At 68.7% G+C, this 108924-nt stretch carries 106 protein-coding genes (1 of these 106 cut by a window edge); 62 read left to right on the forward strand and 44 right to left on the reverse strand.

All coding sequences use genetic code 11. The features are described from left to right. Positions 1-65: 65 nt before the first annotated feature. Positions 66-1142 (reverse strand): porin, encoded by a 1077-nt coding sequence (locus KDK82_RS18115; RefSeq protein ID WP_088165812.1) that lies wholly within the window; start codon positions 1140-1142, stop codon positions 66-68. A gap of 294 nt (positions 1143-1436) precedes the next feature. Here KDK82_RS18115 and KDK82_RS18120 point away from each other — a divergent pair, with 294 nt between their 5' ends. Beyond that, positions 1437-1985, forward strand: coding sequence for a DUF1439 domain-containing protein (locus KDK82_RS18120; RefSeq protein WP_088165813.1), 549 nt, complete (start codon positions 1437-1439; stop codon positions 1983-1985). A 27-nt stretch (positions 1986-2012) separates the two neighbouring features. Here the strand turns inward: KDK82_RS18120 and KDK82_RS18125 are convergent, their stop codons facing one another. Continuing rightward, entirely contained in the window at positions 2013-2999 is a 987-nt protein-coding gene (locus KDK82_RS18125) for a tripartite tricarboxylate transporter substrate binding protein (RefSeq protein WP_013804548.1), read from the reverse strand. A 142-nt stretch (positions 3000-3141) separates the two neighbouring features. Here KDK82_RS18125 and KDK82_RS18130 point away from each other — a divergent pair, with 142 nt between their 5' ends. Further along, entirely contained in the window at positions 3142-3864 is a 723-nt protein-coding gene (locus KDK82_RS18130) for a glutathione S-transferase C-terminal domain-containing protein (RefSeq protein WP_088165814.1), read from the forward strand. Positions 3865-3996: 132 nt separating this feature from the next. Continuing rightward, on the forward strand, positions 3997-5043 hold the full coding sequence (locus tag KDK82_RS18135) for a pirin family protein (RefSeq protein ID WP_088165815.1): 1047 nt from the start codon (positions 3997-3999) through the stop codon (positions 5041-5043). Between the two features lie 16 nt (positions 5044-5059). Here KDK82_RS18135 and KDK82_RS18140 read toward each other — a convergent pair whose 3' ends face one another. From KDK82_RS18140 to KDK82_RS18150, 3 genes are read right to left on the reverse strand one after another with little or no spacing between them, the layout of a single operon-like run. Beyond that, entirely contained in the window at positions 5060-5512 is a 453-nt protein-coding gene (locus tag KDK82_RS18140) for a carboxymuconolactone decarboxylase family protein (protein ID WP_088165816.1), read from the reverse strand. Between the two features lie 16 nt (positions 5513-5528). Continuing rightward, positions 5529-6887, reverse strand: a complete 1359-nt coding sequence (locus tag KDK82_RS18145; RefSeq protein WP_088165817.1) for a lyase family protein — start codon at positions 6885-6887, stop codon at positions 5529-5531. Between the two features lie 16 nt (positions 6888-6903). Continuing rightward, positions 6904-7920 (reverse strand): tripartite tricarboxylate transporter substrate binding protein, encoded by a 1017-nt coding sequence (locus KDK82_RS18150; protein WP_088165818.1) that lies wholly within the window; start codon positions 7918-7920, stop codon positions 6904-6906. Positions 7921-8020: 100 nt separating this feature from the next. Between KDK82_RS18150 and KDK82_RS18155 the strand changes: the two genes are divergently transcribed. Continuing rightward, positions 8021-8923 (forward strand): LysR family transcriptional regulator, encoded by a 903-nt coding sequence (locus KDK82_RS18155; RefSeq protein ID WP_043825400.1) that lies wholly within the window; start codon positions 8021-8023, stop codon positions 8921-8923. Between the two features lie 111 nt (positions 8924-9034). Beyond that, positions 9035-9505: a peptidylprolyl isomerase gene (locus tag KDK82_RS18160; protein ID WP_034399899.1), complete on the forward strand. Its 471-nt coding sequence runs from the start codon at positions 9035-9037 to the stop codon at positions 9503-9505. An 86-nt stretch (positions 9506-9591) separates the two neighbouring features. On the opposite strand, the gene KDK82_RS18165 is transcribed toward KDK82_RS18160, so the two are convergent. Both KDK82_RS18165 and KDK82_RS18170 read right to left on the reverse strand, forming a co-directional pair. After that, positions 9592-10437: a class III extradiol dioxygenase family protein gene (locus KDK82_RS18165; RefSeq protein ID WP_047326366.1), complete on the reverse strand. Its 846-nt coding sequence runs from the start codon at positions 10435-10437 to the stop codon at positions 9592-9594. Between the two features lie 47 nt (positions 10438-10484). After that, on the reverse strand, positions 10485-10826 hold the full coding sequence (locus tag KDK82_RS18170; protein ID WP_012202847.1) for a protocatechuate 4,5-dioxygenase subunit alpha: 342 nt from the start codon (positions 10824-10826) through the stop codon (positions 10485-10487). A gap of 76 nt (positions 10827-10902) precedes the next feature. On the opposite strand from KDK82_RS18170, the gene KDK82_RS18175 reads away from it, so the two are divergent. Then, positions 10903-11922, forward strand: a complete 1020-nt coding sequence (locus tag KDK82_RS18175) for a LysR family transcriptional regulator (protein WP_088165819.1) — start codon at positions 10903-10905, stop codon at positions 11920-11922. Here KDK82_RS18175 and KDK82_RS18180 read toward each other — a convergent pair. Then, positions 11824-12705, reverse strand: coding sequence for a gamma-glutamyl-gamma-aminobutyrate hydrolase family protein (locus KDK82_RS18180; RefSeq protein ID WP_012202849.1), 882 nt, complete (start codon positions 12703-12705; stop codon positions 11824-11826). The genes KDK82_RS18175 and KDK82_RS18180 overlap by 99 nt on opposite strands. A gap of 372 nt (positions 12706-13077) precedes the next feature. Between KDK82_RS18180 and KDK82_RS18185 the strand changes: the two genes are divergently transcribed. Continuing rightward, on the forward strand, positions 13078-13458 hold the full coding sequence (locus KDK82_RS18185) for an HPF/RaiA family ribosome-associated protein (protein WP_012202850.1): 381 nt from the start codon (positions 13078-13080) through the stop codon (positions 13456-13458). Between the two features lie 102 nt (positions 13459-13560). On the opposite strand, the gene KDK82_RS18190 is transcribed toward KDK82_RS18185, so the two are convergent. Then, complete coding sequence (locus KDK82_RS18190) at positions 13561-14520, reverse strand: pirin family protein (RefSeq protein WP_088165820.1); 960 nt, start codon at positions 14518-14520, stop codon at positions 13561-13563. A gap of 191 nt (positions 14521-14711) precedes the next feature. On the opposite strand from KDK82_RS18190, the gene KDK82_RS18195 reads away from it, so the two are divergent. Beyond that, on the forward strand, positions 14712-15008 hold the full coding sequence (locus KDK82_RS18195) for a hypothetical protein (RefSeq protein ID WP_012202852.1): 297 nt from the start codon (positions 14712-14714) through the stop codon (positions 15006-15008). Positions 15009-15090: 82 nt separating this feature from the next. Here the strand turns inward: KDK82_RS18195 and KDK82_RS18200 are convergent, their stop codons facing one another. Together KDK82_RS18200 and KDK82_RS18205 are read right to left on the reverse strand one after the other, a co-directional pair. Next, positions 15091-15501 (reverse strand): OsmC family protein, encoded by a 411-nt coding sequence (locus KDK82_RS18200; RefSeq protein ID WP_065346860.1) that lies wholly within the window; start codon positions 15499-15501, stop codon positions 15091-15093. 60 nt (positions 15502-15561) lie between these two features. Continuing rightward, on the reverse strand, positions 15562-16458 hold the full coding sequence (locus KDK82_RS18205) for an MBL fold metallo-hydrolase (protein WP_088165821.1): 897 nt from the start codon (positions 16456-16458) through the stop codon (positions 15562-15564). 85 nt (positions 16459-16543) lie between these two features. Here KDK82_RS18205 and KDK82_RS18210 point away from each other — a divergent pair, with 85 nt between their 5' ends. The 4 genes from KDK82_RS18210 to KDK82_RS18225 all read left to right on the forward strand — a co-directional run bounded on the left by KDK82_RS18210 (position 16544) and on the right by KDK82_RS18225 (position 19713). Then, complete coding sequence (locus tag KDK82_RS18210; RefSeq protein WP_012202855.1) at positions 16544-16861, forward strand: helix-turn-helix transcriptional regulator; 318 nt, start codon at positions 16544-16546, stop codon at positions 16859-16861. Between the two features lie 27 nt (positions 16862-16888). Continuing rightward, positions 16889-17419 carry a rhodanese family protein gene (locus KDK82_RS18215; RefSeq protein ID WP_088165822.1) on the forward strand — a complete coding sequence of 177 codons (531 nt, stop codon included), beginning with the start codon at positions 16889-16891 and terminating at the stop codon, positions 17417-17419. A gap of 100 nt (positions 17420-17519) precedes the next feature. Continuing rightward, positions 17520-18902: an aminopeptidase P N-terminal domain-containing protein gene (locus KDK82_RS18220; RefSeq protein WP_043825414.1), complete on the forward strand. Its 1383-nt coding sequence runs from the start codon at positions 17520-17522 to the stop codon at positions 18900-18902. Then, positions 18895-19713 (forward strand): hypothetical protein, encoded by an 819-nt coding sequence (locus tag KDK82_RS18225; protein ID WP_012202858.1) that lies wholly within the window; start codon positions 18895-18897, stop codon positions 19711-19713. The genes KDK82_RS18220 and KDK82_RS18225 overlap by 8 nt, the downstream gene beginning before the upstream one ends. A 2-nt stretch (positions 19714-19715) precedes the next feature. Here KDK82_RS18225 and KDK82_RS18230 read toward each other — a convergent pair whose 3' ends face one another. The 3 genes from KDK82_RS18230 to KDK82_RS18240 all read right to left on the reverse strand — a co-directional run bounded on the left by KDK82_RS18230 (position 19716) and on the right by KDK82_RS18240 (position 23813). Next, on the reverse strand, positions 19716-20981 hold the full coding sequence (locus KDK82_RS18230) for a TIGR03118 family protein (protein WP_088165823.1): 1266 nt from the start codon (positions 20979-20981) through the stop codon (positions 19716-19718). A 190-nt stretch (positions 20982-21171) separates the two neighbouring features. Then, complete coding sequence (locus tag KDK82_RS18235; protein WP_088165824.1) at positions 21172-22833, reverse strand: AMP-binding protein; 1662 nt, start codon at positions 22831-22833, stop codon at positions 21172-21174. Next, positions 22830-23813, reverse strand: a complete 984-nt coding sequence (locus tag KDK82_RS18240; RefSeq protein ID WP_051940496.1) for a cyclase family protein — start codon at positions 23811-23813, stop codon at positions 22830-22832. The genes KDK82_RS18235 and KDK82_RS18240 overlap by 4 nt, the downstream gene beginning before the upstream one ends. A 373-nt stretch (positions 23814-24186) precedes the next feature. Here KDK82_RS18240 and pyk point away from each other — a divergent pair, with 373 nt between their 5' ends. Beyond that, on the forward strand, positions 24187-25623 hold the full coding sequence (gene pyk, locus KDK82_RS18245) for a pyruvate kinase (protein WP_012202862.1): 1437 nt from the start codon (positions 24187-24189) through the stop codon (positions 25621-25623). Positions 25624-25698: 75 nt separating this feature from the next. Here the strand turns inward: pyk and KDK82_RS18250 are convergent, their stop codons facing one another. Further along, the gene (locus KDK82_RS18250) at positions 25699-26268 is read right to left on the reverse strand and encodes a phosphatase PAP2 family protein (RefSeq protein WP_034389851.1); all 570 of its coding nucleotides are present in this window, start codon (positions 26266-26268) and stop codon (positions 25699-25701) included. 12 nt (positions 26269-26280) lie between these two features. Further along, entirely contained in the window at positions 26281-27057 is a 777-nt protein-coding gene (locus tag KDK82_RS18255) for a phosphatase PAP2 family protein (RefSeq protein ID WP_088165825.1), read from the reverse strand. A gap of 93 nt (positions 27058-27150) precedes the next feature. Between KDK82_RS18255 and KDK82_RS18260 the strand changes: the two genes are divergently transcribed. From KDK82_RS18260 to fba, 3 genes are all read left to right on the forward strand, one after another. Continuing rightward, positions 27151-27849, forward strand: coding sequence for a response regulator transcription factor (locus KDK82_RS18260; protein WP_013804530.1), 699 nt, complete (start codon positions 27151-27153; stop codon positions 27847-27849). After that, positions 27846-29216: a sensor histidine kinase gene (locus KDK82_RS18265; RefSeq protein ID WP_088165827.1), complete on the forward strand. Its 1371-nt coding sequence runs from the start codon at positions 27846-27848 to the stop codon at positions 29214-29216. The genes KDK82_RS18260 and KDK82_RS18265 overlap by 4 nt, the downstream gene beginning before the upstream one ends. Positions 29217-29345: 129 nt before the next feature. Continuing rightward, on the forward strand, positions 29346-30410 hold the full coding sequence (fba, locus tag KDK82_RS18270; protein ID WP_034389857.1) for a class II fructose-bisphosphate aldolase: 1065 nt from the start codon (positions 29346-29348) through the stop codon (positions 30408-30410). A 57-nt stretch (positions 30411-30467) separates the two neighbouring features. Here the strand turns inward: fba and KDK82_RS18275 are convergent, their stop codons facing one another. Both KDK82_RS18275 and KDK82_RS18280 read right to left on the reverse strand, forming a co-directional pair. After that, positions 30468-31304 carry a sulfite exporter TauE/SafE family protein gene (locus KDK82_RS18275; RefSeq protein WP_034389859.1) on the reverse strand — a complete coding sequence of 279 codons (837 nt, stop codon included), beginning with the start codon at positions 31302-31304 and terminating at the stop codon, positions 30468-30470. A 132-nt stretch (positions 31305-31436) separates the two neighbouring features. Beyond that, on the reverse strand, positions 31437-32222 hold the full coding sequence (locus KDK82_RS18280; protein WP_088165828.1) for a nucleotidyltransferase family protein: 786 nt from the start codon (positions 32220-32222) through the stop codon (positions 31437-31439). Positions 32223-32339: 117 nt separating this feature from the next. Here KDK82_RS18280 and tkt point away from each other — a divergent pair, with 117 nt between their 5' ends. From tkt to KDK82_RS18295, 3 genes are all read left to right on the forward strand, one after another. Continuing rightward, positions 32340-34385, forward strand: coding sequence for a transketolase (gene tkt / locus KDK82_RS18285; protein WP_012202870.1), 2046 nt, complete (start codon positions 32340-32342; stop codon positions 34383-34385). Between the two features lie 109 nt (positions 34386-34494). Further along, complete coding sequence (gene gap, locus KDK82_RS18290) at positions 34495-35496, forward strand: type I glyceraldehyde-3-phosphate dehydrogenase (protein WP_012202871.1); 1002 nt, start codon at positions 34495-34497, stop codon at positions 35494-35496. A gap of 150 nt (positions 35497-35646) precedes the next feature. After that, a complete protein-coding gene (locus KDK82_RS18295; protein WP_088165829.1) occupies positions 35647-36006 on the forward strand; it encodes a tRNA-binding protein in 360 nt (119 codons plus the stop codon). A gap of 28 nt (positions 36007-36034) precedes the next feature. Here the strand turns inward: KDK82_RS18295 and KDK82_RS18300 are convergent, their stop codons facing one another. From KDK82_RS18300 to KDK82_RS18310, 3 genes are all read right to left on the reverse strand, one after another. Further along, positions 36035-37009, reverse strand: coding sequence for a tripartite tricarboxylate transporter substrate binding protein (locus tag KDK82_RS18300; RefSeq protein ID WP_088165830.1), 975 nt, complete (start codon positions 37007-37009; stop codon positions 36035-36037). After that, positions 37006-38202, reverse strand: coding sequence for a M20 aminoacylase family protein (locus tag KDK82_RS18305; RefSeq protein WP_088166330.1), 1197 nt, complete (start codon positions 38200-38202; stop codon positions 37006-37008). The genes KDK82_RS18300 and KDK82_RS18305 overlap by 4 nt, the downstream gene beginning before the upstream one ends. Before the next feature lie 205 nt (positions 38203-38407). Continuing rightward, positions 38408-39301 carry a LysR family transcriptional regulator gene (locus tag KDK82_RS18310; protein ID WP_088165831.1) on the reverse strand — a complete coding sequence of 298 codons (894 nt, stop codon included), beginning with the start codon at positions 39299-39301 and terminating at the stop codon, positions 38408-38410. 141 nt (positions 39302-39442) lie between these two features. Between KDK82_RS18310 and dkgB the strand changes: the two genes are divergently transcribed. Both dkgB and KDK82_RS18320 read left to right on the forward strand, forming a co-directional pair. Continuing rightward, complete coding sequence (dkgB, locus tag KDK82_RS18315; protein WP_088165832.1) at positions 39443-40264, forward strand: 2,5-didehydrogluconate reductase DkgB; 822 nt, start codon at positions 39443-39445, stop codon at positions 40262-40264. Positions 40265-40421: 157 nt separating this feature from the next. Beyond that, a complete protein-coding gene (locus KDK82_RS18320) occupies positions 40422-42101 on the forward strand; it encodes a long-chain-fatty-acid--CoA ligase (RefSeq protein WP_088165833.1) in 1680 nt (559 codons plus the stop codon). Between the two features lie 60 nt (positions 42102-42161). Here KDK82_RS18320 and KDK82_RS18325 read toward each other — a convergent pair whose 3' ends face one another. Then, positions 42162-43646: a Fic family protein gene (locus tag KDK82_RS18325; protein WP_088165834.1), complete on the reverse strand. Its 1485-nt coding sequence runs from the start codon at positions 43644-43646 to the stop codon at positions 42162-42164. Positions 43647-43848: 202 nt separating this feature from the next. Then, positions 43849-45294, reverse strand: coding sequence for an L-lactate permease (locus tag KDK82_RS18330; protein ID WP_088165835.1), 1446 nt, complete (start codon positions 45292-45294; stop codon positions 43849-43851). A gap of 143 nt (positions 45295-45437) precedes the next feature. On the opposite strand from KDK82_RS18330, the gene KDK82_RS18335 reads away from it, so the two are divergent. The 9 genes from KDK82_RS18335 to KDK82_RS18375 all read left to right on the forward strand — a co-directional run bounded on the left by KDK82_RS18335 (position 45438) and on the right by KDK82_RS18375 (position 53116). Then, a complete protein-coding gene (locus KDK82_RS18335; RefSeq protein WP_016449824.1) occupies positions 45438-45929 on the forward strand; it encodes an Lrp/AsnC family transcriptional regulator in 492 nt (163 codons plus the stop codon). A gap of 81 nt (positions 45930-46010) precedes the next feature. After that, a complete protein-coding gene (locus KDK82_RS18340) occupies positions 46011-46601 on the forward strand; it encodes a TetR/AcrR family transcriptional regulator (RefSeq protein ID WP_013804518.1) in 591 nt (196 codons plus the stop codon). A gap of 136 nt (positions 46602-46737) precedes the next feature. Beyond that, the gene (locus KDK82_RS18345; protein WP_088165836.1) at positions 46738-47622 is read left to right on the forward strand and encodes an NAD(P)-dependent oxidoreductase; all 885 of its coding nucleotides are present in this window, start codon (positions 46738-46740) and stop codon (positions 47620-47622) included. A gap of 22 nt (positions 47623-47644) precedes the next feature. Continuing rightward, the gene (locus tag KDK82_RS18350) at positions 47645-48841 is read left to right on the forward strand and encodes an MFS transporter (RefSeq protein ID WP_088166331.1); all 1197 of its coding nucleotides are present in this window, start codon (positions 47645-47647) and stop codon (positions 48839-48841) included. Between the two features lie 200 nt (positions 48842-49041). Then, on the forward strand, positions 49042-49572 hold the full coding sequence (locus KDK82_RS18355) for a cupin domain-containing protein (protein ID WP_012202881.1): 531 nt from the start codon (positions 49042-49044) through the stop codon (positions 49570-49572). Between the two features lie 149 nt (positions 49573-49721). Next, positions 49722-50576 carry an alpha/beta fold hydrolase gene (locus KDK82_RS18360; RefSeq protein ID WP_088165837.1) on the forward strand — a complete coding sequence of 285 codons (855 nt, stop codon included), beginning with the start codon at positions 49722-49724 and terminating at the stop codon, positions 50574-50576. 22 nt (positions 50577-50598) lie between these two features. Then, positions 50599-51405 (forward strand): IclR family transcriptional regulator, encoded by an 807-nt coding sequence (locus KDK82_RS18365; RefSeq protein WP_012202883.1) that lies wholly within the window; start codon positions 50599-50601, stop codon positions 51403-51405. A 54-nt stretch (positions 51406-51459) separates the two neighbouring features. Beyond that, the gene (locus KDK82_RS18370) at positions 51460-52257 is read left to right on the forward strand and encodes an aspartate dehydrogenase (RefSeq protein ID WP_088166332.1); all 798 of its coding nucleotides are present in this window, start codon (positions 51460-51462) and stop codon (positions 52255-52257) included. Positions 52258-52360: 103 nt separating this feature from the next. After that, the gene (locus KDK82_RS18375; RefSeq protein WP_088165838.1) at positions 52361-53116 is read left to right on the forward strand and encodes a 5'-methylthioadenosine/adenosylhomocysteine nucleosidase; all 756 of its coding nucleotides are present in this window, start codon (positions 52361-52363) and stop codon (positions 53114-53116) included. A gap of 367 nt (positions 53117-53483) precedes the next feature. Here KDK82_RS18375 and KDK82_RS18380 read toward each other — a convergent pair whose 3' ends face one another. Continuing rightward, entirely contained in the window at positions 53484-53759 is a 276-nt protein-coding gene (locus KDK82_RS18380) for a hypothetical protein (RefSeq protein WP_088166333.1), read from the reverse strand. 654 nt (positions 53760-54413) lie between these two features. On the opposite strand from KDK82_RS18380, the gene KDK82_RS18385 reads away from it, so the two are divergent. From KDK82_RS18385 to KDK82_RS18445, 12 genes are all read left to right on the forward strand, one after another. Continuing rightward, on the forward strand, positions 54414-55184 hold the full coding sequence (locus tag KDK82_RS18385) for an SDR family oxidoreductase (protein ID WP_071954165.1): 771 nt from the start codon (positions 54414-54416) through the stop codon (positions 55182-55184). Positions 55185-55196: 12 nt separating this feature from the next. Next, positions 55197-56084, forward strand: coding sequence for an IclR family transcriptional regulator (locus KDK82_RS18390; RefSeq protein ID WP_088165839.1), 888 nt, complete (start codon positions 55197-55199; stop codon positions 56082-56084). Then, complete coding sequence (locus KDK82_RS18395; protein ID WP_088165840.1) at positions 56077-56874, forward strand: SDR family oxidoreductase; 798 nt, start codon at positions 56077-56079, stop codon at positions 56872-56874. The genes KDK82_RS18390 and KDK82_RS18395 overlap by 8 nt, the downstream gene beginning before the upstream one ends. 34 nt (positions 56875-56908) lie before the next feature. After that, positions 56909-58615, forward strand: coding sequence for a thiamine pyrophosphate-binding protein (locus KDK82_RS18400; protein WP_088165841.1), 1707 nt, complete (start codon positions 56909-56911; stop codon positions 58613-58615). A gap of 35 nt (positions 58616-58650) precedes the next feature. Further along, the gene (locus tag KDK82_RS18405; RefSeq protein WP_017406709.1) at positions 58651-60126 is read left to right on the forward strand and encodes an aldehyde dehydrogenase; all 1476 of its coding nucleotides are present in this window, start codon (positions 58651-58653) and stop codon (positions 60124-60126) included. A gap of 11 nt (positions 60127-60137) precedes the next feature. Continuing rightward, positions 60138-61100: a VOC family protein gene (locus tag KDK82_RS18410; RefSeq protein WP_088166334.1), complete on the forward strand. Its 963-nt coding sequence runs from the start codon at positions 60138-60140 to the stop codon at positions 61098-61100. 52 nt (positions 61101-61152) lie between these two features. Continuing rightward, complete coding sequence (locus KDK82_RS18415) at positions 61153-62130, forward strand: tripartite tricarboxylate transporter substrate binding protein (protein WP_013804505.1); 978 nt, start codon at positions 61153-61155, stop codon at positions 62128-62130. Positions 62131-62314: 184 nt separating this feature from the next. Next, positions 62315-62536 (forward strand): recombinase-like helix-turn-helix domain-containing protein, encoded by a 222-nt coding sequence (locus tag KDK82_RS18425; protein ID WP_012202895.1) that lies wholly within the window; start codon positions 62315-62317, stop codon positions 62534-62536. 24 nt (positions 62537-62560) lie between these two features. After that, positions 62561-63586 (forward strand): aromatic ring-hydroxylating dioxygenase subunit alpha, encoded by a 1026-nt coding sequence (locus KDK82_RS18430; RefSeq protein WP_012202896.1) that lies wholly within the window; start codon positions 62561-62563, stop codon positions 63584-63586. Continuing rightward, the gene (locus KDK82_RS18435) at positions 63583-64542 is read left to right on the forward strand and encodes a PDR/VanB family oxidoreductase (protein ID WP_088165842.1); all 960 of its coding nucleotides are present in this window, start codon (positions 63583-63585) and stop codon (positions 64540-64542) included. Before KDK82_RS18430 ends, KDK82_RS18435 begins: the two co-directional genes overlap by 4 nt. A 79-nt stretch (positions 64543-64621) precedes the next feature. After that, complete coding sequence (locus KDK82_RS18440; RefSeq protein ID WP_088165843.1) at positions 64622-65689, forward strand: porin; 1068 nt, start codon at positions 64622-64624, stop codon at positions 65687-65689. Between the two features lie 29 nt (positions 65690-65718). Continuing rightward, a complete protein-coding gene (locus KDK82_RS18445) occupies positions 65719-67014 on the forward strand; it encodes an MFS transporter (protein ID WP_088165844.1) in 1296 nt (431 codons plus the stop codon). A gap of 6 nt (positions 67015-67020) precedes the next feature. On the opposite strand, the gene KDK82_RS18450 is transcribed toward KDK82_RS18445, so the two are convergent. Further along, on the reverse strand, positions 67021-67929 hold the full coding sequence (locus tag KDK82_RS18450) for a LysR family transcriptional regulator (protein ID WP_088165845.1): 909 nt from the start codon (positions 67927-67929) through the stop codon (positions 67021-67023). Positions 67930-68001: 72 nt separating this feature from the next. Between KDK82_RS18450 and KDK82_RS18455 the strand changes: the two genes are divergently transcribed. Genes KDK82_RS18455 through KDK82_RS18465 form a run of 3 tightly spaced genes read left to right on the forward strand, consistent with a single transcriptional unit; the run spans position 68002 to position 70232 of the window. Further along, positions 68002-68676 (forward strand): HAD family hydrolase, encoded by a 675-nt coding sequence (locus tag KDK82_RS18455; protein WP_034389884.1) that lies wholly within the window; start codon positions 68002-68004, stop codon positions 68674-68676. 28 nt (positions 68677-68704) lie between these two features. Beyond that, positions 68705-69847: a DSD1 family PLP-dependent enzyme gene (locus tag KDK82_RS18460; protein WP_088165846.1), complete on the forward strand. Its 1143-nt coding sequence runs from the start codon at positions 68705-68707 to the stop codon at positions 69845-69847. Continuing rightward, a complete protein-coding gene (locus KDK82_RS18465) occupies positions 69837-70232 on the forward strand; it encodes a RidA family protein (RefSeq protein ID WP_034389886.1) in 396 nt (131 codons plus the stop codon). Before KDK82_RS18460 ends, KDK82_RS18465 begins: the two co-directional genes overlap by 11 nt. Before the next feature lie 34 nt (positions 70233-70266). On the opposite strand, the gene corA is transcribed toward KDK82_RS18465, so the two are convergent. From corA to tsaB, 4 genes are all read right to left on the reverse strand, one after another. Next, entirely contained in the window at positions 70267-71253 is a 987-nt protein-coding gene (corA, locus tag KDK82_RS18470) for a magnesium/cobalt transporter CorA (protein ID WP_013804498.1), read from the reverse strand. Positions 71254-71426: 173 nt separating this feature from the next. Beyond that, the gene (locus KDK82_RS18475; RefSeq protein WP_088165847.1) at positions 71427-72374 is read right to left on the reverse strand and encodes a uracil-DNA glycosylase family protein; all 948 of its coding nucleotides are present in this window, start codon (positions 72372-72374) and stop codon (positions 71427-71429) included. After that, positions 72365-72901, reverse strand: coding sequence for a ribosomal protein S18-alanine N-acetyltransferase (gene rimI / locus KDK82_RS18480; protein ID WP_088165848.1), 537 nt, complete (start codon positions 72899-72901; stop codon positions 72365-72367). The genes KDK82_RS18475 and rimI overlap by 10 nt, the downstream gene beginning before the upstream one ends. After that, the gene (gene tsaB / locus KDK82_RS18485; protein WP_088166335.1) at positions 72898-73638 is read right to left on the reverse strand and encodes a tRNA (adenosine(37)-N6)-threonylcarbamoyltransferase complex dimerization subunit type 1 TsaB; all 741 of its coding nucleotides are present in this window, start codon (positions 73636-73638) and stop codon (positions 72898-72900) included. Before tsaB ends, rimI begins: the two co-directional genes overlap by 4 nt. A gap of 102 nt (positions 73639-73740) precedes the next feature. Between tsaB and dacB the strand changes: the two genes are divergently transcribed. The 3 genes from dacB to KDK82_RS18500 all read left to right on the forward strand — a co-directional run bounded on the left by dacB (position 73741) and on the right by KDK82_RS18500 (position 77365). Further along, entirely contained in the window at positions 73741-75276 is a 1536-nt protein-coding gene (gene dacB, locus KDK82_RS18490) for a D-alanyl-D-alanine carboxypeptidase/D-alanyl-D-alanine-endopeptidase (protein WP_256974513.1), read from the forward strand. Positions 75277-75528: 252 nt separating this feature from the next. Further along, entirely contained in the window at positions 75529-76662 is a 1134-nt protein-coding gene (locus KDK82_RS18495; protein WP_088165850.1) for an SGNH/GDSL hydrolase family protein, read from the forward strand. Positions 76663-76693: 31 nt separating this feature from the next. Further along, positions 76694-77365 carry an OmpW family protein gene (locus tag KDK82_RS18500; RefSeq protein WP_016449118.1) on the forward strand — a complete coding sequence of 224 codons (672 nt, stop codon included), beginning with the start codon at positions 76694-76696 and terminating at the stop codon, positions 77363-77365. Between the two features lie 64 nt (positions 77366-77429). On the opposite strand, the gene KDK82_RS18505 is transcribed toward KDK82_RS18500, so the two are convergent. Then, positions 77430-78968, reverse strand: coding sequence for a CoA-acylating methylmalonate-semialdehyde dehydrogenase (locus tag KDK82_RS18505; protein ID WP_088165851.1), 1539 nt, complete (start codon positions 78966-78968; stop codon positions 77430-77432). Positions 78969-79050: 82 nt separating this feature from the next. On the opposite strand from KDK82_RS18505, the gene KDK82_RS18510 reads away from it, so the two are divergent. Next, entirely contained in the window at positions 79051-80025 is a 975-nt protein-coding gene (locus tag KDK82_RS18510; protein WP_013804490.1) for a LysR family transcriptional regulator, read from the forward strand. 10 nt (positions 80026-80035) lie between these two features. Here KDK82_RS18510 and KDK82_RS18515 read toward each other — a convergent pair whose 3' ends face one another. Genes KDK82_RS18515 through iolC form a run of 4 tightly spaced genes read right to left on the reverse strand, consistent with a single transcriptional unit; the run spans position 80036 to position 84896 of the window. Then, entirely contained in the window at positions 80036-81016 is a 981-nt protein-coding gene (locus KDK82_RS18515; RefSeq protein WP_088165852.1) for a tripartite tricarboxylate transporter substrate binding protein, read from the reverse strand. A gap of 42 nt (positions 81017-81058) precedes the next feature. After that, complete coding sequence (locus KDK82_RS18520) at positions 81059-82078, reverse strand: tripartite tricarboxylate transporter substrate binding protein (RefSeq protein WP_088166336.1); 1020 nt, start codon at positions 82076-82078, stop codon at positions 81059-81061. Positions 82079-82122: 44 nt separating this feature from the next. Beyond that, complete coding sequence (gene iolB / locus KDK82_RS18525) at positions 82123-82926, reverse strand: 5-deoxy-glucuronate isomerase (protein WP_088165853.1); 804 nt, start codon at positions 82924-82926, stop codon at positions 82123-82125. Further along, positions 82923-84896 (reverse strand): 5-dehydro-2-deoxygluconokinase, encoded by a 1974-nt coding sequence (gene iolC, locus KDK82_RS18530; RefSeq protein ID WP_088165854.1) that lies wholly within the window; start codon positions 84894-84896, stop codon positions 82923-82925. The genes iolB and iolC overlap by 4 nt, the downstream gene beginning before the upstream one ends. A gap of 100 nt (positions 84897-84996) precedes the next feature. Between iolC and KDK82_RS18535 the strand changes: the two genes are divergently transcribed. Further along, a complete protein-coding gene (locus KDK82_RS18535; protein ID WP_088165855.1) occupies positions 84997-85893 on the forward strand; it encodes a MurR/RpiR family transcriptional regulator in 897 nt (298 codons plus the stop codon). Between the two features lie 15 nt (positions 85894-85908). On the opposite strand, the gene KDK82_RS18540 is transcribed toward KDK82_RS18535, so the two are convergent. The 5 genes from KDK82_RS18540 to KDK82_RS18560 form a co-directional block, all read right to left on the reverse strand. Beyond that, positions 85909-86907 carry an L-threonylcarbamoyladenylate synthase gene (locus KDK82_RS18540; RefSeq protein WP_034389903.1) on the reverse strand — a complete coding sequence of 333 codons (999 nt, stop codon included), beginning with the start codon at positions 86905-86907 and terminating at the stop codon, positions 85909-85911. Between the two features lie 11 nt (positions 86908-86918). Then, complete coding sequence (locus KDK82_RS18545; RefSeq protein WP_088165856.1) at positions 86919-88082, reverse strand: 5-(carboxyamino)imidazole ribonucleotide synthase; 1164 nt, start codon at positions 88080-88082, stop codon at positions 86919-86921. Beyond that, positions 88079-88576, reverse strand: coding sequence for a 5-(carboxyamino)imidazole ribonucleotide mutase (gene purE / locus KDK82_RS18550; RefSeq protein ID WP_012202922.1), 498 nt, complete (start codon positions 88574-88576; stop codon positions 88079-88081). The genes KDK82_RS18545 and purE overlap by 4 nt, the downstream gene beginning before the upstream one ends. An 83-nt stretch (positions 88577-88659) precedes the next feature. Then, positions 88660-90048 (reverse strand): hypothetical protein, encoded by a 1389-nt coding sequence (locus KDK82_RS18555; RefSeq protein WP_088165857.1) that lies wholly within the window; start codon positions 90046-90048, stop codon positions 88660-88662. Then, on the reverse strand, positions 90045-91031 hold the full coding sequence (locus KDK82_RS18560; RefSeq protein ID WP_088165858.1) for an ABC transporter ATP-binding protein: 987 nt from the start codon (positions 91029-91031) through the stop codon (positions 90045-90047). Before KDK82_RS18560 ends, KDK82_RS18555 begins: the two co-directional genes overlap by 4 nt. 275 nt (positions 91032-91306) lie before the next feature. Here KDK82_RS18560 and trxA point away from each other — a divergent pair, with 275 nt between their 5' ends. Then, positions 91307-92263, forward strand: coding sequence for a thioredoxin (trxA, locus tag KDK82_RS18565; protein WP_088165859.1), 957 nt, complete (start codon positions 91307-91309; stop codon positions 92261-92263). Positions 92264-92327: 64 nt separating this feature from the next. Here the strand turns inward: trxA and KDK82_RS18570 are convergent, their stop codons facing one another. Then, entirely contained in the window at positions 92328-93134 is an 807-nt protein-coding gene (locus tag KDK82_RS18570; protein ID WP_088166337.1) for an aminotransferase class IV family protein, read from the reverse strand. 96 nt (positions 93135-93230) lie between these two features. Here KDK82_RS18570 and KDK82_RS18575 point away from each other — a divergent pair, with 96 nt between their 5' ends. Beyond that, positions 93231-94142, forward strand: a complete 912-nt coding sequence (locus KDK82_RS18575; RefSeq protein ID WP_088165860.1) for a LysR substrate-binding domain-containing protein — start codon at positions 93231-93233, stop codon at positions 94140-94142. Positions 94143-94145: 3 nt separating this feature from the next. Here the strand turns inward: KDK82_RS18575 and KDK82_RS18580 are convergent, their stop codons facing one another. Then, a complete protein-coding gene (locus tag KDK82_RS18580) occupies positions 94146-95042 on the reverse strand; it encodes a LysR family transcriptional regulator (protein WP_088165861.1) in 897 nt (298 codons plus the stop codon). A 94-nt stretch (positions 95043-95136) separates the two neighbouring features. On the opposite strand from KDK82_RS18580, the gene KDK82_RS18585 reads away from it, so the two are divergent. Next, positions 95137-95997, forward strand: a complete 861-nt coding sequence (locus KDK82_RS18585) for a DMT family transporter (RefSeq protein ID WP_012202929.1) — start codon at positions 95137-95139, stop codon at positions 95995-95997. A 29-nt stretch (positions 95998-96026) separates the two neighbouring features. Here KDK82_RS18585 and KDK82_RS18590 read toward each other — a convergent pair whose 3' ends face one another. Beyond that, the gene (locus KDK82_RS18590; protein ID WP_012202930.1) at positions 96027-96611 is read right to left on the reverse strand and encodes a DJ-1/PfpI family protein; all 585 of its coding nucleotides are present in this window, start codon (positions 96609-96611) and stop codon (positions 96027-96029) included. A 158-nt stretch (positions 96612-96769) separates the two neighbouring features. Next, complete coding sequence (locus KDK82_RS18595; protein WP_088165862.1) at positions 96770-97693, reverse strand: phosphoribosylaminoimidazolesuccinocarboxamide synthase; 924 nt, start codon at positions 97691-97693, stop codon at positions 96770-96772. A 364-nt stretch (positions 97694-98057) separates the two neighbouring features. Between KDK82_RS18595 and raiA the strand changes: the two genes are divergently transcribed. The 9 genes from raiA to KDK82_RS18640 all read left to right on the forward strand — a co-directional run bounded on the left by raiA (position 98058) and on the right by KDK82_RS18640 (position 108044). Next, positions 98058-98417, forward strand: a complete 360-nt coding sequence (raiA, locus tag KDK82_RS18600; protein WP_012202932.1) for a ribosome-associated translation inhibitor RaiA — start codon at positions 98058-98060, stop codon at positions 98415-98417. 155 nt (positions 98418-98572) lie between these two features. Continuing rightward, on the forward strand, positions 98573-99046 hold the full coding sequence (locus KDK82_RS18605) for a PTS sugar transporter subunit IIA (RefSeq protein ID WP_013804474.1): 474 nt from the start codon (positions 98573-98575) through the stop codon (positions 99044-99046). 39 nt (positions 99047-99085) lie between these two features. Next, entirely contained in the window at positions 99086-100042 is a 957-nt protein-coding gene (gene hprK, locus KDK82_RS18610; protein ID WP_013804473.1) for an HPr(Ser) kinase/phosphatase, read from the forward strand. A 230-nt stretch (positions 100043-100272) separates the two neighbouring features. Beyond that, complete coding sequence (locus KDK82_RS18615; RefSeq protein ID WP_088165863.1) at positions 100273-102462, forward strand: TonB-dependent siderophore receptor; 2190 nt, start codon at positions 100273-100275, stop codon at positions 102460-102462. A gap of 4 nt (positions 102463-102466) precedes the next feature. After that, entirely contained in the window at positions 102467-104233 is a 1767-nt protein-coding gene (locus tag KDK82_RS18620; RefSeq protein WP_088165864.1) for an enterochelin esterase domain-containing protein, read from the forward strand. Positions 104234-104295: 62 nt separating this feature from the next. After that, positions 104296-105264 (forward strand): siderophore ABC transporter substrate-binding protein, encoded by a 969-nt coding sequence (locus tag KDK82_RS18625; protein ID WP_256974514.1) that lies wholly within the window; start codon positions 104296-104298, stop codon positions 105262-105264. A 46-nt stretch (positions 105265-105310) separates the two neighbouring features. After that, a complete protein-coding gene (locus tag KDK82_RS18630; RefSeq protein WP_034398095.1) occupies positions 105311-106294 on the forward strand; it encodes an ABC transporter permease in 984 nt (327 codons plus the stop codon). Next, a complete protein-coding gene (locus KDK82_RS18635; RefSeq protein WP_088165866.1) occupies positions 106291-107289 on the forward strand; it encodes an iron chelate uptake ABC transporter family permease subunit in 999 nt (332 codons plus the stop codon). Before KDK82_RS18630 ends, KDK82_RS18635 begins: the two co-directional genes overlap by 4 nt. Next, complete coding sequence (locus KDK82_RS18640; RefSeq protein ID WP_034389926.1) at positions 107286-108044, forward strand: ABC transporter ATP-binding protein; 759 nt, start codon at positions 107286-107288, stop codon at positions 108042-108044. Before KDK82_RS18635 ends, KDK82_RS18640 begins: the two co-directional genes overlap by 4 nt. A 138-nt stretch (positions 108045-108182) precedes the next feature. Here KDK82_RS18640 and queA read toward each other — a convergent pair whose 3' ends face one another. After that, positions 108183-108924 carry the 3' portion of a tRNA preQ1(34) S-adenosylmethionine ribosyltransferase-isomerase QueA gene (queA, locus tag KDK82_RS18645; RefSeq protein ID WP_088165867.1) on the reverse strand. The gene runs 356 nt beyond the window's last position, so 742 of the gene's 1098 nt are visible here — the last part of the coding sequence; the start codon falls outside the window, past its right edge; the stop codon is at positions 108183-108185.

Consider the following 108924-nt stretch of genomic DNA (forward strand, 5'->3'; position numbering starts at 1 on the left):
CGCGGCGGGGGCGCCTAGCCGAGGGCATCGTCCCCTGGGGGAAGCGGCGCCAGCCGCTCAGGGGGTCAGAAATTGTGCGTGATACCCAGGCTGATGCCGCTGGCGCGTGTCTTGTTGCCTGCGCCCTGATATCCGTTCTTCCACTTGGTCGTGTCCAGTTCCAGGAACAGGCTGGTGCGCTTGGACAGCTGGTAGTCCACAAAGCCGATCAGGCGCTGGAAGCCGTCGTCGCCCTGGCCCGTGCGCTCGCGGTCCACCTTGTAGTAGCCGCCGTTCAGACCGATGACGGGCGTGACGGCGTAGCGCGCGCCCAGGGCCAGGATCTTGTTCGTGGTTTTCGCGGTGTCGCTGGTCTCGGCCTTGTTGCGGCCGTAGTTGAGCATCAGGCGCAGGTCGCCACGGCTCCAGGCGCCACCGATGTTGGCGGCGTCCAGCGTGCGGCCGCTGGCGTCATGGAACTGGGTGTAGGCACTGGTCAGCACCAGGTCGTCCTGGCGCCAGTCCAGGCCCAGGCCGCGCGTGTCCAGGCGCGAGGCCGACACGCCGGTCTCGCCGAAGCTGTACATGGCGCGCGCCGTGAGGCCTCCAAAGCTGCCCGAGTACTTGATGGAGTTGTTGACGCGGTTGGAGCCCACCTTGGTGTTGGTGGCGCCCCATTCGTTGTTGAGGCCGTGGCCCGTGAGGCTGGTGACCTGGATGTTGGGGTTCAGGCCCGCAAAGCGCAGGGCGATGGGATCGACCAGGCCCACGGAGTCGGAGATCAGCGTGTTCTGCCGGCCAGCCGTGACCGTGCCCCAGTGGCCGGCCAGGCCCACGATGGCCGCCCGGTCGAAGGTGCCGGCCACGCCGCCGATGCCGCCCACGTCGGCGCCCAGCGTGGATTCGAGGTTGAAGATGGCGCGCAGGCCGCCGCCCAGGTCCTCGCTGCCGCGTATGCCCCAGCGGCTGGTGGGACCCACGCCGCTGTTGACCGAGCCCATGCTGCCCGCAGCCGGCGCATTGGCGCCCGACAGGCCGCTTTGCGCGCGCACCGACACGTCGATGATGCCGTACAGGCTCACGCTGCTGGTGGACTGCGCCAGGGCGGGGCCGGCCGCGCAGCCTGTGGCCAGCAGGGCGAGGGCGATGTTCTTCTTCTTCATGGTGTCTCCTTGATTTCTTCTGGAAGGCGGGAACTTTGCGAGCGGCCGAGTTTCCGTATGGGAGCCGGTACTGCCTATGTCCGGCGGGCACTAGCTGCTATGTCGTTTCGTTCTCGAAGTGGCTGCGCGCAGGTGCCGGGCAACACCCACTGCAGGGACAGGGAATAGCCCCTGGCGGGACAATGTCGCTCTCAAAAAACATAGCGCCATGCGTATGGCATGCATGGCGCTTCAGGGTTTCGTGTCGGGCTTTCTGAGGCTTGTGCTGTCGTGATGAATCGCCGCTTTTTATTGATGGTCGTGGCAGCGGGCTGGAGCCTGGCCGCGACCGGATGTTCGGGAAAGTCCGGACCTGGGAATGTCTCGGTTTCGCGGCAAAGGCTGCAGGAGGTGGTGGCCCAGCGCTTTCCCCGGCAGTTCCCCGTGGCCGGCATGCTGCAGCTCAAGCTGCATTCGCCGGTGCTGGGATTGCTGCCCGAGCGCAACGCGCTCAATGCGGTGCTGCAGGCCGATCTGTCGGGGCCCGTGCTCAAGCAAGCCTATGGTGGCCATCTGAACCTGGACTTCGCGCTGCGCTACGAGCCCACGGACCGCACGCTGCGCGCCCACCAGATCAAGGTCAACAGCCTGGTCATCAATGATCTGGCGCCCGCCATGAGCGACATGCTCACCACCTACGCCAGCGCGCTGGCCGAGCAGGCGCTGGGCCAGCTCGTGCTCTACCAGCTGCAGGACAAGGAACTGGCCCTGATGGACTCGCTGAACATGGAGCCCGGCGCCATCACGGTGACGCCGGACGGCCTGAGCGTGGCCCTGGTCCAGAAGCCCGTCGCGCCGCGCTGAGCGCAGCGGCGCACCTTCGCCCGCGCCTCAGTCTGCGCGGATATTGGCGGCGCGAATCACCTCGCCCAGCTCGGCACTCTCGGCCTGAATGAAGGCGCCGAACTCGGCCGGCGTGCCGCCCATGGGCGATGCGCCGATGTCGGCCAGCTTCTGCAGCACGGCGGGCTGGGCCAGGCTCTTGTTCAAAGCCTGGTTCAGCGCCTGCACCACGGCCGGCGGCGTGCCGGCCGGCGCCACCAGGCCCCACCACACGGTGGCCTGCACATTCACTCCCAGCGAACGTGCCGTGGGCACGCCCGGCAGCAGGCGCGAACCATTGTGGTTGAGCACCGCCAGGGCGCGCAGCGCACCGCTGCCCACATGGCCTGCCACCTCCAGCGGGTTGATGGCCATGAAGTCCAGCCGCCCGCCCAGCAGGTCGGTCACGGCGGCCGAGCCGCCCTTGTAGGGGATGTGCACGGCCTGGAAGCCGCCTGCGCGCTCCAGCAGGGCGCTGGCCATGTGGCCCGAGCTGCCCACGCCAGCCGTGCCATAGGACAGGGCGCCGGCCTTGGCCTTGCCGGCGGCGATCAGCTCGGCCAGGTTCTTGTGGGGCGACTTGGCGTTCACCACCACGACCAGCGGCGCCTCGCCGATGCGGCCCACCGGGATGAGGTCCTTGAGCGGATCGAAATTGAGCTTGGCGTACAGCGCCTTGTTGGTGGTCAGCGTGTTGGATGCCGTCAGCAGCAGGTAGCCGTCGGCCGCGCCGCGTGCCACCGCGCCCATGCCGATGTTGGTGCCGCCGCCGGGCTTGTTGTCCACCACCAGGGACTGGCCCAGCAGCTCGGCCATGGGCGGCGTGACCAGGCGCGTGATGATGTCCACGCCGCCGCCGGGCGAGTAGGGCACGACCACGGTCACGGGGCGCTCGGGGTAGCCGGCCGCTGTGGCGACCAGGGGCAGGGCCGCCCAGGCGGCGGCGGTGGTGCCGAGCAGGGCCAGTGCGTGGCGGCGGGTGGAATGTCTTGTCATGCATGTCTCCGTTGATTGTTATGACCCGGCGGCAGGGCCGGGTCCGCCATTATTTAGCGTGCCAAGCATGGCTGGGCGCCGAACGTTACGATGCAGCGGCCATCGATTTCTTGGCGAACCCGTCCAGCCTTCAAGGTGCCCCATGACTTCACAGAATCCGCTTTCCGCCTTTTCCGTCACGCGCAAGTGGCCGGCCACGCAGCCGGACCGCATCCAGCTGTATTCCCTGCCCACGCCCAACGGCGTCAAGGTGTCGATCGCTCTGGAGGAGATGGGCCTGCCGTATGAGGCGCACCGCGTGGGCTTCGAGAGCAATGACCAGCTCTCGCCCGAGTTCGTGGACACCTTTCCCAACAACAAGATCCCGGCCATCCTGGACCCGCAGGGTCCGGGCGGAAAGCCGCTGGCGCTGTTCGAGTCGGGCGCCATCCTGGTCTACCTGGCCGAGAAGTCCGGCAGCCCGCTGCTGCCCGCCGACCCGGCCGCGCGCTATGAAACGCTGCAGTGGCTGATGTTCCAGATGGGTGGCGTCGGCCCCATGTTCGGCCAGCTGGGGTTCTTCCACAAATTCGCGGGCAAGGACTTCGAGGACAAGCGCCCGCGCGACCGCTACGTGAACGAGTCCGTGCGCCTGTTGGGCGTGCTGGAGCGCCGCCTCACAGGCCGCGCCTGGGTGATGGGCGAGCAGTTCACCATTGCCGACATCGCCCTGTGGCCCTGGGTGCGCAACATGGTGGTGGAGCAGGGCTACAACGCGGCCGAACTGCTGGGCTGGGAGCGCTTTCTCGAGCTGCAGCGCGTGCTGGCCGCCTTCGTGGCGCGCCCGGCCGTGCAAAAGGGCCTGGTGACGCCGCCGCGCAACTGACCCGGCGGGCGTTGCATTTCTGGGCCGCACTGTCCCAGCCATGGTGGCTTTCAAAACGGGCGCGGGGGCCGCATCTGTCCGAGAATGCAGCGCCCCCTTTTTTCTTGCGGGCGCAGCCTCACAGGAGCCACGATGACCGCAGCCACCACCCCCGTCCTCCAGAGCCAGCCGCTGGGCCCGCTGTGGCCCACCATGGACCCCTTCCTGTTCTGTGCCCACCATGACGACGCCTATCCACCCAGCGATGGCCGACTGGGCGTGCAGGCCGTGGACCTGGAAGGCCGCCAGATGGGCAGCGACTTCAGCCGCAAGGACGGCTTTTCCATGTACCACGGCGATGGCGTGCCGGGCTTTCCCGGCCACCCGCACCGCGGCTTCGAGACCGTGACCCTGGTGCGCAAGGGCCTGATCGACCATTCCGATTCGCTGGGCGCGGCCGCGCGCTTTGGCGGCGGCGACGTGCAGTGGCTCACGGCCGGCAAGGGCATACAGCATTCGGAGATGTTCCCGCTGCTCAACAGCGACGCGCCCAATCCGCTGGAGCTGTTCCAGATCTGGCTGAACCTGCCTGCGCGCTCCAAGATGGTGGAGCCGCACTTCACCATGTTCTGGAACGAGCGCATCCCGCGGCTGGAGCACGCAGACGCCGCAGGCCGCAGGACCGTGGTCACCGTGGTCGCAGGCAGCCTGCCCGGCACGGCGGCCGCCCTGCCTCCGCCGCCCGAATCCTGGGCCTCGCAACCCGAGGGCGACGTGGCCATCTGGACGCTGCGCCTGGAGCCCGGCGCGCGCTGGACGCTGCCGCGCGCAGCCGGCGTGGACACGCAGCGCATGCTGTATTTCTTTGCTGGCCAGGCACTGCAGGTCGGGCCCACGGCGCTGGCCCAGCATGCGGCCCTGCATGTGGATGCCACGCAGGACTGGGAACTGCACAACAGCGGCGCCGACGCCGTGGAATGCCTGGTGCTGCAAGGCCGCCCCATTGGCGAGAGCGTGGCGCAGTACGGCCCCTTCGTGATGAACACGCAGCAGGAAATCATGCAGGCCATGCAGGACTACCGGCGCACCCAGTTCGGCGGATGGCCCTGGGCCGAGCAGGACCCGGTGCATGGCGCAGAGAACCGGCGCTTTGCGCGCTACCCGGGCGCTGCGGTCGAGGAGCAGCCTCCAGCCGCCTGAGTCCGGTCAGGCCGCGTCAGGCCGTGTCTGCGGGTGGATGAAAGCTGGCCGGCGCGGGCGTGCGCCCCAGCTCCTTGAGGATCTTCAGCGTGATGGCCATGCCGGTGTTGCCTGCGGGCACGCCGGCATAGACGGCGGTCTGCAGCAGCACTTCGCGGATGGTGTCCAGATCCAGCGGCGCGGCCTCGGCATCGGCCGGGTCGGCCAGCAGGCCCGTGCGGATGTGCAGCTCGAACTCTTCCCAGCGGCCCATGGATGCCGTGATGGCCAGCACCATGATGCGGCGCGTGCGGCGCTCCAGGCCGGGGCGGCTCCAGATGCCGTCCCAGGCATAGGCCGTGATCATGCGCTGGAACTCCACATTCAGTTCGTTGGCGCGCGCCACGGATTGGTCCACCCATTCATCGCCCAGCACGCGGCGGCGGTTGGCAAGGCCGCGCTGCAGGGCGTCGGCGGAAGATTCGGTCATGGCGGGGGTTCCTGTCTCAAGCAATGGCATGGGTCTGCGGCGCCGCCAGCAGCGCCAGGCATGCATCATGCGATGCCTGCACGGCGCGGGCCGGGTCGCAGGCCCGGGCCAGCGCATCTTGCAGCGCTTGCAGAGCTGCTGCGTCCAGCCGGGGCGCGGCCCATTCGGCCAGCAGCAGGCGCAGCTCGCGCCCCTGCTCCAGCGCCTGCGGGGCCAGCAGTTCCACGGCGGCCAGAGCCTCGGGCTTGCCCGTCCAGGGCGCCATGGCGTGCACGCAGGCCTCTGAAAACACCAGTCCGTGCAGGCCCCGCACATGGCTCAGCATGCGCTGCGGATGCACCTGCAGCGACTGCGCGGCCTGGCGCAATGCGGCGGCGGCGCCATGCACATGGCGCCACAGGTCGGGCCAGTGCGCGACCTCGGCCTGCCACTCGCCCAGCGCGCGCTCATGGGCCTGGGCCATGCAGCCCAGCAGCAGGGCCGCGAGCTGGGGGATGGCCTGGGCCTGTGCCACCGCCTGCATCAGGTGCACGGGATTGCGCTTGTGCGGCATGGCGCTGGAGGTGCTGCCGCGCGGCGCCTCGCTGACCTCGCCCACCTCGTACTGCGACATCAGCGACCAGTCCTTGGCCAGCTTGGCCAGGCTGCCGCCGCATATGGCGGCCTCCATGGCCAGGCGCATCCAGTCGTCGCGCTGGGTATGCCAGCTGCGGCCGCAGGCCGACAGGCCCAGGCGCCGGGCCAGTGCCTGCTCCACCTCGGCACGGTGGCTTCCCAGCACGGCGCCATTGCCCACGGCGCCGCCCAATTGCACGCACAGCGCAGCGGCGGCAAGCCTTTCGAGCTGTTCGATGCTGCGCCCCACGGCGGCTGCCGACTGCGCGCACTTGAAGCCGAAGCTGGTGATCTGCGCGGGCTGCAGCAAGCTGCGCGCCAGCATGGGCGTGGCCGCGTGCGTGCGGGCCAGGGCCTGCAGTGCGGACTGCAGCGCGCCCAGCTCGGCCAGCAGCGCCTGCAGGGCCTGCTGCGTGAGCAGGGCCTGCGCCGTGTCCACGGCGTCCTGCGTGGTCGCACCCCAGTGCAGCCAGGGCAGGCCTTCCGGGGCGTGGGCCTGCAGCCACTGCTGCAGCGGCCGCACCACGGCCAGGCCCAGCGCGCCGCTGGCGCGTGCCTGCTCCACCACGCCTTCGCACGTGAGCGGCGCCTGCGCGCAGGCGCGCGCAATGGCCTCGGCGGCCGGGCGCGGCACCAGGCCGCAGTCGGCCTGGGCCTGGGCCAGCGCGCTCTCGAAGCGCAGCAGCGCCTGCAGCCAGCGCGCGTCTGCAAACCAATGGCCGCTGTCGGCGGGGCCCAGATAGTCCTTCACCAATGACATGCTGTCCTTGCCGGTCTCAGGCCGTGGCGCCCGAGGCCTTGATCACGGCCGCCCACTTGGCGCTCTCCACCTGGATGCGGGCCGCGTACTGCGCGCCATCGCCCAGCAGCGGCACGGCCCCCTCGATGCCCAGGCGCGACTGGAAGGACTCGGCAGACGCCACCTTGAGGATGTCGCGCCCCAGTGCGCGCACCGTCTCGGCAGGCGTGCCCTTGGGCGCGAGGATGCCGTAGGTCAGCGAGCTCTCGAATTCGGCCAGCGCACGCACGCCGGACTCGGCCACCGTGGGCACGTCGGGCAGCTGGGGCTGGCGTTTGGCGCCGGTCACGGCCAGGGCGCGCAGCTTGCCGGCCTTCACCAGGGCCATGGCCGCGGGAATCACGCCAAAGCTGAAGTCCACATTGCCGCCCACCAGGTCGGTCAGCGACGGGGCCGTGCCCTTGTACGGCACGTGGATGGCCTTGGCGCCCAGCGCGTGGGCGAACATCTCGCCCGTCAGGTGGCCGCCCGTGCCCGAGCCGCTGGAGGCGTAGTTCATCTCGCCGCTGCGCTTGCGCATCTGCTCGGCCAGGTCGGCCACGCTGCGCACGGGCGAGGAAGCCGGCACCACCAGCAGCAGGGCCGACGAGGCGAACATGGCCACCGGCTGCAGATCGGTGGCCGCATTGAACTTGAGGCCCGGATACAGCGAGGGATTGATGGACACCGTGCCCGTATGGCCCAGCAGCCAGGTGCTGCCGTCGCCCGCCGCACGCACCACGGCTTCCGTGCCCAGGTTGCCCCCCGCGCCGGCCTTGTTCTCCACGATCATCCCGTAGCCGAAGGACTCGTTGAGGCCATGCGCCATCTGCCGCGCAAACACATCGTTGCCGCCGCCTGGCGCAAACGGCACCACCAGTCGGCTGCCGCGCTTTTGGGCCCAGGCCGGCAGCGCACAGGCGGCCAGCGCGGCGGCGGCGGTGGACAGCCACATCCGGCGCGGCAAAGAGGTCTGAGAGGCTTGAGCGGTTTGAGAGGTGGGCCGGGAATCCATGCGTCTGTCTCCTGAAATAGTCGTTGTCACGCAGTGTGGTGCAGCGCAGCCTGGGAAAACAGCAGTTGCATCTGCGTTGTGATTCAAGAAAATGTGTGAAATGGACGTGAGATACATACACAATTTCTTGAGAGTGGTGGACACCGGCTCCATGTCCGAGGCCGCTCGCCAGCTGGACCTGAGCCCCTCGGCCATTGCCCAGCAGATGCGCGTGCTGGAAGGCGAGCTGGGTGCGCCGCTGCTGGTGCGCCATGGCCGCAGCGTGCGCGCCACCGAGGCGGGCGAGCGGCTGTTCGAGCGCGGCCGCCAGCTGCTGCAGGACTTCGAGGGCCTGCGCGAATGGGTGGCCTCGGACGCGGACGGCGGCGAGCTGCGGCTGGGCACCGTGAACACGGCGCTGCACGGCTTTGTGCCCGCCGTGATGCGGGCCTTCGTGGCGCGTCACGCCGAGGTGCGCATCAGCGTGCGCGCCGGCCTCACGCCCGAGCTGTACACGGCCCTGGTCCAGTCCGAGCTGGACGTGCTGATCTGCCTGCAACCCTCGTTCGACCTGCCCAAGACCGTGTGCTGGGCCGAGCTGCGCCAGGAGCCTTTGGTCGTGCTGTGCCGCGCCCGCGATGCGCAGCAGGACCCGCTGGCCCTGCTGCGCACCCGGCCCCTGGTGCGCTATGACCGTTCCCTGGCCGGTGGCCGGCTGGCCGACCGCTACCTGCGCGCCCAGGGCATTGCGCCGCTGGAGCGCATGGAACTGAACTCGGTGCTGGCCGTGGCCATGATGGTGGACCAGGGCCTGGGCGTGGGCCTGGTGCCCGACATAGGCCCCGTGCTCTCCCAGGGACGCGACGTGCGCGTGCTGGCGCTGCCGGAGCAGGGCGCCGCTGCGGACGGCGCCGGCTCCCGCCCCGCCGATGCGCGCAAGGTGGGCCTGCTGTGGCTCAACACCTCGGCCCGCGCGCGCTGGGCGCGCAGCCTGCTCGAATGTGCGCGCGAGTGCCTGGCTTGAGGTCGGGCGGCCGGTGAACCCACGGCCGCGACGCTGGAATGCCCCAGGTCGCCGACAATGGCAGCTTTGCGCGGCGCGCCTTCTGCGCTGCGGTTTTCCAAGGCCTTTGCCATGAACATCACCAAAGACACCGCCGTCACCATCAACTACAAGATCACCGACAAGCTGGGCAAATTGCTCGACAAGGGCGACGTGGCCTATCTGCACGGCGGCTACGACAACATCTTCGCCAAGGTGGAAGCCGCCCTGGACGGCAAGGCCGTGGGCGACACGCTGACCGTGGACCTGGCCGTGGAAGACGCCTTCGGCGCGCGCGACGAGAGCCTGACGCGCACCATTCCCAAGGGCGAGTTCCCGCCCGGCGTGAAGGTCGGCGGCCAGCTGCGCGGCACGGATGACCAGGGCCAGCCCCAGATCTACCACGTGGTCAAGATCAAGGGCCCCGTGGTGCTGCTGGACGGCAACCACCCGCTGGCCGGCATGGCGCTGCACTTTGCCTGCAAGGTCACCGAAGTGCGCGCGGCCAAGCCCGAGGAAATCGAGCACCGCCACGTGCACGGCGGCCACGGCCACCACCATTGAGAGGCAGGGCCGGGATATACCCGGTCCGCACGCCCCGCAAAGCACAAAGGCCGCCTGGCATGCCCGGCGGCCTTTGTGTTTTCCGACTAGACCGCCTCCAGCGCCAGCAGCGCCGTGGCGGTGTTGGAGATCGGTATGTGGTAGTTGCCGTGCACGCGGCGCACGCCGGGCGCAGCCGCGGACAGGGCGCCGCGCATGGCCAGCCACATCAGCAGTTCCACACCCTGGGTGCCGGTCTTTTCCACCAGTTCATGCACGCTGAACTGCGTGGCCCATTCGGGATTGGTGGCCATGCTTTCAAGGAACTGCAGGTCGAAGGCCTTGTTGATGAAGCCCGCACGCTCGCCATCGAGCTGGTGCGACAGGCCTCCTGAGGCAATGACGGCCACGCGCTGGTCGCTGTTCCAGCGCGCAATCGCCCGGCCCACGGCCTGCCCCAGCGCATAGCAGCGGCGTGCCGAGGGCAGCGGGAACTGCACGGTGTTGATGCACACCGGCACGACGGCCACAGGGCAGTCGCCCTCGGGCCAGAACAGCTTGAGCGGCAGCGTGCAGGCGTGGTCCACCAGCATTTCCTGGCAGCTGACCACGTCGAAATCCTCGCCCACCAGAGACTCGATCAGGTGCCATGACAGCTCCGTGTGGCCGCGCAGCGGTGCCAGCGTGGGAATGCCCCAGCCTTCGTCGGCGTTGCAGTAGCGCTCGGCCGCGCCCACGGCGAAGGTGGGCATCTTGTCGAGGAAGAAGTTCAGGCCGTGGTCGTTGTAGAACATCACCACCACGTCGGGGCGCTGGGCGGCCAGCCATTCGCGGATGGGCGGGAAGCCGTCGAAGAAGGGCTTCCAGTAGGGCTCGTTCTGCAGGCCCTTGTGGATGGCGTTGCCGATGGCGGGAATGTGCGAGGTGCCGAGGCCGCCGATGAGATGTGCCATGGTGGGTGTCTCCTGTGCTGTGTCTTGCGTGTGGTCTGCGGCGGGGCTCAGGCGTGCGAGCGCAGCAGGGCCTGGAATTCGGCCTTGGTCATGCCGGTCTGCTGGGCGCCTATGTCCTGCATGTCCAGGTGGAAGATGCCGGCCAGCTTGGCCAGGTAGTAGGCGTTGCCGCCGGCCGCGATCATCTGCAGCACGTTGCGGGCGCGCACGGCATCGGCCTGCTCCTGGTTCAGCCCGTAGCTGCGCATATAGGCCTCCTCGTCGGCCAGGAAGGCCTGGCGGTTGGCCAGCTCGTTGAAGGAAAAGCACATGCTGTTGAGCGCATAGCCCTTGCGGGCCTGCCTGCCGTCGAACAGGGTGGTGCCGGGAATCTGCGGCTGATCGGCCATGTTTTGTCTCCGGTATTTGCGTTGGATCAGCGGCAGTGTCCGGCCCGCGTTGCCAAAGATAAAGCGGCGGCCAATCATGGAATGCATGAGACAAATCGATGGATCGCAGCTCGATGGCAGGCTGCTGCAGCTGCTGCTGGCCGTGCTGGAGACCGGCAGCGTCACGGCGGCGGCGCAGCGCCTGGGCGTGACGCAATCGGCCGTCAGCCATCTGCTGGACAAGCTGCGCGCCATCACGGGCGACCGATTGTTCGTGCGGCAGGGGCGGGGCATTGCGCCCACGGCCCATGCGCTGGCGCTGCAGGCCCCGGCGCGCGAGCTGCTGCGGCAGATGCAGCAGTTCGGCCAGGGGCCCAGCTTTGACCCCGCGCACTGGCGTGCCGAGATCACCATTGCCGCCAACGATCTGCAGCGCGAGTTGCTGCTGCCCGCGCTGGCCCGGCGCCTGCGCACGCAAGCGCCCGCAGCCATGCTGCGCGTGATCGACAGCGGCGCGCCGGATGCCGAACTGCTGCGCTCGGACGCCTGCCTGCTGGCCATCAGCCCGCGCCCGCCCGATGCCACGGACATCGTGCAAAAGCGCCTGTTCAGCGATGAGTACGCAGTCTTCTATGACAGCGCCGTGCGACAGCCGCCAGCCAGCCTGGCCGACTATCTGCAGGCCGACCACGCCACCGTGGCCTATGCCGACCGCCAGGCGCTGGACCTGGACCTGCAACTGCAGGCGCGCGGGCTGGAGCGCCGCTTTGCCGTGCGCGTGCCGGGCTTTGCGGCGCTGGCCGCCTTTGTGCGCGGCACGCCGCTGCTGGCGACGGCGCCGTCGCTGCTGGGCCGCACGGCCCTGTCATCGCTGGCCAGCTTTGCCGTACCCGTGGACTGCCCGCCGCTGCCCATGTTCATGATCTGGCACACGCGCCACCAGGCCGATCCCGCCCATGCGTGGCTGCGCGGGCAGTTGCAGCAGGTGGTGGCGCAGGCGCTTGGCGGCGCCGGGCCGTCAATGCCTGCGAAGCAAGGCGCGGCGCAGCAGGCGTGCTGCGCGGTTGCGGATCTGGAAGGGGCTGTGGCTCACGGCCGGGCTCACGCGGGCGCGTGAGCAGGCGGCCAGGAAGTCGCGCAGCAGCACGCTGTCATCCAGCGTGCTGGTGTCCGGGTTGCGGAACTGGAATTCGGGGTGCCACTGCGTGGCCGCGATATAGCTCTTGAGCGTGCCGGGCTTGCGGAAGATGGCCTCGGGAATGCGGTCGGGCAGGCTCCAGGCCTCCACATCGAACTCGGGCGCCACGTCCTTGATGCCCTGGTGGTGGATGCTGTTCACGCGTGCGCGGTCCAGCGTGGGGTACAGCGCCTCCAGCCGGCTGCCGGGCACGATGGCGATGTCGTGGTAGTGGCGGTCGTACTCGGTGGGATTGCGGTGCAGCTGCGAGCCGGGCACCTGGGTCTCGATGTCCTGGTAGAGCGTTCCGCCGAAGGCCACGTTGATCAGCTGCAGACCGCGGCAGACGCCGAAGATGGGCTTGCCGGCCTGGGAAAACGCCTCGACCACGGCCAGGTCGTAGAGGTCGCGCACGCGGTCGCCCAGCCATTCGGGGCGCATGGGTTCCTCGCCATAGCTGCCGGGCCAGACATCGGCGCCGCCGTGCATGACCACGCCGTCCAGCCACTCGGCATAGTGCTCCAGCGTCACGTCGCCGCGCGCGGTCTCGCCTGTGGGGCAGGGCACCATCACCACCATGGCGCCGGCCGACATGATCCAGTGCGCTATCGATTGCTCCACGTACTGCAGCGTCTTGCCCGTGAAAAGCGGACGCTGCGGGTCCGCATGGGAGAAACAGGCCGAAAGGCCGATCTTGAGGCGGCGTGAGGCAAGTGGGCTCATGGGGTGGTGGGCAAGGGGAAAGTCCTGATGGTCACGTTGTAAGCCCAATCGTGCCTGCGACCTGTAGGAAGGGGTTGAACGCCCGCGACCGGCGCAGGGCCATCACTGCAAATAGGTGTAGGTGAATGCAAGAGTTGTCTTGAGGCATCTCAAGCTTTTTCAGTCCATTCGTGCAGGCGCCCCGCCTGCGGGTGTAGCCTGTAGGCAGGGGTTGGGGCTGCGGATGCTGCAGCGCGAAAAACCTGACGACGCAGGGTGCGACTTGCTGTGCAGGCAGCCCGCATGGCGTTACGATGGATTCGCCAGTTCATCAATGGCCCCGACAACCCCGCCGCGCCGGTGGTGCGGCTTTTGGCGACTAGGAGGATATGCATGCAAGTTCAGGTTCATGCCGACGATTCGATCCAGGGTGGCGAGTCCTTGGCGCAATGGGCGCAGGAAGAGATCAACGCCAAGCTGGCGAGATTCAAGGACTACGTGGTACGCGTGGAGGTTTTCCTCACCGGCGTCGATGCGCTCAAGACCTCGGGCGCTCCCGGCAAGCGCTGCGTTCTGGAGACCCGGGCCAATGGCCGCCCGCCGATCGCCGTGAACGCCGAGGCTGAAAAGGTCAAGGATGCCTTCAACGCGGCCATTGAAAAGCTGAAGCGGGCCGTGGAGACCGACCTGGGCAAGCTCAAGGACAAGAACGGCCGCGAGAGCGTTCGCGGCGTGGAAGACGGCACCGAGGTGGATGCGGCCAGCCCGGCCTGACCCTCGAAATTCCCGCAACACAAACGGCAAGGCGCCCCATTTTGGGGCGCCTTTTGGTTGGGCAGGGCCATGGCTGCAGGTCGATCGCCGCAGCAAGCGCGTTCAGCGCGAGGCGCGCAGCACCACGCCGTCCAGCGAAGGCGCATGCAGCGGCTTCAGGGGCGATGCCAGCGGCGGCCCGAAGCGGCGCGCCGCACCTGCGGGCAGGGCCTGCGCATTCTGACCGGCCTCCGCTTCCCATTGCGCGCGGGCCTCGGCGATCTCTTCGCTGGTGCGGGCCACGAAGTTCCACCACAGCAAGATGGCTTCATCCATGGGCTCGCCGCCAATGACCAGCAGGCGGCTGCCGGGCGTGGTCTCGATGGCGACCGAGGCCGTGCCCAGGGGCAGGTAGAGCAGTTCCTCCACCGGCAGGGGCTGGCCGTTCACGCTCACGCTGCCTTCCAGGCTGAGCACGGCATGCTCGAAATCGGCACGCAGCGGCAGCGTGGCGACGGCATTGCCATTGCCATTGCCTGCGCTGTCCGCATGCAGGTCCACGCTCATCAGGGGCGTGTGCACCTCGGCCGGCGACGTCAGGCCCAGCGCTTCGCCGGCCAGCACCGTGGCCGTGAAGTCGCCCACCGTGGTCCTGGGCAGCTCGGGGTAGTGCTGGAAGCGCGGCGGACCGTTGCGGTGCGACTCGGGCAGCGCAATCCACAGCTGCGCGGCGTGGATGTGCGAGGGCGTCTGGCTTTCCTCGGAATGGGCGATGCCGTGGCCGGCCGTCATCAGGTTGACCTGGCCGGGGCGGATGATCTGGGTGTGGCCCAGGCTGTCGCGGTGCAGCACTTCGCCGCGGATCATCCAGGTGAAGGTCTGCAGGCCGATGTGCGGATGCGGGCCGACCTGCATGCCCGGTGGCGCGGGGTCGGCAGGACCGGCGTGGTCGAGAAAGCACCAGGCGCCGACCTTGCGCAGGGCGCGCTGGGGAATCGCGCGCTGGATGGGAATGCCGCCCACATCGGCGGTGCGGGTGGGCAGGTGCTGGGGTTGGGTCAGGGGCTGGGACGTGTCGGACATGGTCGGATCGGCCTGTTTCGTGGGGGAAGCCACCAGTGTCGTGCAGCGCGGCGCAGCAGGCAAACGCGGCTCGCATGGATTGGGCCTGTTCGCTGACAGCGCGTTCTCAGGAACATTGTTTACATTCGAAGAACGGACCGGCGCCCGCCATTTTGGCGGGCGCCGGCCTCACTCTTACAGGAGAAACCGCCATGAATACATCCGTACAGACGCAAGCCGAAGCCGCTGAAGAGGCGGTCCAGAGCGCCGTGGAAGTCCAGCGATTCCCCGAGAAGTTCGAAGCCACGGTCACCGGCAATGTGCAGCACCGGGTAGGCGACGGCCCCCTGGAAGACATTCCGCGCGGCACCCGAGTGCAGGTGGCCACGGCCATCGGAAGCTATGTGCTGTCCTGGACCCAGGACGAGCAGCCGATCACCGTGTCGCTGGCCAAGCGCGAGTTCGAGCTCTATGTCGATACCGGGGAGATCGAGGTCAGCCAAGCCTGACGCCGGCCATGTCCCCAACCACTCCCAAAAGCCCTGCGGCCTGACAGCTGCAGGGCTTTTTGCATGGTGGCCCGGCCCGCGCTCAGGCCGGCAACTGCAGCGCGGTCTGGATGTGCACCTCGCCGGCCAGCAGCTTGTGCACGGGGCAGGCCTCGGCCACCTGCAGCAGGCGCTGGCGCTGCTCGTCGTCCAGCGCGCCTTGCAGCGTGATCTGGCGTTCGATCAGGTTGCCGCTGGCGGGCGTGCCTTCGGGGTTCAGGCGCAGTTGCACGTCCACCTGCTCCAGCTTCCACTGCTTGCGCGCCGCGTACATCTGCAGCGTGACCGTGGTGCAGGCGCCCAGGGCCGACAGCAGCAGTTGCAGCGGGTTGGGCGCCGTGTCGCCTCCGCCCTTGTCCGCAGGCTCGTCCACATGCCAGCGGTGGCCTTGGGGGTCGCCAAGCGTGACGCGATAGGGGGTGTCCGTGCTGGTGGCGTGGGCGCTGTGGATCATGGAAAGTCCTTTGTCCTGGAAGTTGCCGCAAGAGGCGCGGGGGAGGCGGAGCGGATGACTCTACGCCTGCTTTGCGTCCGCTGCCTGGGGCCGGTGCTTCATGCGCAGCGGGATTTTGAGGTAGTGCACGCCATTGGCCTCGGCCGCGGGCCAATGGCCTGCGTGCATGTTGACCTGGATGGCGGGCAGCAGCAGGGCGGGCGCGGATAGCGTGGCGTCTCGCTGGTTGCGCATGGCCACGAAGCTGGCTTCGTCCACGCCCGTGTGCACGTGCACATTGCCGGCGCGTTGCGCGTCCACCGTGGTTTCCCAGGCATGGCGGTCGCGGCCCGGCGCCTTGTAGTCATGGCACATGAACAATCGCGTTGCGGGCGGCAGGGCCAGCAGGCGCTGGATGGAGCGGAACAGCGTGCCCGCATCGCCGCCGGGGAAGTCGGCGCGCGCCGTGCCGTAGTCGGGCATGAACAGCGTATCGCCCACGAAGACCGCGTCCGCGATGCGGTAGGACACGCAGGCCGGCGTATGGCCGGGCGTGTGCATCACCTCGATGCGCAACCCGCCCAGCGGCAGGCTGTCGCCGTCGGCCAGCAGCCGGTCGAAGGGCTGGTCGACGCCTGACGCGGGCAGGTTGAAGACGGGGCGGAAGATGCGCTGCACCTCGCGGATGTGCTCGCCCACGGCAATCGGGGCGCCCGTGCGCTCGCGCAGGTACGGGGCCGCGCTGAGGTGATCGGCATGGGCATGGGTTTCCAGAATCCAGCGCACTCGCAGGCCCTGGGCCTGCGCGGCGTCCAGCACGGCATCGGCCGAGCCGGTGTGGGCCTGGCCGCTGGCGTGGTCGTAGTCGAGCACGGGGTCGATGACGGCGGCCTCGGCCGTGTCCGCATCCCAGGCCAGGTAGGTCACGGTGTGGGTGTTGGCGTCGAAGAACGGTGCAATGCGCAGCGGCGATGTCATGAAGGCACTCCTGGTTCGATGGCTCGTGTGCAGCCTGTCGGCGATTATATTAGAATTTGCTAAATTAGATTGTTCTTGATCAACCATGACCGAACCGACGCTCTCTCCCGAACAGGCCTTTTTGCAGCAGGGCGCTGCACGTGCCGCCGCGCTGCTGCGCGCCGTGGGCAACGAGAGGCGCCTGCTGGTGCTGTGCCTGCTGATCGAGCATGGCGAGCTGTCCGTGGGCGAATTGCTGCAGCAGATCCCGCTGAGCCAGTCGGCCCTGTCCCAGCACCTGGCCCGCATGCGCGAAGAGGGTCTGGTCGCCTACCGCCGCGAGTCGCAGACGCTGTACTACCGCATCGCCAATCCCGATGTGCAAAAGCTGGTGGCCACGCTCAAGAGCATCTTCTGCGCCTGAAATCCTCTGTTCCCAAGGAGCTGATCCATGTCTCTTTCCTCCGTCTCCTCACAAGCCGCCCGCCAGATGCAGGAGCAGGGCGCCTGGCTCATCGACATCCGCGCGCCGGACGAACATGCGCGCGAACGCATAGGCGGCGCCCGCAGCTTGCCCATGGACCGCCTGGCGGCGGGAGCCCTGGCCGGCGCGCCCGCCGCCGTGGTGTTTCACTGCCGCTCCGGCCACCGCACGCGTCTCAACGCCCAGGCCCTGGCGGCAGCCTTGCCGCCCGGCTGTGCCGGCCATGTGCTCGATGGCGGCCTGGACGCCTGGAAGGCACAAGGCCTGCCCGTGCTGCGCGACAGCCGCCAGCCGCTGGAGCTGCAGCGCCAGGTGCAACTGGGTGCGGGCGGGCTGGCGCTGCTGGGCGCCGTGCTCGGCGCCACGGTGTCCCCGTGGTGGCACCTGCTGTCGGCCTTCGTGGGCTGCGGCCTGATCGTGGCCGGTGCCACGGGCTTTTGCGGATTGGCGCGCGTTCTGATGAAGGCGCCCTGGAACCGGCGCGCCCTGGGGCAGTGACGGCGCCTGCACTGAATCCAGCCTGACGTCTGCTGTCCGACCCCCAAGTTCCCCTGTTCAGGGGACTGTGGAGAACCCCGGACGGCAGTACGATAGCTGTATGACATCTGTTTACGCTCAACGCCGCGCACGCTTGGCCGCCCAGTTGGGCGCTGGCGGCATCGCCATCATTCCCACCGCTCCCGAGCGCCAGCGCAACCGGGACACCGGCTACCTGTACCGCCACGACAGCTACTTCTACTACCTGACCGGCTTTGCCGAGCCCAATGCCTGCCTGGTGCTGGCCGCCGACGGCACCAGCGTGCTGTTCTGCCAGCCCAAGGACCTGGAGCGCGAAATCTGGGACGGCATCCGCCTGGGCCCCGAGGCCGCCGTGGCCACGCTGGGCGTGAGCCAGGCGTTCTCCAGCGCCGAGATCGATACGCGCCTGCCCCGCCTGCTGGAGAACCGGGGCCGCCTCTGGTATCCGTTCGCCACGCATGAAGGCCTGGCCGTGCGCGTGGAAGGCTGGCTGGGCCAGGTGCGCGCGCGCGTGCGCTTCGGCGCGCTGTGCCCGGCCGAGCAGGGCGACCTGTGCACGCTGCTGGACGAGATGCGCCTGGTCAAGGACGCGCATGAGCAGGACATCATGCGCCGCGCCGCCGCCATCAGCGCCCAGGCCCATATCCGCGCCATGCAGCGCTCGGCACGCATGCTGCGCGCAGGCCAGGAGGTGCGCGAATACCACCTGGACGCCGAACTGCTGCATGAATTCCGCCAGCAGGGCTCGCAGTACGTGGCCTACGGCTCCATCGTGGCAGCCGGCGCCAACGCCTGCGTGCTGCATTACCAGGCCGACAAGGCGCCCGTGCACGCGGGCGAGCTGGTGCTGATCGATGCGGGCTGCGAGCTCGACGGCTACGCCAGCGACATCACGCGCACCTTCCCCGCCGATGGCCGCTTCACCGGCCCGCAGCGCGCGCTCTACGAGCTGGTGCTGGAAAGCCAGAAGGCCGCCGTGGCGGCCACGCGCGCCGGTGCGCGTTTCAACGATCCGCACGACGCCACCGTGGCCGTGCTGGCGCAGGGCATGCTGGACCTGGGCCTGCTGGACAGAAAGGTCTATGGCAACGCCCAGGACGTGATCGAGCAGCGCGCCTTCTTCCAGTTCTACATGCACCGCACGGGCCACTGGCTGGGCATGGACGTGCACGACTGCGGCAGCTATGTGGAGCCCTCGGAGCTGGGCCAGTCGCACGAGCGCAAGGACCCGCTGTCGGGCGAGACCATCACCAACCGCCCCAGCCGCATCCTGCGCCCGGGAATGTGCACCACCATCGAGCCGGGCATCTACGTGCGCCCTGCGGCCGGCGTGCCCGAGCAGTTCCACAACATCGGCATCCGCATCGAGGACGATGCCATCGTCACCGAGACGGGCTGCGAGCTGATCACGCGCGGCGTGCCCGTGGAGCCCGACGAGATAGAAGCCTTGATGCGTGACTGACAACGCCAGCCTGCCCACCACCGGCCCCGTGTCCACCCTCATGCCCGCCCCATCGGCCTATGTCCCACCCGCGCTGCCACGGCTGAGTTGGCGCATCTTCACGGTGCTCTGGCTGCTGGGCCTGCCCGGCGTGGCGGCCATGGCCTGGTTCGTGCTGCCCGACTGGATGCGCCTGCTGGGCCTGCCCGTGGAGCCGCTGGCCACGCCTCTGGCCGGCATTGGCGTGATGGCCGCGCTGCTGGCCCTGCCCGTGGGCGTCGGGGTGTGGCTGGGGCCAAGGCTGGGCCTGTCCGCACCGCTGTTGACCACCTGGGTGGCCGGGCGTTCGCCCCAGCGCGCCGTGCGCTACCTCACGTTGCCAGGGCTGGCTGGCGGCGTGGTCGGCGCGGCCTGGCTGGTGACCCTGGCCCTGGCCTGGCCCGACGACCTGACCCTGATCGACCCCGTCTACGCCATGCCGCTGGGCGCCAAGATCCTGTACGCGGGCATCACGGCCGAGCTGGTGATGCGCCTGGGCGGCATGACGCTGGTGATGTGGCTGCTGTGGCGGCTGAGCGGGCGCACCGACCGCCGCCCGGGCTGGATGCTGGGCTGGTGGTCGGTGATGCTGTCGGCCCTGCTCTGGGGCTTGCTGCAGCTGGCGCTGGCCTGGGGTACCTGGGGCGGCCTGTCGGACGGGCTGGTGCTGCAGCTGCTGCTGTTCGAAATCGTCCACGGCGCCGTGGGCGGCTTCCTGTTCTGGCGCTATGGCCTGGAGGCGGCCATGGTGGCCCATGCGATCACCTATCTGCTCTCGCACGGGCTGGTGTGACTCTAGCCAAACCTCAGCGAGCCGAACAAGCCTTCGGTCTCATCCTTGGGGCCGGCCGCGAAGTACAGGGCATTGCTGTCGCCCAGGGCCACACCGTTGCCGAACTGCAGCGCCCAGAGGCCCGGTATGGCGACCGGGCGATCCTGGCCATCGCGCAGCTCGTCCACGTAGCTGCCGCTGTCCAGGTCGAAGGCGCAGATGCGGCCCGCGCCGCCAAAGTTGCCCACCAGCAACCGGCCCGATAGCGGCCCGAAGTCGGGCGGTGCGATGGCCACGCCCCAGGGCGCGTTGAGCCTGCCATCGTCTGAATAGATCCGCTGCAGGCGGCCGTCCAGATCGAACTCGGCCAGCTTGCCGCGCGCGGGGCGGTTGCCGGTGGCGGCCTCGCGCTCTGCATCCATGGCATCTTCCTCACCTGCGAAGAAGGCGTTGGCGTCCTCGGGGTCGGGCTGGCTCATGGCGTAGAGCACGAAGACGCGGTCTCTTGAGCCGTCGTTGACAACCTGAATATTGAACGGCACGGGATCGCCAGGTCTGGCAATGCCGGCAGGGCCGCTGGCGAAGGGGTTGACGAAGCCCTGGGTGGGGGTGAGCTGCCACTGCGCGTCCAGTGTGCGGATCTGAGGCTGGTCGCCGAAATCGGCCAGCCACAGACGGTCCCAGCGGCCCGTATGCAGGGCCGCGCCGAAGAAGGCCATGCCCCGGCCCGTGCCATCGAAGACCTCGACGGCTGGGCCGTCCACGCGCACGATGGCGCCCGTCTCTGCGTCGCGCTCGGTCCAGGCGCTGACGCTGCCGCTGTCGGTCACGAAGACGAAGCGCGCCGCGCCGTCGAGCAGGCGCCCGCCTGCGGGCTGGCTGCGCACGCGGAACAGGTGGGATTCCAGGGGCGCGCCGTGGTAGACCACGCCAGTGACCTTGCCTGCGCTGCCGTCGTCGATCCGGGAGTCCGACTGGGGCACGGCCACCTTGCGAAGGCCGTCCTGGCGCAGTGTGCGCAGGCTTGGCTCGGACGAGCGCGAAACGTCACCCAGGTATTGCCAGGAAGTGCCACCGCCGCCAATCCAGAAATGGCCGCCTGCGCCGGCCGGGCGGATGGCAATGCCCCAGCCGTTGACGAAGTCGGGTTCCGTGAAGCGCGCGCCGTAGCCAGCATGGCTGGCGAGCAGGGGTGTCTGGAGGTAGCGGTTGGCGGGTGCGCCGCCGCTGCAGGCGGTCAGGGCCGAGGAAGCGAGGGCGCTCAGAACAAAATGTCGCCGGTCGAGCATGTTGGATTTTCTGGTGGCATGGCAAAGCGGTGGATAGGTTGGCTGAGCATGCGAAACCAAGGGGCACCGGATGTTCTGGCTGCTGCCTGCGAACCCGGGGGGCCGCAGATATGAACAGGCGATGCTAGGGAGGGGCCGCCTGCCGGGTCAATGCGGCCCCGTCTGATTCTGCAGAGCGATGCAGGAGGACTCAGCGCAGCTGCCTGCGCAGGATCTTTCCGGTCACGGTCTTGGGCAGTTCCTCGCGCAGCTCGACGATGCGCGGCACCTTGTAGGCGGCCATGTGCGCCTTGCAATGGGCGATGAGTTCCTCGGGCGCGGCCTGCCGGCCCGCTTTCAGCGAGACCACGGCCTTGACGGTCTCGCCCCGGTAGTCGTCTGGCACGCCGATGACGGCGGCCTCGCGCACGGCGGGGTGGGTGTAGAGCACGTCCTCGACCTCGCGCGGCCAGACCTTGTAGCCGGCGGCGTTGATCATGTCCTTCTTGCGGTCCACCAGGTAGAACCAGCCGCGCTCGTCCATGAAGCCCACGTCGCCCGTGCGCAGCCCGCCCTCGAACATGGCGTCGGCCGTGGCTTCGGGCAGGTTCCAGTAGCCGGACATGATCTGCGGGCCGGCCGAGACGATCTCGCCGATCTCGCCCGGCGCGGCCTCGCGGTGCTGGTCGTCGATGATGCGCACCACCGTGCCATAGACCGGCACGCCGATGGACAGCGCACCCGATGCCGGGTCCACCGGCGCCCGCGCGCCCAGCGGCACGAAGTGCGTGGGCGAGCAGGTCTCGGTCATGCCGAAGGCGTTGTGGATGACCAGGCCCGACAGCTGCTCGAAGGCCTGGATCACGGCCGGCGCAATGGGCGCGCCGCCCGAGTACACGGCCTTGAAGCTGCGGAAATCCTCGCGCGAGACGCCCGGGTGGTTCATCAGCGCCACGAAGGCGGTGATGGCGCCGATGGTGAAGCTGGGCCGGTGCTCGCGCATGGATTCGAGCATGGTCTCGGGATGGAAGCGGTGGCTGAGCACCAGCGGGCAGGGCACCAGCAGGGCGAGGGCCACATGGCCGACCAGGCCGGTGATGTGAAACAGCGGCGCCAGGCCCAGCACGCTGTCGTCGGCCGTGATGCCTATCCAGTCGCGGTAGGTCTGGGCGTTGAAGGCCAGGTTGCCATGCGTGTTCATGGCGCCCTTGGGCTGGCCCGTGGTGCCCGATGTGTAGGTGATCACGGCCGTATCGCCCGCCGTGGGCCGGTGCGCCAGCGGCGCGGGCTGGCCGCCGGCCTGCACCAGCGCAAGCAGGTCCAGCGTGCCATCGGCCAAGGGCAGGCGCGGACCGTCGCCGAGCACGCGCGCATCGCCGCGCGTCTGCCAGTCCAGCACCGATGTGGTGACCACGGTGGCCAGCGGCAGGCCGCCGGCCGCATGCACTTCGCGGGCCACGTCCAGGAACAACTGGTCCAGGCACAGCAGGGCCTGGGCGCCCGCGTTCTGCAGGATGTAGTGCAGCTCGCGCTGCCGGTTCATGGGATTGACCGGCACGGCGATACCGCCCAGCTTCCAGGCCGCCACCAGGCCGATGACGAAGGCCGGATTGTTCTGCGTATAGAGGGCCAGCCGGTCGCCGGCCACAAAGCCCCGCGCCTGCAGCGCATGGGCCAGCGCGCTGGCGGCCTGGTCGAGTTCGCGCAGGTTCAGCCCGCCGTCGAAGTAGCGCACGATGGCGCAGCCGGGTGCCGCAGCCAGCGAGGCTTCGAACAGGTCGAGCATGCTGCTGAACTGGGGCCGCATCTCGGCCGGCTGGCCCGGCGCGTAAAGGCCCAGCCAGGGCCTGTCGTGCGATGGGGCTGCGCTCATTTGATCACCACGGGATTGACGGGCGAGCCCGTGGCGCGGTGGATCTTCAGCGGCGCGGCCACGTACAGAAAGGTGTAGCGGCCGTCGCGCGCGCAGCTGTCGGCCAGGGCCTCCAGGTCGCAGATCTCGGTCAGCGTCACGCCCAGGTTGCGCATCAGCGCGCAGTGCAGCGGCAGGGCCACGCCGTGCACGGGGTCCATGGTGACTTCGTTGGCGATGGTGTCGGTGACCAGGTTGGGGATCTCCATCGCATGGAACCAGTCCACGAGTTCGGGCGAGTAGGTCAGGCCGGGCTCGCAGAAGTCGTTGTAGAAGCTTGCCTGGTCTTCGTAGAAGCCCGACAGGAAATTGGTGCGCACGATCAGGATGTCGTGCTTTTCTATGGTGTGTCCCTGGGCCTTGGCGCAGGCCATCAGGTCTTCGTGCGTAAAGGTCTCGGCACGCTCCAGCGCCACTTTGCCGCGGTGGCGCGCCATGTCCAGCAGCACGCCGCGCCCCACGATGCCGCGCGCGCCCAGCGCCTCCACGCTGGCTTTGTCCAGCCCGCCGATGGTGGTGCGTGCGTCATAGCCATTCCAGATGCGCCCGCCGTACCAGACATGGCCTAGCGCGTCGTACTGGGTCGATCCCTGCAGGAAGGCGTCCAGCTTGTCATCGGCATAGTGCAGGCCGCCGGGGAACCGGGGCGCATCGGGGCCGTCCCAGCTGGACTCGTCAAACACCATGGTGCGCTCGGCCGGCGTGCGGCCGGGCCAGACCGGATCGCCGCGCGGGTCGCCGATCAGGCGCTGCAGCGTGAAGGTCTCGCCCGAGCGGATGTGGGACACGCCGCGCAGCACCTCGGCGGGCGTGAGGAAGTTCAGCGCCCCGACCTCGTCGTCGGGTCCCCAGCGGCCCCAGTTGCTGGGGGCGTTCCTGAGCAGATCCTCCATCAGCGGGGCGTCGTCGTGCGTGTGTCCATGGTCGTGAGCATGTCCCATGTCTGTCTCCTGTCGTTGGTTTGTCGAACAAGGCGCGCAGGGCATTCAAACGCCAGGAGGGGCGCGAGGCTGTCGCGGGTTCGACACGCGGGCGGCAGGCATTGCGAACGTCCCGGGCAAAACTGCTTTCACAGGCGGCAGGCATGGCGGCGTGCCTGCGCCGGCGATGCTGCGCTGCAGCATCAAAACCCATAGCGGCAAAGGCCAGGCGCCACGGTGCTTTGCGATGCGCTGCGTGCCGCGCCTGCGCGATCTGCGGGGTGCCTGGGGCCTGGCTTTCAGCCCCTGGCCACATGCCGGAATGTTGCCTTCATGTAACCGCATTCGTGTGAGAATTGAAACCCGATTACAAACCCTGAGCGAGAGACATTCCATGCAAGTCCGCCGTGCCACCAAGATCGTCGCCACCCTGGGCCCCGCTTCCAGCGACCCGCAACTGCTGGAACAGATGGTGCGTGAAGGCGTCAACGTGGTGCGCCTGAATTTCAGCCACGGCAAGGCGCAGGACCACATCGACCGTGCCACCATGGTGCGCGAGGCGGCCCAGCGCGCAGGCCGCGAGGTGGCCATCATGGCCGACCTGCAGGGCCCCAAGATCCGCGTCGGCAAGTTCGCCGAAGGCAAGGTCATGCTGGAGCCCGGCGCGCGCTTCGTGCTCGACGCATCGCGCACAGCGCCCGGCGACCTGGGCGGCGTGGGCCTTGACTACAAGGAGCTGCCGCGCGACGTGAAGCCCGGCGATGTGCTGCTGCTCAACGACGGCCTGATCGTGCTCACCGTGGACCATGTGCGCGGCGACGAGGTGCACACCACCGTCAAGCTGGGCGGCGAGCTGTCCAACAACAAGGGCATCAACAAGCAGGGCGGCGGCCTGACGGCCCCGGCGCTGACGGCCAAGGACATGGAGGACATCAAGACCGCCATGAGCTTCCAGGCCGACTACGTGGCCGTGAGCTTTCCCAAGAACGCCACCGACATGGAGATGGCGCGCCAGCTGTGCAACGTGGCTGCGGCCCAGTACGGCCACAAGCCCGGCCTGATCGCCAAGATCGAGCGCGCCGAGGCCATTCCGCGCCTGGAAGAGATCCTGCATGTCTCCGACGGCATCATGGTCGCCCGTGGCGACCTGGCCGTGGAAGTGGGCAACGCGGCCGTGCCCGCGCTGCAAAAGAAGATGATCCGCATGGCGCGCGACATGGACAAGTTCGTGATCACCGCCACGCAGATGATGGAGAGCATGATCACCAACCCCGTGCCCACGCGCGCCGAGGTCAGCGACGTGGCCAACGCCGTGCTGGACGGCACGGACGCCGTCATGCTCAGCGCCGAGACCGCCGCCGGCAAGTACCCGCTGGAGACCGTGCAGGAAATGGCCAAGATCTGCGCCGCCGCAGAAGCCGCCGAAGACCCGGACAGCGATGCCGAGTTCACCGGCCGCCAGTTCTCGCGCATCGACCAGTCGATCGCCATCGGCGCGCTGTTCACGGCCCACCACCTGGGCGCCAAGGCCATCGTCGCCATGACGGACAGCGGCTCCACCGCGCTGTGGATGAGCCGCCACCGCATCCACATCCCCATCTACGCGCTCACGCCCAAGATCTCCACGCAGCGCAAGATGGCCATGTACCGCAACGTGCGCCCCCTGCTCATGGACACGAGCGCCGACCGCGACACCGCGCTGGACCAGGCCGAAGGCCATCTGCGCGCGCGCAACATCGTGCAAAGCGGCGATGTCTATGCCATCACCTGCGGCGAGCCCATGGGCCAGCCCGGTGGCACCAACATGCTCAAGATATGTCGTGTGAACTGAGGCACACGCATCCGCTGCGCGTCAGTGATTGAACCCACCCGGGACAGGCCCACAGGCCTTCCCGGGTTTTTTGTTTCAGAGCGTGCCTGAGCCCAGGCGTGCCAGCAGCGGCCCGCCTGCACGGCGGCGCCACAGCGCGGCATGCCAGACCAGGGTGGCGCTGCAGATGCCCACGATGGCACCGCCGACCACATCGGACGGGAAGTGCACGCCCAGGTGCACGCGGCTCCAGGCCATGCCCAGGGCCAGCGACCAGGCTGACACCATGACCCAGCGGCGGTGGCGCGTGCAGCCCAGGGTCAGCGCCTGGGCCAGGGCAAAGGCGCCCGTGGCGTGCATGCTCGGAAAGCTGGACCGCAGCGCGTGTTCCACCCATTGCACGCCCATGCCCAGCTGGGCAGGACGCGGCGCCGGGAAGCCCCAGCGGATCAGCCGCGCCACGGCCCAGGCGGCCAGCATGGACAGCAGGGCCAGCACCAGGGTGCGGCGCAGGGCGGGCGAGCCGCGCAGCAGCCCGGCCATCACGGGAAGGGCGCACAGCGAGGGAAGCCAGGACGAGATGGCGCGCGCCGCCTCGATCGAGATGGCGGGCGTTTGCGCGTTGGCGTTCAGTAGCGTGAACAGGGCGGGGTCCAGGGGCAGCATGGCAACGCTCGATCAGGGAGTGGAAGGCGGAAGGCTGGCGGCGGGCCACAGGGAGTCAGGCGCGCTGTCCCGGGTGCGCAGCGCACGCGTGACCGCCAGGTCGAAGAGCCAGCCAGCCGTCCAGCACAGCCAGCCGGTCCACAGCGTGTGGCTCATGAAATGGGCGCCGCGCATCTGCTGGGCCAGGCCCATCGACAGGCCTGCGGCCAGCGAGACGGCCAGCCAGATCCAGGCTGCGCGCGGTGCATGGCGGCGCAGCGCGAAATACCCGGCCAGAAAGGCGAAGCCCGCCGAGGCATGGCCGGCGGGAAAGCAGCGGCCCGGCCCCCCATCGGCCAGGCCCAGCGACCAGTGCGAGACGTGGCGCGCCACGCCGCCGAACTCGGCCAGGTCCCAGGGGCAGCTGGTCACGCTGGTGTACTTGAGCAGCGAGATCAGGGCCAGCGACAGCAAGATGCCCGCCACCAGCTGCACGCGCCGCCCATGGGGCAGCAGGCGCAGCGGGCCCACGGGCCGCCAGACGCACAGCGTCAGGCCCAGCACCACCAGCCAGGCCAGGCGGCGTACGCCTTCGTGGGCGATGTTCACGAAGAACCAGTCCGAACGCAGCGCAAAGCCATCGGCGTCGCCAAACCAGCGGGCCATGGCCAGGTCCAGGGCGCTGGCATCCCAGGCCAGGACCACGGCCAGGGCCGCCAGGGTCCACAGCAGGGTGCGTTTGAAGGAGGGGCCCTGCGCGGGGGCTGCGGAGAAATCTCGGGGTTCAGGTGTCGGCATGGCCGGCAGCATGAGAAGCGCGGCTTAAACCCGTCTTAACGCATGCCCCGGCGTGCGGCCATCGTCTGGCGCCGCAGCCGGCAGCGGGCATTGCACAATGCGCGCATGCGAATACTGGTCGTCGAAGACAACGCGGGCATTGCCGCAGGCCTGCAGGCCAATCTGCAACAGCGCCGCTATGCGGTCGATGTCTGCACCACCGTGGCCGAGGCCTGGCATGCGCTGGAGATGGAGCGCTTCGACGCCGTGCTGCTGGACCTGGGCCTGCCCGATGGCGACGGCAGCGAAATCCTGCGCCGCCTGCGGGGCCCGCGCCGCCCGGGTGGCGACAGCCAGGCCCTGCCGGACCCCAACACGCCCGTGCTCATCCTGACCGCGCGCGACCAGGTGCGCGAGCGCATCGCCGGGCTGGACCTGGGTGCCGATGACTACCTGGTCAAGCCCTTCGACATCGACGAGCTGGAGGCGCGGCTGCGCGCCATGCTGCGCCGCGCAGGAGGCCAGGCGGCACCCGTGATCCGTCATGGCGAGCTGGAGGTCGACCCGGCCGCGCGCACCGTGCGCCGCGACGGAAAGCTGGTGGAGATGTCGCCGCGCGAGTTCTCCGTGCTCTGGGTGCTGCTGCAGGCGCGCGGGCGCGTGCTCTCGCGCCAGCAGATCGAAGAGCACCTCTACAGCTGGGGCACGGCCGTGGAAAGCAATGCCGTCGAAGTCCACATCCACCACCTGCGCAAGAAGCTGGGCAATGCCAGCATCGTCACCATGCGTGGCGTGGGCTACTTCCTGCCCGTGGAGAACACATGAGCACCGCGCCGGACCGCCGCCCCTCGCTGATCTGGCATCTGATGGCCTGGATGCTGGGCGCGCTGGTCGTGGTCTGGGCCAGCTTCGTGGCGCTGGGCTACCAGACCGGCGTGCACGAGGCCGACGAGCTCACCGACGGCCACCTGGCCGGCGTGGCTGCGCTGGTGCTCAACCTGGAAGTCGCAGGCGCCGTAGGCCAGGGAGCAGCCACGCCCGTGCATGAGCCCCCCGGCCTCATGGCCCACGACTACCAGCAGTCGCTGAGCGTGGCCCTGTGGGATGGCTCGGGCCGGCTCATCTCGCGCACGGGCGATGCCCCCGAACCCGCCTTCGACACCGAGCAGGGCTTTGCCACCCTGCGCCTGGGTCCCGAGCATCGGGCCTGGCGCAGCTTCACCCAATGGAGCCGCGACCACGCACGCAAGGTCAGCGTGATGATCGAGCTGCAGGAGCGCGACGAACTGGCCGACGACATTGCGGGCCAGATGGTCGAGCCCGGCCTGTGGCTGCTGCCCGTGGTGGCGCTGGCGCTGGGGCTGGCGATTCGCCGGGGCATGCGGCCGCTCAACGAACTCTCGCGCGAGGTGGAGCGCCTGGACCTGGCCCAGGCCGAGCGCGTCTCGCACCGCCACGCGCTGCGGGAATTCATGCCTGTGGTGAACTCCATCAACACCTTGCTGGACCGCCAGCAGGAGGCGCTGGAGCGCGAGCGCAGCCTGGCCAACGAAGTGGCCCATGAACTGCGCACTCCGCTGGCCTCCATCGCCTTGCAGGCGCGGGCCCTGGGCGATGCGCCGGCCGGTGCCATGGACGCACCGGCCCAGCGCCAGGCGCTGGCGCAGATAGGCCAGGACGCGCTGCATGCCGGCCATGTGCTCAGCCAGCTGCTGGCACTGGCGCGCGCAGGCCGCGCCATGCTGGCCGAGCCGCCCGTGCCCGTGGACCTGGCCGCGCTGGCCCGGCAGGTGGGGGCCGCCCATGCGCAGGCGGCCTGGCAGCGCGACTGCAGCCTGTCCGTACAGGCGCCTGAGGCACTGGGCGTGATGGGCAATGCCGTGCTGCTGGAGCTGGCGCTGCGCAACCTGGTGGAAAACGCCCTCAAGCACACGCCGCACGGCACGCAGATCGAAGTCCAGGCCGGGCAGGGGCCGGATGGCGAGGTCTGGCTGCAGGTCTGCGACGACGGCCGCCGCGATGGCGCAGAGCGCGCGGCAGCGCCCGTGGACAGCCTGCACCTGGGCCACGAGATCGTGGCGCGCGTGCTGCGCGCCCACCAGGGAAGCTTTGGCGAGGCCGCGCCGCCCGAAGGCTTCACGACCTGCTACCGCATGGGAATGCCCGGGACAGGGTTGGCGGCAGCTGGTTAAAATCGCCAGTTACCAAGCGGTTACTGCCGCGATCCCCCGGCCGTGGCCCCGCAGCGCACCCATGACGCAGCGGCGGCTGCCATGCGGCAGGGGCATCCCCCTCTCAACAACTTGATACGGACCCTACACATGCCTCTCGTTTCGATGCGCGAACTGCTGGACCACGCTGCCGAAAACGGCTACGGTCTTCCCGCCTTCAACGTCAACAACCTGGAGCAGGTGCAAGCCGTGATGTCGGCCGCTGACGAAGTGGGCGCGCCCGTCATCCTGCAGGCCAGCGCAGGCGCCCGCAAGTACGCCGGCGAGCCCTTCATCAAGCACCTGATCCAGGCCGCCGCCGAGCAGTATCCCCACATCCCCCTGGTCATGCACCAGGACCACGGCACCTCGCCCGCCATCTGCCAGGGCGCGCTGAACCTGGGCTTCGGCTCGGTGATGATGGACGGCTCGCTGATGGAAGACGGCAAGACGCCTTCCTCCTTCGAATACAACGTGGACGTGACCCGCAAGGTCGTGGAAATGGCCCACAGGCTGGGCGCCACCGTCGAAGGTGAGCTCGGCTGCCTGGGCTCGCTGGAAACCGGCATGGCCGGCGAGGAAGACGGCGTGGGCGCCGAAGGCGTGCTCGACCACTCGGCCCTGCTGACCGACCCCGAGGAAGCGGCCCAGTTCGTCAAGGCCACGCAGCTGGACGCGCTGGCCATTGCCATCGGCACCAGCCACGGCGCCTACAAGTTCACACGCAAGCCCACGGGCGACATCCTGTCCATCCAGCGTGTCAAGGAAATCCACGCCCGCCTGCCCAACACCCACCTGGTCATGCACGGCTCCTCCTCCGTGCCCCAGGAACTGCTGGAAATCATCCGCCAGTACGGCGGCGCCATGAAGGAAACCTACGGCGTGCCCGTCGAGGAAATCCAGGAAGCCATCAAGCACGGCGTGCGCAAGATCAACATCGACACCGACATCCGCCTGGCGATGACCGGCGCCGTTCGCAAGTTCCTGGCCGAGAACCCCGAGAAGTTCGACGCCCGCGAATGGCTCAAGCCTGCCCGCGAAGCCGCCAAGCAGATCTGCAAGGCCCGCTACATCGAGTTCGGCTGCGAAGGCCAGGGCGCCAAGATCAAGGGCTACACGCTGGAGCAGATGGCCGCCAAGTACGCTGCCGGTTCGCTGCAGCAGGTCGTGAACTGATCGGTTCCTTCCCCTTCAAAAAAAGCCCGCCGGTCCGCCCGGCGGGCTTTTTTGTTGTCAGCGCGGCGCGGGGGCCGCAGCCTGGGACCGCTGGGGTACGGCCATGGCCATCTCGTCATCGGGCACCACGGGCTGGGGGTGGCTGGCGTTCCAGCCCGACACCAGCAGGCTGGTGCCCGACAGCACCAGCAGCAGGCAGACCATCCATTCGACCAGCCGCTTGGGCAGGGCGGGCGGATGGCGCATGTGCAGCCAGGTCACCACCGTCACCACGGGAAAGGCCAGGGCCGCCGCCAGCAGCACGCTGGCGGTGATCTCGCCCTCCCAGGCCACCATCACCAGGCGCAGCAGCGCGCAGGTAAGGAACATGGCAAACAGGCACTGGCGCACCACCAGGCGGTCCAGCGGCTGGCGGTACAGGTGGTAGACCATGGGCGGGCCCGGCGTGGCAAACAGACCGCCCAGCACCCCCGATGCCACACCGGCCACCCACAGCGACACCGGCCCCGACACCTGCGCGTTGACCTGCTTTTGCAGCAACAGCAACAGCGCGCAGGCCACGATGGCCAGGCCCAGCAGCATGCGCAGCCCGCTCAGCGCATTGCCGCTGAGCCACTGCAGCAGCAGCACGCCGCCGATCACGCCGATGACGCTGCTGATCAGCATGGGCTTGAGCAGGGACCACTGCGGCACCTGGCGGTGGGCGCGCAGGTAGGCCACGCCGTTGACCACGGACAGCAGGCAGGCCACATTGGCCGCATCGCCAATGCCCATCAGGTGCGTGGCACCGGCCACGCCCACGAAGATCAGCCCGAAGGCAAAGCCCGTCAGGTTCTGGCAAAACGTCGCCAGGCCCACCAGGGCCAGGAACATCACATACTGGATCACGCTCATCGAAAGGCTTTCTGGCGCGCCGCTGCGCCGAACCGGCGACGCTATCACGAAGCGCGCGCCGCTGCCTGCAGGTGCAGGGGGCAGGGCGCCAAGCCGCCGATCGCCAGGCCGCACTCACCGACGCGCGGTGTATCAGCCCGGCGCGTTGAGGCGTTCCAGCCGCTCGGGCGTGCCCACGTCGGTCCAGCGGCCCGTGTACAGGCTGGCCCCCACCTGGCCGGCCGCCATGGCGCGGCGCAGCAGCAATACCAGCGGCACGCGCCATCCCTCGGGGTTGCCGGGCGGGATGTCGCACCAGGGCGCGGCAAACAGCTCGGCGCGCAGCAGCGCAATGGTGCCGTAGGTCTGGCGCGGGCGGGCGTCGCCCTCGGGCCAGTCGCAGGCCAGGCCCAGTTCGTCCACGCCGAAGTCGCCACGCCGATGGTGCTCGGGGTTGGGCACCAGCCACAGATGGGCCAGGCGGCCGCTGGCCGCGAATTCCCGGGCGGCCTCGAACGGAAAATCGAAGTCGGGCGCGTAGACATCGCCGGCCGCCAGCCAGAACACCTCGCCCAGCAGCGGCAGCGCGCGCGCAATGCCGCCGGCGGTCTCCAGCGCCTGCTCGGGCTCGGGGGAATAGGCCAGTTGCAGCGGCTCGCCCCCGTTGTCAGGCACGAATTGGGGGCCGAATCGCGCCGGAATCTGCGCGCCCAGCCAGCCCGTGTTGACCACGGCGCGGCGCACGCCGGCCTGCGCAAGGGCCTGCAGGTGGTGCTGCAGCAGCGGCCGGCCCTGCACCTGCAGCAGCGGCTTGGGGCAGGTGTCGGTCAGCGGCCGCATGCGCTCGCCACGGCCTGCGGCCAGCAGCATGGCAGGCGGCTGTTCGGTGAGGGAAAGCGCCTTGGCGGCGGGGAACGGCGGGATGGGCTGGGCGGTCATGGAGGGCAACTGTAGACCATTGCCAGCGGCCATTGCCCCGCGCGCGGGAGCCGAAAACCCCAGTCCTTTAAAATGGCCGGCTTATTCTGATTACCCCCTCCTTCACGGAGCGCCCTGATGGCCAACACTCAACAAATGGCGAATGCGATCCGCGCACTCGCAATGGATGCCGTTCAACAAGCCAACTCCGGCCACCCCGGCGCCCCCATGGGCATGGCCGACATGGCCGTGGCACTGTGGAGCCGTCACCTCAAGCACAACCCCGTCAACCCGCAATGGGCTGACCGTGACCGCTTCATCCTGTCCAACGGCCACGGCTCCATGCTGATCTACGCGCTGCTGCACCTCACGGGCTACGCGCTGCCGATCGACGAGCTCAAGAACTTCCGCCAGCTGCACAGCAAGACGGCAGGCCACCCCGAAGTGGGCATCACCCCCGGCGTGGAAACCACCACCGGCCCGCTGGGCCAGGGCATCACCAATGCCGTGGGCTTCGCGCTGGCCGAAAAGCTGCTGGCTGCCGAATTCAACCGTCCCGGCCACGCCATCGTCGACCACCACACCTACGTGTTCCTGGGTGACGGCTGCCTGATGGAAGGCATTAGCCACGAGGCCGCGGCCCTGGCCGGCGCCTGGAAGCTGGGCAAGCTGGTGGCGCTGTACGACGACAACGGCATCTCCATCGACGGCAAGGTCGCTCCCTGGTTCATCGACAACACGCCCGCCCGCTTCGAAGCCTATGGCTGGAACGTGATCCGCGACGTGGACGGCCACAACGTCCAGGCCCTCGATGCCGCCATCGCCGCTGCCAAGAAGAACAGCTCCAAGCCCACGCTGATCTGCTGCAAGACCAGCATCGGCAAGGGCTCGCCCAACCGCCAGGACACGGCCAAGGCCCACGGCGAGCCCCTGGGCGCCGAGGAAATCGCGCTGACCCGCGCGGCACTGGGCTGGGAGCACGGCCCCTTCGACATCCCCGCCAGCGTCTACGGCGACTGGGATGCCAAGGCCGCCGGCGCCAAGGCCGAAGCGGCCTGGAACAAGAAGTTCGCCGCCTACGCCAAGGCCTTCCCCGAACTGGCTGCCGACTTCACGCGCCGCATGGCCGGCGACCTGCCTGCCAACTTCGGCGAGATCGCCGCGCAGATCGCCTCCGACGCGCATGACGCAGGCGCCACCGTGGCCAGCCGCAAGGCCAGCCAGCTGGCCCTGGAAGGCCTGACCGCAGCCCTGCCCGAACTGCTGGGCGGCTCGGCCGACCTGACCGGCTCCAACCTGACCAACACCAAGAGCACGCCTTCGCTGCGCGTGGACGACAAGGGTGCCGTGGTCCTGACCGAAGACGGCAAGATCGGCCGCCACATCAACTACGGTGTGCGCGAGTTCGGCATGGCCGCCATCATGAACGGCATCGCCCTGCATGGCGGCTACATCCCCTACGCAGGCACCTTCCTGACCTTCAGCGACTACAGCCGCAACGCCATCCGCATGGCCGCTCTGATGAAGCAGCGCGTGGTCCACGTCTTCACGCACGACTCCATCGGCCTGGGCGAAGACGGCCCCACCCACCAGTCCATCGAGCACGCCGCCTCGCTGCGCCTGATCCCGGGCCTGGATGTCTGGCGCCCTGCCGACACCACGGAAACCGCCGTCGCCTGGACCGTGGCCCTGAGCCAGAAGAACAAGCCCACGGCCCTGCTGCTGTCGCGCCAGAACCTGGCCTACGCAGCCAAGACCGAAGACGCGCTGGACGACATCGCCTGCGGCGCCTACGTGCTGTCCGAGCCCAAGGCCGTCGGCCTGAACAAGAAGGCCCAGGCCGTCATCATCGCCACCGGCTCCGAAGTGCAGCTGGCCCTGGCAGCCCAGAAGCTGCTGGCCGAGCGCAAGGTCGCCGTGCGCGTGGTCTCCATGCCCAGCACCACCACCTTCGACAAGCAGGACGCCAAGTACAAGAGCCAGGTGCTGCCGGCCAACCTGCCGCGCATCGCCGTGGAAATGGGCGTGACCGACTTCTGGTGGAAGTACGGCTGCGCCGCCGTCGTCGGCATCGACACCTACGGCGAATCGGCCCCCGCGCCCGTGCTGTTCAAGCATTTCGGCTTCACGGCCGAGAACGTGGCCGACACCGTGCAGGCTGCGCTGCAGCGCGCCGGCAAGTAAAGCTGCGAGAAGGGGCCTGTGGCCCCTTTTTGCCGCCCGCCAGGCCCGGCCTGGCCCTCACCGTTTCAGTTTTTCCGTTTTTCGCAATCCGTCAATCCAAGAGGCAAATATGACGATCAAGATCGGTATCAACGGCTTCGGCCGCATCGGCCGCATGGTGTTCCGCGCTGCCGTGCAGAACTTCAGCGACATCGAAGTCGTGGGCATCAACGACCTGCTCGAGCCCGACTACCTGGCCTACATGCTCAAGTACGACAGCGTGCACGGCCGTTTCAAGGGCGAGGTCTCGGTGGAGGGCTCCAACCTGATCGTCAACGGCAAGACCATCCGCCTGACGCAGGAGCGCGACCCCGCCAACCTGAAGTGGAACGAAGTCGGCGCCGACATCGTGATCGAGGCCACCGGCCTGTTCCTGACCGACGAGACCGCACGCAAGCACCTGGCTGCCGGCGCCAAGAAGGTCATCATGTCCGCGCCTTCCAAGGACAGCACCCCGATGTTCGTCTTCGGCGTGAACTGCAAGACCTACGCCGGCCAGGACGTGATCTCCAACGCCTCCTGCACCACCAACTGCCTGGCTCCCGTGGCCAAGGTGCTCAACGACAAGTGGGGCATCAAGCGCGGCCTGATGACCACCGTGCACGCTGCCACCGCCACGCAAAAGACCGTGGACGGCCCCAGCAACAAGGACTGGCGCGGCGGCCGCGGCATCCTGGAAAACATCATTCCCTCCAGCACGGGCGCAGCCAAGGCCGTGGGCGTGGTGATTCCCGAGCTCAACAAGAAGTTGACCGGCATGTCCTTCCGCGTGCCCACCTCCGACGTGTCGGTGGTGGACCTGACGGTGGAGCTGAACAGCGAAGCCAGCTACGAAGAGATCTGCGCCGAAATGAAGGCCCAGTCGCAAGGCGCGCTCAAGGGCGTGCTGGGCTACACCGAAGACAAGGTCGTGGCCACGGACTTCCGCGGCGAGTCCTGCACCTCGGTGTTCGATGCCGAAGCCGGCATCGCCCTGGACAAGACCTTCGTGAAGGTCGTGTCCTGGTACGACAACGAGTGGGGCTACTCGAACAAGTGCCTGGAAATGGTGCGCGTGGTCGCCGCCAAGTAATCCTGGCGCGAACCGCTGCGGGGCCTGTCGAGGGCCCCGCACCAGGCCGGCATCGGACGCGATGCCGGCCTTTTTCATGCGGACAGTGTGCCCTGGCACTGCAAGCGTTGCTCGACAAAGCGGGCACCGGCGGCGCGGCATCATGGCCGCATGACTACTTCATCCGCATTGCACGAGACCATTGGCTTTGACGACTTTCTCAAGGTGGAGTTGCGCGTGGGCCGCATCGTGGACGCCCAGGTGTTCAAGGAGGCGCGCCGCCCCGCCTATGTGCTGCAGGTCGATTTCGGCCCCGAACTGGGCCTGCGCAAGTCCAGCGCCCAGATCACGGCGCTGTACCAGCCCGAGCAACTGATAGGCCGCCAGGTGGTGGCCGTGCTGAACTTTCCCAGCAAGCAGATCGGTCCCATGCGCTCGGAATGCCTGGTCACGGGATTCCACAACGAGAACGGCGAGGTCGCGCTGTGCGTGCCCGACCGCGAGGTGCCGCTGGGCACCAAGCTGCTGTGACGGCCTGGGTGACTATTGGCCTGGGTGACTATTCGATGCGCACGTCGGCCGCCTTGACGATGCGCCCGGACGCTTCCCAGTCGTCCTTGAGCAGGCGCTGGAATTCGGCGGCCGGCAGGGTGGCGGCTTCCACGCCCACGCGGGCCAGGCGCTCCTGCACCGCGGGCTCGGCCAGCACCTTGCGCACGGCGGTGTTGATGCGCTCCACTTCGGCGGGTGGCGTGCCGGCCGGTGCCAGCAGGCCCAGCCAGGAGTCGAAGGCATAGCCGGGCACGCCGGACTCGGCCACCGTGGGCAGATCGGGCAGGAAGCGCGACCGTTGCTGGCCCGAGTAGGCCAGCAGTTTGACGCGCGTGTCCTTCTGGAAGGCCAGCATGCCGATGGTGGCGCCCGTGACCAGCTGCACGCGGCCGGCCAGCAGCTCGGTCGTGGCATCGCCCGTGGATTTCATGGGAATGTGCTGCAGCTTGATGCCCGCCTGCGCGGCCAGCGAGGCCGAGGCCAGGTGCGAGGCGCTGCCATTGCCGGCCGACGCATAGTTGAGCTGGCCGGGCTGGGCCCTGGCGCGCTGCAGCAGCTCGCCCAGGGTCTGCACGCCCGAGGCGGCAGGCACGCCCACCACATAGCCCGTGCGGCCCAGGAAGGACACGCCCACGAAGTCCTTGAGCGGGTCATAGGGCAGCTTCGCGTACAGATGGCCGGCCAGGTTGTGGCTGGCCGCAGCCAGCACCAGGGTGTTGCCGTCCGGCGCGGACTTGGCCACCTGGGCCGTGCCCACGCTGCCACCCGCGCCCGCCCGGTTTTCCACCACCACGGTGGCGCCCAGGGCCTGGCCCAGTTCATTGCTGAAGGTGCGTGCCACCGTGTCCTGCGTGGCGCCTGCGCCGAAGGGCACGACGATGCGGATCACGCGTTCGGCATGCACGGCCGGTGCCAGTCCCAAGGCCAGGGCTGCTGCCAGCAGAACGCGGCGGGTGACAGGAGAAGGATGAGAGGTTTTCATGGGGAAGTGTCCTGGGTGACGGCAAGCCACCGCTCCACCAGCCGCACGAAGTAGCTGGCGCCGATGGCAAGGATGTCGTCGTTGAAGTCGTAGGAGCGGTTGTGGATCAGGCAGGGGCCGTCGCCATGGCCGGGCAGTCGGTGATCGCCCTGGCCGTTGCCGATGAAGGCGTAGCAGCCGGGCCGCGCCTGCAGCATGTGGGCGAAGTCCTCGGCCGCCAGCACGCCGGGGAACTGCGTGTCCACGGCGTCGTCGCCCGCGATCTCGCGCATCACGGCGGCGGCGAAGGCGGCCTCGGCCGCGTGGTTGACCAGGGGCGGCGAGGCGCGCCGGAAATGGATCTCGGCCCTGCAGCCGTGGGCCAGGGCCGTGTGCTCGGCCTGGCGGCGCAGGGCGGCTTCGAGGATGTCCAGCGCCGCCACGGAGAAGGTGCGCACCGTGCCGCCCACCCAGGCGCTGTCGGGAATCACGTTGGGCGCGTCCGAGCCCTGGATCTGCGTGACCGCCAGCAGCGCGCGTTCGCGCGAATCCACATGGCGCGCGACCAGGGTCTGCAGCTGCTGGGCCAGGTCAATGGTGGCGGCCACCGGGTCGATGCCCGTGTGCGGCAGCGAGGCATGCGTGCCCTGCCCAAGCAGCACGATGCGGAAGGTGTTGCTGGAGGCCATGAGCGCGCCCGGGTTGAGCGCGAAGCTGCCCACGCGGTCCAGCGCGAAGTTGTGCAGGGCGAAGACCGCATCGCACGGGAAGCGCTCGAACAGGCCTTCGTCGATCATCCTGCGTGCCCCGGCCTTGCCCATCTCTTCGGCCGGCTGAAAGATCAGGTGCACCGTGCCCGCGAAGTCGCGCGTGCGCGCCAGATGCCAGGCCGCGGCCAGCAGCATGGTGGTGTGGCCGTCATGGCCGCAGGCATGCATGCGGCCTGCGTGCTGCGAGCGGTGGGCGAACCGGTTCTCTTCCTGCAGCGGCAGCGCATCCAGGTCGGCGCGCAGGCCGATGGTGCGCGTGCCGTGGCGTGCGTCCGTATGCCTGCCGTGCAACACGCCCACCACGCCCGTGCCGGCCAGGCCGGTGTGCACCTCCACGCCCCAGGCGGCCAGGCGTTCGGCCACGATGGCCGAGGTGCGGTGTTCCTCAAAGCCCAGCTCGGGGTGGGCATGCAGGTCGCGCCGCAGGGCCACGAAGTGCGCCATGTCGGCAAAGCTTTCGATCAGGTGGGGCAAGACGGTCTTCTCCGTCCCCGGCCGGCGGCGTGTGTGTCCGGCTTCGGGGATGAGCCGGCCATTCTGGGCAGCGGCCTGCTTTGCGGCAACGAAGCAAAGCGCATAAGCATGCGCCACGGATGCGCAAGCGCACGTGCTAGCCCTGTAGCGCGGTAGCGCCTGCCCGCGCGCGGTGTCAGCCCGCCGCCATGCGCTGCGCGAGAAAGTCCAGGAAGGCCGTGATGCGCGCGGCCAGCGCCGTGTTGCGGTAGTAGACGGCGTGGATGGGCTGGCGCTGCTGCACGGTCTCGCGCGCCAGCACCTGCACCAGCTCGCCCTGGGCGCGATCGCGCACGGTCATGAAGTCGGCCAGGCAGACCACGCCCTGGCCTGCCAGGGCCAGCTGGCGCATGGTCTCGCCGCTGGAGGCCGTGAGCTGGGGCGCGGCATCCCAGCGGTCGCCGCCCTCGGGCGTGCGCAGCGGCCAGTGGTTCAGGCCGGGCACCTGGCTGTTGCCAATGCGCTGGTGGCGCGCCAGCGCGGCCACGCTCGCCACGGGGCCATGGGCCTGCAGGTAGGCGGGGCTGGCCAGCACGCGCAGCACGCTGTGGCACAGCAGCCGCGCATGCAGCGTGGAGTCGCGCAGCTCGCCGATGCGGATGGCGATGTCGGTGCGCTGGGCCAGCAGGTCGATGTGCAGGTCATCGGTGTTCAGCTCCAGCGTGATCAGCGGATAGAGCGCGCGGAACTCGCCGACCAGGGGCACGATGGCATGCAGCATGAAGGGCGAGGCCGCGTTGACGCGCAGCAGCCCGGCCGGCGCCTGGCGCCGCGCGGCCAGCTCCTCCTCGGCCGCGTCCAGGGCCTGCAGCACTTCGCGCGCGCGGGCCAGGAAGCGCTCGCCTTCCTCGGTCAGTTCCAGGCTGCGCGTGGTGCGCCGCACCAGGGTGGTGGCCAGCTTTTTCTCCAGGCGCGACAGGCTGCGGCTGATGCCCGAGGTGGTCTGTCCCAACTGCTCGGCCGCCGCCGTGATGCTGCCGCAGTCGATCACGGCGCGAAAGGCCAGCAACTCGTCCAGGGTGGTTTTCATGGGGCGCCAGCTTGGCGCAATTGTTGCTGCAGCGTCAAATATTTTCTGCTGATACCAGGCTTTATCTGCAAGCGTTAACCCGCCAGACTGCAGTCTTCGGGGCGTGGTTCCGCGCCTTGTTTGCTTTTTTGAAAGACCTGCATGACATCGACTGCCTCTCTCGCTTCCGTGGTGCCCGCGTTCGGCCTGGGCACCTTCCGCCTCAAGGATGAGGTGGTGCGCCACTCCGTGGACCAGGCCCTGGAGGTGGGCTACCGCGCCATCGACACCGCCCAGATCTACGGCAACGAGGCCGATGTGGGTGCCGCCATCGCCGCCAGCGCCGTGCTGCGCGATCAGTTGTTCCTCACCACCAAGATCTGGACCGAGAACCTGTCCGCCGACGCGCTGATCCCCAGCCTGGAGCGCAGCCTTGAAGCCCTGCGCACCGACCATGTGGAGCTGACGCTGATCCACTGGCCCTCGCGCAGCGTGCCGCTGGAGGACAGCCTGGGCGCGCTCATGCGCGCCAGGGAGCAGGGGCTGACGCGCCACATCGGCGTGTCCAACTTCAACATCGCGCTGCTGCAGCAATCCATCGTCGCCGTGGGCGCCGCGAACATCGCCACCAACCAGATCGAACTGAGCCCCTATCTGCAAAACCGTACCGTCACCGACTTCGCACGCCAGCAGGGCATTCACACCACCTCGTACATGACGCTGGGCTACGGCAAGCTGCTGGCCGATCCCGTGCTGGCCGACATCGCCGCCGCCCACGGCGCCACGCCCGCCCAGGTGGCGCTGGCCTGGGCCATGGCCATGGGCTATGCCGTCATTCCCTCGTCCACCCAGCGCGCCCACCTGCAGGCCAACCTGGACAGCTGCCAGCTGGTGCTGGGCGCCGAAGACATGCAGCGCATCGCCGCGCTGGAACGCGGCGACCGCCAGGTCAGCCCTGACGGCCTGGCTCCCGCCTGGGATTGAGCGGGGCTGGGATCGGGGGCCTGCGCGGCCCGGCGGGCTTTGACCTGGAGCAACGCAATGGTGACCCTAGGGGTAATACTAGGGTTATCACAGTATCGAACGACCGTGCTTTTTATGAGAATGCACGATTAGTCGAGACAACCAGGAGACAAGCAGCATGAGTGACCGCCCATGGCTGGGTGCCTATCCGGCAGGTGTGCCCGCCGACATCGATCCCTCCCAATACCCCTCGCTGGTGGCCCTGATGGAGGAGGCCTTCAGCCGCTACGCGGACCGTGTGGCCTATTCCTTCATGGGCAAGGAGCTGACCTACTCCCAGGTCGATGCGCAAAGCCGCGCCTTCGCTGCCTATCTGCAAAGCCTGGGCCTGGCGCGCGGCGACCGCGTGGCGCTGATGATGCCCAACGTGCCCCAGTACCCCGTGGCCGTGGCCGCCGTGCTGCGCGCCGGTTTCGTGGTGGTCAACGTCAACCCGCTGTACACGGCGCGCGAGCTGGAGCACCAGCTCAAGGACTCGGGCGCCAAGGCCATCGTCATCATCGAGAACTTCGCCCATACGCTGCAGGCCTGCAAGGCTGCCACGCCCGTGCAGCACATGGTGCTGTGCACCATGGGCGACCAGCTGGGCATGCTCAAGGGCGCCATCGTCAACTACGTGGTGCGCAAGGTCAAGAAGCTGGTGCCGCCGTTCTCGCTGCCGGGGGCCGTGCGCTTCAACGACGCGCTGTCCAAGGGCATGCGCTCGCCCTTCCAGGCGCCGCAGCTGCAGGCCTCCGACATGGCCCTGCTGCAGTACACGGGCGGCACCACGGGCGTGAGCAAGGGCGCGGTCCTGCTGCACAGCAACATCATCGCCAACGTGCTGCAGTCCGAGGCCTGGAACCAGCCCGCCATGGGCAAGGTGCCGGCCGGCGAGCAGCCCACCAGCATCTGCGCGCTGCCGCTGTACCACATCTTCGCCTTCACGGTGAACATGATGCTGTCCATGCGCACGGGCGGCAAAACCATCCTGATTCCCAATCCGCGCGACCTCAAGGCCACGCTCAAGGAACTGTCCACGCAGCGCTTTCACAGCTTCCCGGCCGTGAGCACGCTGTTCAACGGCCTGGCCAACCACCCGGACTTCAACACCGTGGACTGGTCGCACCTGAAGGTATCGGTCGGCGGCGGCATGGCCGTGCAAAGCGCCGTGGCCCAGCTGTGGCTGCAAAAGACCGGCTGCCCCATCTGCGAGGGCTATGGCCTGTCGGAGACCAGTCCCTCGGTCAGCTGCAACCCCGTCAACTCCACCGAGTTCTCGGGCACCATCGGCGTGCCCCTGCCCAGCACCTGGATGAAGCTCGTCGATGACGAAGGAAACGACGTGACCACCATCGGCGAGCGCGGCGAGGTCGCCATCAAGGGCCCGCAGGTCATGGCCGCCTACTGGCAGCGCCCCGACGAAACCGCCAAGGTCTTCACTGCCGACGGCTACTTTCGCACCGGCGACATTGGCACCATGGACGAGCGCGGCTACTTCAAGATCGTGGACCGCAAGAAGGACATGGTCCTGGTCAGCGGCTTCAACGTCTATCCCAACGAAGTGGAGGACGTGGTCTCCAACTGCCCCGGCGTGCTCGAATGCGCCGTGGTCGGCGTGCCCGACGAGAAGACCGGCGAAGCCGTCAAGCTGGTCATCGTGCGCAAGGACGACAGCCTCACTGAACAGGCCGTGCGCGACTTCTGCCACGACAACCTCACGGGCTACAAGCGGCCGCGCGTGATCGAGTTCCGCACCGAACTGCCCAAGACCCCGGTCGGCAAGATCCTGCGCCGGGAGCTGCGCGACAGCAAGTAACGCAGGCGGCTTGCCGTGTTTGCAAAGAGGCGCTGCGGCGCCTCTTTTCATTGGGAGTTCTTACTCGCGTGACGCAGGCATGTTGAGCTTGTATTGCGTCAGCGAACGCTCGAAGGCGTTGCACGACTGCATCGCCGCGATGACCTGGTCCATGTCTTCATAGTCGAAGCTGCTGGTCCAGCTTTGGATGTGCGTCATGGCCTTCACGAACGGCACAGGGTCGGCCTCTCTGGTCAGGCGGCGCAGGCAGTCCAGATAGGTTTCCCGGTACAGCGTCGGGATGATGATCCGGCATTCATCGACCAGGGTCAGCGCAGCGTTCATGACCAGACGCGCCAGCCGGCCATTGCCGTCGTCGAAGGGGTGGACCTCGGCCACCAGGAACATGGAAAACAGCGCACGCGCCAAGCCTTCCGGAATGCTGGCAAGCAGCTTGCTGCCCTCGATCAGGGTCCCGCGCACGAGCCCGGGCAGCACAAAGGCAGAGTTGCCAGCCTGGTTTGCCTTGAGCTTGAAAGCGCCTGGGGCGACCTCGGGGCGGTACTTCATCTGCAAGGCATGGCGATCCTGCAATTGCTGTAGCACGGGCTCACCGGCCGGCAAGGTCAGGGTCGACCAGCTGGGGCTCAGGCATTGCTCGTAGACCCCGATGATGTCGTGAGAGTCTTTGGGCCGGTGTTCAATGGGCGCGCCCTGCAGCACGAAGCCGCGTGCTTCAGAGACTTCGAACTCGGTGCCTTCGATGAAGTTGGAGAAGTAGCTTTCCAGGAAGGCGAAATGGCGTTTTGCGGCATCGCTGCGTGCGACCGAAGGGATGCGGGGAAATTCCGTGCTGCGCAGATGCGCAGCCAGAGTCTCGAACAGGCCCATGCGGTCGCTGTCGTAAGGCGGGACTGCCCGGCGCGCCTTGGCCTTGTCCGTCAGAAGATGGGCGGGTGACCGTGTGCTCAAAATCGCTCCGATGAGGTTCTCCAGCGTTGCCATCTCTGCCTGGCGACCCAGCGCAGGCGCAATCGCGCGAGCTTGGTCTCGCAGCTGGTTCAGCGCTTTCTCGCCCCGCGCATCGCAGATTTCCAGAAGCTTCTCTTCCACTCCGGCCTTGCCCGCAGCTCTGGAACCCACATTGCGCCACAGGTTCTCCAGCAGCCCTCGTTCTTGCGAAGCGAAGTAGACAGGGCGGCCGCTCATGGGCACATCGCCGGGTTGGCAAGGCGCCCCTTGCCAGACCTGAAGGGTCAGGCCGGGCAGCCTCACCGTCTTGCGCGCTTCTCCCACCAGGTGGACTTCCCCACGGACCGTGCGGCCGCCAGTGAACCAAGTGTTGAAGCTGAGCACGCTTTGAGGTGCAAATGCCGCCACGATCCGCGTGAGGTTGCGGCCCAGCAGCGCAGGCCACTCCGACTCTTTGCCGATGGAGGTGGCCACGCCCGCGCGAATCCGGAATAGCTCGCCGTTTGCCACCCGGCGCTGCACCGTTCGCTGCTGCGCAGCCGTGAGCTCCGCGTTGAGCAAAAGCGTGTCATCGAGGATTGACGTTTTCTTCATGGTTTGGTGGACCAGCGGTTGGATGATTGACGGAAATTATTGCATTTACTTAAATAAATGTCGCAAAACTTCAATAATCCATGCATTGGCGAGGCACAAGGCTTGTCGGAAAACTGGAAGCTTGTGCAAATGAACAGACAGAATTGACGCAAATTCTCAAAATTATTGAATTTATTGACGGAAAAATACTGTTTAACGAGTATCAAACCACCCCCACCCCACCCACAACCAAGGCCGCCAACGCCACCAAAGCCGCATTGGCACACGCCAGCGCAAAGCCGAAGCGCACCAGCTCGCCTTCTTCCTGCGCGGTGGTCCGTGCCAGGCCCAGCACCAGCATCACGATGGACAGGGAGCCCAGGGCCGCATGACCGGCGGCGCTGTTGTGCACGGCGGCCAGCAGCAGGCGCGAGGATTCGGGCAGCAGGGCGATGGCGGGCATGAAGATCGCGTTGCCGCCCACGTTGGAGCCCGTCATGTAGCCGGCCAGCGCGCCGAAGGCCGCCACGATGGGCGCCAGGGCAGCGGGCGCCAGCTCGGCCAGCAGCTGCACCAGGCCGGACAGGAAACCAGCCTTGACCATCATCTGGGACATGGCCAGAAAGAAGAAGATGGTCAGCAGCGGGCGCTTGGCGCGGGCGGCCAGAGCACCAGCCAGGGCAACGCCACGGCCGGCCCCGCGCGCCAGCAGCAGGGCCAGCACCAGGGTCAGCGCCACGCCCGGGGAGGCCAGCGGCTTCCAGGCCACCTGGGCGCCCTGCACGATCCAGCGCTGGTCCCACTGCGTGGCCAGGGCCAGCAGCTTGAGCAGCACGATGGCAAGGGCGAGCGCCAGATACGGCCAGGCCTGTCGCGGCCAGCCGGGTGCCGCCTGGGCCGTGCCGCGCAGCAGCAGCGCGCGCACCAGCATGCCCAGCGCCACGGCAAAGCCCGCGCCCACGCCCGCCACCTCGGGGCCCAGCCAGCGGCTGATGCCATGCAGCACCCCCACGAACAGCAGGCCAAAGCCGCCCAGCAGCAGCCAGGCCCGCGCACCGCGCTCGCCGGCCAGATGCAGGGACAGAGCGCCCAGCACCAGGAACACCGGCGCGCTGGTCAGCGAGGACACAGCGGCCAGCGCGACCGCGTCCACATGGGCCAGCGAGGCACCGATCACCGTGGCCAGGCCCAGCGTGCCCCAGGGCATGATGGCCATGCCCGCCAGCGCCATGCGCAGCGCGGCGCGCCGCTCGAACAGGCTCAGCAGCAGCGGCACGGTGGCGATCAGCGACACGCCAAAGCCCGTCATCGCCTCCAGCAGCGGCGCCAGGCCCAGCACGATGAACACCACCTGATCGGCCGGCCCCAGGCCCAGCGAGCGCACCCACTGGCTCAGCGCCTGGTTTACGCCCATGCGTTCGATGAGGATCACAAAGCCCAGGCCCGGCACGATCACGAAGGCCGTGCTCAGGAACAGCACGCCCGTGTCGCGCGCTGCGGCCAGGGCGGCGCCGGAAGCGGCGGTGCCCGTCGCCATCCAGGCATCGACCAGCCACAGCAGGGCTACCAGCGCCGCCCCGGCCATGGCCGCCTGCACAGGCGGGCGGCGCAAAACCATGAGCATGGACATCACAAGAAACACGGGAGACAGGTGGAGCAGGGTGGCCATGGGATGGGCTTTCTCGGCAGGCAGGTCCGCATGCGTTGGATGCGGAAAACGACGAAATACTATTTCGCGGCACCTGTTTTTTGGTCTCTGAATTGGGGGTGTTTGCGAGAAAATTTCTCACCCTCCAAAAGTCCTCGCTTCCCATGACCAAGCACACCGCCCACCCTGCTCACCTGGCCGACCTGGACGGCTTCGACCGCGCCATCCTGGCCATCGTCCAGCGCGACAGCACTGTGCCGCTGCGCCTGCTGGCCGAGCAGGTCAACCTGTCCACGGCCGCCGTGCAGCGCCGCCTCAAGCGCATGCAGGCCGAAGGCGTGATCACCGGCCAGGCCGCCACCGTGGACCCCACGCGCGTGGGCCGGCCCATCACCATCATCGTGGAGGTCATGACCGAGCGCACCAGCATCGACGCGCTCAACGCCATGAAGTCGCACTTCGCCGTGCCCGAGGTCCAGCAGTGCTACTACGTCACGGGCGAGGTGGACTTCGTGCTCGTGCTCACCGTGGCCACCATGCAGGAGTACGAGGCCCTGGCGCGGCGCCTGTTTGCCGAGAACCCCAACGTCAAATGGTTCAAGACCATCGTGGCGCTGGACCGCGTGAAGGTCGGGCTGGAAATTCCCTGCGAGTGAAGGCCCTTTGGCGCAATCTTGACAGCCGCGAAACGGCCGCCTACATTGAATGGAATGATCGTTCCAATTCAATGAGCCACCATGCGCACCAAGGACTTCGACCCCGATGACATTGCAGACGCCGCCATGCAGGTGTTCTGGCAGCGCGGCTACGCGGCCACCTCGGTGCAGGACCTGGTGGACGGCACGGGCCTGTCGCGCAGCAGCCTGTACGGCACCTTCGAGAACAAGCAGGGGCTGTTCCAGCATGCGCTGCGCCGCTATGAGGCCGTGACCACCTCCAACGTGGAACTGCTGTCCGGCCCGGGACGCGCCCGGGACTTGGTACGGCAGCTGCTGCTGCGCATCGTGCAGGACGAATTGAGCGATGCCGGGCGCCGTGGCTGCCTGGTCGCCAATGCCGCGCTGGAGCTGGCCGGCCATGACGAGGCCGTGGCCGAGAGGGTGGCCGGCAACTTCCAGCGCCTGCAAAAGGCGCTGGAAAAGCTCATCCTGCGCGGCCAGCAGGAAGGCGATATCACCGACAGCAAAAAGCCGCGCGCCCTGGCGCGCTTCGTCCTGAACACCGTGCAGGGACTGCGCGTGCTGGGCAAGGGCAGCAGCGCGCCGCAGCGCCGCCAGTGCCTGATGGATGTGGTCGACGTGGTCGACATGGCGCTGCAGGCGCAATAGCCGGCCACCCGCCACCCGCCGCGCGCATGTCGTGCCGTTGCGGGTTTTTATTTCCCTTGAATTGGAATGATCGTTCCAGTAATTCGGATTTCAGTTTTCCGTGTCTGTCCCACTCTCTCATCACCCTGGAGTTCCCATGCATTCAAACCTTCAAACCACCATTGCCGTGCTCGGCACGGGCCTGATCGGTGCGCCCGTCGCGCGCAACCTGCAACGCAAGGGCTTCACCGTCCGCGCCTGGAACCGGACGGCCGCCAAGGCCCAGGCCCTTGCGGCCGACGGCGTTCAGGCCTGTGGCGATGCGGCCGACGCCGTGCGTGGCGCCCGCATCGTCGTCACTGTGCTCAAGGACGGGCCGGCCGTGCTGCAGGCCATGCAGGCTGCAGCGCCCGCATTGCAGCCGGGCACACTGTGGCTGCAACTGAGCACGGTGGGTGTGGACGCCATCGCGCCGCTGGCGCAGTTCGCCGATCGGCATGGCCTGGTGTTCTACGACTGCCCCGTGCAGGGCACGCGCCAGCCGGCCGAGCAGGGCCAGCTGGTCATCCTGGCCGCAGGCCCGCTGGCGCAGCGCGGCCAGGTGCAGCCGGTGTTCGATGCCATTGGCAAACGCAGCCTGTGGATTGCGCAGCAGGCAGGCGCCGCCAGCCGGCTCAAGCTGGCGCTCAACCACTGGGCCTTCGCACTCACGCATGGCCTGGCCGAAAGCCTGGCGCTGGCCAAGGGGCTGGACATAGAACCGGCCCTGGTGGTCGATGCCGTCACGGGCGGGCCCATGGACAGCGGCTTCTTCCAGGCCAAGGCCGCTGCCATGCTGTCAGGCCGCTACGAAGCCAGCTTCACCGTGGCCAATGCCGTCAAGGACGCGCAACTGGTGGCCGATGCCGCCGCCGGCGCAGGCCTGCTGCTGGATGGCGCCCAGGCCGGGCTGCGCCGCTTCGAGCGCGCGCTGGCCGCCGGGCATGGCGACAAGGACATGGCGGCATCCCACCTGGCATCCCATCCAGCCTCCCATGCCTGAGATGCGCAGCGAGGAAAAGGCAATGAACCAGCCCATGGACACCTCCGGCGACACCGGCCTGCCGCTGGGCAGGCTGCTGGCCCTGGCGATGGCAGGCTTTCTGGCCATCATGACCGAGACCCTGCCGGCCGGCCTGCTGCCCCAGATCGGCACGGGACTGGCAGTGTCCGAAGCCATGGCCGGCCAGATGGTCACGCTGTACGCGCTGGGTTCGGTACTGGCCGCCATTCCCGTCGTGGTCGCCACGCGCGGCCTCAGGCGCCGGCCGCTGTTCATGGCGGCGGTGGGCGGGCTGCTGCTGTTCAACAGCCTCACCGCGCTGTCCGGCCACTACGGCCTGACCCTGGTCGCCCGCTTTGCCGCAGGCATGGCTGCCGGCGTGATCTGGGGGCTGGTGGCCGGCTATGCGCGGCGCATGGTGCCGCCGCATCTGCAGGGGCGTGCACTGGCCGTGGCGGGTGTGGGCCAGCCGTTGGCCCTGGCGGCCGGCGTGCCGCTGGGCGCCTGGCTGGGCAGCCTGTTCGATTGGCGCGGCGTGTTCTGGGCGCTGTCCGCGCTGTGCCTGCTGCTGCTGGCCTGGGTGCGGCTGGGTGTGCCGGATTACGCCGGGCAGACGGCGCACCAACGTCAGCCCGTGGCGCGCATCCTGCTCGTGCCCGGCGTGCGTCCCGTGCTGCTGGCGCTGTTCGGCTGGATGCTGGCCCACAACATGCTCTACACCTTCATCGCGCCTTTCCTGGTCTCTGCAGGGCTGGGGCAAAGGGTGGATGGGGTGCTGCTGCTGTTCGGCCTTGCGGCCATTGCCGGCATCTGGCTCACGGGCCTGCTGGTGGACCGCTGGCTGCGCGCGCTCACCGTGCTGAGCCCGGCCTTGTTTGCCGTGTCTGCGCTGGTGCTGGGGCTGGCCGGGCAGTCGGCCGTGGCCGTTCTGATCGGGGTTGCGGCCTGGGGGCTGAGCTTTGGCGGCGCACCCACGCTGCTGCAGACCGCGCTGGCCGACGCAGCAGGCGAGGGCGCCGACGTGGCCCAGTCCATGCTGGTGACGGTCTTCAACCTGGCCGTGGCGAGCGGCGGCGTGGCCGGCGGACTGCTGCTGGGCTGGCTGGGTGCCCGCGCCTTGCCCTGGGCGCTGGCGGTGTTGGCGCTGGCCTGCCTGTCCGTGGTCTGGCCGGCCAGCCATGCGGGCTTTCGGCCTGGGCGGCGCAGCATGGCTGCCTGAGGCACTCGCATCGCTGTTGCACCCGCATCGCTGTTCCCTCAACAGACTGGGCAGCAAAGGGGCCACATGCCGCTGCGCATGTGGCCCTTGTTGCGTGCGATCAATCTTCCTATAATTGTTTTACCCCATGAACTGTGATTCATGGATAAAACAAATGGCGCCTTCCCCGCCATGATCCACCGACGTTGATGGAGAGACACATGTCCGAATCCGCTCAGAACACGCCCCGCACCTGGGACCAGCCCGAAGGCTCCAGCTTCGAACAATGGATGGAATCGCGCGTGGCGCGGTTTTCCACGCGCAAGTACGACTTCGACGCGCTGAAGTTCCAGGCCGACTTCGACCCCAAGTACCGCCGTGGCCAGATGCGCTACATCGGCACGGGCGGCACGGGCGTGGCTGCGGACAGCAACACCATCCCGTCCGAGAACTTCACCTTCTCCACCATGGTCATCCCGGCCGGCAATGAAGGCCCCTCGCACCTGCACACCGATGTGGAGGAAGTCTTCTTCCTGATCCGCGGCAAGCTCAAGCTCGTGCTGGAGAAGGACGGCCAGCGCTTCGAGACCATCCTCACCGACCGCGACGTGGTCTCCGTGCCGCCCGGCGTGTACCGCGAGGAAATCAACATCGGCGACGAAGACGCGCTGATGTGCGTGATGCTGGGCGCCAAGAAGCCCATCACGCCCACCTATCCCCCAGAACACCCCCTGGCAAAAATCAAACGTTAGAAATGGAGCACCCCCTGAGGCGCTTCGCGCCTTCCCCCTTGAAAGGGGGACGACAGCCTCGCGGCGGGGCGGCCCTTGCCTGCTGTCCCTGGCTGGGATCGTGCCAGTCTCATGGCTGAAGGGCCATGCCATCGCCATGGATAACTGAAATGACCCCCTCGGTAACAGCATGCATGGAGCAGCGCCTTCAAGCGCAGTTCCCCGAACATCTCATTGCCCTGCCCGGTGGCGCCCAGGTCGCCTGGCGCGAGGCCGGCGACACAGCCTCGGACTTTGCCGTGGTGATGCTGCACGGCATCAGCTCGGGCGCCGCGTCCTGGATGGACGTGGCCCTGGCGCTGGCACCGCGCACGCGCGTGCTGGCCTGGGACGCGCCCGGCTATGGCCGCTCCACGCCGCTGGCACCCGCCGTGCCCACGGGCGCCGACTACGCCCGCGTGCTGGAGCAGTCGCTGCAGGCGCTGGGCGTGCGCCGCTGCCTGCTGGTGGGCCACTCGCTGGGTGCGCTCATGGGCACGCCCTGGGCGGTGCAGTCTGGTGCCGGGCGCGTGCAGCAACTGGTGCTGATCAGCCCCGCTGGCGGCTATGGCGCACCCGGCATGGGCGAGCAGCAGGCCAAGGTACGCCAGGGCCGTCTTGCGGCCCTGCAGGAAAAAGGCATCGAAGGCCTGGCCGCCGCCATCGACCAGCGCCTGGTCTCGCCCGCCGCGCCCGAGCCCGTGCGCCAATGGGTGCGCTGGAACACGGCGCGCCTGCATGCTGCCGGCTACGCCCAGGCCGTGGAGCTGCTGTGCGGCAGCGACCTGGGGCAGGCAGCGGGGCAACTGGACATGCCGGTCGAGGTCTGGGTGGGCGAGCACGACGTGGTCACGCCGCCCGCCGCCTGCGCGGCCTGGGCCGCAAGGCTGGGCGCGCGGTACGTTACGCTTGCGGCAGCCGGCCATGCCTCTGTCGTCGAACAACCTGCGGATGTCGCACAGAGGCTGGCCACCCTGCTGACCTGATGGCCTACCGGCCCGAATTGCGATGAGCGACACCTCAGAAACCCTCTCGAACGACAACGACCGCTACACCGTCCCCGCGCTGGAGCGCGGTCTGCGCCTGCTGGCCTGCTTCACGCCTTCGCAGCCCGTGTGGAGCGCGCCCGACCTGGCGCGCACCCTGGCGCTGCCGCGTTCCACGGTGTTCCGGATGCTGACGACGCTGGAGAACATGGGGTATCTGCAACGCTCGGGCACCGAGTACCGGCTGGGCCTGTCCGTGCTGCGCCTGGGCTACGACTACCTGTCCACCCAGCCGCTGGCTCAGCTGGCCGAGCCCGTGCTGCAGGCGCTGTGCGAGCGCCTGGGCTTCACCACCAACCTGGCGCTGCTGGACGGCACCTCGGTGGTCTACGTGGCGCGCATTGCGCCGGCCGGCGCCTTCCAGGGCGCCGTGCGCGTGGGCTCGCGCCTGCCGGCCCATGCCACCGTGCTGGGGCGCGCCCTGCTGCAGGACATGGACGCGGACCAGCTGCGCGAACTCTTCGGCGGCAGCGAACTGCCGCAATTCTCGGAAAGCACCCCGCGCGACGTGCAGCAACTGCAGCAGCTGCTGCTGCAGGACCGCGAGCGCGGCTACGCCATGGGCGAGGGCTTCTACGAGCCCGGCGTCTCCAGCATTGCCGCGCCCGTGCGCGATGCGCAGGGCCGCATCATCGCGGGCCTGGGCATGGCCGTGGCCTTTACCGAAATCGCACCCGGGCGCATGGCGCACTGGGTGGAACAGGTGCGCGAGGCCGCCGTCGAACTGACGGGCCACCTGCGCACCCAGCATCCTGGTTTTCTGCGCTGAGGAGACGGTGCCCCCACCGGCCTTCAGCGCGTTCTTGCTCAGAAAGAAATGACGATGAATATTGCTGTGATTGGCTGCGGTGCGATTGGCGCCAGCGTGCTCGAACTGCTCAAGGGCCATGCCGCGGTGCAGGTGGGCTGGGTGCTTGTTCCCGAAGTGACGGACGCCGTGCGCGCCACCCTGGCCCGGCATGCGCCCCAGGCGCGCGCACTGCCTGCGCTGGCGGCCGAAGACCGGCCCGACCTCATCGTCGAATGCGCAGGCCATACCGCCATTGAAGAGCATGTGCTGCCCGCCCTGCAGCGTGGCATTCCTGCCGTCGTGGCCTCCATCGGCGCACTCAGCGCCCCCGGCATGGCCGAGGCCGTGCAGGCCGCGGCCGAGGCCGGAGACACCCAGGTGCAATTGCTGTCGGGCGCCATCGGCGGCGTGGATGCGCTGGCCGCCGCGCGCATCGGCGGCCTGGACGAAGTGGTCTACACCGGCCGCAAGCCGCCCCTGGCCTGGACCGGCACGCCCGCAGAACAGCGCTGCGACCTCGCCAGCCTCAAGGAAGCCTTCTGCATCTTCGAAGGCAGCGCACGCGAGGCCGCCCAGCTCTACCCCAAGAACGCCAACGTGGCCGCCACCCTGTCGCTGGCCGGCATGGGCCTGGACCGCACCACGGTGCGCCTGTACGCCGACCCGGCCGTGGACGAAAACGTGCACCATGTGGCCGCGCGCGGCGCCTTCGGGTCCATGGAATTGACCATGCGCGGCAAGCCGCTGGAGGCCAACCCCAAGACCTCGGCCCTCACCGTCTACAGCGTGGTGCGCGCCGTGCTCAACCAGGCCACGGCCATCGCCATCTGAGCCGCGCCGGGCACAGGCTCGCGGCACAATGGGCTCTTTCGCCCCGCAGGCGGCCCCCGGGCCGCCTTTGCTTTTTCCCTGTGCCGTTGAAAGAGAAGCCACCATGACCATCGCCATCCTCAGTGCCCTGCCGCAGGAACAGGAAGGCCTGGTCCATGCCATGTCCGACGCCCAGGGCACGGCCCACGCCGGCCGCATGTTCTGGCGCGGGCGCCTGCATGGGCACGACGTGGTCTGCGCGCTGTCGGGCATAGGCAAGGTGGCGGCCGCCACCACGGCCACGGCGCTGATCGAGCGCTTCGGCGTGCGCCGTATCGCCTTCACCGGCGTGGCCGGTGGCCTGGGCGAAGGCGTGCGCGTGGGCGATGTCGTCGTGGCCGACGAATACCTGCAGCACGACCTGGACGCCTCGCCCATCTTCCCGCGCTGGGAAATGCCCGGCTACGGCCGCACGCGCCTGCCCTGCGACCCTGAAATGACCGCCGCGCTGCTGGCCGCCGCCCAGGCCTGCGTGGCCGAGGCGGGCGAAGACCTGCGCGCCGCCCACGCCACCACGGCGCCGCGCGCGCACCAGGGGCTGATTGCCAGCGGTGACCAGTTCGTGGGCACGGCGGGCGCTTCTTCCGCGCTGGCGCAGGGCCTGCGTGCTGCAGGGCATGAGGTGCTGGCGGTGGAGATGGAAGGCGCCGCCGTGGCGCAGGCCTGCCTGGACTATGGCGTGCCGTTTGCGGCCATGCGGACTGTTTCCGATCGGGCGGATGACAGTGCACATGTGGACTTTGCGGAGTTTGTGCGGGTGGTGGCGAGTCGGTATGCGTTGCGGGTTGTTGATGGGTTTTTGCGGCGGCTTGCTGTTTGATTTTTTACCCTGGCGGGGGCGTTTTTTGATCCTGCCGGTGGGGTGTTTTTCGAGGCCGGGTTTCGGCCCGGCGGCCGACCTACTCTCTTGTCTTGCTACAAGAAAGTAGGCAAAGAAAAGCACCCCGAATGTCCGCGACCCCTTCGCTGCGCTACGGGGCAACCTGCGTCGGGCCACCTGCGGGGTTCGCCGTGAAACTCACTTCGCGCTGCGCGCTACGTTCAGACAATCACGGCGAGTCAGATGACGAAGCAAGCCTGTCCTTCGGCAGGCTTGCAACCCCGCAGGCGGCCCGACGCAGGCGCTGACATACGGGGAGTTTGCTCGGGCCTTCGCTGCGCTCGGCCGGATGTGGCCGCACTCGTGGCTATGGGCTTTGAGTGTGGTCGCAACCTACGCTTCTGGCTTCGCCTTGCACATAGTCGGCCAGTGACTCAGCGCCGTCGCGGATGGCGCGCAGTGCGTGAGGCATGGCTTGCGGACGTCGCAAGTCTTCTGGTGCATTGAGGCTGGCCAATACAAGTTGGGCCAGGGCCCATATTTCGTTGCAGCCTTCCTGTACCCATCCATTGGTGTCGGTGATGGTGCGAGCCAGTTGCTCGAAGCTAGCGCGCGTGGGAAGAGCGGTGCGCTGATCGTTCATGTTTTCGTACTCCTGTGCGAGACGGAAACACCCGACCTGCGTTTTCAAGCGCAGAAAGGGTGGATGGGATGTTGAAAACACGCACACAGACGTGCGGGCAGCCTTGCGGGTAGCCCCATCCCATCCAAAACCGTGTGGACGTGCGGGTGCGATGCCCACTGTCCAAGTGTTCAGACGTGACGAGGCCTCTCTTTCGGGGAGGCTCTGCCGCTGTGTGTTGATGGTGTTTTCAAGCACCAGCCCCGGAACAGGGGGCCACCGAAATCATAGAGGCATTCCACAACCCCGCCTCAAACCCCAGGCCGAGCGAAGCGACGGCCCGCACCCACTCCCCGTATGAACGCGCCTGCGGCGTGGTGGTTGCGGGGTTGCAGTCCTACCGAAGGACAGGACTGCTTCGTCATCTGGCTCGCTGCGGTCGGCCGCCGGGCCGAAACCCGGCTCCCGCCCGCAGGGCGGGCATGTCCTCACAAGCCATAAAAGCCCCCATCCAAAACACACCCAGACACACCTCTGTCATCCATTTCCCACACACCTCCGTGTTTTCCCCAATCCCACCCCGAACCATCAGTCCTAAACTCACGCTTGTTTCAAGAAAAAAGTGTCATTTCAAATTTGAAACAGACACAAACCCCCCTTCGATTGAGGTACGCCATGAACACCACGCCCTCCACAGGCCAGCTTGCCGGCCGCCGCATCCTCGTCACAGGCTCGGCGCGCGGCCTGGGCTTTGCGTTCGCCAAGGCCTTTTGCGAGCAGGGCGCGAGTGTCGCCATGGCCGATCTGCGCGAGGAGCTGCTGGCCGAGTCCGTGGCCCGGCTGCGTGCGCAGGGCTTCGAGGCCCATGGCTTCGGGCTGGATGCCGGCAATCCGGAGTCGATAGAGCGCTGCGCGCAGCAGGCCGTGCAGGCGCTGGGCGGGCTGGACGGCCTGGTGAACAACGCGGCCGTGACCGATTCGGGCGGCAAGGGCATGGACGACATCGATCTGGACAAGTGGGACCAGGTGATGAACGTGAACGTGCGCGGCGTGTGGCTGATGACGCGCGCCTGCCGCGCCGCGCTGCGCGACAGCGGCCGGGGCGCCATCGTCAACCTGGCGTCCGACACCGCGATGTGGGGCGCCCCGAACCTGATGGCCTATGTGGCCAGCAAGGGCGCTGTGATGGCCATGACGCGTTCCATGGCGCGCGAGCTGGGCGCCGACGGCATCACCATCAACGCCGTGGCGCCGGGCCTGGTGCTGGTGGAGGCCACGGAATACGTGCCCGAGCACCGCCACCGCCTGTACATCGACCAGCGCGCGCTGCAGCGCGAGCAGCGGCCCGAGGATGTGTCGGGCGCCGTGGCCTATGCGCTGTCCGACGGCGCGCGCTTCGTGACGGGGCAGGTGCTGCCCGTCAACGGCGGCTTCGTCATGAATTGAAGGGGTTTCGCCATGACCGACACCACCCCTTCCGGGAATGCCGAGAGCGCCGAGAGCGCGGACAACGGCGCCGACAAGTACATGGTGCCCGCGCTGGAGCGCGGCCTGCGCCTGCTGCAGGAGTTCGGTCGCGGCAATGCCACGCTGGGCGCGCCCGAGCTGGCCCGCCGCCTGCAGCTGCCGCGCGCCACGATTTTCCGCATGCTCAACACGCTGGAGGCCATGGGTTTTCTGCAGCGTGCCGAGGGCAGCAATGACTACCGGCTGGGCCTGTCCGTGCTGCGCCTGGGCTTCGAGTTCCTGTCGTCCATGGACCTGACCGAGCTGGGCCAGCCCGTGATCGCGCGGCTGTGCGGCGAGATCCGCTATCCCTGCAACATCGTGGTGCGCGATGGCCGCTCCATCGTCTACGTGGCCAAGGTGACGCCGCCCACGCCGCTGACCAGTTCGGTGCGTGTGGGCACGCGCCTGCCTGCCCATGCCACGGCCCTGGGCCGCGTGCTGCTGGCCGACCTGTCCCTGCCCGAACTGCGCACGCTCTACCCCGAGGAGCACCTGGAAGCGCACACGCCCAAGACGCCACGCACGGTGCTGGATCTGTTCAACCTGGTCGAGGCCGACCGCGAGCGCGGCCATGTGTTCAGCGAGGGCTTCTACGAAAGCTCCATCTGCACCATCGCCGCGCCCGTGCGCGACCACAGCGGCCGCGTGGTGGCGGCGCTGGGCACGACGGTCCCCGCGCCCCATGTGGAGGAGGGCCGTGCCGAGACCCTGATCGCCGGCGTCTGCGACGCGGCGGCCGAGCTGTCCGAACTGCTGAACTACCGCCCGCAAACGCAGACGCAGACGGCACAGCTGCTTTCCCTCAATTCCCGGCGCGCAGGAGGCGGCCATGTTTGATACCACCCTCAAGGACACCACGGCCGTCGTCACCGGCGGCTCTTCGGGCATTGGCCTGGCCACGGTCGATCTGCTGCTGTCGCAGGGCGCGCGTGTCGCCCTGTGCGGGCGCAGCGCCGAACGCCTGGAGCAGGCCGTGCAGCAGCTGCGCGGGCGCCATCCCGAGGCCCGCCTGTTCGCCCAGGCCTGCGACGTGCTCGACGCCGCCCAGGTGCAGCAGTTCGCGCGCGACAGCGAGGCTGCGCTGGGTCCGGCCTCCATCCTCGTGAACAACGCGGGCCAGGGCCGGGTCTCGACGTTTGCCAGCACCGACGATGTGGCCTGGACCGAGGAGCTGCACCTGAAGTTCTTCTCGGTGCTGCATCCCACGCGCGCCTTTTTGCCGCAGCTCGAGCGCACGGCACAACCGGCCATCGTCTGCGTCAATTCGCTGCTGGCCTCGCAGCCCGAGCCGCACATGGTGGCCACCTCGGCCGCGCGCGCCGGCCTCAAGAACCTGGTGCGCTCCATGGCCACCGAGTTCGCGCCCAAGGGCGTGCGCGTCAACGGCATCCTGGTCGGCCTGATCGAGTCCGGCCAGTGGCGCCGCCGCTTCGAGGCGCGCGAGGACCGCAGCCAGGACTGGAACGCCTGGAGCGCCGACCTCGCCCGCAAGAAGTCCATTCCGCTGGGCCGCCTGGGCTCGCCCGACGAGGCCGCACGCGCCATCTTCTATCTCGCCACGCCCCTGTCCTCCTACACGACCGGCAGCCACATCGACGTCTCCGGTGGTCTTGCACGGCAAGCGTAGTGCTCCAGCCCCTTCACCCGATTCAAAGCAGAACATGACTTCTTCCGCATCCAAAATCACCGTCGGCGCCGTTGTGGCCCAGTTCCTCGAGCACTGCGGCGTGCAGGCCGCGTTCGGGGTGATCTCCATCCACAACATGCCCATCCTGGACGCGATGAATGCGCGCGGCCATGTCCGCTTCGTGATGGCGCGCGGCGAGGCCGGCGCGGGCAACATGGCCGATGCCTGCGCGCGTTCCACCTCCAGCCTGGGCGTGTGCATCACCAGCACCGGCCCGGCCGCCGGCAACATTGCGGGCAGCCTGGTGGAGGCCTATACGGCCGGCACGCCGCTGCTGCACATCACGGGCCAGATCGAGACGCAGTACCTGGACCAGAAGCTGTCGTACATCCACGAGGCGCCCGACCAGCTGACCATGCTGGGCGCCGTGTCCAAGGCGGCGTTCCGCGTGCGCAGCGCCGAGACCTGCCTGTCCACCTTGAAGGCAGCCGTGCAGGCCGCCATGACCGCGCCCACGGGGCCGGTGAGCGTGGAGATTCCCATCGACATCCAGCAGACCGTGATCGACATGCCGGTCGACCTGTCGCCGCTGCCGGTGGCCGTGCTGGCCCCCAGCGAGGCATCGCTGGATGCGCTGGCCGACACGCTGGCCAAGGCACGTCGCCCGCTGCTGTGGCTGGGTGGCGGCGCACGCCACGCAGTCGCTGCCGTGCAGCGCCTGAAGGCGCTGGGCTTCGGCATCGTCAGCACGGGCCAGGGCCGCGGCATCGTGGCCGAGGACGATCCGGCCTCGCTGGGCGCCTACAACATCCAAAAGCCAGTGGAGGCCTTCTACCAGCGCTGCGACGCCATGCTGGCCGTGGGCACGCGCCTGCGCAGCAACGAGACGCTGAAGTACGAACTGAAGCTGCCGCGCCCGCTGCTGCGCATCGATGTGGACGCCGCCCAGCAGGGCCGCTGCTATGCCGATGACGGCTTTGTCTGCGGCGACTCGGCCCTGGCGCTGACGGGCCTGGCCGACCGGCTGGAGGCACGCGGCTACCGGGCCGACCCCGAGCTGCTGGCCGACCTGCGCCAGGTGCACGACGAGGCCGTGGCCACCATGCGCGACGGCCTGGGCCCGTACAGCGTGCTGGTGCAGGAGCTGCAAAAGGCCGTGGGCCGCAACTTCAACTGGGTGCGTGACGTGACCGTCTCCAACAGCACCTGGGGCAACCGCGAGCTGCGCTTTTTCGAGCCCAACGCGGGCGTGCACGCCACCGGCGGCGGCATCGGCATGGGCATGCCCATGGCCATCGGCGCGGCCGTGGGCGCGGCGGTCAGCGGCTCGGGTCGCAAGACGCTGGGCCTGGCGGGTGACGGCGGCTTCATCCTGAACCTGGGCGAGCTGGCCACGCTGGTGCAGGAAGAGTGCGACACCCTGATCGTGCTGATGAACGACCAGCGCTATGGCGTGATCCAGAACATCCAGGACGCCTCCTACGGCGGCCGCCGCTGCTATGTGGAACTGCACACGCCCGACTACGCGCAGCTGTGCGCCTCCATCCAGCTGCCCCATGCCCGCGTGCAAGACCTCAAGGAGTTGCCGGCGGTGCTGCAGTCGGCCTGGCCGAAGAAGGGCCCCTTCCTGCTGGAGATCGACATGCGCGCCATCGGCAATTTCAAGGCCACGTTCTCGGGCCCGCCCGTGAACAAGCTGGACCAGATCCCGGCCACCAGCACGGCCACCAAGGCCGCCTGAGGCGGCTGGATTCGAACGAACGAGAGAGGCTCACCATGTCGAACCTGGAACTGCTCCCCATCAATATCGCCGGCGAATGGCGCCTGGGCGGCGGTGGCGAATCCACCACGCTCTATCCCGCCACCGGCGAAGTGGTGGGCCGCCTGCGCGCGCCCAGCCTGGAGGATGTGGAGGAGGCCATCCAGAAGGCCGACCACGCCTTCCGCACCAGCGGCTGGGCCCAGAAAAAGCCCCATGAGCGCGCGGCCGTGCTGCACCGCGTGGCCCAGCTGATCCGCGAGCGCGCCGAGCCCCTGGCCCAGCTGCAGCGCCTGGACAACGGCAAGCCCATCAAGGAAACACGCATGCTGGTGGCCAGCGCCGCCGCCACCTTCCAGTTCTTTGCAGCCGCCTGCGAGACCATGGAGGAAACCATCACGCCCTCGCGCGGCGACTTCATGACCATGAGCGTGTACGAGCCCATGGGCGTGGTGGCGGCCATCACGCCGTGGAACTCGCCGATCGCCAGCGAGGCGCAAAAGCTCGCTCCGGCGCTGGCCGCCGGCAACGCCGTGGTCGTCAAGCCCGCCGAGGCCACGCCGCTGCTGGCGCTGGAGCTGGCGAAGATCTGCGAGGAAGCCGGCGTGCCCAAGGGCCTGGTCAGCGTGCTGCCGGGCCGGGGCTCGGTGATTGGCGATGCCATCACCAAGCATCCGCTGGTCAAGCGCGTGTCGTTCACCGGCGGCACGTCCACGGGCAAGCACATCGCCCACATCGCGGCCGACAAGATGATGCCGGTCTCGCTGGAGCTGGGCGGCAAGTCGGCCACCATGGTGCTGGCCGATGCCGACATCGACCATGCCGTCAACGGCGTGCTCTACGGCATCTTCAGCTCCTCGGGCGAGTCGTGCATCGCGGGCTCGCGCCTGTTCGTGGCGCGCAGCCTGCATGCCGAATTCATGCAGCGCCTGACGGCCAAGGCCGCCGCGCTGCAGGTGGGCGACCCGGCCGACGAGCGCACGCAGATGGGGCCGCTGATCACCGCCAAGCACCGCGAATCCATAGAGAGCTATGTGGCCCTGGGTCTGTCCGAGGGCGGCCGGCTGCTCACGGGCGGCCAGCGGCCCGAGGGCGCGCAGTTCGAGCGCGGCTACTACTACCGCCCGACCATCATCGACGGCGTGAAGAACGACTGGCAGATCTGCCAGCAGGAGATCTTCGGCCCCGTGCTTGTGGCCATGCCCTTCGACAACGAGGACGACCTGCTCGCCCAGGCCAACGACAGCGTCTACGCGCTGGCCGCCGGCATCTGGACGCGCGACTACAAGAGCGCCTGGCGCATAGGCCGCGCCGTGCAGGCCGGCACGGTCTGGATCAACACCTACAAGCAGTTCTCCATCTCCACACCCTTCGGCGGCTGGCGCGACAGCGGCCTGGGCCGCGAGAAGGGACGGCTGGGCATACAGCAGTACATGGAGCAAAAGAGCATGTACTGGGGCTTGAACGAGAGCCCCATCGCTTGGGCAAATTGAAGGAGCACGACATGAGCGTACTGGGCATAGACGAAATCACCTACGGCGCGGACGACCTGGCTACCTGCCGCCGCTTCTTCCTGGACTGGGGCCTGGCGCTGGTGCAGGAAGCGGACGACCGGCTGGTGTTCGAGACCCTCAACGGCTGCCGCGTGATCGTGGCCGCCGTGGACCATCCCGATCTGCCGCCCGCCATCGAGGCCGGCCCCACGCTGCGCGAAGTGGTCTGGGGTGTGGAAAGCGAGGCCGATCTGGCGCTGTACGCCGGTCGCATCGCCGCGCTGCCGGGCTTCACACAGGGCCAGGGGCGCATAGGCTGCACCGACCCCAACGGCCTGTCCGTGCGCCTGCAGGTCACGCAAAAGCGTGATGTGGATGTCCAAGGCGCCGCCTACAACACCTGGAACCGCAAGGACCGCGTCAACCAGGCCAGCCCCGCCTACGAGCGCGCCCAGCCCATCGAGGTCGGCCATGTGGTGTTCTTCGTCAAGGATGTGCAGGCCTGCGAGCGCTTCTACGTGGACAACTTCGGCTTCGCGGCCTCGGACCGCTACCCCGAGCGCGGCGCCTTCCTGCGCTGCGCGCCTGACGGCGGCCGCCACGACATCTTCCTGCTGCAGCGCCCGGCCAAGGACGCGGGCCTGAACCATGTGGCCTTCACGGTGCGCGACATCCACGAGGTCTTCGGCGGCGGCATGCACATCTCGCGCTGCGGCTGGGATACCCAGCTGGGCCCGGGCCGCCATCCCGTGTCCTCGGCCTATTTCTGGTACTTCCGCAATCCGGCCGGTGCCCTGGTCGAGTACTACGCCGACGAGGACCAGCTCACCGCCGACTGGCAGCCCCGCGAGTTCGAGCCCGGCCCCACGGTGTTTGCCGAATGGGCCATCGATGGCGGCATCGACGGCAACACCCGGCGCCAAAAGGGCGTGGGTACCAGCGACGGGAAATTCATCACCGACAAGCGGCATTGAGACCGCGCCTGACGGCCTACCCCCACAACCCAACCACCCCACGGCCCCCACCATGAACAAGACACGTCGCCAGGTTTCTCTTGCCGCTGCATTCCTGGCTGCAGCCACGCTGTCCGGCACCGCGATGGCCCAGGCCTATCCGGCCAAGCCCATCACCATCATCGTGGCCTATCCGGCCGGTGGCGACACCGATGCCATGGCGCGCCTGTATGCCGAGAAGCTGTCCACGCGCCTGGGCCAGCCCGTGCTGGTGGACAACCGCCCCGGTGCCAGCGGCACCATCGGCAGCGTGCATGTGGCCAAGGCCGCGCCGGACGGCTACACCCTGCTGCTGGCGCCCAATACCTTCGCCATTGCGCAGTTCGTGCTCAAGACGGCCTCGGGCTCCAGCTACGACGTGCTGCACGGCTTCACGCCCATCGTGCAGACCAGCGTGCAGCCCATGTTCGTGGCCACCAACCAGGCCTCGGGCATCAAGGACATGAAGACCCTGATCGCCCAGGGCAAGCGCGACGGCCTGACCTACGCCAGCCCCGGCAGCGGCTCGCCCATGCACATCCTGGGCGAGATGTTCAACCGCGCCGCCGGCACGCGCATCGCCCACATTCCCTACAAGGGCGTGGCACCCGCCGTCAACGACCTGATCGGCGGCCATGTGCCCACGACCTTCATGACCTGGGGCCCGATTGCGCCCTACATCGGCGGCAAGGTCACCGCCCTGGCCGTGGCAGACAGCCAGCGCAGCGCGCTGGCCCCCAATGTGCCCACCCTGGCCGAGCTGGGCGTCAAGGACGTGGAAGTGTCCGCATGGCAGGGCCTGTTCGGCCCCAAGGGCATGTCGCCCGAGACCGTGAAGCTGCTGAACACGCACCTCAACGAGATCCTGAAGATGCCCGACGTGGTCTCCAAGATGGCCACCTTCGGCGCGCTGCCCGCAGGCGGCGAGCCCGCGAGGCTTGAGAAGACCAATGCAGCGGACTTCAACCGCTTCGGCAAGCTCATCAAAGACCTGGATATCCGCGCTGACTAAATGACCTACCCCCTGAGTCGCTTCGCGCCTTCCCCCAAGGGGGACGACACCCTCGGTGCGGGGCGGCCCTTCCTCGGTGTCCCTGAGGTCGGGCTGCGCCGGTTTCACGCGATACGGGTGGCGGGCGACGCTCCGGGCAATGAAGCCGAACCACGATTCAAGACAGTTTTCGAAGGAGAGAACCATGGCCGCTGATCGCTATCTCGAGCCGCACCAGGCGCGCGAACGTGCCCCCACCCTGATGGAAGACCTGCTGGGCGATTCCATCGAACGCGCCTTCGGCGAAGGCGTGCAGACCCTGCCCGAACTGGTGGCCTATCTCAACCGCAGCGGCCCCGCCGGCGAAAACGGCCAGGCCTGGACCGAAGACAGCTTCCAGGCGCTGATGGCGCGGCTGGGCTATTGATACCGAGCAGGACTGGAGAGCCCCATGAACGTACAAACCATCACCATCGATCCGGTGGACGGCCTGCTCAACAAAGGCCTGAAGAACCTCTGGTACGCGGTCTGCCCCTCGGACTTCGTGAAGACCCAGCCCGTGTCGGTGCGCCGCTTCGGCCGCAAGATCGCGCTGTGGCGCGATGCGGCCGGCCAGGTCCATGCGCTGGAAGACCATTGCCCGCACCGGGGCGCGCCGCTGTCGCAGGGCGTGATCCTGGGCGACCGTCTGGCCTGCCCCTACCACGGCGTGGAAGTGCGCGGCGACGGCACGGTGACCAAGGTGCCCGGCAGCCCCGGCTGCAAGCTCGAGGGTTCGCGCGCGGCGCTGGCCTTCCATGCGCGCGAGGCGCATGGCGCCATCTTTCTCTACAACAGCGACAAGGCCGTTGACGAGGCGCCCGAGTTCACGCTGCCCGAGGAGCTGACCTCGCCCGAGTACTCCAACTTCCTGTGCTATGCCGAGTGGCGCAGCGACTACCGCTATGCGCTGGACAACGTCATGGACCCCATGCACGGCACCTTCCTGCACAAGCAGTCGCACTCCATGGCCGAGGGCGACAGCAAGGCCACGTTCCAGGTGCGCGAGACCGATGACGGCTTCGTCTTCGAGAAGGTGGGCCAGCGCGGCGTGAACTTCGACTGGACCGAGTGGGGCAGCACGGGCGTGCACTGGATGCGCCTGGAGATCCCCTATCCCAAGACCGGCGGCCCCGGCGGCAACTTCGCCATCGTGGCCTGCGTCACGCCCATCAGCGCCGACCTGTGCGCCGTGTTCTTCTGGCGCTGCCGCAAGGTGCAGGGCTGGATGCGCGACACCTGGCGCTTCCTGTACCGCAACCGCCTGGAGGCGCGCCACTGGGCCGTGCTGGAGCAGGACCGGATCATGATGGAGCAGATGGAGCTGGACGCCAACGAGCGCGAGAACCTCTACCAGCACGACATCGGCCTGGTGCGCCTGCGCCGCCACCTGCGCCGCCTGGCCCAGGAGCAGATCGACGAAGGCGCCGCATCATGAGCACCAACCTCCAGGCCTTCGTGCACACGCTGCGCTTCGAGGCCCAGGACACCATCAGCGTGGACCTGCGGCCCGTGGCGGGCGGGGAGCTTCCCGCCTTCACGCCGGGCTCGCACATCGATCTGCACCTGCCCAACGGCCTGGTGCGCAGCTACTCGCTGAGCAACCCCAGCGAAGAGCGCCACCGCTACGTGGTCGGCGTGCTGCGCGACCGCGCCAGCCGCGGCGGCTCGCGCTGCGTGCACGAGTCGCTGCGCGTGGGCATGCCCATCACCATCTCCGAGCCGCGCAACCATTTCGCGCTGGACGAAAGCGCCGCGCACACCGTGCTGGTGGCCGGCGGCATCGGCATCACGCCGCTGCTGTGCATGGCGCGCCGGCTCAAGGGCCAGGGCCGCCCGTTCGAGATGCTGTACTTCGCCCGCGAGCGCAAGGGCGCGGCCTTCCTGGACGAGCTGCAGGCGCTGGGCATGCCGCTGCACCTGCACTTCGACAGCGAGGCCGGCGGCCCGCCCGACCTGCGCGCGCTGCTGGCCCAACGCCAGCCCGACGCGGGCACGCACCACTACGCCTGCGGCCCCACGCCCATGCTGGACGCCTTCGAGAAGTTCTGCGCCGAGCTGGGCCACGCCAACGCCCACGTCGAGCGCTTCACGCCCGTGGAGGTCAAGGCCGCCGACGATGCGCGCAGCAACTACACGGTGGAGCTCAAGCGCAGCGGCCGCTTCATCGAGATCACACCCGAGAAGTCGCTGCTCGACACCCTGCTGGATGCCGGCATCCAGATGGACCACAGCTGCTGCGAAGGCGTCTGCGGCTCCTGCGAGACGCGTGTGCTCGAAGGCATTCCGGACCACCGCGACTCGGTGCTCAGCCCCAAGGAAAAGGCCAGCAACAAAGTGATGATGGTCTGCGTTTCCGGCTGCAAGAGCGAGCGACTGGTCCTGGATATCTGAGCAGGCAATCAGACCTGCAAGGCAACAACCCACCCCCCCAAGCCCCCCCCAAGCCACCACCCCCAGAGGAGACAACCCCATGAAAACCATCCATACGCCCATGCTGGGCGTGGCGCTAGCCTGCCTGGCATCCTTGCCCGGTGCCGCTTCGGCGCAGTCCAAGGTCGAGATCTTCGGCGTCGTCGATGTCGGCGTCACGCACCTGAACGGCTCCGGCCCCTCCAAGACCGGCCTGTCCACGGGCGGCGCCAACATCAGCCGCCTCGGCTTTCGCGGCACGGAAGAGCTGGGCGGCGGCCTGCGTGCGGGCTTCTGGCTGGAGGCGGGCATGGACGTGGACAGCGGCTCGGGCAAGGCCAGCGGTGGCGGCCTGAGCTTCAACCGCCGCTCCACCGTGAGCCTGTCGGGCGACTTCGGCGAAGTGCGCCTGGGCCGCGATGACTCGGCCACCTTCCTGAGCACGCTGATCTTCGACCCCTTCCTCACCAACGGCGTGGGCGGCACCATGGGCTTCACCATGCTGGGCATTCCCGGCACGGGCACGGCCACGGGCGGCGCGCCCATCCAGATCAGCAACGCGGTCAGCTACTTCCTGCCGCAGAACCTGGGCGGCTTCTACGGCCAGGTGCAGGTGGCCATGGGCGAGCAGGCACGCAGCGCACCCAACAAGAACCAGGGCGACTACCGCGGCCTGCGCTTCGGCTACCGCCAGGGCCCCTTCAACGGCGCGCTGGCCACGGGCAAGTTCTATGGCGACAGCGATGCGACCAACCTCACGGCCAGCAACGTGGGCCTGAGCTGGGACTTCGGCGTGGCCAAGCCCATGCTGCTGTGGGCCAGCGAAAAGCGCGGCGCCCTCAAGGTCACCGCCCTGCAGCTGGGCGTGACCGCGCCCGTGGGCATGGGCGAGTTCAAGGCCTCCTACGGCCACTACAACACCGACGGCAGCAATGCCGACTGGAACAAGATCAGCGTGGGCTACGGGCACAACCTGTCCAAGCGCACCCAGGTCTACGGCACGGTGGCCTTCCTCAAGAACAAGGACGGCGCGGCCAGGTCCATCGGCGTGCAGGGCCTGTCGGCCCCGGGCACCACGCTGGGCGGCCGCTCCTCCGGCTTCGAGGTGGGCGTGCGCCACTTCTTCTGATACAGCCCATCGGGCGATAGAGACTTGCCATGAAAGATATGCGTGCGGCCCGCTGGTGGGGGGTGATCAGCCTCTTCATCATCGTCGCCATCTCCTATGTGGACCGGATCAACCTTTCGATCCTCATCCTCGACCAGGGATTTCTGGACCACATCGGGCTGACGCACGACGACCGCACGCGCCAGGGCCTGCTGGCCACGGCCTTCATGGTGGGCTACGGCGTTTCTTCCTTCGTGTTGACGCCGTTTTGCGCGGCGCTCTTCGGCGTGCGCCGAAGCCTGGTGGTCGGCCTGCTGCTGTGGGGCGCCGTGTCCTTTCTGTCCCCGGCCATGAACAGCTATGGCCTGCTGCTGGCCTCGCGCATCCTGCTGGGCATCTCCGAAGGACCGCTGTACTCGCTGGCGGGCAGCTACATCAAGGCGCATTTCCAGAGCCACGAGAACGGCCTGCCCAACTCCTTCGTGAACATGGGCACGGGACTGGGGCTGGCGGTGGGCTATCCGCTGATCGGCTACCTGGTGGCCGGCCATGACTGGCAGACCTCGTTCCACGTGCTGGGCCTGATCAATGTGGCCATCGGCATTCCGCTGGTGCTGGCCTTCATCCGCATGCCCCGCGTGGACACCGGCATGCCGCGCCCGCGCTCGCTGGGCGAGGCGGTGGGCCAGGTCGGTCAGATCGTGCGCGGCGCCATGCACACGCGCTATCTGGTGCTGGTGGCCGTGCTGTCGGCGGCCTTCTTCTCCTACCTCTGGGGCAGCAGCAACTGGCTGCCGGCCTATCTGGAGTCGCGCGGCTTTTCGCTGCGCGAGATGGGCTGGCTGGCCTCGCTGCCCCAGTACGCCACGGTGCTGGCCGTGCTGGTCGGCGGCATCGTCATCGACCGCCTGCCGCGCCGCCAGGTGCCGCTGATCTTCGTCGGCGGCAGCCTGGGCCTGGCGCTGGCCATCTGGCTGGCCATCCACATGGAAGACCGCTACGCGGCGGCCTACTGCCTGATCGCCGCCAATTTCTGCTGGGGCCTGATGAGCCCGGCCATTCCCAGCACCGTGCAGTACTGCGCGCGGCCCGAGCATGTGGCCAGCGCCTACGGCGTCGTCAACGGCACGGCGACCCTGGTGGCGGGCTTCATGCCTGCGCTCATGGGGGCCGTCATCGGCTGGACCTCGCATTCGGCCGGTGGCGGGTTCGTCGCAGGCTTCAGCCTGCTGGTGGGCACGCAACTCGTGGTCATGGTCTGCGGCCTGGTGCTGTGGCTGCGCGAGCGCGGCCAGGGCACCGACGGTGCCAGCGATGCCCGGGACACGTCCGCGCGCACGGCCTGACCTGCACTACAGCGCGCCCGCTGCGGCGCACTGCTCCAGAAACGTCACCAGGGCCTGCACGCGCGCCGTACGGCCCTTGCGCGTGGGCACCAGCAGGGTGACGGGCGCGCTGCCGAAATGCCAGTCGGGCAGCACGCGCACCAGCCGGCCCTCGGCAACGGCCTGCTCCATATCCCATTGCGAACGCAGCACCAGGCCCAGGCCCTGCTCGGCCCAGTGGCGGGCCACGCCGCCGTCGTTGGTGACGTAGGACGGCGTCACGCGCAGGGTCTGGCCGTCCACAGCACGCCGGCTGGTGGCCGGGCGCAGGTGCCACAGCGTCACGTCCTCCTCGTTCTCGCGGATGCAGATGCAGGCGTGCTCCAGCAATTCGCGCGGCGTGGCGGGCGTGCCCTGGCGGCGCAGGTAGTCGGGGCTGGCGCACAGCCAGCGGTCATTGGCGGCCAGCTCGCGCGCCACCCAGGAGGAATCGCGCACCACGCCGATGTGGACCACGGCGTCGGCATCGTGGCGGTCGGGGAAGGGCGTTTCGCGCAGGTCCAGCTGCAGTTTCAGTTGCGGGTGCTGGCGCGTGAAGGGCACCAGTGCCGGGGCCAGCCGGCTGCGCCCGTAGCCAAAGGGCGCGGCAATGCGCAGCGTGCCGCCCAGCTGGCGGGCATCGCCGTGCAGCGAGTCGCGCAGCTCCTCGATCTGGCCCAGCAGCCGCACGGCCTCGCGGGCGAAGCGCTCGCCCTCGGGCGTCAGCGCCAGGCGCCGCGCGCTGCGGTTGGCCAGGGACAGGCCCAGTTCGGCCTCCAGCCGGCGCAGCCGCATGGACAGTGCGGGCGGCGTCACATCGAGCGCACGGGCTGCGGCGCTCAGCGAGCTTTCGCGCAGCAGGGCGGCGGCAAGCTGCAGGTCTTCGATGGCAATCATTCAATTTGCCTTAACGATTGATGATGGAAGATTTAACCACGGGCACAGGTTCCATCCGTACAGTTCCAGGCCATGAACACCCCAGCCCCACTGACGGAACCGACCGCCGCCGCCTGGCCCCGTGCCGTGCTTTTCGACCTGCTGACCGCCTTGCTCGACTCCTGGACGGTATGGAACAGCGCTGCCGGCAGCGAGGCCGCCGGGCGCGACTGGCGCGCCGAGTACCTGCGCCTGACCTATGGCTGCGGCGCCTACCAGCCCTATGAAGACCTGGTGCGCGAGGCGGCCCGCAACCGGGGCCTGCCCGCCTCGGCCGCCGACCGGCTGGAGGCGCAATGGGACCAGTTGCAGCCCTGGGATGGCGCGCGCGAGCTGCTGGCCGCCCTGCGCCCGCACTGCCGCCTGGCCGTGGTGACCAATTGCTCCGAGCGCCTGGGTCAGCGTGCCGCTGCGCTGCTGGGCGTGGATTGGGACGTGGTGGTCACCTCCGAAGCAGCAGGCTTCTACAAGCCCGACCCCCGGCCCTACCAGCTGGCGCTGGACCGGCTGGGGCTGCCTGCGGACCAGGCCGCCTTTGTGGCCGGTTCGGGCTATGACCTGTTCGGCACCTCGGCCGTGGGCCTGCGCACCTTCTGGCACAACCGCGTGGGCCTGTCGCGGCCCGATGGAGCGCCTGCCGCCGAAGCTGAAGCTTCCACGTTGGCCCCCGCCTTGCCCTGGCTGCGCGGTTTTGCCGCAGGCCGCTGACTGTGCCAAGTCTTTTTCAGGAGCCGCCATGCAAGACACTCTTTTGACGCTGGACACGCCCGCTGCCGTGATCGACCTCGACCGCATGCAGCGCAACATCGCCCGCATGCAGCAGCGCATGGACGCGCAGGGCGTGCGCCTGCGCCCCCATGTGAAGACCAGCAAGAGCGTGCCCGTGGCCGCCGCGCAGCGTGCGGCCGGGGCCTCGGGCATCACGGTCTCCACCTTGAAGGAGGCCGAGCAGTTCTTTGCGGCAGGCACCACCGACATCCTCTATGCAGTCAGCATGGCGCCGCACCGCCTGCCGCATGCGCTGCAACTGCGCCGGCGCGGCTGCGATCTCAAGCTCATCGTGGGCAGCGTGGCGGCGGCCCAGGCCATTGCAGTCTTTGGCCAGGAGCAGGGCGAGGCCTTCGAGGTGTGGATAGAGATCGATACCGACGGCCACCGCTCCGGCGTGGGCGCAGACGATACGCCGCTGCTGCTGGCCATTGGCCGCACGCTGCACGACGGCGGCATGCGCCTGGGCGGCGTGCTCACGCATGCGGGCTCCAGCTACGAGCTGGATACGCCCGAGGCGCTGCAGGCCCTGGCCGAGCGCGAGCGCGCCGGCTGCGTGCAGGCCGCCGAGGCCCTGCGCGCGGCCGGCCTGCCGTGCCCCGTGGTCAGCGTGGGCTCCACGCCCACGGCGCTGGCGGCCAGCCGGCTGGACGGTGTGACCGAGGTGCGCGCAGGCGTCTACGTGTTCTTTGACCTGGTGATGCGCAACATCGGCGTGTGCACGGCCGAGGACGTGGCGCTGTCGGTGCTGGCCACCGTGATCGGCCACCAGGCCGACAAGGGCTGGGCCATCGTGGATGCGGGCTGGATGGCCATGAGCCGCGACCGCGGAACGGCCCGGCAGAAACAGGATTTCGGCTACGGCCAGGTCTGCGACCTGCAGGGGCGGGTGATGGCGGGCTTCGTGCTCACGGGCGCCAACCAGGAGCACGGCATTCTGGCCCGGGCCGATGGCGCGGCAGAGGCCGACATCGCCACGCGCTTTCCCCTGGGCACGCGGCTGCGCATCCTGCCCAACCATGCCTGCGCCACGGGCGCGCAGTTCCCGGCCTACCAGGCGCTGGCGGCAGATGGCTCGGTGCAAACCTGGGAGCGGCTCCATGGCTGGTGAAAGCGGGATCGATCTGCGCCATGCATCGCCGAACCTGCCTGCGCCGGGCGGCCACTACAGCCACACGGCCACGGGCCAGGGGCTGGTCTTCGTGTCAGGGCAGCTGCCCATACGGCCCGACGGCACGCGCCTGGTGGATGCCGGTTTCGAGGACCAGGCCCGGCAGGCGCTGGCCAACCTGGCAGCGGCGCTGGAACTGGCCGGCAGCGGCGTGCCGCGGCTGCTGCAGGTGCGTGTGTACCTGGACGACATGGCGCACTGGCCGGCCTTTGACCGCATCTACGCGGACTGGGCCGGCGCGCACCGGCCCGCGCGCGCCGTGGTGCCCACGGGGGCGCTGCATTTCGGGTTGAAGGTGGAGATCGAGGCCGTGGCGCTGGCCTGAGAAGGCGTTCCGGCCCGAGGGGGGCCGGCTGCCGCTACTTCAGCCAGCCGCGCTTGCGGAAGTAGAGCATGGGCCCCACGGCGCTGAGCACCATGAGCCCGATGACGTAGACGTAGCCGAACTCCCACTCCAGCTCGGGCATGAACTTGAAGTTCATGCCGTAGACGCTGGCGATCAGCGTGGGCGGCAGCAGGGCCACGCTGGCCACCGAGAAGATCTTGATGATCTTGTTCTGGTTGATGTTGATGAAGCCGACCGTGGCATCCATCAGGAAGTTGATCTTGTCGAAGAGGAAGGCCGTGTGGCTGTCCAGCGATTCGATGTCGCGCAGGATCTGGCGCGCTTCCTCGAACTGCTCGGCATTGAGCATCTTGGAGCGCATCATGAAGCTGACGGCGCGGCGCGTGTCCATGACGTTGCGGCGGATGCGGCCGTTCAAGTCTTCCTGGCGCGCAATGGCGCCCAGCACCTCGCGGGCCACGTCGTCGGTCACGTCGCCGGACAGCACCATCTGGCTGGCTTTTTCGAGGTCGTCATAGATGCGCTCCAGCGTGTCGGCCGAGTATTCGGCGTCGGCGTCGAAGAGCTTGAGCAGCACGTCCTTGGCCTCGTCGATCAGGCCCGGCGCGCGGCGTGCGCGCATGCGCAGCAGGCGAAAGACCGGCACGTCCTCGTCGTGGATGGAGAAAAGCACGCCGCAGCTGCGCAGGTTCTTGTTGTGCTCGTTGACGATGAAGGCCACGCGCACCGAACGCGGGTCCTCGTCATCGTCGATCAGGAAGTCGCTGCGGATGTGCAGCTCGCCGTTGTCTTCTTCGTAGAAGCGGGCGGATTCCTCGATGTCGTCGTCCATCGCATCCTCGGGGATGGACAGCTCGTAGTGCTGCTTGATCCAGCGCTTTTCCTCGACCGTGGGCGACTCCAGGTCCACCCAGATCGGCTTGAAGCGGGACAGCTCCTCCAGCGACTCGATCTCTTCTTGAACCAGGCGGCCATTGGCCAGCGTAAAGATGTTGAGCATAGGCTCACTCCAGGTGTTCTTCTCAGGCGTGCGGGGTATCGGAGGTGCTTTCAACCCCACAGGCCAACCGGGAGTTGAAAGCTACCAACTGGGGTAGGTTTCCACGGAGCTTTCTCCAAGATGCAAAGCGTTGGATTATGCAGCGTTGCGCTGCAACATGCGGGCCGGCTGCGCTATTCGGAAGCGGCTCCAGGGGGCATCTGGCGGCCTGTCACAAAAGCCTGCGCATGGCACAGGTCGGCCCAGGCGCCCGCCTTGGCCTGGGGGGCGCGCAGCAGGTAGTTGGGGTCGTAGCTGACCACGGCGGGCACGCCCGCAATGCGGTGCGGCTCGGCACGCAGGCGGCCCAGCGCCTCCTGGCGCTGCAGCACGGCGCGCGCCGTGGCCAGGCCCAGCACCAGCACGCAGGCCGGGCGCAGATCGCGCAGCAGCGCCTCCAGCGATGGCTGCAGCGCCGGGACCTCGGGCGCCTCCTGTCCTTCGGCCGCAGGCTGCACGCGGTGCAGTGCGGCGCTGTACAGGCGCGGATGGTCCTGCAGGTTCAGCGCGCGCAGCATGTTGTCCAGCAGCCGGGCCGCGTCGCCTTCCAGCGCGGTGCGCGCGCAGTCGGGGCCGGGACGCTGGGCGGGTGGCAGGGGCAGGGAGTTGGCGGGCGGCTCCAGCAGGATCAGCCAGCCGCCTTCGCCGCCATCACCGGCAGGCGGGGTTGCCGCATACACGGGCCGCACGGGGCCCAGCCGCCAGCCCAGGCCCGGGGCGCCGGCCACGGGCTGCTGCACGTAGCGGCGCGGCGGGCGTTCGCGTTCGGGAATGACGGGTGCGGGAGAGGCGTGCACGGGTGCGGGAGGCGGTGGCGCCTGGACAGGCACCTGAACACGTGCGGGCGCTGGCGCGGCGACAGGCGCCGGTGCAGCAGGCGCCGGGGAGGGCGCCTCCTGCACGGCTGGCGGCACGGGGCGGGCCGCCGGCGGATCTGCCAGGGGCGCCGCTGCAGGCGCATCGGCGGGCGCAGCCAGGGCCTCGGACAGCACGGCGGGTGCGGTCTCGGGCTCGGGCAGCCAGACGGTGATGCCCATGGCGTGCAGCATGGCCCGCTGGCGGGTGTCTAGATTCAGGGCCATAGCTTGAGGCTCATGAGCACGGCATGCTCGCGCGGGCCGTCGTGCATGGGGTAGTAGTTCTTGCGCAGGCCCACCTCCTGGTAGCCATGCGCGGCGTAGATGCTGCGTGCGCGGACATTGCTCTCGCGCACTTCCAGCCAGATCCATTGGGCCTTGCGCTGGCGCGCCCACAGGGCCAGCGCGTCCAGCAGGATGCGGGCCCAGCCCTGGCGCTGGCGCGACGGGGCTACGGTGATGTTGAGCAGGTGGACCTCGTCGAGCACGATCATGGCGACGAAGTAGCCCACCAGTTCGCCCCGGGCATCGACCAGCAGCTGCGCTTCATTGCCGGCCGCCATGGCATCGATGAAGTTGCCACGGGACCAGGGATGCGAGTAGGCCTGCTGCTCCACGGGCAGCAGCATGTCCAGCCACAGCACGTTCAGCGGCTCGAAGCGCACGCTGTCCCGCTCCGGCGCCGGAGCCGGAGCTGGGGCGTCGGTCAGGGGCGGCTGCGGCCGCGAGGGCTGTGGCGTGTGCGTGCTCATGGTGCGGGTGGGGTGGCCTCTGGGGTAGGCGTGGCCAGGGCCAGCGCGGCGGCCGCCTTGGCAGCCTCCCGCTCGGCCGTGGTCTGCGCGACTTTATCGCGGATGTAGCGCGGCAGGGCCTGGTCGGCCGGCAAGGCGCGGTCGGCCGCCAGCAGGGCCGGGGCCAGGCGCAGCATGGCGGCGGCGGTGGGCAGGGCGGCCAGGTGGCTGGCCTGGGGCGCCAGGCGCTCGCCGTAGGCGGCCAGGGCGTTGCCCGCCACCACGGTGCCGGGCGGCAGTTGCAGGGCCTCGGGCGCGCACAGGCCGAAGTCGCCGCTTTGCTCGCCAATGTCGTTCCAGCGGCCGTCGGCCCAGTGATAGGCGGCGTGGTAGACCTCGTTCATGCGCGCATCGATCACGGCGATGAGGTCGGTGCAGCCGTATTGCATGCGGGCCTGCTCGGCCACGGCCAGCAGGCTGTCCATGGGCAGCACGGGCACGCGGGCGGCAAAGGCCAGCCCCTGGGCCACGGAGCAGGCCGTGCGCAGGCCCGTGAACGAGCCCGGACCCCGGCCGAAGACGATGGCCTGCAGCTCGGCGAATTCCAGGCCGGCCTGGGCCATCAGCGCCAGGATGGCGGGGATCAGCTCGGTCGAGGTCTGCGGGCCGCCGGGGCCGCTGTGCTCCCAGACGGCATCGCCGCGCTGCACGGCGATGGAGAGGGTGTCGGTACTGGTGTCTAGGGCAAGAAGATTCATGGCTTGGGGCAGGCGGCGGTGCCGCAGCAAGTGCAGGATTATCGGTGCCCCGCCCGTCCCGCGCCCGGCAGGGCTGCAATGACCGGCGTAGACTTGCCGGCCATGTTGCATCTTTCGCCGTCTTCTTCCCTTATTTCCTCGATTTCCTCCGCCTTCTCACTCGGAACGCCGCGTTCACGCCGGGGCCTGGCGGCCGCGCTGCTGGTGGCGTCTGTCCTGCCCGGCGTGGCAAGCGCCCAGGCAGATGCGCCCACCTCGCCGGCCTCGCTGTCCACCAAGACTGCACGCGAAAGCCGGCTGCCCCCGGCCGTGGAGGCGGCGCTTGCGCGCGCCAAGCTGCCGCGCGAGGCGGTCTCGGCCCTGGTGGTCGAGGTCGATGGCCGGGCTGCCCCGCGCCTGGACTGGCAAAGCCATGTGGCCATGAACCCCGCCTCGGTCATGAAGCTGGTCACCACCTATGCGGCGCTGGACCAGCTGGGTCCCGCACATGTCTGGCGCACGCCCGTCTTTCTGGGCGGGCCGGTGCAGGACGGCGTGCTGCGCGGGCCGCTGTACATCCAGGGCCAGGGCGATCCCAAGCTCGTGATGGAGCGGCTGTGGCTGATGCTGCGTCGCCTGCAGGGCATGGGCATCAAGGTCATCGTGGGCGACATCGTGCTGGACCGCAGCGCGTTTTCCGTGAGCGGCCATGACGCGGCCACCTTCGACAACGAACCCTGGCGCCCCTACAACGTGGCGCCCGACGCACTGCTGGTCAACTACAAGGCCGTGACCGTGGGCTTCACGCCCGACGCGGCGGCGGGCGTGGCGCGGCTGCAATACGATCCGCCGCTGGCCGGCATCCAGCAGCAGGAGACCGTGCCGCTGGCGCCGGCCGGCAGCGAATGCGGCGACTGGCGTGCCCGGCTGCAGCTGGACATGGCCGACCCGCTGCGCATCGCCTTTGCCGGCCCGTTCCCGGCCAGTTGCGGCGACAAGAGCTGGTCGCTGGCGCCGGCCCAGCCCGAGGCCTTCGCGGCCCGCGCCATCGAGGGCATGTGGCGCGAGCTGGGCGGCAAGCTCACCGGCACCGTGCACGACGGCCGCGTGCCAGCCGGGCTGCAGCCAGCATTCCAGAACGAATCGCCTTCGCTGGCCGAGGTGGTGCGCGACATCAACAAGTACAGCAACAACGTCATGGCCCAGCAGGTGTTCCTGACCATGGGCATGCAGCGCACGGGCGTGGCCAGCTTCGAGTCCTCGCGCCAGGCCCTGGGCCAGTGGTGGCAGGCGCGCTGGGGCGCGGCCGAGCAGCCCGTGGCCGACAACGGCGCCGGCCTGAGCCGCGAGGCGCGCATCACCGCCTCCGGCCTGGGCCGCATGCTGCAGCAGGCCTGGGCCTCGCCGGTGATGCCGGAGTTCGTGGCCTCCATGCCCATCGTCGGCGTGGATGGCACGCTGCGCCGCAGCCTCAGCCGGGCCCAGGGCATGGCGCACCTGAAGACCGGCACGCTGCGCGATGCCTCGGCCCTGGCCGGCTATGTGGACGGGGCCAGCGGCCGCCGCTACGTGCTGGTGGCCATGGCCAACCACACCAACGCCCCGGCCGCGCGCGCGGCCTGGGATGCGCTGGTGGACTGGACGGCGCGCGACCGCTGATCGGGCGCCTTCGCGTCTTGTGCAGGGCCTGCTTTCGCAGGCCCTTTTTCATTGTTTTCCCAGCAAGGACGTTGTCCTACCCACGGGCCATGCGGCGGTCCTTATCGTCTGTTCGCCCGCGTGCGAATTGCCTTGTCGGCGTGCGATTTCTATCCGTAGTTGCCCGGTGTCGCCAATGCGCAAGTGTCGTTACGATGGCTTTAGCAAAAAAGCACGGTCGTGCTATTCATAACACTTCACGGAGATTCCATCTTGGCAAATCGTTATCGAATCCTCGCGGCCGCTCTGGCCACGGCCGGCCTGCTGGTCGCTTGCGGCGGCGGCAGCGGCGCCGACACCACTCCCCGCGCCAAGATCACCTCCGTCAAGGTGATGGGCGACAGCCTCTCCGACAGCGGCACCTTCGGCTACAAGTTCACCGTGCAGAACGCCACGCTGACGGGCGCCGGCTCCAACCAGGTCTGGGCCGAGCGCGTGGCGGGCCTGTACAACATCTCCCTGTGCCCGCGCTTCAACGGCACGGCCTTCACGCCCAACACCTCGTGCAACAACTACGCCGTGGGCGGCGGCCGCATCAACTACACCAGCGCGCCCACGGCGCCCATCTCCATCACGCAGCAGATCCTGCTGGCCGGCGCGGCAGGCTTCACGGCCGATGACCTGGCCGTGATCGACGGTGGCGCCAATGACGCGGCCGATGTGATCGGCGCCTTCCTGGCCGCTTCCAGGGACCAGGGCGCCAACTTCAAGGCGCTGCTGTCCACCAAGATCGACGCTGCCACGCTGGGCGCGCTGCTGCAGCAGGGCCAGACCGGCATGGCCCAGGCCGGTGGCCTGTACATGCAGAACCTGGCCAAGGGCTTTGTCTCCAGCATCCAGACCAATGTGCTGGGCAAGGGCGCCACGCGCGTGGCCATCCTCAACGTGCCCGCCATCACGCTGACGCCGCGCTTCCAGCTGGTGCTGCAGTCCGTGGCCCAGCAGCAGGGCTCGGCCGCCGCCGCCCAGCTGGAGACCGTGTTCGACGGCTGGGTCAAGGCCTTCAACCAGCAGGTTGCCACCGGCTTCGCGGGCGAGAGCCGCGTGGCCATCATCGACTTCTACAGCGAGTTCCGCCAGCAGATGGCCGACCCCGCCCAGTACGCCTACACCAACGTGAAAAAGGCGGCCTGCCCGGCCACCGGCGTGGGCGCCGACGGCCTGCCCACCTACAGCTTCCCGACCTGCACCGAGGCCGCGCTGTCCGCCTCCATTCCCGTGGGCGAGACCAGCGCCAACTGGTGGAAGAGCTATGCCTTTGCCGACAGCTTCCACCCCACGCCCTATGGCCACCAGCAAATGAGCCAGCTGGCCTCCCGCACCCTGGCCCGCGCCGGCTGGCTGTGATAGCAGACACGCAGCACGAGGAGACACATCCATGAAGACATTCCTGCGTATCACCGCCGCCGTGGCCATGGCCACGGCCTGCATGGCCGCCACCGCCCAGTCCGCCGGCACCTGGAGCGTGCGCCTGGGCGCCACGCGCATCGATCCCCAGACCAGCAGCGGCTGGCTGAGCACGCCCAGCTTCCCCGACACCCGTGTGGACGTGAAGGCCAACAGCCAGCTCACGGGCGGCGTGACCTACATGGTCACCAACAACTGGGCCATCGACGTGCCCATGGGCCTGCCGTTCAAGCATGACTTCGTGGGCAATGGCGCCATCTCCGGCACGGGCAAGCTCGGCCGCACCAAGGTGCTGCCCGCCACCGTGTTCGCGCAGTACCGCTTTGGCGAGGCCAACTCCGCCTTCCGCCCCTACCTGGGCCTGGGCGTGACCTATGCCAAGTTCTTCGGCGAGCGCACCACGGCCTCCCTCAACGGCCTGACCGGCGGCACGCTGGCCAACCCCACCACGGCCTCGGTGGACAGCAAATGGGGCCTGACGCCGCAGATCGGCTTCGTCTACAACTTCAACGAGCGCTGGTTCCTGGACGTGGCCTACTACAAGAGCTTCCTGAAGACCACGGCGCACCTGTCCTCGGGCCAGAGCGTGTCGCTCAAGCTGAACCCGAACGTCTACGCCATCGGCATCGGATACCGCTTCTGACAGGTCGCAGTCCCCAAAGAAAAACCAGCCCGCGGGCTGGTTTTTTCATGGAGCGGGCCTGCGCCTACTTGGCCGTGGGCATCACGAATTCCGCGCCCTTGGGCGTGCTCTCGGGCCAGCGCTGCATGATGCTCTTTTGGCGGGTGTAGAAGCGCACGCCTTCCTCGCCGTAGGCATGCATGTCGCCGAACAGGCTGCGCTTCCAGCCGCCGAAGCCGTGCCAGGCCATGGGAACGGGAATCGGCACGTTGATGCCGACCATGCCGACCTCGATGCGGCGGCCGAACTCGCGCGCCACATTGCCGTCGCGCGTGAAGCAGGCCACGCCGTTGCCGAACTCATGGTCGTTGACCAGCTGCACGGCCTCGGCGAAGTCCTTGGCGCGCACCACGGCCAGCACGGGGCCGAAGATCTCTTCCTTGTAGATGCGCATGTCGGGCGTGACATGGTCGAACAGCGTGCCGCCCAGCCAGAAGCCGCCCGAGGTGTCGGTGCCCGTGGCGGCGCCGGCCGCCTTGCCGTCGAAGCCCCGGCCATCGACCAGCAACTGCGCGCCTTCCTTGACGCCCAGGTCGATGTAGCCGCTGATGCGCTCGTGCGCGGCGCGGGTCACGATGGGGCCCATTTCCGCGGCCAGGTCCTCGCCGTCCAGCACCTTCAGGGCCTTGGTGCGCTCGATCAGGCGCGGCAGCAGCTGGTCGGCCACGTCGCCCACCAGCACGGCCACGCTGATGGCCATGCAGCGCTCGCCGGCCGAGCCGTAGCCGGCGCCGATCAGTGCGTCCACGGCCTGCTCGATATCGGCGTCGGGCATGACCACCATGTGGTTCTTGGCGCCGCCCAGGGCCTGCACGCGCTTGCCGTGGCGCGCGCCCGTCTCATAGATGTAGTTGGCAATCGGCGTGGAGCCCACGAAGCTCACGGCCTTCACCTGGGGATGCTCGATCAGCGCATCCACGGCTTCCTTGTCGCCCTGGACCACGTTGAACACGCCGTCGGGCAGGCCGGCCTGCTTGAGCAGGTCGGCGATCAGCAGCGAGGGCGTGGGATCGATGGGGCTGGGCTTGAGCACGAAGGTGTTGCCCGCCACAATGGCCACCGGGAACATCCACATCGGCACCATCACGGGGAAGTTGAACGGCGTCACGCCCGCCACCACGCCCAGCGGCTGGCGCAGCGTCCAGTTGTCGATGCCGGTGGAGACCTGGTCGGTGAAATCGCCCTTGAGCAGCTGCGGGATGCCGCAGGCGAACTCCACGATGTCGATGCCGCGGCTGACCTCGCCCTGCGCATCGGTGAAGACCTTGCCGTGCTCGGCCGTGATGGCGTGGGCCAGTTCGTCCTTGTGCTGGTTGAGCAGTTCGAGGAAGCGGAACATCACGCGCGCCCGGCGCAGCGGCGGCGTGTCGGCCCACTTGGGGAAGGCCGCCTGGGCGGCCGCCACGGCGGCATCGACATCGGCGCGCGAGGCCAGGGCCACGCGGCCCGTGACCTGGCCGGTGGCCGGGTTGGTCACGTCCTGCTCGCGGCCGCTGGCACCTGCCGTGCGCTGGCCGTTGACGTAATGGACGATGGAAGCGAAGGAGGTGTTTGCGGTGTTCATGCCAGCCAGTCTAGGAGTGCGCCTTCGGCCTGCCTAGGCGCTGCGCTTGAATTGATTGTTCATTTTGCTGAACAATCCCTGCATGGCAAATGAAAAACCCGATGCCAAGGCCGAGGCCTTGTGGAGCCACCTGCACTGGCTGGTCGTGCTGGAGCAGCAAGGCAGCTTCACCTCGGCCGCCGCGCGCCTGGGCGTGAGCAAGGCGGCCATGAGCCAGCGCGTGGCCGAGCTGGAGCGCGCGGCCGGCGTGGCCCTGGTCACACGCACCACGCGCAGCGTGCGCCTGACCGAAGCGGGGCAGCGCCTGGTGGACGAGACGCGCGGCGCCTTCGAGCACATCGCCGACAGCTTTGCGGGCGTGCGCGACCTGGCGGCCGAGCCGCGCGGCCTGCTGCGCGTGACCGCGCCCGTGGCCTTCTCGCGTCAGCAGCTCATGCCCCGGCTGCCGGCCTTCCTGCGTGCCCATCCGCAGATCCGGCTGGAGCTGGACCTGTCTGACCACCTGCGCTCGCTGGCGATGGAGGGCTTCGACATCGCCGTGCGCCATGCCTCCACCCCGCCCGAAACCCATGTGGCCTGGGCGCTGGCGCCCACGCGCTCGCTGCTGGTGGCCAGCACGGACTACCTGGCCGCGCACGGCACCCCGGCCACCCCGCAGGACCTGGCCGCGCACCAGTGCCTGCACTACCCTCGCACCCAGGGCGCCATGGCCTGGAGCTTCGTGCCCGCCTATGCCGGTGCGGACGCCGGTGCAGACGCCAGTGCAGACGCAGTACGCACCGTCGTGCCCGTGGCCGGCGGCTTTGCCGCCAACAACAGCGAAATGCTGCGCGACGCCGCCATGGCAGGCCTGGGCATCGCCCTGGTGCCCGACTTCAGCGCTCAATCGGGCCTGGCCTCCGGCCACCTGCGCGAGGTCCTGCCCGGCTGGCGGCCCGTCGATGCCTTCGGCGAACACCTGTTCGCGATACGCCCCTACGCCAGCCACGTGCCGCGCGCGGTGGCGGTGTTCGTGGAGTTCCTGCGGGCGTCGTTTGCGGCGGGGTTCATTCGGTGAGGGCGAGCCCTCAGGCCTTGATCCCCAGCTTGTCCACCAATTGCTTGAACACCGCGTTGTCGCGGTCGATCACGGCCTTGAATTCGGGCTGGTCCAGGTAGCCCTCGCCCATGTTCTGTTTGGCCATGGTTTCGCGCAGGGCGGGGTCCTTGAGGGTCAGGGCCATGGCCTTGCGCAGGGTCTGGACCACGGCGTCGGGCGTGTTGCGGGGCACGGCCAGGCCGCGCCAGCCGCCGATGAGCAGGTCGATGCCGCGCTCCTTGAGCGTGGGCACGGCTTCCCAGCCGGCCTGTATGCGCTGCTCGGCCATGATGGCCAGCGGGCGGATCTTGCCGGCCGCCACATAGGTGGCCACCTCCACGGGCGTGACGGCCACGGCCTCTATGTGGCCGCCCAGCAGGTCGAGCACGGCAGGGTTGGCGCCGCGGTAGGGCGCGTGGTTGAACTTCACGCCCGCCTTGTCCTGCAGCGCGGCGGCGGCCAGGTGGCCCAGCGAGCCCGGGCCGGCATTGCCGATGCGCACGGCGGCCTCGTCCTTGCGCGCGGCAGCGATCAGTTCCTCGATGCTGCGATAGGGCGAGTCGGCACGCACGGCGATGGTGGCGGGGTCGGCATTCAGGCGGGCCACGGGCAGCAGGGCGTCGGAGCTGATCTTGGTCAGCCCCATGTGCGGGATCATGGTCAGCTCGACGGTGATGATGCCGATCTTGTAGCCGTCCGGCCTGGCATTGGCCAGTTCGGTCCAGCCCACGGCGCCGCTGGCGCCTGCGCGGTTGAGCACGATCAGGTCCTGCGGCAGGTGCTTGCGCGCCACCTCGGCCAGCGCGCGTGCCAGCACGTCGGTGCCGCCGCCAGCGGCAAAGGGCACGATGAGTTCAATGGGGCGCTGGGGCCAGGTGCCGGCCGGTGCCTGCGCCATGGCGGGCAGGACCGGCGTTGCGGCCAGGGCGGCCAGCGAGTGGATGAATTGGCGGCGGGATGCGAGGGTCATGGCTTGTCTCCGGGATCTTTGTTATGTGGCGATGTCTGCGCTTCAATCCATTTTGATGTTGGCGGCCTTGATCACGCCGCTCCACAGCGCCTGTTCCGAGCGCACGAAGCCTGCGAACTGCTGCGGCGTCATCTCCATGGGCTGTATGCCGATCTCTTCGAGCTTGGCACGCGTTTCGGGGTGGCGCAGGGCGGTGGCCAGGCTTTTGTTCAGGCGCTCGGTGAGCGCAGGGCTCAGGTGGGCGGGGCCGACGAAACCCTGCCAGGCATAGGCTTCGAAGCCGGGAACGCCGGCCTCGGCCATGGTGGGCACGTCGGGCAGGATGGGCAGGCGCTGGAGCGTGGCCACGGCCAGCACGCGCAGCTTGCCCGCGCGGATGGCCGAGATGCTGGGCGGCAGGTCCACGAACATGGACTGGATCTGGCCGGCCATGAGGTCCTGCAGCGCCGGGGCCGAGCCCTTGTAGGCCACGTGCAGGATCTGGGTGCCCGTGCGCTGCTTGAACAGCTCCAGCGCCACGTGCAGCGGCGAGCCCGGCCCCGACGAGGCCGAGGAGATGCCGCCCGGCTCCTTGCGCGCCATCGCCAGGAATTCCTGCACATTCTTCGCAGGGAAGGACGGATGCACGGCCAGCACCAGCGGCATGCGGCCCAGGCCGCCGATGTAGCTGAAGTCCTTGCCCGCGTCATAGCTCAGGCGCGCATACATGGCGGGGTTGAAGGCCAGCGTGCCCGAGTCGGCCGTGCCCAGCGTGTAGCCATCGGCCGGGGCGCGTGCGATCAGCGTGGCACCGATGATGCTGGCCGCGCCGGGACGGTTGTCCACCACCACGGGCTGGCCCAGGTCCTTGCCCATCTGCACGGCCAGCTGGCGCGCGATCACGTCGGTGGTGCCGCCCGGTGCGTAGGGCACCACCCATTTGACGGGCTGGGTGGGCCAGGCTGGCGCACTCTGGGAGGACGGGGCTGGGGTGGATTGCGCCTGGGCGGTGCCCATGCCCAGCGTCAGCAGGGCGCAGGAAAGCCAGGCCTGGCGGTGCAGGGCCATTGGGTTGAACAGCATTTTTTGTCTCCGGTGGTTTTTATGGGTGTCTGTTGCGCCGTGCGTCAGCGCGGCCGCAGCATCCATTCGTGCGCGGGGTCGTTGCGGAAGGCCCAGCGCCGCTCGGGCCCGGCCATGGTGTTGAGGTAGTAGAGGTCGTAGCCGTGCGGGGCCACGCAGGGGTGGTAGCCGCGCGGCACCATCACGGTGTCGCGGTGCTCCACCGCCATGGCTTCGTCGATGCTGCGGTCATCGGTGTAGACGCGCTGGAAGGCAAAGCCCTGGCTGGGGTTGAGCAGGTGGAAGTAGGTCTCCTCCAGCACGGTCTCGGCGTCCGGTGCGGCGGGGTCGGCGCTGTCGTGCTTGTGCGGCGGATAGCTGGACGAGTTGCCTGCGGGCGTGATGACCTCGACCACCAGCAGGGACTCGGCCGCCTCGGTCTCGGGCAGGATGTCGCAGACATGGCGCGTGTTGCTGCCCTGGCCGCGCACGCTGCGGCGCATGCTTTCGGGCGCGATCACGCGCGTGGCGTGGCGGCCCGTGGCGGGTGCGGCGCTCAAGGCAACGTCGGCCGGGCCGCGCGCCGTGATGCGCAGGCTTTGGCCGGGCGGCACGTAGACGGCCGTGGGCGCACCCTCCTCGAACACGCTGGCGCGGCTGCCCAGGGCGCTGAAGCGCTGGCTGCCGACCTGCACGTCCACCTGGCCGGTGAGCACGGTGATGCAGTATTCGAGCGGGCCGGTGGACAGCGCCTCCACCTCGCCTGCCTGCAGCCTCAGGGCCTTGAAGTGGATGTGCTTCCAGCCCGCGCTGGCGGGCGTGATGTCGGTGACGATGCGGCCGGGTGCGGCCTTGACGAGAAGGCTCATGCCGCGGCTCCTTCGGTGATGTCCTGGCGCGCGGCCAAGCGGCTGGCATCCCAGCCCGCGATCAGCGCGCGGAAGTTGGCGGCGACGGCATCGCGCAGCGCGGCGTCGTCCAGCTCGTTGCGCAGCCACTGCAGCGCGGGTCCGGCCCAGACGCTGCGGCCGATCATGAAACCCTTGACCACGGGCGCCCGCGCCTGGGCAAAGCCCTCCACCAGTTGCTCCACGGGCTGGGACAGCCCCAGGATCACGGCGCCCCGGCACCATGGATCGCGTTCGTTCACCAGGGCGTCCAGCGCCTCCCAGTTCTCGCGCGCCATGGTGCCGACCTTCCACCATTCGGGCTTGAGGCCCAGGTCGTAGAAGTGGCGTATGGCGCGCAGCACGGCCTCGCCCCGGTCGTCGGGCGCCAGCGTGTCCTTTGGCGGGATCACTTCCAGCAGCAGCTCATGGCCGCTGGCGCGCGTGGCGGTCCAGACCTGCTGCAGCCAGGCATCCTGCTCGGCGCGCAGTGCGGGCGTGTCGTCGGGGTGGTAGAAGACCAGGCATTTGACGGTATGGCTTTGCGGCCAGTGCAGCAGCTCGGAAGCCAGCGAGTCCGTGCCGTCAAAGCGCAGCGGGCGCGAGCCCGGCAGCTCGATGGGCCGGCCTATCCACCAGCCGCGTCCCGTGGCGTCGTGCAGCGCGGCCTCGCCCAGGTGATGGCGGCCGTCGATCAGCACGCCCATGCGGCCCGCGTTGCCCGGATCGCGCTCGACCTGGGCGACCACCTCGTTGATCAGCCGCTTGAGCGGGCGCAGCCGCGCGGGCGCGGCGCCGGCCTCGCGCGCCAGATCGTCGAACTGGCTGCGGTGGTCATAGGCCAGCACGCACAGCGCGGGCCACTGCGGCCGCGCGCGGCTGACGCGGTGCAGGTGGGACAGCTCGGGGTCCTGGTCGGGACGCGGATGGCGGTGGCCCGAGAACCAGTGCGCCAGCTCGGCCTGCGTGGGCATGGCCGGCGCGCAGCCATGGCGCGAGACCACGATGGCGCCGCAGGCGTTGGCAATCGCCGCAGATTCCTCCAGGCTCTTGCCGCGCAGCAGCCCGGACAGCAGGCCCGAGGCAAAGGCATCGCCCGCGCCCAGCACATTGAGCACTTCCACGCGCTCGCCCAGCACCGTGGGCGCATCGGCGATCGCATCGGGCACCTCGCCCTCGATCAGCGAGCAGCCCAGCGGCCCGCGCTTGACCACGAAGACGGCGCGGCTGCATTCGCGCACGCGGCGCAGGCTGGCGATCAGGTCGCCCTCCACGCCGCCGGCGATCAGCCATTCCTCTTCGGTGCCGATGATGAGTTCGAACTGGCCCAGCTCGGCCTGCAGCCTGCGGCTGACCTCGGCGCTGGCCACATAGCGTGTCTCGCCGTCGCCGCGCGAGGCCAGGCCCCACAGCACGGGCCGGTAGTCGATGTCCAGCACGCGCACCAGGCCGTGGCGGCCTGCCATCTCCAGTGCCTTGCGGCTGGCGGCCAGCACGCCGGGTGCGCTCAGGTGGGTGCCCGTGATGGCCAGGCAGCGGCAGCGGGCCAGGAACGCCTCGCTGATGGCCTCGGCGTCCAGGGCCATGTCGGCGCAGTTTTCGCGGGCGAAGAGCAGGGGGAAGGTTTCCTGGTCCTTGATGCCCAGCAGCACCATGCCGGTCAGGCGCTGGGCATCGACCTGCACCTGGCTGGTGTCGCAGCCCTCGCGGCGTAGCGTCTCGACCAGGAAGCGGCCATTTTGTTCATCACCCACGCGCGAAATCATGGCCGAGCGCAGCCCCAGGCGCGCCGTGCCGAAAGCCATGTTGCCGGAGGAGCCGCCCAGGTACTTGGCGAAGCTGCCGGCCTCCTCCAGGCTGCAGCCGATCTGCTGCGCGTAAAGGTCCACGGCCAGTCGGCCCAGGCAGGCCACGTCCAGCGGCCGGTCGGAGGGAAAGTTCAGCATGCTCATCGTCATAGGCCTGTGCGTTGCGGACACCCGCGTGCGGGCCTGTCCATAATCGTTGCGTGCATGCGATCATAGATCGAAATAGAAAAAGTTTTCCATATATATGAAAAATAGAAAAACCCTTGGCGATGCAGGCGCCCCCTCGCTGGCCGGCCCCTACGCCGACCGCGCCGCCTTCCTCACCGTGCTGCGCGAAGGCTTCGAGGCCCTGAGCCGCCAGCTCAAGGCCATCGGCCGCCATGTGGAAATGCAGGGCGATCGCCTGGCCTTCGAGGGCATCCAGGCCACGGCCGAGCAATGTGGCGTGCAGCCTTCGGCCGTGGTGCGCTTTGCCAAGCATTTCGGGTTCTCGGGGTACTCGGAACTGCAGGCGCTGTTCCGCGCCGATGCGGCGCGCCAGCTCTCGGCCCAGCATGACTACCAGGACCGCATCCGGGGCCTGATCGCCTCGGGCAACGAGCCACGCAGCAGCGCGCGCCTGGCGCACGAGGTCATCGAAGGCAGCATCGAAAGCCTGCAGGCCCTGCAGCGCGGCCTGCCGCCCGAGCAGTTCGAGGCGGCAGTGGACCTCATGCTGGATGCCCCCTCGCTGTGGCTGGCCGCCTCGCGCCGGGCCTTCCCCGTGGGCGCCTACCTGGCCTATGCGCTGCAGCACACCGAAAAGCCCGTGCACTGGCTGCACGGCCTGGGCGCCATGCAAAAGGGCGAGCTGCGCGCGCTGGTGCCCGGCGACGTGATGCTGGCCGTCTCCTTCGAGCCCTATGCGCCCGAAACGCTGGAGGTGGTGGACGCGGCCCTGGCACGCGGCGCGCGCCTGCTGGCGCTGACCGACAGCCAGCTCAGCCCCCTGGCATCCCGCGCCACCGTCACCCTGCTGGCCCAGGACGCAGCCACCTTCGGCTTCCGCTCCCTGACCAGCACGCTGACCCTGGCGCAGTCGCTGTTCCTGGCGCTGGCCTACCGGATGGAGCTGGCGTACGAGCCTTCCCGCAAGCCTTAGAAGAGGGTGTTGGTGTTATCCGGCCGCCGCCGCGCGCAGCAGCCGGTCGCGCACGCCTTCCCAGTCCGGCGTGTCGGGCGGGGTCTCGATCCAGATCAGCCTGGCGCCGACTTCATCGAAGTCGCGCAGGGCGCCGAACAGCTCGCGTGCGGTGGCGGCGGCGTCGGCGGGCATGGCGCGCAGCGTGACGGCGCGCGAGGCGGTGCGCAACGGTGTGCGGTGGTAGACGGCCAGGTTCCTGGCGTCGGCGCCCAGCACGTCCAGCCCGGCCTGCAGCTGCTTTGCGTCCATGAGGCGCACCTGGGCGTTGGGCGCGTAGTGGGCCAGCAGGGTGCCGGAGGCGCGTGGCGTGTTCTCCTGCAGCTCTTCCTTGGACAGGGGGCGCTGGCCGCAGGCACGTTCTATGTCGTCGCGCGTGATGGCGCCGGGGCGCAGCAGCACGGGCACGCCGCGCGTGCAGTCCACGATGGTCGATTCAATCCCCACTTCGCAGGCGCCGCCGTCCAGCACCAGCAGCGTGTCGCCGAACTCGCCGGCCACATGGGCCGCCGTGGTGGGGCTGACGCGGCCGAACTTGTTGGCACTGGGCGCCGACACGCCCCAGACGGGCGGCTGCAGCTGCTGGCAGGCGGCCAGCACGGCATGGGCGACGGGGTGGGAGGGGCAGCGCAGGCCCACGCTGTCCTGGCCGCCGGTCGAGGCCCGGGCGGCCTGGGGCAGGCGCGGCAGGATCAGGGTCAGCGGGCCGGGCCAGAAGGCGTCGATCAGCTGCTGTGCGAACAGCGGCACTTCGCGTGCATAGCGCGTGATGGCGCCGCTGTCGGCCACATGCACGATGAGCGGGTGATTGGGCGGCCTGCCTTTGGCGGTGAAGATCTGCGCGACGGCCGCGTCGTTGTCGGCATCGGCCGCGAGGCCGTAGACGGTTTCCGTGGGCAGGCCCAGCAGTTCGCCGCGCTGCAGCGCCTGTGCGGCGGCCTGGACAGAGGCCGCCAGCGTTCCATCGAGAATCATCGCGCGGGCCTTCAGAACGGCTCTATACCCAGGATGGCAGCGGCCTGCAGGGCGGTGGAGCGCACAGCCTCGGGCGTGGGTCCGGTGACGTTCAGGTGGCCCATCTTGCGGCCGCGCTTGGCGTCGTGCTTGCCGTACAGGTGCAGGTGGCAGCCGGGCAGGGCCAGGACCTGGTCCCAGGCCGGTGCCTTGGCCTGTTCGCCGTCCTTGAACCACAGGTCGCCCAGCAGGTTCAGCATGATGGACGGGCTGTGCTGGCGCGGCTGCGTCAGCGGCAGGCCGGTCATGCAGCGCACCTGCAGCTCGAACTGCGAGACATCGCAGGCGTTCTGGCTGTAGTGGCCGCTGTTGTGCGGGCGCGGCGCGATCTCGTTGACCACGAGCATGCCGTCCTGCAGCACGAAGAATTCGACGCAGAGCACGCCCACGTAGTCCAGGCCGTCGGCCACGGAGCGTGCGGCGGCCAGCGCCTGCTCGACCTGGGCCTGTGGCAGGTTGCCTTCGTAGACCTCGGTGACGGAGAGGATGCCTTCGCGGTGCAGGTTGCGCTGCACGGGCAGGTTGACCATGGAGCCGTCACGGCCGCGCGCCACGATGACCGAGCATTCATGGGCCAGCGGCAGCATTTTTTCCAGCACGCAGGCCACGCGGCCCAGTTGCTCCCAGGCGGTGGCCAGCTCGGCGGCGTTCTTCACGCGCACCTGGCCCTTGCCGTCGTAGCCCATGCGGGCGGTCTTGAGGATGCCGGGCAGCAGGCTGGCATGCACGGCCGCCAGCTGGGCGGGCGTCTCGATCACCGCATAGGGCGCGCAGGGCACGCCGCAGCGCACGAAGTGGGCCTTCTCCTGGGCGCGGTCCTGAGCAATGGCCACGGAGGAGCCGGCCGGCGAGACCGGCCGCTGGGCGGCCAGCAGGTTCAGCGCCGCGGCGGGCACGTTCTCGAATTCGGTGGTGACGGCGGCCGCCAGGCGCGCCAGTTCGGCCAGGCCCTGCGGGTCTTCGTAGCCGGTACGGATGTGGTGGTGGCTGACCAGGCCGGCAGGGCTGGTCGGGTCGGCGTCGAGCACGGCCGTGAAATAGCCCATGGCCTGGGCCGATTGCACGAACATGCGGCCCAGTTGGCCGCCACCCAGCACGCCCAGCGTGGCGCCCGGCAGGATCACATCTGCGCTCATACGGCCACCGGAGGAAGCGTCATCGCGCGCGCTGCGGCGGTCTGCTCGGCGCGGAAGGCTTCGAGCCTGGTGCGCAGGGCCGGGTCCTCATTGGCCAGCAGGGCCACGGCGAAGAGGGCCGCATTGGCCGCACCGGCCGCGCCGATGGCGAAGGTGGCCACGGGCACGCCCTTGGGCATCTGCACGATGGAGTGCAGCGAGTCCACGCCCTGCAGGTGGCGGCTGGCCACCGGCACGCCGAGCACGGGCACCACGGTCTTGGCGGCGATCATGCCGGGCAGGTGGGCAGCGCCCCCCGCACCCGCGATGATGGCCTTCAGGCCACGGCCGGCAGCGGCCTCGGCGTAGGCGAACATGTCGTCGGGCATGCGGTGGGCCGAGACGACCTGGGCTTCATGGGCGATGCCAAATTGCTGAAGAATGGCAACTGCGTGCTGCATGGTCTCCCAGTCGCTGCTGGAGCCCATGACCACACCGATCTGGATGGAGTTCATGTCGTGAGGGCGCCTGCGGCCCGGCCTAGTGGAACCCGCGATTTTACTTTTTTAGTCCGGATCGGCCCGCATCCCCCTGCAAATCACCGCACAGCCGTGTGCTGCTCGCGCGCAAAACCCAGCACGCGCTGGCGAAACACATGGGCCAGCCAGGCCAGGGCCAGCCCCACCTGCACGGCCAGCGACAGCCACATTCCGCTGGTGACGGGCTTTGTCAGGCCGGCTGCCAGCGGCTGGGCCAGCACGGCGGCATCGGCCCCGGCCAGGCCAAAGGCCAGCAGCGGCAGCACGATGTTGACCAGCAGCCAGGTGACGGCAAACGCGGCCAGCGGCGACTTGATGCGCCCGGCCAGCAGGGAAAAGCCCGTGGCCAGCGCGGCATCGCGCAGCAACTGCGCCGTGGCCAGCGCCGCCATTTGGGCCGCGCCCGGCACGATGGGCTGGCCGCCCGCGGGCCACAGCAGCCACAGCGCGCAGGCCAGCACGGCCAGCAGCCAGCTCACGGGCCACAGCGGCAGCGCTTCGAGCGCGCCACGCCAGCGCCCCTGCAGCACGCACCACTGCACCTGGCGCCAGCTGCGCAGGCCCTCGTCCATGCCGTGCAGGCAGACATAGGCCGTGCCCGCCAGCGCCAGCCCGGTGGTCCAAGCGAAGAAAGAGGCCGGACCGGGGCCCTGCAACTGCATTGCATCGAGGTGCATGCCTCCAAAGGCCAGGCCCGCCACGCACAGGCCCAGCGGCCAGGCCCAGGGCAGGGTGCGCACATCCAGCCGCGTGCACAGCAGCCGCCAAAGGGCCAGCAGGCCCAGCCCCAGCGCGATGGCGCCGAACAGGTAGATGGCGCCGCGCCCGTGCAGCGGCACGGACCACCACAGCACAGGGCGGCCTTCTTCGCGGCCCAGCTGCTCGGTCAACCGGCCCAGGATGGGTCCGGGCAGCACCATCACGAACAGCAGCGGCACCAGCACGAAGCGGATGCGGCGCGCGGGCTGCTCCTTCGGCCCCCAGCCCATGAGCACGGAGTGCATGCTCCAGGCCTGCAGGGCCAGGCCCCACAGCACGGCCTGCAGCACGGCGTGCACGCCCCAGGCCAGCCCGCCCGGCTGGCCCGCCGAGGTGGCCAGCACGGCAAGCGCGCACCACAGCATGTACAGCCAGGCCGGCAGCGGGGCGCCCAGCAGCTTGCCCCAGGCCATCTGCCAGGGCGTCAGGGCCGACAGGCGCTGCCAGTCCCAGGTGTGCTGGTGCGCCTCTTCGTTGAGGCCGCGCCCGGCCAGCACGCTGCCCAGGCCGGCCGCGGCGATCCACATGCCGATCAGGGCAGCGACCAGCAGGGCATGCAGGCGGTCTTCGGGCTGGACCAGAACCATTGGCGTGGCCAGCAGCAAGGCGGTGAGCAGCAGGCTCCAGCCCAGTTGGGCGGGCCGCCAGTTGAGCCAGAGTTGGCGCTGGAATTCCGGGTTGTGCGTCATGGCTGCTCCGCAGGGGTGAGGGGGGCTGCGGCCTGCAGGCCGCGTGCGTAGCGGTCCTGCAGGCGCTCGCGCACAGGCGCCAGGCTGGCCACGGGCAGGCCGGCGCCAACCAGGCGTGCCAGCAGGTCGGCGCGTTCGCGCGGCGGCGTGGGCAGCCAAAGCTGCAGATGCACCAGGCCCTGGTCATCGGGCGGCGGCACAGGGGTGTCGGGAAGGACCTGGTGCAGCTGCCGCGCCAGCGACTCGGCCGAGGCACCCGGTGGCGGCGCCAGCTCCAGTGCGTACAGTGCCAGCGGCACATCGCCGCCGGCGGCAGGTGCCTTGATGCCGCCGTGCAGGGCCTCGTGGCTTTCCACGCGGCCGCCGCGCAGGCTCAGGATGTGGGTGCAGTACTCGTCGAGTTCGCTGAGGATGTGGCTGGAGACGATCAGGGTCATGCCCTGGGCCTGCAGCGCCCGCATCAGCTGGGACAGGCTGGCGCGGGCCTCGGGGTCCAGGCCGCTGGCCGGCTCGTCCAGCAGCAGCACGCGCGGCTGGTGGACGATGGCCTGGCCGATGGCCACGCGCTGGCGCTGGCCGCGAGACAGCTCGGTGGGCAGGCGCTCCAGCAGATCGGCCAGGCCCAGCTGCCCAGCCACGTGCGCCACGCGCTGCGGCGCCTCGGACGGGGGCACGCCCATGGACAGGGCCGCGTACTGCAGGCAGCGCCGCACGCTCAGGCGGTCATAGAGGCCGAAGAAATCCGACAGATAGCCCAGGTGCCGGTGCACTTCGCGGGGCTGCTCCTGCACGGCAATGCCATGCACCTGGACCTGGCCCGACAGCGGCTGGTCCAGCCCGGCGATGCAGCGCATCAGCGTGGATTTGCCGGCGCCGTTGGGCCCCACCAGGGCCGTGACGGTGCCTGCGGCGATATGGACGCTGACGCCATCGAGCGCGCGGTGGCCCGGGTACTCGAACACCAGCTGCGAAACCTTGATCAAGGCGAGCCCTCCCTCATTGTGTTGATGGCAGGCCGCAATGGCGGCTCAGCGCGCCAATATAGCCCAGCGCTGCCGCGCCGCGCCCTCGGCCGGGCGGCTTGAAATGCGCGCAGCCTGCTCCCATCTGGGGTGGCTGCCGCCCATGGCGTTCATGCCCTGGGCCTTGGAATTGCTGGAGAATCACACGGTCCGTATCGGAGGCATTCGGCCGCCGAACTCCGAACCGCCACAGTCCGCGCGCCCTGGCCGCGCGCCTTGCCACAGGGTCTGATCACATGATTGATGTCACCATTGAGAATTTCGAAGCCGAAGTCGTCGCCGCCTCCATGCAGGTGCCGGTGCTCGTCGACTTCTGGGCGCCCTGGTGCGGCCCGTGCAAGACGCTGGGCCCCATCCTGGAAAAGCTGGAAGTGGCCTACGAAGGCCGTTTCAAGCTGGTCAAGATCGACTCCGACCAGGAGCAGCAACTGGCCGGCATGTTCGGCATCCGCTCCATCCCGACCTGCATTCTGATGATGGGCGGCCGCCCCGTGGACGGCTTCATGGGCGCGCAGCCCGAAGGCAAGCTGCGCGAGTTCCTCGACAAGCACCTGCCCTCCGAAGGCGAGCTGGCCGCCGAGGCCGAAGCCGACGAGGCCCACCAGTTGCTGGAAGCCGGCGACACCCAGGCCGCCCTGCAAAAGCTGGCCGACGCCCTGGCCGCCGACCCGGCCAACGACGATGCGCGCTTCGACTACGTGCGCCTGCTGATCGCCACGGGCGGCTACGAAGAGGCCGGCGCCCTGCTGGCCGAGCCGCTCAAGCGCATTCCCCAGGCCACGCGCTTCGAGGCGCTCAACCAGTGGCTGCAGTGCATGCTGTTCGTGCACAACGACGAGCGTGGCAACTGGGAGTTTGCGCAGTTCGACGCCGTCATCGCGCAGAACAAGCGCGACTTCGACACCCGCTTCGGCAAGGCCCGGGCCCTGGCCGCCGAAGGCCAATGGGCAGCCAGCATGGACGAACTGCTGGAAATCATCATGCGCGACAAGGATTGGAACGGCCAGGCCGCGCGCAAGCTCTACGTGGGCATCCTGGAGCTGCTCACGCCCCCGAAGCCCAAGAAGCAGGACGCCATCCCCGGCAAGAGCAGCGGCGGCATCGAGCTGCTGGGCAAGGCTGGCGCCGAGCAGGACGAAGCCACGCAACTGATCAACAGCTACCGCCGCAAGCTCAGCATGGCGCTGAACTGAGACCGGCGCTGCACGGGTGAAGAGACGGGGGAGCCTTGCGGCTCCCTTTTTTCATGGCGAGGGCTCAGGGTGCAACCGGTTCCTCGGCCGCATGCGCGCGGTGCAGCAACTGCACGAAGCCGGGCGCATCGGGCAGATGCACATCGGCCAGGCGCCTGACCGGAATGCCCGGGGACCACGAATTCATCACCACGGCGCCGGCCAGGGACGGCAGGTCGGCCCGGGTCAGCACGGCCTGGCGCTGCGCCACGCCCAGGCGCTGCAACTGGCGCCGCAGCATGGACTCGGTCGTGCCCGGCAGCACCTGGGCGCGCGGCCAGACCACGGCGTCTCCATCCCAGAAGGCCAGGTTCCAGATGGTGGCCTCGCCAATGCGGCCCTGGCGGTCGGCAAAGGCGGCGTCGTCAAAGCCCTGGGCCACGGCGCGGCGCAGCAGATGCGTCTTGGCCACCTCGCCCACATGCTTGAGGTGGGGCAGCATGCGCTCATGCTCGAACAGCGCCAGGCTCAAGGGCCCGGCGGGGCCCGAGGCGGGTGCCGAGGTGCGCACCAGCATGCGCGGCCGCGCATCGGCGGCCGTGAATTCCCCGACAGGCGAGTACACCGTGGCGGTCAGCGACACATCCTGCGGGCCGTTGGCAAGCGCCGCCCGCAGCTGCGCCTGGACATGGTCATCGGACAAGGCCTGGCCGTACAGCTCCAGCGAGGCCTGGCGCAGGCGCTGCAGATGCAGGTCCAGCCCGCGCAGCCGGCCGCCGCGCACCTGCATGGCCGTGAAATGGGCATGGCCGGCAAAGGCCAGGGCGGCGAGTTCGGCCGCCGTAGCGGGCTGCCCATCGATAAGGCTGGTGAAGAAAGAGGCGGTTTCCATGGGTTCATCCATCAAGTTTTCTTGATTGTTCGATGGCGGTCCCAAAAGAGGAAGCAAGTAGTATTCGGGGCTTCATCAAGAAAAATTTGAAGATCCATGCGCCAGCTTCCACCCGGCACGCGCGCCATGCGCAGCTTCGAGGCTGCAGGGCGCCACCTGAACTTCACGCGCGCGGCCGACGAACTGGGGCTGACTCCGGCGGCGGTCAGCCACCAGATCAAGGAGATGGAGGAACAGCTGGGCCTCGTCCTCTTCACGCGCAACAGCCGCAGCATGCAGCTCACGCCCGCAGGCAGCGTGCTGCTGGAGGCCACGGCCGAGGCGCTGGGCCTGCTGCGGCGCGCCACCGGCCGGGCGCGCCAGCTGGCCCGGGGCGAGACGCGGCTGCGCCTGTCGCTGGGCGCGCGCTTTGCCACGCAGTGGCTGCTGCCCCGGCTGCCGCGCTTTCGCGCCGCGCATCCGCAGATCGAACTGAGCTTCGACATCTGCGACGAGGTGCGCGACTTCGACGCCGATGACATCGACGCCGCCATCCGCTTCGGCACCGGCCGTGATCCGCACACCCTGGCGGTGCGCCTGTTCGATGCCAGGGTGATCCCCGTCTGCAGCCCGGCCCTGCTGCAGTCCGGCCCGCCGCTGGCGCGGCCCGTTGACCTGCTGGCGCACACGCTGTGCCATGTCGATTGCAGGGTGGACGGCCAGGTCTGGCCGAACTGGCCGATGTGGATGGCGGCGGCCGGCGTGGAGGGCCTGGACGCAGGCCGCTGCATCGCCTTCACCGACTCCAGCCACGTCGTGCAGGCCGTGCTGGACGGCGGCGCCGTGGGCCTGGTCGAGCAGGACCTGGTGGCCGAAGACCTGGCCCGTGGCCGCCTGGTGCGCCTGTTCGACATCGCCGTGGGCCTGGGCCCGGCCTACGCCTACCACCTGCTTTACCCCCGGCGCAGCCAGGGCCAGCCGGCCATCGAGGCGCTGTGTGCGTGGGTGCTGCAGGAGGCCGGGCTGTAGCGCCTACTGCCGTACGGGATCGGCAAATCGCATCAACCCGCGCACTATGGCCTGCACGGCCGGGTCTTGCTGCGCGGCGCTGCGGCAGGCCAGTCCCAGCGGGCGTGTCAGGGCGGGGCTGAGTCCACGCTGCTGCAGCGTGCGGCTGACGGCGTCCATGGGCTCCTCGCGCGGCAGGACCGTGGGGCCGTGGCCTGCGGCGACCAGGGCGCGTATGCCTTCGGGAAAGCTCATTTCCATGCGTGGCTGCGGCAGCAGGCCCGCCTGGGCGAACCATTGGGACAGCAGGCGGTGCATCTGGGTGCCGGCGGCAAAGCCTATCCAGGGCTGGGCGTTGAGCCATTCGGGCGTGATCTGGTCGGGCAGCGGCATCTGCGGCGGGGCGAACAGCTCCATGGGGTCGTTGCGCCAGGCGCGCATTTCCAGGCCTGAAGGCACGGGCTGGGGCAGCCCGACCAGGGCCAGGTCCAGGTGGCCAGTCGCCAGGCGCTGCATGGCCTGGGCGGAGCTCACGACTTCCAGGCGCAGTTCCACGCCGGGCGCGTGCTCGGCCAGCCATTGCAGCAGTTCGGGCAAAAGCAGGGGGCTGACGCCGGCCGAGGCGCCTATGCGCACGCTGGCGCCAAAGCCCTCGGCGCGCTTGCGCACCTGGCGCAGCAGGGCCTCGCTATCGGCCAGCAGGCGGCGTCCGCCTTCGGCCAGCAGAGCGCCTGCGGGAGTCAGCTGCGCCTGTCGCTTGCCGCGCACCAGCAGGGGGGTGTCCAGGCGCGCTTCCAGCTCCTGGATGTGCAGGCTGACGGCGGGCGGCGACAGGTGAAGGGCCTGGGCGGCAGCAGCCAGCGTGCCCAGGTCGGCCACGGCCACCAGAGTCTGGAGCTGGTCAAGGTTGAGGCGTCGCATCAGGTTTCCTGAAGATGATGTTCCGAAGATTCGACTTTATCTAATCTGGGTGCGAATCCATCATCCCGTCCCGTATCAAGAACGAGGCCATGGAATGGAATTGAGCAATGCGGTGCTGGCAGCGGCCCTGGGGGCCGCGCTGATGAATGCGGGATGGAACAGCGCCATCAAGCTGGGCGGCGACAAGATGGTCGCCATGGCGCTGACCACGGGGCTGGCCAGCCTGTGGTCGCTGCTGGTGCTGCCCTGGCTGGACTGGCGCGCGGCGGGGTTGTGGGACGCATCGGTGTGGTGGTGGCTGGCGGCCTCGGTGGCCGTGCACACCGTCTATCACTTCGTGCTGCCGCGCGCCTACCAGCATGGCGAGTTCGGCGTGGTCTACCCGGTGGCGCGGGGCAGTGCGCCGCTGTTCGTGACGCTGGGCGCGGCGCTGCTGGCCGGTGAGTGGCCGGGCGCAACCGGGCTGGCCGGCGTGCTGTGCCTGTCGCTGGGCGTGCTGGCGCTGTCGGTGCGCAGCGGCGCGGCCAGCGGTTATGGCGGCAGCGGCTATGCGCTGGCCACGGGCGCCATGATTGCCTGCTACACGGTCATCGACGGGCTGGGTGCGCGCGCGTCCGGTTCCGCGCTGCTCTATGCGGCCTTGCTCACGCTGGGCGATGGCCTGGCCACGGTGCTGATCGTCGCCTGGCGGCGCGGCCCCGCCGTGCTGCGTGCCGATGCACGCACCTGGCGCCTGTGCGCCCTGGCCGCCGCCATGCAGCTGAGTGCCAGCTGGATGGCGACCTGGGCGCTGTCGCAGGCGCCCATGGGGCTGGTGTCTGCGCTGCGTGAAAGCAGCGTGCTGTTTGCGGGCTGGATTGCCGCCTGGCTAATGCGCGAGCGCCTGGGCCGCGTGCGCATGCTGGCCTCGGCCCTGGTCTTCGGCGGCATCGTGCTGGTGCGCTGGGGCGGTTGAGCCGCCTGGCGCCAACGGCCGCTGCGTGCTCAGCCGTGGCTGATGCGCGTGCCCAGGAGTGTCAGGAACTGGGCGATCCAGGCCGGGTGTGCGGGCCAGGCGGGGGCGCTGACCAGGTTGCCTTCGGTATGCGCCTGGTCCACGCCGATGTCAGCATAGGTGCCGCCGGCCAATTCGACCTCGGCACGGCAGGCCGGGTAGGCCGAGCAGGTGCGGCCCTTGAGCACGCCAGCGCCGGCCAGCAGCTGGGCGCCGTGGCAGACGGCTGCCACGGGCTTGTTGTTGTCGAAGAAGTGGCGCACGGCGGCGCGCACGGCGTCGTAGTTGCGCAGGTACTCAGGGCCGCGTCCACCGGGGATCACCAGGGCGTCGTACTGCTCGGGCTTGATGTCGGCAAAGCTGGCGTTGAGCGTGAAGTTGTGGCCGGGCTTCTCGCTATAGGTCTGCGCGCCCTCGAAATCATGGATGGCCGTCTTGATGTGTTCCCCGGCCTTCTTGTCGGGGCAGACCGCATGCACCGTGTGTCCCACGGCCTGCAGGGCCTGGAAGGGGACCATGGTTTCGTAGTCCTCGCAGTAGTCGCCACAGATCATCAGAATCTTCTTGCCAGCCATGTGCTTGCTCCTTCAGAAAAAGTCAGAGGAAGCGAACATTGTGGCAGCGTCGGTGACGCAGGCATGACCGGCTGCAAAAACGCAGGCCCGCAACGAAAAAGAGAGCCGAAGCTCTCTTTTGCGGGGGAAGGCGCGCGGGGCCGGGCTACGGCGGGCCGTCAGGCCGTCAGACGCTGCAGCGCTTCGCGGTACTTGGCGGCCGTCTTCTCGGTCACCTCCTGGGGCAGGCGCGGGGCCGGGGCGCTCTTGTCCCAGGGCTTGCCGTTGACCTGGGCCTGCTCCAGCCAGTCGCGCACGAACTGCTTGTCGTAGCTGGGCGGGTTCTCGCCATTGGCCAGGGCCTGGGCATAGCCCTCCACGGGCCAGTAGCGCGAGCTGTCGGGCGTGAGGACTTCGTCCATCAGCACCAGTTCGCCGTTCTCGTCCAGGCCGAATTCGAACTTGGTGTCGGCAATGATCATGCCCTTTTCGAGGGCGATGGCCGCAGCTTCCTTGTAGATGCGGATGGCCGTATCGCGGATCTGGGAGGCCAGCTTCTCGCCGACCATCTCCACCGTGCGCTCGTAGGTGATGTTCTCGTCATGGTCGCCCATCTCGGCCTTGGCGGCCGGGGTGTAGATGGGCTCGGGCAGCTTGGCGGCGTTGGTCAGGCCTTCGGGCAGGGGCACGCCGCAGACCGAGCGCGATTCCTGGTATTCCTTCCAGCCGCTGCCGGCCAGGTAGCCGCGCACCACGGCCTCGATCAGCACGGGCTTGAGGCGCTTGACCAGCATGGAGCGGCCCGTGACCTGCGGCACTTCGGCGGGCGTGACCACGGACTCGGGCGCTTCGCCGGTCAGGTGGTTGGGGCAGATGTGGCCGAGCTTGTCGAACCAGAACAGCGCCATTTGCGTCAGCAGCTCGCCCTTGCCGGGGATGGGCTCGCCCATGATCACGTCGAAGGCCGACAGGCGGTCCGAGGCCACCATCAGGATGCGGTCATCGCCCACGGCATAGTTGTCGCGCACCTTGCCGCGCGCGAGCAGCGGCAGCGAGGCAATGTTGGAAGTGTGCAGGGCGGAGGGGCGGGACTGGGTGGTCATGTGAGGCAAGGGGCAATCTGGCAAAGAGGCTGCAGCGGCCGGATGGCTGCAAGCGGCACGCGCAGGAGCGCGATTCTAACCAACGGCGCCTCGCGGTGACGGGCGGCCCGTGGCAAGCCCCACCCCAGGGGCGCAGCCTGGCAAACCCGCCGATTGTGCGCCCAATTGCATGGCGCGCAAAACCCGCCTCCAAGGCCCTGCACCGTCCTGCGCTATCGGCTTGCGGCGTTGCTTTTGGGCAGACCCCGGCGCATAGTGGATTCGCAAGCAAACGAATGCGCATTCCAGCCTGCAAGCACCTGTCCCTGCGGATCGTCTCCCTGTGGACCGGGCTGTTTTCATCCAGAGCAAGGAGTGTTTAGATATGAATCTGACGATTAGTGGGCATCACCTGGAGGTCACTCCCTCGCTGCGCAGTTACGTCATGGCCAAGCTCGAACGCATTCTTCGGCACTTTGACCAGGTGGTGGATGTAAAGGTCTTGCTGACCGTTCATAACCAAAAGGAGAAGGAAAAGCGCCAACGTGCCGGTTGCACGCTGCGCGTCAAGGGCCAGGATCTTTTTGTCGAGACCTCTCACTTCGATCTCTACGCCGCCGTCGATGCGCTGGCTGACAAGCTGGACCGCGTGGTGGTGCGCTACAAGACCCGCCAGCAGGGCAGCCGCTATGGTTCGGCCAAGCGACTCGATGATGCTGGGCTGACCTTGGCGTCAGTCGGGTGACAGGTAAGGCGCCAGCCCTGTGCGGGCGCTTACAATACCTGCGCTTATGTGGCTGATGAGCCACGCACGACCACCGCCCTTCGGGGCGGTTTTTGATGGGGGTCAGGGTTTCCCCACGGTTTCCGGCACTGCGGTGCATAATTGTTTCCCGAACCATGAACCGTCTTGCCTCCATCCTGCCCGCCGCTCAAGTGCTCGTGAGCGTCGACGTCACCAGCAAAAAGCGCGCTTTCGAAGAAGCAGGTCTGCTCTTCGAGAGCCTGCATGGCCTGTCCCGCGCACTCATCACCGACAGCCTGTTTGCACGCGAACGCCTGGGCTCGACGGGGCTTGGCCACGGCGTGGCCATTCCCCATGGACGCATCAAGGGCCTGACCGCTCCCATGGCGGCCGTGTTCCAGCTGGACAATCCCATTGGTTTCGATGCTCCCGATGAGCAGCCCGTGGGCCTACTGATCTTTCTGCTGGTGCCCGAAGCGGCCACCCAGAAGCATCTGGAAATCCTGTCCGAAATCGCCGAGCTTCTCAGCGACAGCCAGCTGCGCGAGCGCCTGAAGTCCTGCGCCGATGCGGCCCGGCTGCATGGAATGATTGCCGGCTGGCAGTCCTCCGCTGCGCCCCTGGTCTAGTCTCCAGACTTTTTCCTTCCCCTTTTCACGGGCCTTGCCATGAGACCCAGTGCCATCAGCGCCGATGTCCTGTTCGAGGAGTTCCGCTCCAGCCTGCGCTGGGAGTGGGTGGCGGGCCTGGGAGCCTCGGAGCGCCGTTTCGACGAGATGGCCGTGCGCTCGGCGCGCTCCGGCGCGGACCTCGTCGGCTACCTGAACTACATCCATCCCTACCGGCTGCAGGTGCTGGGCGAGCGCGAGATCGCCTATCTGAGCAATGCCACGCCGCAGGACTGCCAGCGCCGCGTGGCACGCATCGTCACGCTGGAGCCGCCCGTGCTGGTGCTGGCCGACGGGCAGACGGCGCCCGATGCGCTGCTGTCCATGTGCGAGCGCGCCCACATTCCCATGTTCTCCACGCGCGAGCAGTCGGCCTTCGTGATCGATGTGCTGCGCGCCTACCTGGCCAAGCATTTCGCCGACCGCACCACCATGCACGGCGTGTTCATGGACATCCTGGGCATGGGTGTGCTGATCACGGGCGAGTCGGGCCTGGGCAAGAGCGAGCTGGGACTGGAACTGGTGACGCGCGGCAACGGCCTAGTGGCCGATGACGCGGTGGACCTGTACCGCATCAACCAGACGACGATCGAGGGCAAGTGCCCCGAGCTGCTGCAGAACCTGCTGGAGGTGCGCGGCATCGGGCTGCTGGACATCCGCGCCATCTTTGGCGAGACGGCCGTGCGCCGCAAGATGCGCCTCAAGCTCATCGTGCACCTGGTGCGCAAGGAAACCATGGAGCGCGAGTACGAGCGCCTGCCGGCCGAGCCGCTGACGCAGGATGTGCTCGGCGTGCCCGTGCGCAAGGTGGTGATCCAGGTGGTGGCGGGCCGCAACATCGCCGTGCTGGTCGAGGCCGCCGTGCGCAATGCCATCTTGCAGCTGCGCGGCATCGACACCTACCAGGAATTCGTGCAGCGCCACCGCCGCGCCATGGAGCGCGGCGACACCTTCTAGCGGCCGCTGGCGTCGCCGAGGCCGGGCCGCCTGTTGCCTGGCCCCCACTGTTTTCAACGCGATTGTTTGCTGGCCGTGCGCCCATGTTTGCGCGCGGTGCGTTGTTGCTGCTTTCTTAATAAGAATAATTCTCATTTTCTATAATTCGGGCAGATGCCGTATCCGGCCTGTGCCCGAGTGGCTCCGGGCTGGATGCGGCGCATTTCCTTCCGTCTCGAAAGCCCTCCCGGATGTCTTCCCGTACCCGCATCGGCCTGCCGCGCGCAGGCGCCGTCAGCCCCTTCACCCCTGTTTGCACCCCTGTTTGCACGCTCCACCGCCTGGGCACCATCGCCCGTGTCTGCGCCATGGTGGCTGCCGCGGCGCTGCCCGCCGGCGCCTGGGCCGCTGACGCCGAGCTGGGCGAGGTCACGGTGCGCGGCACCACCGATCCCCAGACCCTTCCCACGGTGGCCCCGGGCGGCCAGGTGGCCAAGGGTGCGGGCCTGGGCGTGCTGGGCCAGCGCGATGTGATGGACACGCCGTTCAACATCACCTCCTACACGGCCGAAGGCATTGCCAACCAGAACGCGGCCACGCTGATGTCGGTGCTGGAAAACGATCCTTCGGTGCGCTTCACCACCAACACCGGCCATGCCTACGAGAACTTCACCATCCGCGGCCTGGGGGTGAATGCCTCGGAACTGGGCTTCAACGGCCTGTATGGACTGGCGCCCGACGGCCACGTGCCCGTCGAGATGATCGAGCGCGTGGAGGTGCTCAAGGGCCCCGGTGCGCTGATGAGCGGCATGACGCCCGGCGGCGCCGTGGGCGGCACCATCAACCTGGTGACCAAGCGCCCGCTGGCCCAGGATCTCACGCGCGTGACCACCATGTTCAGCAGCGGCTCGCAGCTGGGCCTGCAGGCCGATGTCTCGCGCCGCTTCGGCCCCGAGCGCCGCCTGGGCATACGCGTCAACGGCAGCACCTCGAGCGGCGACACCGAGATCGACGGCCAGAACCGCCGCCACGGCCTGGGCGCGCTGGCGCTGGACTACCAGGGCGACGGTTTCACGCTGGGGCTGGATGCCTACAGCTACCGCTCCACCATCCGCGATGGCAGCCCGATGATGGTCAGCATGCAGAACCTCAAGCAGGTCATCGCGGCGCCCGACGCCACGACCAACCTGTTTCCCGGCATACACGCCAAGCAGCAAAGCGATGCGCTGATGCTGCGCGGCTCGGTGGACCTGGGCGCGGACTGGACGCTGTTCGGCTCCGCAGGCACGGCGCAGCATGCCTACGACGGCATGCTCAACGGCACGCGCGTGGTGCTGCGCGCCCAGGGCGACGGCTCGGCCGTGGGCCAGACCTACAACCAGTACGGCTATACCGACAGCACCGCGGCCGAGTTCGGCGTGCGCGGGCGCCTGCGCACGGGCGGGGTGAACCACCTGCTGGTGGCCTCCCTGAACTGGATGAACCAGAAGGGCGGGCGCGCGGCCGTGGCCACCAGCGCCAGCTACATCACCAACATCTACAATCCCGCGCCCATCACGCTGGCCGGCCCCTACGGCGCCATCAAGCAGGAGCGCGACGATGTGCTCAACAGCCTGGCCCTGGCCGACACGCTGAGCTGGGGTGGCGATGCCGTGCAACTGACCGTGGGCGCACGCCTGCAGCGCGTGAACCAGAAGATGGCGGGCTACAACGAGCAGGCCGTCTCGCCTGCGCTGGGCCTGGTGGTCAAGCCCTGGGGCGATGCGGTCTCGCTGTATGCCAACCATGTGCAGGGCCTGAGCGCGGGCTCCATCGTCGGCGCCACCTATGCCAATGCCGGCGAAGTGTTCGCGCCCTACAAGACCAAACAGTTCGAGATCGGCGCCAAGTGGCGCACGGGTGATTTCACGCAGACGGTCTCGCTGTTCCAGATCGAGCGGCCCTCGTCCGTGGTGGAGACCGCGACCAACCGCCTGCTGATGGATGGCGAGCAGCGCAACCGGGGCCTGGAGTGGAATGTGTTCGGCGAGCCGCTGCGCGGCACGCGCCTGCTGGGCGGCCTGGCCTATACGCAGGCCATCCAGAGCAAGACCCAGGGCGGCGCGCGCGATGGCTTCGGCGTCTACGGCGTGCCGCGCTGGACGGCCAACCTGGGCGGCGAGTGGGATGTGCCCGCGCTGCCGGGCGCCACGCTCACCGGCCGCCTGATCTACACGGGCGCGCAATGGGTGAATTCGGCCAACACGCTGAAGATGCCCAGCTGGACCCGCGTGGACGTGGGCGCGCGCTATGCCACCCGCATCGCGGCCAAACCCGTCACCTTCCGCGCCACGGTGGAGAACCTGTTCGACAAGTCCTACTGGGCCGGCAGCTTCAATGACAACTTCGCCACCACGGGCGGCCCGCGCACGGTGCGTGTCTCGGCCACGGTGGACTTCTGACGCCATGGCGCAAGCTGCACGACAAGGCCTGTGCGTGGCCGCCTCGCTGCTGTGCCTGTTGGGCGCAGCCGTCCATGCCGGTGAAGACATGACGGCAACCGCATCGCGGCAGGCCCTGGCCGCACGGCCGGGCACGCTGGCGCCGGGCCAGGCGGCCACAGGGGTCCTGGCTGCCGGTGGGCGCGAGTCCTGGCGCGTCGATCTGCCCGCCGGCCACGTGGTCCAGGGTGAATTCGAAGGGCAGGGCGTGGCCCTGGACCTGGAGGATGCCCAGGGCCGGCACCTGCGCCGCCTGGCGCGGCCCGATGGCGGCGCGCAGTCGCTGATGTGGGTCACGGAGGGAGCTGGCAGGCAAAGGCTGGTGGCGCGCCACATCGCAACGGACGCGCTGATGGCCGGCGAGGTGAAATCCGCAGCCGGCCGCTTTGCGCTGCGGTTGACCTCCAGTCTTGCGCCGTTGGGCGCCAAGGCTGTGCAGGCCCCGGAGCGGCCTGCGCTGGAAAGCCCACGCCTGCAGGCCCTGGCGCAGGCCATCCAGCGCGGCGCGGGTTCGGGCGTGGCGGCAGACGCCTTCTGGCGGAGCGTGCAGGAGGAGGGCGCGCCGATGGTGGAGCCGCTGCCCGGCGGCCAGTCCCTGGTCACCTTCCTGTGGCGTGGCCAGCCGCGCGCCGGCATGCAGGGCGTGCGCCTGTTCGGCAGCCCGGCCGGCAACCATGATCCGCTGCAGCATTTGGCCGGCAGCGATGTCTGGTGGGCCAGCTTCCGCATGGCCGACAACGCGCGGCTCAGTTACCGCCTGGCGCCCGATGTGCCGCTGATCGCAGGCTCGGCCATGGAGCAGCGCCGCGCACTGCTGGCCACGGCGCAGCGCGATCCGCTCAATCCCAAGGTGTTTCCGCAGCCCCCCGAGGGCGGCTTCATCGACGCCTTCCAGGGCGCCTCCGTGCTGGAGCTGCCCAAGGCACCGCCCCAGCCCTGGGTGGCGCCGCGCGCGGGCGTGGCCCAGGGGGCGCTGGTGCAGCACCGCCTGTCCAGCCGCGTTCTGGGCAACAGTCGCGATGTCTGGACCTACCGCCCGGCGGGCGGCCAGGCGCCCGAGGCGCTTCTGGTGCTGTTCGACGGCAACGCCTATGCGAAGCAGGTGTCCACGCCCACCCTCATCGACAACCTCATGGCCGACGGCCTGATCCCGCCCACGGCCGTGGTGCTGGTGGACAACGCCAGCCCGCAGGCGCGCGGCAGGGAGTTGCCGCCCAACACTGCCTTCGCGCGCTTTCTGGATGAGGAACTGATGCCCTGGGTGGGTGAACAGGGCCTGGGCCAGCCTGCGGCGCGCACGGTGATCGGTGGCTCCAGCTTTGGTGGCCTGGCCTCGGCCTATGCGGGTCTGGTCAATGCGCGCTGGTTCGGCAACGTGCTGAGCATGTCGGGATCGTTCTGGTGGTCGCCGGCCGGCGAGGTGCCGGGCTGGGTGCAGCGCCGCTATGCCCAGGAGCCACGCCAGCCCGTGCGCTTTTATCTGGATGCGGGCCGCTACGAGCGCGCACGCGGCGGGCAGGACGGCATCCTGGAAACCAACCGCCACTTGGCCGATGTGCTGCGCGCCAAGGGCTACGAAGTCACCCAGGCCGAGCACGAGACCAGCCATGACTACCTGCAGTGGCAGGGCTCGCTGGCCTGCGGCCTGGTGGCCCTGCTCAACCCCGGGCGCTTTGCCCAGGGCCTGCCGGCCTGCGAGCGCATGCCGGACGACACGCCTGCACTGCCCTGATGCCGCAAAGGCCAATGTTTGAACTTCCTGGCAATACAGCAATCACTGTAAAGATGAACACCATGAATGCAAATCATTCCCGTCGCCAGATCCTGGCGAAGATGGGCCAGGGCCTGGGCGTGCTGGTCACGCTGCCGCTGGCGGCGCAGATGTCCCATGCCCAGACGGCAGCGGCCGGCAAGACCGTGACCGTGACCGTGCCGCATGCCAAGGGCGAGGTCCAGGTGCCCTTCAAGCCCGTGCGCGTGCTGGTGTTCGAGCTGGCGGCGCTGGACACGCTGCAGGCGCTGGGCGGCGAGGTGCGGGGAGTGCCCGAGTTCAAGATGCCGCCGCTGCTGGCACGCTATGCCGATGCCAGGTATGCGCGCATCGGCAGCCTGTTCGAGCCTGACTACGAATCCATCAAGGCGCTGTCGCCCGACCTCATCATCGTGGGCGGCCGCTCCGAGGCCAAGTACAAGGAGCTGTCGCGCTTCGCGCCCGTGCTGGACCTCAGTGTCAGCGACCAGCACCAGATGGCCGACATCTACCGCAACATCCGCACGCTGGGCGCCGTCTACGGCCTGCAGGACAAGGCCGAGGCCGAGGTCCGGTCTGTGGAGCAGGCCATCACCGCACTGCATGGGAAGGCGCAGGACGCAGGCAAGGGGCTGGTGCTGCTGACCTCGGGCGGCAAGCTCAGTGCCTATGGGCCGGGTTCGCGCTTCGGCATGCTGCACGATGTGTTCGGCGTGAAGCCGGCCATCGACAACCTGACGGTGGCGCGCCATGGGCAGGTGGTCTCCTTCGAGTTCCTGCTCAAGACCAATCCCGACTGGCTGTTCGTCATCGACCGCGACGTGGCCATCGGCCAGGATGGCAAGACCGCCCAGCAACTGCTGGACAACCCGCTGGTGCGTGCCACCAAGGCATGGCGCGGCAAGCAGGTGGTCTATCTGAATGCGGCCAACTGGTACACCCTGTCCAACGCCGGGCCGGGCGCGCTGAAGGCCAATATCCAGCAATTGTCGGATGCCTTTGCCCGCACATGACGTCAAAGCGTTGAGCCCGCCTGTCGCCGCCGCGCACGCCGCGCCCATGTCACGCCCCTCTCGCCAGGCCCTTGCCTGGCTTTTCGCGCTGGGCCTGCTGCTGGCGCTGTCCCTGGCCAGCCTGATGGTGGGCGCGGGCGACATGCACTGGAGCGTGCTGTGGTCGCGCAACGAGGACGACCTGGCCAGCCAGGTGCTGGTCTACAGCCGCGTGCCGCGCACGCTGGCCCTGGTGCTGGCCGGCGCATCAATGGCGGTCTGCGGACTGCTCATGCAGATGCTGGCGCGCAACCACTTCGTGGAGCCTTCCACCGTGGGCACGGTGGAGTCGGCCAGCCTGGGCATGCTGGCCGCGTTCCTCTGGGTGCCGCATTGGCCGGTGATGGCCAAGATGGGGATTTCGGCCGTGGCGGCACTGCTGGGCACGGCGCTGTTCCTGGCCGTGCTCTCGCGCATCCGGCTGCGTTCGTCGTGGATGGTGCCCCTGGTCGGCCTGGTGCTGGCCGGCGTGCTGGAGGCAGCCGCCAGCTTTCTGGCGTTGCAGTTCGACATGATGCAGGCGCTCAAGTCCTGGTCCAACGGTGATTTCTCGCTGGTGGTCCAAGGTCGCTACGAGTTGCTGTGGCTGTCGCTGGGCGTCACGGCCCTGGCCTGCCTGGCGGCCGACCGTTTCACCGTGGCGGGCCTGGGCGAGAGCTTTGCCACCAACCTGGGCCTGAACTACCGGCGCCTGGTCTGGCAGGGGCTGGTGGTGGTGGCCGTGGCCACCTCGGCCGTGGTGGTCACGGCCGGCAGCCTGCCCTTTGTGGGCTTGATCGTGCCCAATGTGGTGCGCCTGGTCCTGGGCGACAACGTGCGCCGCAGCGTGCTGTGGGTGGCGCTGATCGGCGCGGGCCTGACCGTGCTGTGCGACCTGGTCGGGCGGCTGCTGATCGCTCCCTATGAAATCCCCGTGGGCACCGTGCTGGGCGTGCTGGGCAGTGCCCTGTTCCTGGCGCTGATCCTGCGCCGCCGCAAGGACCGTGCATGAGCAGCCTGCCGCAATCCGTTGCTTCCGATGAGCTTGCAGCGCGCAGCTGGGGCCATGGCGCGCGCCTGGCGCTGCTGGGCGCGCTGGCCCTGCTGTGCCTGCTGGCCTTCATGACCGTGGGCGTCAAGACCGACTGGGCCTTCGTGCTGGAGCACCGGGGCGCCAAGGTGCTGACCATGGCGCTGGTGGCCTGTGCCATCGGCCTGTCCACCGTGGTGTTCCAGACCGTGTCGCACAACACCATCCTCACGCCTTCCGTCATGGGGCTGGATGCGCTGTACCTGTTCGTGCAGGCATCCATGGTGCTGATGCTGGGCGCGGCGGGCATGTCCGCCATGGGCGAGGTCGGGCGCTATGCGCTCAACATCGTGCTGATGATGGGCTTCAGCGTGCTGCTGATGCGCTGGCTGTTCGTGGGCCATGCCAGCAGCCTGCACCTGATGCTGCTGGTGGGCATGGTGGGAGGCATCTTCTTTCGCAGCCTGGCCGGGCTGGCCATGCGCGTGCTCGATCCCAATGAGTTCACGGCGCTGCAGGACCGCATGTTCGCCAACTTCAACGCGGTGAACCTGCAGCTGCTGCTGCCGTCGCTGCTGCTGATCGCCCTGGGCAGCGCCTGGATCTGGCGCCAGCGCCGCGTGCTGGACGTGATCTCGCTGGGGCGCGATGCCGCCGTCAGCCTGGGCCTGGACTACGAGGGCCGCGTGCTGCGGCTGCTCGCCGTGGTGGCCTGCATGGTGGCCGTGTCCACGGCCCTGGTCGGCCCGGTGATCTTCTTCGGCCTGCTGGTCAGCAACATGGCCTATCACGCTATGGGCACGCGCCGCCATGCCTGGGTGCTGCCTGCGGCCGTGCTCTGGGGCTGCGTGCTGCTCATGGGTGGGCAGGTGCTGCTGGAGCAGCTTTTTCAATTCAATACCGTGCTGAGCATCGTGGTGGAGTTCCTGGGTGGAATCGTCTTCATCGTGCTGCTCATGCGCAAGGGGACCCAATGATCGAGGTGCGTGATCTGCTCAAGCGCCATGGCGGCACGGCAGTGCTGCAGGAGCTCAATTTCGATGTGCCCGAGCGGGCGCTGACGGCCATCATCGGGCCCAACGGGGCGGGCAAGTCCACGCTGCTGTCCCTGGTCAGCCGCCTCATGCCCATCACGGCGGGCAAGGTGCGGGTGGCCGGCCTCGACGTGGCCACCACGCCCACCGAGGCGCTGGCGCGCATCATGGCCATCCTGCGCCAGGACAACCAGAGCACGCTGCGCCTGACGGTGCGCGACCTGGTGGGCTTTGGCCGCTTTCCGCACAGCAAGGGCCGGCTGGGCCCCGAAGACCTGCGCCATGTGGACGAGGCGCTGGAGTACCTGCAGCTCACGCCGCTGGCCGAGCGCTTTCTCGACGAACTCTCAGGCGGCCAGCGCCAGCGCGCCTACATCGCCATGGTGCTGTGCCAGGACACGCCCTTCATCCTGCTGGACGAGCCGCTGAACAACCTGGACATGGCCCACGCCGTCAGCATGATGGGCCTGCTGCGCCGCGCCGTCACCGAGCGCGGCAAGACCGTGGTCATGGTGCTGCACGACATCAACTTCGCCTCGTGCTACGCCGACCACATCATCGCGCTCAAGGACGGCCGCCTGGCCGTGGCGGGCACGCCGGCCGAGGTCGTGCAGGACGAGGTCCTCAGCACCCTCTACGGCATCCCCGTCAGCGTGCACGAGGTCAAGGGCCGCAGGCTTTGCCATTACTTTGGTTGAACATGCGGCGTTTCGGGCTTGGCACTTGAACCTGGCGCGGCCTGAGGCGAGGGACACCAAGCAAGGGCCGCCCCGCCGCGAGGGTGTCGTCCCCCTCCCCCGCGAAGCGGGTAGAGAGGGGGAAGCGGCGTAAGCCGCTCAGGGGGTGCTTCTTTTCAACAGCATGGAATCGCCATAGCTGAAGAAACGGTACTCCTGCGCAATCGCATGGCGGTACAGCGCCATCACCTGCTCGTAGCCCGCGAAGGCGCTGACCAGCATCATCAGCGTGCTCTTGGGCAGGTGGAAGTTGGTGATCAGCAGATCGACCACCTGGTACTCGAAGCCGGGCGTGATGAAGATGCGCGTGTCGCCGGAGAACTGGCCTGTCTGGGCCCAGGACTCCAGCGTGCGCACCGTGGTCGTGCCCACGGCGACGACGCGGCCGCCGCGCTGGCGGCAGCGTTCCAGCGCAGCCAGCGTGGCCAGCGGGATCTCGTACCACTCGCTGTGCATCTGGTGGTCGGCCAGGTTCTCGGTCTTCACGGGCTGGAAGGTGCCGGCGCCCACGTGCAGCGTGACGCTGGCGCGCTCGATGCCGCGCTCGGCCAGGCGGGCCAGCACGGCGTCGTCAAAGTGCAGGGCGGCCGTGGGCGCGGCCACGGCGCCGGGGCGGGCCGCGAAGACGGTCTGGTAGCGCTCGCTGTCTTCGGCGGCGTCGGGGTCGTTGCCTGTGTCCTGGTGGCGCTCGATATAGGGCGGCAGCGGCAGGTGGCCGAACCGCTCCATCAGCTCGTGCGGCGTCTCGCCGCGCGGGCCTTCGAAGCTCAGGTGGAACAGCGGGCCGTTCTCGTCGGGCCAGCGGCCGCGCAGCACGGCGTCGAAGCCGCCGCGGTTCTTG

Origin of the sequence: Delftia sp. K82, from assembly GCF_002193035.1 — a bacterium.
Classification (GTDB): domain Bacteria; phylum Pseudomonadota; class Gammaproteobacteria; order Burkholderiales; family Burkholderiaceae_C; genus Comamonas; species Comamonas acidovorans.

What these genes read in the sequence shown, in the direction of transcription:
- KDK82_RS18205 (WP_088165821.1), bottom strand. Translation starts at nt 16,458, where the DNA reads ATGACATCGCCGCTGCGCATTGCACCGTTCTTCGACGCCAACACCCAC.
- KDK82_RS18310 (WP_088165831.1), bottom strand. Translation starts at nt 39,301, where the DNA reads ATGAAAACCACCCTGGACGAGTTGCTGGCCTTTCGCGCCGTGATCGAC.
- KDK82_RS18155 (WP_043825400.1), top strand. Translation starts at nt 8,021, where the DNA reads ATGGACGTGAGATACATACACAATTTCTTGAGAGTGGTGGACACCGGC.
- KDK82_RS18235 (WP_088165824.1), bottom strand. Translation starts at nt 22,833, where the DNA reads ATGAGCGCAGCCCCATCGCACGACAGGCCCTGGCTGGGCCTTTACGCG.
- KDK82_RS18215 (WP_088165822.1), top strand. Translation starts at nt 16,889, where the DNA reads ATGTCTCTTTCCTCCGTCTCCTCACAAGCCGCCCGCCAGATGCAGGAG.
- KDK82_RS18395 (WP_088165840.1), top strand. Translation starts at nt 56,077, where the DNA reads ATGTTTGATACCACCCTCAAGGACACCACGGCCGTCGTCACCGGCGGC.
- KDK82_RS18555 (WP_088165857.1), bottom strand. Translation starts at nt 90,048, where the DNA reads ATGACGCACAACCCGGAATTCCAGCGCCAACTCTGGCTCAACTGGCGG.
- KDK82_RS18335 (WP_016449824.1), top strand. Translation starts at nt 45,438, where the DNA reads ATGACCAAGCACACCGCCCACCCTGCTCACCTGGCCGACCTGGACGGC.
- KDK82_RS18595 (WP_088165862.1), bottom strand. Translation starts at nt 97,693, where the DNA reads ATGACCACCCAGTCCCGCCCCTCCGCCCTGCACACTTCCAACATTGCC.
- KDK82_RS18460 (WP_088165846.1), top strand. Translation starts at nt 68,705, where the DNA reads ATGCAAGACACTCTTTTGACGCTGGACACGCCCGCTGCCGTGATCGAC.
- KDK82_RS18405 (WP_017406709.1), top strand. Translation starts at nt 58,651, where the DNA reads ATGTCGAACCTGGAACTGCTCCCCATCAATATCGCCGGCGAATGGCGC.
- KDK82_RS18130 (WP_088165814.1), top strand. Translation starts at nt 3,142, where the DNA reads ATGACTTCACAGAATCCGCTTTCCGCCTTTTCCGTCACGCGCAAGTGG.
- KDK82_RS18510 (WP_013804490.1), top strand. Translation starts at nt 79,051, where the DNA reads ATGGCAAATGAAAAACCCGATGCCAAGGCCGAGGCCTTGTGGAGCCAC.
- KDK82_RS18230 (WP_088165823.1), bottom strand. Translation starts at nt 20,981, where the DNA reads ATGCTCGACCGGCGACATTTTGTTCTGAGCGCCCTCGCTTCCTCGGCC.
- KDK82_RS18330 (WP_088165835.1), bottom strand. Translation starts at nt 45,294, where the DNA reads ATGGCCACCCTGCTCCACCTGTCTCCCGTGTTTCTTGTGATGTCCATG.
- KDK82_RS18440 (WP_088165843.1), top strand. Translation starts at nt 64,622, where the DNA reads ATGAAAACCATCCATACGCCCATGCTGGGCGTGGCGCTAGCCTGCCTG.
- KDK82_RS18380 (WP_088166333.1), bottom strand. Translation starts at nt 53,759, where the DNA reads ATGAACGATCAGCGCACCGCTCTTCCCACGCGCGCTAGCTTCGAGCAA.
- KDK82_RS18445 (WP_088165844.1), top strand. Translation starts at nt 65,719, where the DNA reads ATGAAAGATATGCGTGCGGCCCGCTGGTGGGGGGTGATCAGCCTCTTC.
- KDK82_RS18465 (WP_034389886.1), top strand. Translation starts at nt 69,837, where the DNA reads ATGGCTGGTGAAAGCGGGATCGATCTGCGCCATGCATCGCCGAACCTG.
- KDK82_RS18160 (WP_034399899.1), top strand. Translation starts at nt 9,035, where the DNA reads ATGAACATCACCAAAGACACCGCCGTCACCATCAACTACAAGATCACC.
- KDK82_RS18275 (WP_034389859.1), bottom strand. Translation starts at nt 31,304, where the DNA reads ATGAGCGTGATCCAGTATGTGATGTTCCTGGCCCTGGTGGGCCTGGCG.
- KDK82_RS18365 (WP_012202883.1), top strand. Translation starts at nt 50,599, where the DNA reads ATGAGCGACACCTCAGAAACCCTCTCGAACGACAACGACCGCTACACC.
- KDK82_RS18625 (WP_256974514.1), top strand. Translation starts at nt 104,296, where the DNA reads ATGAATGCAAATCATTCCCGTCGCCAGATCCTGGCGAAGATGGGCCAG.
- KDK82_RS18260 (WP_013804530.1), top strand. Translation starts at nt 27,151, where the DNA reads ATGCGAATACTGGTCGTCGAAGACAACGCGGGCATTGCCGCAGGCCTG.
- KDK82_RS18135 (WP_088165815.1), top strand. Translation starts at nt 3,997, where the DNA reads ATGACCGCAGCCACCACCCCCGTCCTCCAGAGCCAGCCGCTGGGCCCG.
- KDK82_RS18410 (WP_088166334.1), top strand. Translation starts at nt 60,138, where the DNA reads ATGAGCGTACTGGGCATAGACGAAATCACCTACGGCGCGGACGACCTG.
- KDK82_RS18165 (WP_047326366.1), bottom strand. Translation starts at nt 10,437, where the DNA reads ATGGCACATCTCATCGGCGGCCTCGGCACCTCGCACATTCCCGCCATC.
- KDK82_RS18540 (WP_034389903.1), bottom strand. Translation starts at nt 86,907, where the DNA reads ATGATTCTCGATGGAACGCTGGCGGCCTCTGTCCAGGCCGCCGCACAG.
- corA (WP_013804498.1), bottom strand. Translation starts at nt 71,253, where the DNA reads ATGCTCAACATCTTTACGCTGGCCAATGGCCGCCTGGTTCAAGAAGAG.
- purE (WP_012202922.1), bottom strand. Translation starts at nt 88,576, where the DNA reads ATGAACTCCATCCAGATCGGTGTGGTCATGGGCTCCAGCAGCGACTGG.
- fba (WP_034389857.1), top strand. Translation starts at nt 29,346, where the DNA reads ATGCCTCTCGTTTCGATGCGCGAACTGCTGGACCACGCTGCCGAAAAC.
- raiA (WP_012202932.1), top strand. Translation starts at nt 98,058, where the DNA reads ATGAATCTGACGATTAGTGGGCATCACCTGGAGGTCACTCCCTCGCTG.
- KDK82_RS18170 (WP_012202847.1), bottom strand. Translation starts at nt 10,826, where the DNA reads ATGGCCGATCAGCCGCAGATTCCCGGCACCACCCTGTTCGACGGCAGG.
- KDK82_RS18185 (WP_012202850.1), top strand. Translation starts at nt 13,078, where the DNA reads ATGCAAGTTCAGGTTCATGCCGACGATTCGATCCAGGGTGGCGAGTCC.
- KDK82_RS18630 (WP_034398095.1), top strand. Translation starts at nt 105,311, where the DNA reads ATGTCACGCCCCTCTCGCCAGGCCCTTGCCTGGCTTTTCGCGCTGGGC.
- KDK82_RS18390 (WP_088165839.1), top strand. Translation starts at nt 55,197, where the DNA reads ATGACCGACACCACCCCTTCCGGGAATGCCGAGAGCGCCGAGAGCGCG.
- KDK82_RS18500 (WP_016449118.1), top strand. Translation starts at nt 76,694, where the DNA reads ATGAAGACATTCCTGCGTATCACCGCCGCCGTGGCCATGGCCACGGCC.
- KDK82_RS18475 (WP_088165847.1), bottom strand. Translation starts at nt 72,374, where the DNA reads ATGGCCCTGAATCTAGACACCCGCCAGCGGGCCATGCTGCACGCCATG.
- KDK82_RS18575 (WP_088165860.1), top strand. Translation starts at nt 93,231, where the DNA reads ATGCGCCAGCTTCCACCCGGCACGCGCGCCATGCGCAGCTTCGAGGCT.
- KDK82_RS18115 (WP_088165812.1), bottom strand. Translation starts at nt 1,142, where the DNA reads ATGAAGAAGAAGAACATCGCCCTCGCCCTGCTGGCCACAGGCTGCGCG.
- KDK82_RS18280 (WP_088165828.1), bottom strand. Translation starts at nt 32,222, where the DNA reads ATGACCGCCCAGCCCATCCCGCCGTTCCCCGCCGCCAAGGCGCTTTCC.
- KDK82_RS18320 (WP_088165833.1), top strand. Translation starts at nt 40,422, where the DNA reads ATGAGTGACCGCCCATGGCTGGGTGCCTATCCGGCAGGTGTGCCCGCC.
- KDK82_RS18355 (WP_012202881.1), top strand. Translation starts at nt 49,042, where the DNA reads ATGTCCGAATCCGCTCAGAACACGCCCCGCACCTGGGACCAGCCCGAA.
- KDK82_RS18635 (WP_088165866.1), top strand. Translation starts at nt 106,291, where the DNA reads ATGAGCAGCCTGCCGCAATCCGTTGCTTCCGATGAGCTTGCAGCGCGC.
- KDK82_RS18370 (WP_088166332.1), top strand. Translation starts at nt 51,460, where the DNA reads ATGAATATTGCTGTGATTGGCTGCGGTGCGATTGGCGCCAGCGTGCTC.
- KDK82_RS18640 (WP_034389926.1), top strand. Translation starts at nt 107,286, where the DNA reads ATGATCGAGGTGCGTGATCTGCTCAAGCGCCATGGCGGCACGGCAGTG.
- KDK82_RS18240 (WP_051940496.1), bottom strand. Translation starts at nt 23,813, where the DNA reads ATGGGACATGCTCACGACCATGGACACACGCACGACGACGCCCCGCTG.
- KDK82_RS18455 (WP_034389884.1), top strand. Translation starts at nt 68,002, where the DNA reads ATGAACACCCCAGCCCCACTGACGGAACCGACCGCCGCCGCCTGGCCC.
- KDK82_RS18305 (WP_088166330.1), bottom strand. Translation starts at nt 38,202, where the DNA reads ATGGCGCACTTCGTGGCCCTGCGGCGCGACCTGCATGCCCACCCCGAG.
- dacB (WP_256974513.1), top strand. Translation starts at nt 73,741, where the DNA reads ATGTTGCATCTTTCGCCGTCTTCTTCCCTTATTTCCTCGATTTCCTCC.
- KDK82_RS18615 (WP_088165863.1), top strand. Translation starts at nt 100,273, where the DNA reads ATGTCTTCCCGTACCCGCATCGGCCTGCCGCGCGCAGGCGCCGTCAGC.
- KDK82_RS18590 (WP_012202930.1), bottom strand. Translation starts at nt 96,611, where the DNA reads ATGGCTGGCAAGAAGATTCTGATGATCTGTGGCGACTACTGCGAGGAC.
- KDK82_RS18585 (WP_012202929.1), top strand. Translation starts at nt 95,137, where the DNA reads ATGGAATTGAGCAATGCGGTGCTGGCAGCGGCCCTGGGGGCCGCGCTG.
- KDK82_RS18435 (WP_088165842.1), top strand. Translation starts at nt 63,583, where the DNA reads ATGAGCACCAACCTCCAGGCCTTCGTGCACACGCTGCGCTTCGAGGCC.
- KDK82_RS18125 (WP_013804548.1), bottom strand. Translation starts at nt 2,999, where the DNA reads ATGACAAGACATTCCACCCGCCGCCACGCACTGGCCCTGCTCGGCACC.
- hprK (WP_013804473.1), top strand. Translation starts at nt 99,086, where the DNA reads ATGAGACCCAGTGCCATCAGCGCCGATGTCCTGTTCGAGGAGTTCCGC.
- KDK82_RS18250 (WP_034389851.1), bottom strand. Translation starts at nt 26,268, where the DNA reads ATGCTGCCCCTGGACCCCGCCCTGTTCACGCTACTGAACGCCAACGCG.
- iolC (WP_088165854.1), bottom strand. Translation starts at nt 84,896, where the DNA reads ATGAGCATGCTGAACTTTCCCTCCGACCGGCCGCTGGACGTGGCCTGC.
- KDK82_RS18430 (WP_012202896.1), top strand. Translation starts at nt 62,561, where the DNA reads ATGAACGTACAAACCATCACCATCGATCCGGTGGACGGCCTGCTCAAC.
- KDK82_RS18375 (WP_088165838.1), top strand. Translation starts at nt 52,361, where the DNA reads ATGACCATCGCCATCCTCAGTGCCCTGCCGCAGGAACAGGAAGGCCTG.
- KDK82_RS18295 (WP_088165829.1), top strand. Translation starts at nt 35,647, where the DNA reads ATGACTACTTCATCCGCATTGCACGAGACCATTGGCTTTGACGACTTT.
- rimI (WP_088165848.1), bottom strand. Translation starts at nt 72,901, where the DNA reads ATGAGCACGCACACGCCACAGCCCTCGCGGCCGCAGCCGCCCCTGACC.
- KDK82_RS18145 (WP_088165817.1), bottom strand. Translation starts at nt 6,887, where the DNA reads ATGTCATTGGTGAAGGACTATCTGGGCCCCGCCGACAGCGGCCATTGG.
- KDK82_RS18255 (WP_088165825.1), bottom strand. Translation starts at nt 27,057, where the DNA reads ATGCTGCCGGCCATGCCGACACCTGAACCCCGAGATTTCTCCGCAGCC.
- KDK82_RS18140 (WP_088165816.1), bottom strand. Translation starts at nt 5,512, where the DNA reads ATGACCGAATCTTCCGCCGACGCCCTGCAGCGCGGCCTTGCCAACCGC.
- dkgB (WP_088165832.1), top strand. Translation starts at nt 39,443, where the DNA reads ATGACATCGACTGCCTCTCTCGCTTCCGTGGTGCCCGCGTTCGGCCTG.
- KDK82_RS18200 (WP_065346860.1), bottom strand. Translation starts at nt 15,501, where the DNA reads ATGATCCACAGCGCCCACGCCACCAGCACGGACACCCCCTATCGCGTC.
- KDK82_RS18345 (WP_088165836.1), top strand. Translation starts at nt 46,738, where the DNA reads ATGCATTCAAACCTTCAAACCACCATTGCCGTGCTCGGCACGGGCCTG.
- KDK82_RS18300 (WP_088165830.1), bottom strand. Translation starts at nt 37,009, where the DNA reads ATGAAAACCTCTCATCCTTCTCCTGTCACCCGCCGCGTTCTGCTGGCA.
- KDK82_RS18350 (WP_088166331.1), top strand. Translation starts at nt 47,645, where the DNA reads ATGAACCAGCCCATGGACACCTCCGGCGACACCGGCCTGCCGCTGGGC.
- KDK82_RS18570 (WP_088166337.1), bottom strand. Translation starts at nt 93,134, where the DNA reads ATGGAAACCGCCTCTTTCTTCACCAGCCTTATCGATGGGCAGCCCGCT.
- KDK82_RS18425 (WP_012202895.1), top strand. Translation starts at nt 62,315, where the DNA reads ATGGCCGCTGATCGCTATCTCGAGCCGCACCAGGCGCGCGAACGTGCC.
- KDK82_RS18605 (WP_013804474.1), top strand. Translation starts at nt 98,573, where the DNA reads ATGAACCGTCTTGCCTCCATCCTGCCCGCCGCTCAAGTGCTCGTGAGC.
- KDK82_RS18180 (WP_012202849.1), bottom strand. Translation starts at nt 12,705, where the DNA reads ATGAGCCCACTTGCCTCACGCCGCCTCAAGATCGGCCTTTCGGCCTGT.
- tkt (WP_012202870.1), top strand. Translation starts at nt 32,340, where the DNA reads ATGGCCAACACTCAACAAATGGCGAATGCGATCCGCGCACTCGCAATG.
- trxA (WP_088165859.1), top strand. Translation starts at nt 91,307, where the DNA reads ATGATTGATGTCACCATTGAGAATTTCGAAGCCGAAGTCGTCGCCGCC.
- KDK82_RS18120 (WP_088165813.1), top strand. Translation starts at nt 1,437, where the DNA reads ATGGTCGTGGCAGCGGGCTGGAGCCTGGCCGCGACCGGATGTTCGGGA.
- KDK82_RS18515 (WP_088165852.1), bottom strand. Translation starts at nt 81,016, where the DNA reads ATGACCCTCGCATCCCGCCGCCAATTCATCCACTCGCTGGCCGCCCTG.
- KDK82_RS18325 (WP_088165834.1), bottom strand. Translation starts at nt 43,646, where the DNA reads ATGAAGAAAACGTCAATCCTCGATGACACGCTTTTGCTCAACGCGGAG.
- KDK82_RS18150 (WP_088165818.1), bottom strand. Translation starts at nt 7,920, where the DNA reads ATGGATTCCCGGCCCACCTCTCAAACCGCTCAAGCCTCTCAGACCTCT.
- KDK82_RS18360 (WP_088165837.1), top strand. Translation starts at nt 49,722, where the DNA reads ATGACCCCCTCGGTAACAGCATGCATGGAGCAGCGCCTTCAAGCGCAG.
- KDK82_RS18545 (WP_088165856.1), bottom strand. Translation starts at nt 88,082, where the DNA reads ATGAGCGCAGATGTGATCCTGCCGGGCGCCACGCTGGGCGTGCTGGGT.
- KDK82_RS18190 (WP_088165820.1), bottom strand. Translation starts at nt 14,520, where the DNA reads ATGTCCGACACGTCCCAGCCCCTGACCCAACCCCAGCACCTGCCCACC.
- KDK82_RS18175 (WP_088165819.1), top strand. Translation starts at nt 10,903, where the DNA reads ATGGAATGCATGAGACAAATCGATGGATCGCAGCTCGATGGCAGGCTG.
- KDK82_RS18450 (WP_088165845.1), bottom strand. Translation starts at nt 67,929, where the DNA reads ATGATTGCCATCGAAGACCTGCAGCTTGCCGCCGCCCTGCTGCGCGAA.
- KDK82_RS18340 (WP_013804518.1), top strand. Translation starts at nt 46,011, where the DNA reads ATGCGCACCAAGGACTTCGACCCCGATGACATTGCAGACGCCGCCATG.
- tsaB (WP_088166335.1), bottom strand. Translation starts at nt 73,638, where the DNA reads ATGAATCTTCTTGCCCTAGACACCAGTACCGACACCCTCTCCATCGCC.
- pyk (WP_012202862.1), top strand. Translation starts at nt 24,187, where the DNA reads ATGCAAGTCCGCCGTGCCACCAAGATCGTCGCCACCCTGGGCCCCGCT.
- iolB (WP_088165853.1), bottom strand. Translation starts at nt 82,926, where the DNA reads ATGAGCCTTCTCGTCAAGGCCGCACCCGGCCGCATCGTCACCGACATC.
- KDK82_RS18210 (WP_012202855.1), top strand. Translation starts at nt 16,544, where the DNA reads ATGACCGAACCGACGCTCTCTCCCGAACAGGCCTTTTTGCAGCAGGGC.
- KDK82_RS18400 (WP_088165841.1), top strand. Translation starts at nt 56,909, where the DNA reads ATGACTTCTTCCGCATCCAAAATCACCGTCGGCGCCGTTGTGGCCCAG.
- KDK82_RS18195 (WP_012202852.1), top strand. Translation starts at nt 14,712, where the DNA reads ATGAATACATCCGTACAGACGCAAGCCGAAGCCGCTGAAGAGGCGGTC.
- KDK82_RS18520 (WP_088166336.1), bottom strand. Translation starts at nt 82,078, where the DNA reads ATGCTGTTCAACCCAATGGCCCTGCACCGCCAGGCCTGGCTTTCCTGC.
- KDK82_RS18385 (WP_071954165.1), top strand. Translation starts at nt 54,414, where the DNA reads ATGAACACCACGCCCTCCACAGGCCAGCTTGCCGGCCGCCGCATCCTC.
- KDK82_RS18505 (WP_088165851.1), bottom strand. Translation starts at nt 78,968, where the DNA reads ATGAACACCGCAAACACCTCCTTCGCTTCCATCGTCCATTACGTCAAC.
- KDK82_RS18620 (WP_088165864.1), top strand. Translation starts at nt 102,467, where the DNA reads ATGGCGCAAGCTGCACGACAAGGCCTGTGCGTGGCCGCCTCGCTGCTG.
- KDK82_RS18535 (WP_088165855.1), top strand. Translation starts at nt 84,997, where the DNA reads ATGAAAAATAGAAAAACCCTTGGCGATGCAGGCGCCCCCTCGCTGGCC.
- KDK82_RS18265 (WP_088165827.1), top strand. Translation starts at nt 27,846, where the DNA reads ATGAGCACCGCGCCGGACCGCCGCCCCTCGCTGATCTGGCATCTGATG.
- KDK82_RS18415 (WP_013804505.1), top strand. Translation starts at nt 61,153, where the DNA reads ATGAACAAGACACGTCGCCAGGTTTCTCTTGCCGCTGCATTCCTGGCT.
- gap (WP_012202871.1), top strand. Translation starts at nt 34,495, where the DNA reads ATGACGATCAAGATCGGTATCAACGGCTTCGGCCGCATCGGCCGCATG.
- KDK82_RS18580 (WP_088165861.1), bottom strand. Translation starts at nt 95,042, where the DNA reads ATGCGACGCCTCAACCTTGACCAGCTCCAGACTCTGGTGGCCGTGGCC.
- KDK82_RS18220 (WP_043825414.1), top strand. Translation starts at nt 17,520, where the DNA reads ATGACATCTGTTTACGCTCAACGCCGCGCACGCTTGGCCGCCCAGTTG.